A 115,343-nucleotide genomic window follows, 5' to 3' on the forward strand; every position below is an offset into this window, starting at 1 on the left:
GTTATAATTTAGGGGTAATTTTAATGAAAAGGGCGTTTCTTACAGTTATCACGGTTAGCCTAATCTTATCTAGCAACTATACGATTGCGAAGACTCTCAAAAGTACAGAGTATGAATTTATTGGACACTGGATTTTCAGTAAGGCAGAAACAATTGAAAGCTTTGAAAATTCAGAAATGAATGAAGAAGAAGTTCATAAATTCTCAAAGATATTAAAAAGTCAGGAAATAGTAATATCTGACGGCCTATATTCTGTTTATCCAAGTAGAGGAAACCCCATAAGAACTCATTTCTCGCTAATAACTCCACCGGATGATGAAGGCTGCTTTGTCCTTCAATTTGAAGACACAAGAATACCACTGGATATACAACAAAATACATTCTGTATCAGAGAGGGGAAACTTCTATTGCCCGCTCCAAAGGGCGCAGAGGAAGTCTATAATAGAAAATTATAACAAACACATTAAGTCGCTTCGCTGGGACAGTAACACGTGGGCTCTGTCGCTTCGCTCGGATTTTAGCCCACGCGTTACTGCCCCTTATGTGGGTGTTATGTTTCAAGTGGATGTCAGATGAAATTTCTCTTTATTCTTGTTCTTTTAGGGTGTGTAGCCTGCACGTCGTTGGGCGCTAAAAAAAATGATGTAGAAAGCAATTTCTTTGTAGGCATCCAAAATGACGTTTTAGTATACGAAGGGTCGATAACTAAGTTTTCGAACCTAACGATTTTTCAAGCATTTGAAAAGTCGAAGGAAAAGCCAAAAAAACTTATTATTTCAAGTTCAGGTGGAGAAATTGGTGCAGGGATGGATCTCGGTGAGTGGATACACAGCAATAAACTAAATATCGAAATAAAAAATCTCTGTTTATCCTCGTGTGCAAACTATGTTTTACCCGCTGGTAATATTAAATACTTGCATAAAGACACAATTTTAATGTGGCACGGAAGTGCTTGGCAGAAACAGTGGGATACCACAGATTCTGACGAATCATTTTATTCTAGCTATTTACCCAAAATGAGAAAAAGAGAAGCTGCTTTTTATCATAGAATAGGAGTAGACAATCTTATTACTGTGTACGGACATAATGAAATGACCATGTGGGATAAATTAAAATCTTTTTTTGGCAAAGATTTAATAGGATGGGATTACAGCTTAGATGATTTAGAGCGATTTGGCATATCGAAAATTATTCTCATAGACAATCATTGGGACTGGCGCGAATATCAGCCTAAAGCTCGCAACGCGATAAAACGGATTACATTAAAAAAGAACTATTCATTTATGCTTCATAGGTTTGAAACAAACTAAACAAGACAGGCATATTTCTTTTCTAGACAGGCATGTTTCTGTATACCCACCTATCTGAGTTGTTATTGAAGGCTATATTCCAGTAATAGCAAAGTCTATTGCACCTATTAGCAATTCGCGGGATTGCGCTAAAGAACCGATGCAGTCTTTTAGCACATCTTCGGGTATGGAACTCAGTTGTTGAGCCAGGAATAGGTACGTCTCGCCTTCGAATTCTATCTCCGGTGTTAGGTTTTTCATATAAAGACTATTTCTAGTCTTATTCTTTATCAGAGGTACAACTAACCTTGTTGCTAACTGGTCAATTACAGAGTTCTGAACATCTACAAGAAAGGGGTAAGCTTTATTTGTTTTTGAGCTTGGGTTTCTGTAAACATCAAACTGTGCCATTAGAAGTTCCTGTACTCATCACCTATACAGCCGTTTTCAGCAATAAACTCGTTGTACGCAGCGATGGCAGCTTTGTTTTCTTTTTTCCATCTTTCTTCTTCAACGCTTTTTAACTTGTCTTTAAGTGCCTGTTCTAACGTTGCAGATAGGTTAACTTTTAAGTCACGAGCTTTTTGCAATAAGTCGCTATTTAAGCTTAAGTTAGTCGCTTTTTTTGGGGCATGGACGTCATATAAATCTTGCATGTTATCACTCCAAATAGTCTTATATATTTAGTATACGCATGCGGATGCGCATTGTAAAAATGCCTTCTACTTAACGAGGCAGAAATCTTTGTGCAGAAATATACATTTTGTGTCCGTCTTGCTATCTACTAACCGGTAGAGCTAACCAAGTAAGCGCATTGCACTTTGTCGACCTTGCACACGTTGCTGATGTTGATTCTGCGCGTATTGCTCTAAATGAGTCACCTTGCCGGCGGCGTGCTTAAAGCAGGTTTCAAACTGCGTGGTTAAAGTTATCCAATGTTCGTGTTCAATATTGAGACGCTCTAGAATAGGGGGGAGGTTATTCTGAACCTTGCCGCGTTTATTTGGATGAATATATCGGCTGGTTATATCTACAAGCTGTAAGTAGTCTGGAAGAGTAAAAGGTAAACCGTGTGGCATCTCTTGCCTTGGATTGCCTGCAAAAGGCATAAGTCTTTTCGGTGTTTTGCCTACCTTGGCTGCGTTAATACGGTATTGAATGCTGGTATGGTCCGATATTTCAGGCGTTTTGGCCATCTTTGCTCGTACTGGGTTTAAATCAACATAAGCCATACAGGCGGCAAGGGCTGACTCATCCAGTAGCGCTTGCGATTTAAACCGTCCTTCCCAAAAATGCCCTGTGCAGTTGTCTTCTTTATTTGCGGCCCTAGCAATATATTCATTCAGTGCACGCATAAACCAGCTGATATCAAATAGCCTTTTACGCCATACTTCAGCCGTTATCTCCACCGTCTTAATTTGGGTTTCATGTAATTCTTTACGTGAATCTGCTGACATGTAGCGCTTCGAGAGTAATGTGCCCTTGTACAGTTTGTGCCAACGTTGAATCACGTCCTCTGTACTTAGTGCGTCTGCTTTCTCTTTGTTTACGTGTAATACCAAGTGCGTATGGTTACTCATTACTGCATAAGCACATACATCAATGGCGAACACCTCACTTAGAACATGAATACGGTCTTCTACCCATTGGCGACGATGTTCAAAACTTCTATCGTTTTCCTCGCCACATAAAAAGGCACGACGTACACAGCGGGAAATACAGTGATAATAGGGCGTATCCGATAAACTAATTTGCGACTTTCGGGCTTTAGGTATTGCAACTGTCTTACTCTGATTAACTCGTTTAGCAGTTTGAATGGGGAGTTAGATTTAAAAAAGTGTACGAGGGGACAGTTTTGATTTTTCTAGTTATGCCTGTCATGTTAAGTTTTCTAGATAGCAACTCAGATGATTTTTCTAGTTATGCCTAGCCCCAAACAAGACAGTCATGTCTGCATTTTATGTCTGCATTTTCACCTCGCGGTTACCATACAGCCATGGAAATAATATTTGGCAATATTTATCACCGCTAAGAGCATGTCTTTTCAAAGCTGGTTTTTCGTTGTTTAACGGCTTTCAATAGTTTAAGGTAATTACGAGATTAAGGAACAAGTCCCCAGTATTACTAAAAAAATTATTATCTGGGTGACCTATAAACTAACAGTTTTACAAGGAAAAGTTATGCGAAACAAAATATTTGGTGCTATAGGCGCGTTATGGGGTGGTGCTGTTTTTTTTAATGGAATTTTAAGTCAACCACAGCAAGGGGCCTCGGCGTACCAGGCTGGCCAAACCGGTGCATTGATATTTGGTGGACTAATGCTTGTTGTAGGGCTCTACTACTTTTTTAAAAAACCAAAACAAAAAGCGCTAGATGCAGAAACGGAATAAAATTCAAACATTTCGTTAGACCCCTCCCAGAAAAGTTGAGTTAATGATGGGAGGGGCATCCTCATCACCTCAGCAATGCTTGACAAAAGAATGCTTTCACGCCAATTGGTTTTAATCTTTAAATAGCTAAAGGTACCTCTTTCTCCGGTTATCATCTCAGACTATTTTCAATCTTTTAAGTTGTACGAAGCTTAGATGATATGAGGGAATTGAAACAATTAATATGAAATACGTTGTTATTACTGCACTCTTTCTTTTTTCTACCCCTGTGTTTTCTCAAGTTTACAAATGTAAATCACAGAGTGGCGCTCTCAGCTTTTCTGACAAACCTTGTCAGAATGGGGAGGTTCAAAGAAAGTTGTACGAAAAAATAAAAAACACAAACTGGATAGAGAATGTTAAGGCACAAAAAGCATCTACAATTTCTATAACAGAAGTGGCCGAAATCGAAGGGGAAACCATTATCAAATATGCCTTCGAATCGCAGAGAGATAGTAACGATTTCGTTAGGCTTGTTAGTACATTAAGTAAAATGAATGTAGAGCTTTTTAAATTCGGCCAACTAAAAAATAGTGAAGCTGGCAATGCGGAAGTTAGAGTAACAAACAAGCCAAATAAACTATTCGACAACCTTTAACCCTACTTGTGCTCAAAGACGCTTATTTTAAATTAAAGCAACAATATCGATTAAACAAACGATTAAACAAGACAGGCATCTTAGTGATGCATCGTTTATTTTAGTCTCGCTAGGTATGATGTACTTTTTGGAAACCTTGTATGCTTAACATCATACAACTAATCAGACATGGAAAGTGATATGTGGTTTAAAGACGTAGAATTAGAATCTGAAAATATAACGCTTACTCCCTTAACAATGGCACATGCTGACGCTTTAGTGAATGCAGCGATGGACGGTGAATTGTGGAAGCTATGGTTCACATCAGTACCTAACGCTGAAACTATTAGTGATTATATTGCGACAGCACTAGAGCAGAAAAGCAAAGGGCTATCGTTACCCTTTGTCGTGATACAAAAAGCGAGTGGGAAGGTTATTGGCTCAACGCGCTTTTGTAATGCTGACCTTATTAATCAGTAAGCAAAAATAGACAGGCATGTTTGCGAGGGAACGTACGGGCGGGTTAGTTTGCCCTTTAGAGCATTAATTAATGCATCGCTTGTTATTGTCTCGCTAGGTGTAACGTACTTCCTGGAATCATTGTATGCTTAGCAACATACAGTCAGAAATACATGGAAAGTGAAATGTGGTTTGAAGATATTGAGTTAGAGTCTGAGAATATAAAGCTCACTCCGTTAACGATGGAACATGCAGACGCTTTAGTGAACGCAGCAAGCGACGGTGAATTGTGGAAACTATGGTTCACCTCTGTACCAAACGCTGAAATCATAGATGACTATATTACGACAGCATTAGAGCAGAAAGCTAAAGGGCTATCGTTACCGTTCGTGGTTATAGACAAAGCGAGTGAAGAGGTTATCGGCTCAACACGCTTTTGTAATGCTGACCTTTTAAATCAAAGGGTGGAAATTGGTTACACCTGGTACAGCAAAAGCTATCAGAAAACATCATGCAATACCGAATGTAAGCTACTTCTTCTTACCCACGCTTTTGAAAGTCTCGGAGCAATCGCTGTAGAGTTCAGAACAAGCTGGCATAACCAAGTTTCACGTAATGCTATTGCGCGTTTAGGTGCTAAACAGGATGGTGTGCTAAGGAATCATCAAAAAATGCCAAATGGTGGTTATAGAGATACGGTTGTGTTTTCAATTATTAATACAGAGTGGCTAGCTGTTAAAGAGAACTTAACTTTTAAGCTCTCAATGCGTTGCTAGCACAACATGCAATATTAAATAGGCAATTAGGGTTACATTTTTATAAAGTAAGCAATCACGCCTCTAATGTTAAAACGTTAAATAACAATAAAAAGCAGGAGAGAACATGCACCCAAATAGACATGCTATAGCTTTCGGAAGTCTAGTATTTTTGGTGGTATCAGTTGTATTAATTATTGCTGCATTATTTTGGGGTTGGCCAAAATACAAAGTATATAAAAAAGAGATGGACGGTATTGCCGCACTAAAAGAAGCAGAGTGGAGCAAACAAATACTGATTGAAGAAGCCAAAGCTAGAGAGCAAGCAGCCCTGATGCAGGCGAAAGCGAGAGTAACATTGGCTCAAGCAGAGGGTGAAGCGAAAATTGTACAGGCTAAAGCTGAGGGACAAGCGGATATCGAGCGTGCAAAAGCTGCTGCTGAGGCTAATAGAATCATCGGTGAATCTCTTAAGGGAAATGAAGAATACCTTCGTTACGTATGGATTAAGGGGCTTCAAGATGGAAAGGGTGAACGCATCTATATTCCAACCGAAGCTGGCCTTCCAATACTTGAAGCGGGTAAAGCAGGGAATTAATCGTTGGCAGTAGCTAAAAAATGTAATTCTGCCGTTTGAAATTGGTGTGGGGCCGCTAGAGCTCTTGGCTGTTCGCAGTTGGCTTATAAATTATAGAACAAACAGCAAGGATGAAGTCATGAGCAGACACAATTTTTCAAGTTATACCATTGAAGAATTATTAGACTGTAAGCAAAATATTGATGACTAAATAAGACAGTCACTTTTATGTGTTTTTGTATTTTTAGTGGTGTTCATGTCCGTTAGCGATAATGCCTGGGTAATTATTTGGATAGTTCCGATTCAGCTTTATTTTGACTATCATTATGCTGCCTTGAAATCCTTGGGCGATACGAGTACTTTGGATGAACGGTAAGAATGCCTGTACTGCTATAGCTATTTGTTTAAACCTACACTTACGGTACTTCTGACAGGTATACTTTAAGCGTTCTAAGTAATACATTTAATTTGTAAATTGAATGAGAAAAAAGGAATGTACATGCCAATTAAGAAATGGATTTTTCAGTACAGTATTGCTTTTCCCATATTGTCTGCTTTGTTTTCTAGCGTTCAATATATTAAAGGTCAAACAGTTTCTTACTCTGTAACATTTGGACTAACCTGGGCCGTTATTTCCATAGCCATATTTGCCACTCGTCGTGCATACAATTTTAAAAAGAACATCGACTGCCAGTTGTGTAACGACTTAAACGGAAAAGACGCGCAGCGAAAAAAGAGCTTCTTGTTGTGAAAGGGTGATTCACGATATAAGCGTTAAAAAAGCGCATGCTTTTCGTCGAATTTTTACTCTGCAAGATTAAAAGGATTTAGGTTTATATATGAACAGTAGAATCGCTTTGTTAGCGTTTAACACTCTAGGTGGTGCCATACTTTCATTAACTGCTTTCATAGCCGGTGGCGGGGCCACGTCATCTCTTAATTTATTATATTGGGGCATATTGCCCGGTTTGCCTTTTATAGTACTTGCTGTTTTAGGGGCCTTTAACAATAAACTGAGCCAGCGAAGCCTTCTCTTTATGACTTTAGCTGCATTGTTAGTGACATCTGCTAGTTACGGGCAGGTTTTTGTGTTTGTTGGTGGTGGCGCGAATATTGGTGCTGGCCTTATGATTTTATACAGCCCAATTGCTTATATAGCCGCTATATCAATTGGATGGGCAATCGGCGAACTTTTTCATTTTAATCATGGTAAGTAGTGAATCTTGCGATCGTTCATTTGGAATTTGAAAGCAATGTGGTAAGTACCTTTTAAGGAAAAGCAATGGAGCCCATTAACAAGTTCTGCCCTCGATCTGGCAAACCAGTAAAACCTGATTCGCTAACCGAATATCGTGGCTATACGGTAGGCTTTTGTAATCCTGGGTGTAGCAGCGATTTTGCTAAAAACTTCCAAGCAAGCCCGAACGATACTCAGTATTTTGATGTGCTAATAAAAGAAAAGTTTGGGAAATAAACACTTGCTAACTTACTTCTAACAAGTGCTAAAGGGCTTTAAGAAGGGACAAAGATTTGACTAAAATTTTAATATTTGGAAATTCCGGTTCTGGCAAATCTACGCTAGCGCGCCGTTTGTGTGAAACTCAAGGTTTAGCGCATTTAGATCTCGATACCCTTGCATGGAAACCCACTAGCCCGCCAGAAAGAAAACCGGTTAAAGAGTCGGATCAAGAGATACAGGCTTTTACCGCTTCTAATGAGACTTGGGTAATTGAAGGGTGTTACACAGACCTGCTTAAGCTTGTAGAGGGGCAGTCTTCAGAAATTATATTTATGAACTTACCCATTGAGTTGTGTATTGCTAACGCGAAAGCACGACCTTGGGAGCCCCATAAATACGATACCAAACAAGCGCAAGATAATAATTTACCTATGCTGATAGACTGGATTGCCCAATATACAAAAAGAGACGATACGTTTTCTTATACTGCACACCAGCAGTTTTATGAAAACTATAGTGGTCATAAAAAAATGGTTACTAAAAATGAAAAAAGCTGGTATTTCGGTTTAGCTAGCATTTAAGAACAAGTACAGCTTTTGCTTAAATTTCTTTATTAATAATATCCACAATTCTTCGCACAAAAAACATTGCCAAAGGAAGGCCAGCATGAAAACTATTTTGTTCGTTTTATTTTTATTACCTTCTTCTTTTTGCTTTTCTGATGAGTTACCCAGTGAATTTAAAAATGATTTGATCTACCTAACACCAAAGCTTACTGATGGTACAACTATTACTTTTTTTACGGATACAGGTGGCGGGTGGAATGCGATTTCTAAAGAACTGAGTGATAAATACCATTGGCATACACAGACAAAAGAAGCCGAAGATGGGCCTATCGAGGTTACTTCTATGCCTCAGTTTGATAAATCTGTTTCTATACCAGGTGCAGGTCTTAATAATTGGTGGAAAGGCAAGTTACAAGTTGTGCCAAAAGGGGATATTAGCCGGAATGGAATGAGCGACGGGACCTTAGGTGGGCGCTGGCATGCTGAAAAGATTATTGAATTCGATTACCCCAATAAGAGCATATCTGTTTTAAATGAAGCACCTCTATCAGACACATTAATAACCGTACCATTAGGGTTTCAGAAAAATGAAGAAGGGCAATACACGTTAGCATTCGCTAGTATTGATATTTCAGTGGATGGAAAATTAATTCCCATGCTTCTAGATACAGGTGCGTCAGCATGGCCTTCAAGTGAAGCAGCAACTGTCGCAGGTTTACCAGAAGTACAAAGTGGAACGTCCTTTATAGCTGCTTCTATATTTGATGAATGGACGAAAGCTCACTCCGATTGGTTAGTGATTGAAAACGGATGCCGAGTTTCAAACCAAGATATGATTCGCGTTCCGGCTATAACCGTTGGTAAATCGACGATAGGGCCTGTATGGTTCACGCGCAGACCCGACCCTAATTTTCATCAATTTATGTCTTCTATGATGGACAGGCGAATTGATGGGGCACTAGGTGGGTCTGCACTGAAGTATTTGCGCATTGTTGTCGACTATCCTAACGAGCAAGCATATATTCATAGTGCCATTTGAAAGCAAATTTAGCTTTGCCATCTCAAGACGGCTGTAAATAGGCTCCAAAAAAGCACAGACGACGAAAGTTTTCGTTTAAGACGAAACGTGGTACTTTCAAACAAAAAGCGATACACAAATTAAAAGGATATCTATGAAAAGTTGGACTTCTCTTCTCTTAATTGGCGTTCTAGTTGCTGGTTGTGCTTCTACAAGTAAGAAATCAGCGGATCTTGGTAAAGGCTTATTGATTATGTCTACGGATACCAGCTATATCGTTGCTGGTACACAGATTGACAAAGACAACGGCGCGGCATTGATGTCCGCCCTTGATAATACCGGGCATAAAAAGCTAATAGTGATTGAAAAAGATATAGAGCATCTTTTAACGCTGCGAGAACAGTTCAAAACAAAGGGGTATTCACTTTTCTACATAGACAGCGAACGCCGAGTTAAAGCCGTTTCTTTATAGGCGAAGTTTATAATACCTATATCACGTAGCAGTTATGAGCACACTTCTCACTCCCTTTTCACACTATTCAGCCTAAAATCAGCGCAAACCTAAGCAATCAATTCGAGTGGCCAATATTTTTTTACATTGCCAGTGTATTGCTTATCGCAATGGATGAGCCAATAGACAGTGTGCAAATCTACTTGGCTTGGGTATTTGTAATTGGCAGAGTGTTGCACAGCATTGTTCAAATATTTACCGACAATATTAGATTGCGTGGTATGGTGTTTATCATCAATTTTGTCGCTGTGTTGGCTATGTGGGCCTTGATTTTTATTGGTGAAATTGGCATGTAGTCTCGCCGTTAGACGAACCAGAATACCAAGTAAAGGGCGTCGTTAGCGACAAAATTAAAAGACAGCGACTGTTTAATAAAAGCACCGTTTAGTAAAAGCACTATTTAGTAAAACCAACAAAGAGCATTAATGTTATGGAAGACGTTTTAGAACCGCTGGGCCGCTTTGTACTTCGAATACTCAAGTGGATAGTCGTAGACGCTATCATTAACTTCGTGATAACTGGTACAGGCCATGTGGTGCTTAAGCTTCTAACCTTTGGCAAATATCCGCGAGCGGGTAGAGACGAAGGAAGAACTTTCGCTGTTGGTTTTGTTAGCTTAGCCGTTGGTTTGGTCTGCCTTGCGCTGATTGCTTAATTTTACAAAAGGGTATAACAATGAACATGGAAAAGTGGGCAAAAACGCGAGAGAAAGGCAAACAGCGCTTTGTTTTAGTAAACGGTGTTTTAGGGTGGGGCGTACCTACTGCCATCCTCTGGGCCTTACTAATGGAATTTCTTGACCCATTAGAAAATGTTTGGGTGCGCCCAATCATCGCTTTGATCATTTTTCCCATTGCAGGTATCGCTTTTGGCCACTTAACGTGGAACAAGTCTGAGAAAACTTACGAAAAACACGCAACTAATACTCTGTAATTTCTCCAGGCTGGTTTTTTACCTGTAACCCAGTAAAGTAAAAGTTCTAATTTCTACAAGCTAAATCAGAGAAGTACATGGAAGTATCGAAAGCAAGTATTCAAAAAGCAGTAGCGAAAAATATTATCTCTGAACAGCAGGGCGTTGACCTCTACAGCTTCTTTCAGGCAGAAAGCCAGCATACTCCCGCTTTCACCTTTACCCACATTCTCTATTACTTGGGCGGCCTTATCGCTATTGGCGCCATGACTTTGTTTATGAATTTGGGGTGGGAACAGTTTGGCGGGCTAGGGATAATCTTCATATCATTGCTCTACGCTGGTGTAGGCTTAAAGCTAACGAACTCTTTAGCAAATAAAAATCTTATTATTCCTGCAGGTATTTGCGCAACCTTTGTAGTGTGTTTAACACCGCTTGCTATCTACGGTTTTCAACAGTGGCTTGGCCTTTGGCCCGAGAACGATGCAGTCTACCGTCAGTTTCATACACGCGTTAAATGGCTGTGGTTATACATGGAACTAGGCACTTTAGTGACTGGCTTAATCATAGCTTGGCGGTACAAGTATCCGTTTTTGATAATGCCTATTGCAGTAACACTGTGGTACATCAGTATGGATGCTGTCATGCTTTTCATCGACCAAGACGATATATGGAACTCTCATACGTGGGAATTTCGCGCACAAGTATCTATGTACTTCGGCATACTCATGACCCTATTGGCTTTTTGGGTTGACTTACGGTCAAGGCACTCTGCCGACTACGCATTTTGGTTATATTTATTCGGTATTATTGCGTTTTGGGGCGGGCTTACTAGCCAAAACTCAGACAGCGAACTTTCAAAGTTTTTCTATTTTTGTATAAACCTAGTCATGGTTGGGCTAGGCGCATTATTGGTTCGAAAAGTATTTGTGATATTTGGTGCGTTAGGTAGCTGTTTCTATTTAGGGCACTTGGCCTCGAATGTGTTTAGAGACAGTTGGCTTTTTCCTGTTGCGTTAACGGCTATTGGTTTAGGTGTGGTGTATGTAGGAATATTGTGGCAAAAACATGAAGTTAAGATTACGCGCAAAGCCCGTAATGCTTTGCCAAAGCCGCTTCAGGCACTTTTAGATAGTAAGCTTTAAATAAAGACTGCCTGATGATTAAGCTCCATATGGTTTCAAAAAGTACAAATTTAAGATGTGCGTATTAAAATTTATCGTACAAAATCTGTGATCTATTTAATCAGATTTCACAAATAAATGTTAAAATTAGCCAACAAAATAACGATTAGGGAATGACATGGACTTTCTTTTTAATGTACTGATTTGGGTCGGCGTGGTTATTTTCGCCATTTTTATTATCGGCTTTATGGCAGCAGCTAAGTTAAACAAAAGCCAAGATGGTAATAAGAAGTAGACTACCACAAAGTTGCTTTTTATGAAGGCAGGCTAAGTCATCAAAAAACTACACTTCTTGTAAACTATTTAGGTTTCCTTGCCTCATTCGTGCTGCTGATTACTTCTAAAACTCTACATTTGTTATCTATGATGCGTCATGCAGAGAAGCTTTACATGTAACGATAGCTCAATTACATACGCTAACCATGTTTTTTGTGCACCCACCCATAGAGGGGATATTAATGCTCAGAAACTTCGTTAAAAAATCAACGATACGTCGCTAAATTTGTTAATATGTCAAAAAAATGATGGCTATTGTCATCACATCATTGCATCACTCGTTTGTTTCTGGCTAACTATCGCCATTTTTATCTACGGTATTAATTATGTTATTCAAAAAGAAAGCGGTCAGCGCTTTATGTTCTTTAATTATCAGTTTTACAAGCTTTCAAACTTTCGCAAACGCGCCATATGAGTTAATGGGAGTGACTACTGAAACTGGAGAAAAGCAGTCTTATGTAGCAGTGAAAAACGATGTTACCTTGCCTGTAACCGTTATTAACGGAACGAAAGAGGGGCCCGTTTTATTACTTACCGCTGGAGTTCACGGCGACGAGTATCCGTCAATGTTCGCTTTGCAGCAACTGAAGAAATTGATAAAACCGAATGAGCTAAGCGGTGTGTTGGTACTAGTACACTTGGCGAACGTAGAAGGATTTCATGCTCGTCTCATCGCACTAAATCCTAAGGATTATAAAAACCTTAATCGTGTGTTCCCTGGAAGCGAAAACGGTACGCACACTGAACAAATAGCAAACATTCTTACAAATGAATTCATAGGTAAAGCCGACTACCTGATTGATATGCACTCGGGTAGTAATAACGAAACTCTTCTTAATCATGTGTATGCCCCATTCGTCGGCGACGAAGAACTTGATTCACGCACTTTAGCGCTCGCCAAAGCAACAGGCATGCGCCATGTTGTTCTCTATGGAGATCGTCCGCGCGATCCAGAAAATGCTATTTCTTATCCTAATGCAGCAATGACGCGAGGTAAGCCTGGCTTAACCACTGAAATTGGTCATCGAGGTTTATCAAACGAAGAGTTTGTTTTAGAGGCAATCGACGTTGCTAAGAATTCTATGCGATTTTTAGAAATGCTGCGTGGAACGCCAAAAGAAAATAAAAAGCCAAGTGTTTATGAATCAGTAACACCAACTCCTGTGACTAAGGACGGTTTCTTTATTGCAAGCGTAAAGGTGGGTAATTTTATTGCTGAAGGTCAAAAGGTAGGTACTGTTACCGATTATTTCGGCAATGTAATCGAAGAAGTATTCGCAGCGGTATCTGGGCGCATAATGATAGTAAATAAAACGCCACCGGTGAGAGCAGGAGAGTCAGTGGTAAGTATTGGGGTTATTGCGAAAAAAGATAAGCGAAAAAAAAGATAAAAGTTTAGCTTTCCACGTATTAGGGTGAATAAAAACGTTTAATATTTTCACCCTTTTTCTTAAGTTCCCCCGTTTAGTGATAAAAGGGGGAACATTATGCAAACAACAATTCTACCAAACGCTAAATCTCAGCGTTTAGTACAAAAGACAATATTTCCATTCGCTAAAGCGCCTTTCCACAAACGCGCAACTAACGTAGCCACTATTACTCTTGCTGGTGGAGTAGTAACGGCTGGGCTTTTCGTCTTAATGGCAGAGCTTATTAAGCAAGATAAGGTAAACATAAGCGAGACACCGACTGTGTTTTTTGAACCTATCATCTACCAGCCTGAAGATGAACGGACTATTACTAAAAAGCCTATTGCGCCAATTGAGCAGGTAATTAAAACGCCGCCGCAAAAAGTCGTCGAGATTGACCCCGAGCCAAATGACGGCCCGGGTAATTTCGAAATAAACACTCAGGTTCCTAATACTGCATTGAATTTATCGATAAATTTAAATAGTGCTCAAGGTGATATGCAGGCTACGCCTCAATTTAGGGTCGATCCTACTTATCCGCCACAAGCGAGTCGTGACGGTATTGAAGGTTGGGTAAAGCTCGGGTTTACGGTAAGTGCTAGCGGCGCTGTATCTGATATAAAAATATTAGATTCTGAGCCCAAGCGTGTGTTTGATAGAGCAGCACGCCGCGCGCTTAAAAAATGGAAGTACAAACCAAAGCTGGACGGCGGTAAACCTGTTAGTCAACCAGGTATGGTTGTAGTATTAGATTTCAAACTAGAACAATAAGGACAGCCTATGAGTATAGGCGCAAGCTTGCAAAGCCTGTTTCAAGGTAAGCGCGAAAAATCGCTGGGAATGAGTGAAAGGCTAATGCTGCAATACAGCGCAAAAGGTGATGAAGCATCGTTAGCTGCACTTTTTGATTTACACAGCACTAAGCTATTTTATTTCCTTAAGGTATTAAGCGATAGCACCATAGCTGAAGATATAAGCCAGCGTACATGGATTAAAGTTATTGAGCACCGCCATTTATTTAAAAGTGGCGACAATTTCCAAGCTTGGCTGTTTACCATTGGCAGGCGAGCACTTATTGATGAGTTTCGTAAAAACGCCAAGCTTGAATATAGTAACGAAGCTGTAGAGGAATTTACTGTTTCTGAGCTAGTTAAGCACGCGCACTCTTCGGTAGAAGAAGATGTGGCTAAAGGGTTAGAAAAAGACGTGTTTAAAGCTTGTTTAGCGCAACTGCCTTACAAACAGAAAGAGGCGCTCTCACTGCAGTTAGAGGGTTTCAGTTTATCGCAAATAGCTGATATGTGCGGCGCTGAAAAAGAAACGGTGAAAACACGAATTCGATATGCAAAAGACAGTCTTAAAATTATGCTGGAGAAATTGTAATCATGTCTATCTCAGATAAAGAGCTACAAGAAGCCTTCAGACGCAGCCAGCTGGTCCAAAAGCAAAATGATTCAACAACTCAGAAAGCAAACGCCCGGGTACGCGCCAACGTGCTTGCGCACAACAAGGCTAAAGCAAACGGCAGTGAAACAGGGCGTAATCTCGCTGCGGTGGCTTCGCACTTTCGTGCCTATTTTGCGTCATCAACCCTTCGATTTACCGCTGTGGCATTTGCTATTCTTGCCATGCTCGGGGTATACAACATCGGAACATTCCAAATCCGACACTCGTCAGGTATGCAAACTGCTGCACACAGTGTAGATATTGTTCACTACCACGGTTTTGAGGGTGAAGATAAATTGCTGGTTAATAGCAGTAATGAAAACTATCAAGCGCGTTTCAATGCTTATACTCAGCAATATGTTGAGCGTAGTTTAGTAGCAAAAGCAGTAACCCAGCAGCCTGCCACCTTGAAATCACAAAATGGGTATTGGCTATTAGTAAATTGTGAGAATCAGCGAGTTGTTGTTTCTGAGAGCCTTATTGCATCGTTAGATATTAATGGCCGTATAGAAGGGGATATTAACGTGGGTACCCAAGTTGCGCTAGCATTCGATAGTCAAGGAAGGATACTGTCTATCAAACAGCCTACTAAGCCGTTGATGTGCTGATATATAAATCGTGCTATTGGATAATAGAAACGCAAAAACGAGGCTGGTAGATGTGAAAATTGCCTAAGCCTCGTTTGTTACAAAGTATGGTTGTTAAACTTACTTGTCTAAATCGTGCGCTCTAAAGGCATTGGGGAGTAACTCACCAATAGTAGTCTCGAATGTCTCGCCACTTTGACTTATCATAGTGACAGGGGTTTCATCTGGTGCAAACTCAGCAATTTTTTGTCTGCAACCGCCACACGGAAAACAAAATTCATCGTTCGGGCTGGCAATAACAATGTGTGAAATGCGTTTTTCACCTTGTGTAACCATATTGCCGATGGCCGTGGCCTCAGCACATTGGCCTAAAGGGAAGGCCGCGCTTTCTACGTTACACCCAGCAAAAGTTTCACCACTGGGAGTAAGCACAGCCGCACCAACTTTAAAATTTGAATAGGGTGAATGAGAGTTTTTCTGTGCGTTAAAAGCAAGTTGTGATAGTTGTTCTAAATTATTTTTCTTCATAGCTACCTGTGTTAACCACCCAATACGCTTTACTTTTATCACCAAATGCGAGAAGGTTGGCGGCATTAGCGCCGCGGACAAGCGTATATTAAATACTCAGGCGGTTTTTTCTTTTTATATAGAATGCTTTTTTACCATGTGCAGAAACGTTAGTCTCATCTTTTTTTCTCTATTCGCTGCTATTTTAACCGGTTGTGCCCAAACACCGTCTGTTTCGGAAAGACCACAGATGGGGAATCTACTTTTAGCTGAGCCTGCTCCTGTCAATCCTCGGTCTGAGATGGCAATTGCACGCTATAATCAGGTACTAACTAGCCCGGCGCTTTCAGATGAAGACAAAGCCGAACTGCATTTTCAACGAGGCATGCTTTACGACAGTGTAGGTCTTGCAGGCCTAGCTCAATTTGATTACACACAAGCTATTAACTTAAAGCCAGATCTGGCAGAGGCCTATAACTCTATGGGCATTCACTATATCCAGCAGAGTGACTTTATTCAGGCTTACGACGCCTTTGACTCTACATTGGAAATTAATCCGGAGTATGATTTCGCGTTCTTAAACCGCGGTATTGCACTTTATTATGGCGGCAGAGCAGAGCTTGCCACTGATGATTTAAATCGCTTTTTTAAGAAAGACGACAGCGATCCGTTTCGCGCGCTGTGGGCTTACTTTGCGCATCACGATGTATCAGAACTTGAAGGGCAAACTTACTTAGCGTCTATCCGACCTACGCTCGACAATGACCATTGGGCAACTACGCTGGTGGATTTATTCCTAGGTACTGTCGGCGAAAACGATGTGCTTAACTCATTGCTAGATGGTGTTAAAAGCCAAAAAGCGTTAACCGACCGACTATGTGAAGCGTATTTTTACTTAGGTAAGTTTCATTCTCTACAGGGAAATAGCGGCATTGCATCGAATTACTTCAAGCTTGCACTTAGCACAAACGTGTTCGATTACGTAGAACATCGTTACGCGAGAATGGAACTTAATCGTTTGCGTGATAAAGCTAGCAACGTTGTAGCTAGCGAAGAGTAAGCGCAAACCATTATGCGAGGCTTATTTTTAGCAGTCTTCGCACTGCTTATCGTTGCGGGCGATAGCGGGCGCTATACCCCTCAACTTATATGTAACGCAATTAGCGTGTTATTACCATCACATCACAATAAAGATGTTGTCTTATTGGAAGTTGAGGAAACACGTACGTCTGATAGTGAACAGTCTGATACTATCGCTTCAAATAACACTGATACTACCCTTGAAAATAATACACAAAATAACGCGCTAGCGCTGCTTTGGCTCGCTGCAAAGCAAGGTAGTGACACTGCCCAAGCCTATATGCTTGAGATATTTGAAAGCGCATATAACAACGGCTTTACCTCTGCTGCTATTACTGATGAAGATACGGCGACCTATTTTCTGGAGAAGCTAGTTAATCTAGAAAATGCCGACGCTGCGTGGCTGTTGTACCAAATTTTAGGTGAAGAAGGTGCATCAGAGCGTTTTATGCGTTTAGCGGCACTGGGCGATGTAGCTGAAGCGCAGTTAGCCTTCGCGATGTCTACCGATTCGCCAGAAAAGCGGGAAAAGTGGCTGGTACGCGCAGCCTCGCAGGAATATTTGCCTGCACAGGCCGCATTGGCCGATTGGTACTTACTTCAGGGACAACAGCAGTTAGCTAAGCCTCTGCTGGCAGCAACAGCAACACTTGATATGCAAAGTGCTTTTAAGTACGCAATGCTTTTGTGGGGCGAGGGCAAGTTTTCGCAAGCTAAGCCGCACTTTAAATTCGCGGCGCAAAAAGGGCATCAACAAGCGGAAAAAGCCCTAAATGTAATTAAGCTTTATTCTCCGCACTCAGTGGCGCAAGCAATAAAGCAATCTGGCACTTTCAGTTGGGGTGATAAAGCAAATTGCCTGCAGCGTGTTCAACCTTTCGCAACAAGCTTGGCGACCATCATACGAGCGCACGAACTTTATCAGTCATTTAACGATGATGCGCGCCTTGAAGACCTTTCTATCTGTTTAGCTCCACCTATTTGGCTTAAATCTGATGTGTTGGAGTGCGATGCCAACTATAGAAGGGCTGGCATCTTGGGGTGTAATATTTCCCCATTAGCGAATGTCGCCAAAAAACGTAAGTTTAGTCATGCAGTTGTGGTGGCCGAGCAGGGTAAAGCGAATGTTCAAAATGGTGTAATGTATCTAGATATCAGCGATGCTTATTCAGTATTCGTGCACGAACTTGCGCATTTTGCTGGCTTTGCTGACGAATATCCTATTGGCAAGGGTATGGCAAACAAGCTGTGCGATGAAGATGGCATCGAAGATTTCCTTCCGCCTAACGTCATTGTAGATACTGATCACTGGTATGCACCGCATAAAACGGTAGAAAATTGGCTGGCGATAGACCCTGCAACTATTATTGCTCGTGCGAAAACCTGTTCAGTGTTGGGGCTCAATAGCTACAAACCTAGCCGACGAATTACCTTTATGGAGCACCACGATAGCGGCGTGATCCCGCCCTTATATCTAGTCCTTTGGCAGCAACAGCTTGAAAAGCAAAATGCGCAGCGTCCCATCTCAATGAATTTCTTCCAGGCTTTTCACAATAGCGGTAATCAAAAAGAGGCGGCCCACTGGCTAGCTGAGTACGAAGCATTTACCGGCAACTAAAACCGCAGACTCGCTGGTACTAGCGTCTTAGTTTCTTTCTCCACCGTAAGAAATGAAAAAGGTGACTATAAAAAGAGGCCGCAATCTTACCTTTGAAAAACGGCCTCAATCAATTTAACCCATATAGACCATATAACCCCGTTGCTGCTTAGCAAAAGCGGGTTATTTCTCGCTACCCACGAAGCGTAGGCTTCAGCTCTCTTACCCACATAGATGTGGCACCACAAATTGCTACCGGCATAACAATGAAGTTCACCACTGGAATGAGCGAGAACAGGTTTACCATCATGCCAAAGGTCATTGCTTTTCCTTTGTGTTCGCCCAGGTGCAAGCGCATCCTTGTGAAATCCACCTTGTGGTTATCATAGGGATAATCACAATACTGTATCGCCATCATCCAGGCGTTAAATAAGAACCAAAGCACTTGCCCGATAATGGGTAAGAAAAAGAACAGTAATAAAAAACCGATGGCACGAGGAAAATACCAAATGAGCTTAGTCAGTTCGCGACCTACAGTTCTAGGAATGTCTTTTACCAACGACATAACGCCTTCATCACCAAGGTCTTGGCCTGTTAAATGACGCTCAACCTTTTCTGATAACACGCCGTTGAAAGGCGCGGCAATCCAGTTGGCTAGGGTGCCAAAAATAAGTGCGAAAATAAGCAATACGCTTATAACTGCTAAAGGCCATAAGAAGAAACTGATAGCCGTTTTTATCCAGCCTAACCATTCTGGTACAAGGTCAATAACATAGGCTATGCCCATTTCTATTTGACCGAACAAGAAATAAAAAGCAACGGAAAACAGAACAAGGTTTATAGTCAGGGGCACAAACACGAAACGCTTTAGCCCTTTCGTTTTGATAAGCGAAAAGCCTTCAAAGAAATAATGCACACCACCTGAACTCATTCGTACTCCTTCGCGTTATTTTAAACACTTTGTTTATTAACTATTTTCTCTATCATACGCCCTTGGCGCATTCTGTGCCCAACTCACTGAAATGGTAATTGTTACAAGCTGTTAGTTTTGGTAGAGTCGAAATATAATAACAAAAGAACCTTCTGTGTGATTACATCATTTCCATATCATCTGCTAATTCAGCATCCCACCAAGGGGTATTGGGCTGAAGCTATGACGATTTCGTCCGGCAACTCTGTATATCAGAGGGATGATGCGTGAGGCTTAAGAAGATAAAGCTTGCGGGCTTCAAGTCCTTTGTTGAGCCTACTACTATACCGTTTCCTGGGGAAATGACTGCCATTGTTGGCCCGAACGGCTGTGGTAAATCCAATGTTATTGATGCTGTTCGCTGGGTATTAGGTGAAAGCTCAGCGAAGAACTTACGCGGCGATGCGATGACAGACGTGATCTTCAACGGTTCATCTTCACGAAAACCTGTTGGGCAGTGTAGCGTTGAACTTGTTTTCGATAATAGTGCAGGGCGGATCGCGGGCGAATTTGCAAACTACAACGAGCTGTCTGTTAAACGATTAGTTACCCGAGATGCTACATCGACTTATTTTCTCAACGGTACCAAATGTCGCAGGCGAGACGTTACCGATCTATTTTTGGGAACGGGGTTAGGCCCACGTTCTTACGCCATTATCGAGCAAGGTATGATCTCACGGCTTATCGAATCTAAGCCACAAGAACTGCGTGTGTTTATTGAAGAAGCTGCGGGTATATCAAAGTACAAAGAGCGTCGCAGAGAAACAGAAAATCGCATAAGACACACGCAGGACAACCTTGAACGCTTAAACGATGTGCGCGATGAACTTGGCAAGCAGTTAGAAAAATTACAGCGACAAGCTGCCGCAGCAACCCGCTATAAAACGTTGCGCGCACAGGCTCGAGAGTTAAAAGGCCAGCTTGCGGCAATTAGATTTCTTAAAAATAGCGAACATATTGAAGCGTTACAAAAACAGCAGCAAACACTGCAAATAGAAGTCGACGATTTGACTGCCAGGTTACAAGGTGATGAAGCCGGGCTTGAGTCGTATAAAACTAAGCAGGTTGAAACCAAGCAAGTCATCGATGATCTGCAGCAGCAGTTATTCACCACAAGCAATGCAATTACGCGATTAGAGCAAAACGCTCTGCATGCGAAACAGCGAAAAGGGCAAATAGAGCAAGAGTTAGCGCGAATCAACGAACAGCATGAGTTGCTAAACCACTCTATTGATGAGGCACAGGAAGCACTTGCCGTATCAAACGAGGCGCTTGAAAACATTGAACCAGAGCTTGTACTGAAAGAAGCCGAGTTGGAACACGCAAAAGCGCGTTTTGAAGACGTTGAGCAGGCGCTAAGAGAATTTAACGCAAAAGCACGTGAGCAAGAGCAAACGTACAACCAGCTTCGACAAGACGTGCAACAGTGTCATAGCCAAATTCAGTCCACAATGAGTATGCAGCTTCGTACATCTCAGCGTATTAGCGAACTGCAAGACGAGCTAAAACAACTCGATGACGAAGATTACTCAGAGCAAATTGCATTGCTAGATGAGCAAGCAAACGAGCTAGATTTTGATATTGATGAAGGTAAACAGGCGGTTCAAGCAGCTAGCGAGAATGCGCAAAAACAACATGCTGAAGTGCAAACCATTGAAGCAAAACGACGGGATGCGCTGGGTCAGCTGCAAACCGCCCAGTCAACCAAATCTGCATTAGAAGCACTTCAGCAAGACGCCTCTAGCTTCGAAGATACGCTATTAGAGGGAATTGAAAAGCTTTGGCAACAATTTAGCTCAAGTCAAAAGCTTGCACCCTGTATAGAGGCTATATTACAGCACGCAAAAGATCCTGTTGTCGCAAAAAGCTACCCCTTAAAAGAGCTTCTTAAAAACAAAGAGCATCTGCCCACCGGCATAAAGGTGTACACCGAAAGCGTGTTTGTAACTTCGGCAAAATCTGAATCTTTAGCTCATGCTTTATTAACTGAGCTTAGCGGTAGTCACACTCCACCGGCACGGGTGCCCGCATTTTTTGATGATATCTACCTGTGTGAAGACGATAAAGACCTGACAAGAAAGGTGGAACACTTATCTGATGACGAGATGAAAAGCGATGGTAATGGCTTTTCTAGCGCAATTTCACCTACAGGTTTATGGGCAAGCTCTCATTGGGTTGTTAAACCAGGTGAGGTGAATGACGGTGCTTTGCAGCGTGCTAACAAGATTAAAGCACTTACAGATGAAATTGAGGCCGCTGAAAGTCTCATTGAAGAAATTGAGCATTCCATTGAGGAAGCGAAGCAGGCTCTTAAAACAAGCGAAGCTCAAAAGCATACGGCTCAAAACGCCTTAGCTGAAAAAGAAAACCAACGAGCTCAAATCAAAAACAAGCTTTCTTTTCTTGAAATGCAGCAAGAGCAGCAGTCTAGTCGCAGTGCCAAACTTAGTGATGAATTATCAAAACAAGAGTTAATGCTTGTTAAAGAAGAAGAGCAGTTAGCGCAACTTTCTGAAAAACTAGAACTTCAAGAAGCGCAGATTCTTGAATATGAAGTGCACATTGATGAAGTTAACACCAAGCGTGAAGAAAATGAGCGAACTACGTCAGAATTGCGGGCCTCAGTCGATTCATTAACGTCGCAAAATCATGAGCTTGCGTTAAAAAAGCAGCAGCTTGAAAATCATCAAAACTTATACAGTGAACAGGTTACACGTAACCTCAAGCAGCGTGAAGAATACATAAAAAACAAAGAAAGGTTGCAAAAAGAACTAGCGCACCTGACGTCTCCTGAAGAAATTCAGGAAGCAGAACTTCAGTCGCTGTTAGAAAACAAAGCGGAATTAGAACAGCTGAAAAGCGCTAAGCAGCGCAGCCTTGAAGATATTGAGCAATGGTTGCGAGAAGCTGAAAAAGGGCATCAGGCTCTAGGTAAAGACATTCAAACCCGACAGACAAACATTGATAAACTAAACATTGATATTGAAGGGTATCGTGTACGCGCAAACACGATCCTAGAGCAGCTTGACGAAACACAGCAGTCACTGAAAAACATTCTAGAAACCTTACCCGAAGACGCCGAAGAGAAACGCTGGCAAGATGACCTTGAAAAAACGCAGGCTAATTTGCAGCGTTTAGGGGCAGTGAACTTAGCTGCGGTTGAAGAATTTGAAGCCCAGTCAGAAAGAAAATCTCATTTAGATACACAGCACAACGACCTTACTGAAGCCTTGGAAACGCTACAATCAGCCATTCGGAAAATTGATAAAGAAACCCGCACGCGTTTTTCAAATACTTTTGAGCAGGTTAACGAAGACCTTAAAATGCTATTTCCTAAGGTCTTCGGCGGTGGATCAGCATACCTTGCACTTACCGATGATGACTTATTGGAGACCGGGGTGACGATAATGGCTCGCCCTCCGGGTAAGAAAAATAGTACGATTCACCTCTTAAGCGGTGGAGAAAAAGCATTAACCGCTTTATCATTGGTGTTTGCTATTTTCAGATTAAATCCAGCACCATTTTGTTTGCTGGATGAAGTAGATGCACCATTGGATGATGCAAATGTAGGGCGCTTTTGTAACTTAGTGTCAGAAATGTCACAAACAGTGCAGTTTATTTATATCACCCACAATAAAATAGCGATGGAAATGGCTAGTCACTTAACTGGTGTTACTATGGCGGAACCTGGAGTTTCACGTATGGTAGCTGTTGATGTTGATGAAGCCGTAGCCTTCGCAGAAGCATAACAAAGGGCGAAAGAAATTAAATGGAAGATCAATTACGTCTATTTTTACTCCTTGGAGGCACGGTTTTTATTCTTGCAGTGCTTGCCCACGGTATTTGGAAAATTCGTAAAAACGGAAAGCCTTCGGAAAAAGAGCGCTTAGAGCCCCGACAGTGGCAAGACGACGATAGCGAAATAGAAGCTGGAGCACAGGAAAGCTTTGATGAACTCGGCATTGGTGCGGTTCGAGTGGTTAGCAATTCGCAAAGCTCGCATAATAGAGCAGATGAGAACAGTGCATCTTCGAGCCCATCGTTTGATGACACCTTGAATAACCCAGGTGACGACAGCGAGCCTCCAAAGTTTGGTGATGATGAAAGCAATCGCTCTTTTCAATCTACTCCATCCAGTGATGTTCATAGCAACAAGGATGCCGCTGGCGAAGAGCGCAATGACGCCAGCAGTAAAGATAATTCGTCGATGTCGCCAGCCCTAAAAGAAAGTGAAAAAGAGAGCGATAAAGAAGACGCTCAAGAAGCGCCCAAGCTGTATGGTTCAGTGGTAACAAATCCCAAGCCTCACATGAAAGGGCAGGCTCGCTCGATTGATACTGCAACAAATAAAAGCGATGACAAGGTTGCAGCTTTCCCTGAGCCTCCAGGTTTCTTGCTTCGAGAGGGTGACGATGAAGCTCACTCAGAGTCACAAGCTCAACGAGAAGACAGTGCGCAAAACGCGTCTTATACAGCGTCATCAAACGCAAATAACGCGAATAGCGCAAATAACGGGTACTCTGACAATCAAACTAAGGCACAACCTGAACAGGCTCCTGCAGCACCCATTCGTCCTGCGCAAAAGTTTTATGTGGACCCTACGCTTGAAGAAGAACCAGCAACAGTTCAAGCGCCAACTAAAAACGAGCGAGAAGTGGCTGACTTTAGTTTAGACGCGCAAGGGGAGGTATCTTCTTCACGGGGTACCCAGGAAGAAAATGAACAGCCGCGACGTTTTGCACGTAGTAAGCGAAACAAAGCACCGGTTAAAAAGCGTGAAGAGCCTAATTTTGGTGATGACCAAATGCGTATAGACTTCGACACCAGTGAGCAAGGTAACACTGATTTTGGTGAAGAGAGCTTCAGCGCTAATGACACACACAGTGACGGTGCGACCAGCTCATCTGAGGCTGCGAAACCGTCAAGTGTTGAACCTGAAGTATTGGTGTTGAACGTAAGAACGCCAGAAGGTGAGCCGATTTCTGGTGCTGCGCTTTTACCTATGCTGCTTACACTAGGGTTTAAGTTTGGCGACCAAGATATCTTCCACCGTCATGTAAACTCCAACGGCAAGGGGCCAGTATTATTTAGCCTTGCTAATATGTTTAAGCCTGGTGTTTTTGATATTGATAACCTGGAAAATTTTGAGACCCAAGGTGTATCTTTGTTTATGATATTGCCCATTGAAGGCGACCCTCATCAAGTATTCAATATGATGCACAACGCGGCTCGTAAGTTGGCAGACGAGTTTGGTGCTCAGGTACTAGACGGGCGTCGAAGCGTGTTAACTAAACAAGGCCTACAGCAATACGTTGAAAAAATTCGTGAATTTGAACGCAAGCGTATGATTGCTCGCGGCTAACGTAAGCTATTCAACTGTCTATATCGCACGCTTTGTACGTGCTTGCGTGTTAGCGTAATAAAAAGGACTTGGCTCATACCCAGGTCCTTTTCTATTAAATAGCGCTACAGCGAGGATACAAATTATACTAGCCGACTAAAAAGACGGCGGTTCAATGCCTCATTTGAAGCAAAAGGTCGTTTAGGTTAAGTCACCTAAGCTACAAATTGTAAAACTTTTAATTATTTATACGGCGTGAAAACATCTCCATGTCAGACTCTTTAGAACAAGCAAAGCAACAAGTTGCTCAACTTCGCAACACGTTAAATGAATACAATTACCAGTACTATGTACTAGACGATCCTTCGGTTCCCGATGCGGTTTATGATAGAGATATGCAGGCGCTAATAGCGCTTGAAAAACAATTTCCTGAGTTGCATAGCCCAAATTCTCCAAGCCAAAAGGTGGGAGGCGCTGCGCTGTCTGCATTTGAGCAAGTGACACACGATGTGCCTATGCTGTCGCTAGATAACGCCTTTGATGAAGAGTCTCTATTGGCATTTGAGAAGCGCTTAAAAGACAGGCTTAAAGATACTGCTACTTTGGATTTTAGCTGTGAGCCTAAGTTAGATGGCTTAGCCGTGAGTATTTTGTACGAAAACGGTGAATTAGTTCGCGCTGCAACGCGGGGCGATGGACAGGTAGGCGAAAACATTACTGCTAACGTGCGTACTATTTCAAATGTACCTTTAACCCTTCGTGGCGACCACTATCCAGATCGCGTCGAGGTGCGTGGTGAAGTGTTTATGCCGCGAGATGGCTTTGCAAAATTAAACGAACATCAAAAAGAAACGGGCGGTAAGGTCTTTGCCAATCCGCGCAATGCCGCAGCCGGAAGTTTGCGTCAGTTAGACTCGAAAATCACCGCTAAACGCCCGCTGATGTTTTATGCGTACTCACTAGGCGTAGTACAACCAGAAAGCTTTGAACTACCTACAACCCACAGCGCGCGCCTTGCACAATTAGGTAAATGGGGGCTGCCATTGTGCCCAGACATTGACACTGCTGAAGGCGGTAAGGGCTGTTTAAATTATTACAACCATATTCTGGAAAAGCGCGATAACTTGCCTTATGACATTGATGGTGTCGTGTTTAAGGTAGACAGTATTGAATTGCAAAATACCCTTGGTTTTGTAGCCCGCGCACCGCGTTGGGCGATTGCGCAGAAATTTCCCGCGCAAGAGGAAGTAACCAAACTGGTAGACGTTGAGTTTCAGGTGGGCAGAACCGGGGCAATCACACCCGTAGCGCGTTTAGAGCCTGTTTTTGTAGGTGGCGTTACCGTGTCTAATGCCACACTACATAATCAGGATGAAATTTCTAGATTGGGCGTTAAAGTTGGCGACACTGTTGTTATTCGTCGTGCCGGTGATGTTATTCCTCAGGTAGTTTCTGTGGTTGAAGCAAATCGCACGGGTAGTGAAACTGACATTAGTTTCCCAAGTCAGTGCCCAGTGTGTGACTCACAAGTTGAAAAGCTTGAAGATGAAGCAGTCGCTCGCTGTACCGGAGGGTTAATTTGTGCAGCGCAACGTAAACAGGCGCTTAAACACTTCGCCTCGCGTAAAGCGTTTGATATAGATGGACTGGGCGATAAACTCGTTGACCAACTAGTAGATGCCGATCTCGTGCACAGCCCCGCAGATTTCTTTACCCTGTCATTGGGTGATGTTGTTGGCTTAGAGCGTATGGCTGAAAAGTCGGCAAGCAAGCTTTTGGCATCCCTTGAAGCATCAAAGCAAACTACCTTAGCCAAATTCCTATACGCATTGGGGATCCGTGAAGTAGGTGAAGCGACAGCGGCAAACTTAGCTGCGCATTTTGAAACCTTGGAAGCGATTCGTGAAGCTTCATTAGAAGCGTTAGTAGAAGTGCAGGATGTGGGCGAGGTGGTAGCTACTCATATATTCAACTTCTTTAACGAGTCGCATAATACCGATGTGATTGACGCACTTCTAAATGAAGGAATCAATTGGCCCGACATTGAAAAGCCTGATTCAGACAACTTGCCACTTGAAGGCAAAACCTGTGTTATTACCGGTACGCTAAGTGAAATGGGGCGCTCTGATGCCAAATCGCGGCTACAGTTACTTGGTGCTAAGGTGGCGGGATCTGTGAGTAAGAACACTGACTTCCTTGTTGCAGGTGAGAAGGCAGGTTCTAAGTTAACCAAGGCACAAGAGCTTGATGTAGACGTGTGGGATGAAGCTGCACTGGTTGCCTTTCTTGCCGAGCATGAAAAATAGACCTGTGAAATAAACGCTAGGAATGCTTTCAGACCGAAGTCTCTTCGATAGTGCTTTTCGTCAGAATTCTTCGGCCTAACGCAGTTCAGTTGCAAAACGCAGGTATTCTCAAGTCTCACTTCCGATAAGAACAAAAAAAAACGCCACATTGAAATGTGGCGTTTTTTTAATGCTTATCGAAAGCAAATGCTGCTATTTTCTCTTGCTGCTTTTTGGTCTACGGGGCTTTGTTATTGAGCCGTCTGATTACGCATTTGTCTGCGTCTTTCCCACGCTTTTTTCACTTGAAAGCGCCATACCCAGTTTAAGGAAAAGTAACCTGCCAATCCGAAAACCACAGAGCAAATACCACAACCAACCAAAAAGGCGGGCCCAATGGTGTTAATGCTTTCTACCACCCACTGCCAGCTAAACTGGAATTCAAAATGTTCAGGTTTGGTCCCAAGTACAGTAGTACCCACTTTGTAAGCCCCATAAAATATGGGGGGAATGGTAAATGGATTTGTTACCCAGACTGTTGCGACAGACAAGGGTAGGTTTGCTCGAAAAGGGATAGCTAAACCTGCAGAAAGCCACATTTGAAACGGCACAGGCCAAAACGCAAAGAACAAACCTATGCCAAACGCGCCAGATGCAGAGCGACGGTTCAGGTGCCATAAATTAGGTTCGTGCAATACGCTACCAAATATTTTTAACGCTTTGTTTTGCTTAATGCTTTGGTGATCTGGCAAAAAACGTCGAATAAATTTCTTAGGCATAAATATCAATGCATCTCGAAAATAAAATCAAAAAAGACAGAAAAAATAACAGCAAACGGGATTGCGTAGCACGGTTTTGCACTAGCAACGTTCACTTACTGTCAATTGCTACGTGAAAACATGGTCAATCGTATCACAATTTGCCTAAGCTGTTTTTGCGTTGGCGCAATAAGTGCGGTTTTATGGCAAAAACTTCCAAGTACCCACACCATGGCGTTGATGATTGCCATATTAGTGATAGCTATTGTTGTCACCTTACTGTTTTCTTTAGAAAAACCTAGGGCCAATAAGATCATTTTTGATTTACAGCTATGTTGTGCAGTGAGCGGCTTAATACTCGGCGTACTGTGGGTGGCGAGTGTAGGGCATTTTTACTACGCTTGGCAACTGCCCAAGGGTAAAATTCAACAAGATGTCACAATATCGGGGCGAGTTTTATCGCAAGGGTGTGTTTCTAATAAAAGTAACAACCCAGACTCCGCTTTTCATTATGTGGTAAGCATCGCTTCTGTGAATGGTGAGAGGATCGCGACATTTTTAGATGATGGCGTAGTACCAACACCCTTTAAAGAAGTTTTTTCTAATGCTTTCAACTTTAAAGCTCGACTTGCTCACAAGCAATACAAGTATTTAAGTGACAATGTTGAGATAGGGCATCGTTCACAGCGTGATTTAGATGATGTAAAGCAGCACGTGAGACCGCAAGCGTCAGAAAAGTCTGCTGGACTTAAGTGTTTGCACAACGGCGACATGTTTACAGCGGTTGTTAAACTTAAACCTGCATACGGCACGGCCAATCCCGTTGGCGCAAGCCGCCAGCAGCAGCTGGTGAGTCAGTTTATTCATCTCACTGGATATATTAAATCTATAGAGGACGATAAAACCGCGCATGAGCATTCATTGCGCTATGACCTTGCGACAACGCTAGAAGCGCAGAATCTCAATAACCTTAATTGGTGGCGGGCGCTACTGCTTGGGGATAAGGCCGGGCTTACAAAAGACAACTGGACGCTGTTACAACGCACAGGTACCGGGCACATATTTAGTATATCCGGTATGCATTTATCGCTTATTGCAGGGGTGTGTTTACTAGCCTTTAACCCGATAATTTTTATACTCAAACACGTATTCGATATATTCAGCAGTGTGCAGTACTTCTTAGCCAGCGCAACAGGCCTAAAATTAAAAACAGTTGTCGGAGAGAACAATACCAATCGACGTTCAAGGTTATTAACGACTAAAGCGCCGATTAGAACCATAGTGCTTTGCCTTCTTGTGGTTATTTGTTTTTACTACGCGTTGTTAAGCGGAAGTGCATTGCCCGTTGTGCGAGCGTGGGTTCTGATAGCTATTGGCTGCGTGTTGTCGCTTAAACGAAATGCATGGCGGCCAATAAATATTGCGCTAGTTATGCTGGCGTTAAGTTTACTGCTTTTTCCGCTTTCAATGTTAAGTGCGAGCTTCTATTTAAGCGTAGGTGCGGTGGTGTGTATTTGGTTTTTAGTGACCACCTGGAGGCTACAACGAGCACCTTGGTATGTGTCACTAATAAAGTTGCAAATAGCGCTAACGCTAATAATGATGCCGCTAACCCTCATATGGTTTAATAGTGCGAGCATTATTGCGCTGATAGCAAATCTGATTGCCTTACCCGTTATAACTTTGCTGCTGCCTGTATGTTTACTCTCTCTATTACTGCTTCACTATATTCATATCGGGCCAGTCCAAGGAATTGCAAGCACACTAATGCAAACAAGTGATGCATGGTTAGAGTATTTATTGTCACTGTTAAACCTGCTTAGTGGCTTTTCATTAAGTGCAGTTGATGTTCACCAAGGTAATAGCGCTACGCTCTGTTTGCTTGCTACTTTTGTTATTTTTCTGTTGCCTGCATGGCGCTACAAAAAAGTATGTATCCTAATTTTGTCCATACCTTTTTTTAGCTTCATTCAAAAATGGTCACCCATTAATGACGAGCCTTGGACGCTTCACGTTTTTGATGCAGGCCAAGCTAGCGCGATCGCTATTACGAGAGGGAGTAGAGCAATCATTATTGATTCCGGTGCTCAGTTTAACGGTATTGCTCACACAGCGACCGCACACCTACTGCCTTTTCTGGAAAGTACACATGTTTCAAGCATCGATGTTGTTATTCATACACATAGTGATAACGATCACGCGGGGGGCTTATCTGCGGTTAAGCTTCATAGTTTAGCAGCACACGCCAGCTTTTATTCGCCTACCGGGGGATGCGAACGGGGCAAACGTATCCAATGGCAGAGTTTGACCATTGAATTTTTTTGGCCACCAAAGGGTAATAAGCAAGACAATAACGCCATGTCTTGCGTGGTAAAAATATCTAGTCAGTCTGGCAGCGTTTTGATACCCGGTGATATTGAAAAGGCGAGTGAGTACGCTTTAATAACAAGTGAAATAAAGAGCACACAAGAAATAATCGGTACAAGTGAAATAAAGAGCACACAAGAAATAAACGGTACACGTGAAATAAAGGGCACAGAAGAAATAAACAATACACCTGAAATAGAAGAGGGGGCGGCAACAAAAAGTGCGTTCATACCAAGATTTTCAAATTTGAGTGCAGATATTCTTATTGCGCCTCATCATGGCAGTAAGACCTCATCTACTGATATTTTCATAGAGCATGTTGCACCAGAGGCTGTGATCTTTACCCAAGGTTTCGAGAATCGCTGGCAGTTTCCGGCAAGTGAAGTGGCTAGACGATACAAGCATCATGGAGTTAAGCATTATTTAACCAGTTATCACGGCTATGTAAGGGCAACGTTTACTCAGGACAGCTATCGTATAGATACCCAGCGAGATACCTTGCACAAACGTTGGTATTTGCGAGGCATCAGTCCGCGTCATCTTGAAGCACAACCCTAGCGCTTCGACATGCAACACCTCAACAGCCGGCTCCTCAAAAACTGGCAAGTCAACATCCAGTATATAGTAAAAAGCCATTCCTGCATTCCCACGCTTTGCTAGAAACCTTGCCAGCGCCTTCTGAGTGGGCAATTACCTATGAGGGTTGGTATTATAGTGAAGTGACCACACATTGTTCAGTTAGTTGGCAGACTAACCAATTTTGCCTCTATATTAGTGAATTAGAGTGAGAACGAGTACAATACTCTTAACGCGTTTTCGTTAACGTTTTAAACAGGTTAAAAAAACTACATGCAACAAGCCGACAACTCGGATTATCAGATTAAGCGCTTTTTACAGTATCTGAAAGCGTATAAAGTGCCTTTTGTGTTTGCCATTATCGGTATGATTGGTTATTCCGCGGTAGATACTTTTGTATTTTCACAGCTACAGCCAATGATTGATGAATCGCTAGGTAATAACGATAAAGATTATCTTCGGATGGCTGCGTACGCCATCGTTCCTTTGTTTCTATTGCGCGGCGTGTTTAATTTCTTAGGCAGCTATACATTAAACTGGATTGGTGCCCAAGTTGTTATGCGCATGCGCCAACAGCTGTTCGATAAATACATCCATTTACCCGTGTCATTTCACGATAATCATGCAGTTGGCGGGCTTATAAGTAAGGTCACTTACGACACCGAACAAGTGGCTAACGCCTCTGGTAAGGCGCTGCTTACATTGGTGAGAGAAGGCGCGCTGGTTATTGGTTTGCTATGTGTCATGTTCTATTACTCATGGCAGCTTTCACTTATTTTTCTTTTGATTGGCCCTATCGTGGCGGTGATTGTATCTATTGTCAGTAAACGTTTTCGGCTCGTTAGCAAAAGCATCCAAAAATCAATGGGTAACCTTACGTCGTCAGTAGAGCAGGCGGTAAAAGGTCACAAAGTTGTGATCATGTTTGGCGGCCAAGAAATAGAACAAAAACGCTTTAAACAGAAAAATAATCACAATCGCCAGCAGTCAATGAAGCTTCATGTGACCTCTATATTAAGCGTATCTTCAATTCAGGTTATTGCATCAATAGCGCTTGCTGTTGTTCTGTTTATAGCCAGTACGCCGGGCATGCTAGAAAAGCTAACGGCTGGTGTATTTATCAACGTCGTATTTTGCATGGTAATGCTGCTGAAGCCTCTAAAACAACTCACTACCATTAACAACCAATTCCAAAAAGGCATGGCAGCGTGTGCCAGTATCTTTGAGATCCTTGATGAAGCTGACGAAGAAGACAAAGGTAAAACAAAGGTTGAACGCGCCACAGGAAAAATTGAATTTGCCGACGTTACGTTCTCTTATCCGGGTAAACAAACGCCCGCGTTATCTAATGTGAGCTTTATTGCTAACCCCGGCCAATCGATAGCGTTAGTAGGGCGCTCTGGAAGTGGTAAATCGACAATCTCATCGTTACTTACGCGTTTTTACGTACCGCAAGAAGGTGAAATACGCCTAGACGACAAGCCGCTTAACGACATTGACCTAAAAAATCTGCGAGCGCAGTTTGCCGTCGTGTCACAAAATGTGACGCTATTTAACGATTCTATTGCGAACAACATTGCTTATGGTGCGCGAGAGAATGTATCTCGAAAAGACATTGAGAGTGCAGCTAAGATGGCGCATGTTGAAGAGTTCTTATCGAACCTACCTGATGGTTTAGATACGGTTATTGGTGAAAATGGACTAATGCTTTCGGGTGGTCAGCGACAGCGTATTGCTATTGCTCGGGCAATCCTTGCCGAAGCGCCCATTCTGATTTTGGACGAAGCGACTTCTGCCCTAGATACCGAGTCTGAACGCTTAATTCAAGATGCGCTGGAAACGCTGCAAAAACGTTGTACCAGTATTGTAGTGGCGCACCGTTTGTCTACCATTGAAAATGCAGACTGCATTATGGTGGTTGAGCAAGGCCGCATTCTCGAGAAAGGCAAACACAATGAGTTGCTTGAAAAAGGCGGTCATTACGCACAGCTGCACGCATTGCAATTTGGTGAGGCTAAGTGAGTCAATTGCAAAGTAAAACCAAGCACGATAAGTGGTATTTTGGCCATCCTTTGGTGTGGCTTCTCTCACCGCTTGCGCTGTTGTTTTACTTTGTTTCAGCAATTCGACGTTTATTATTTAAAGTAGGCCTTAAAAAAACTTACAAAGCGAGTGCGCCTGTCATTGTAGTTGGCAATATTTCGGTAGGTGGAAACGGTAAAACTCCGGTTGTATTGGCGTTAGCCGATTACTATAAGAAGCAAGGTGTAAAAGTTGGTATTTTGAGTCGCGGGTATGGCGCTAAGTCGCCGTTTTATCCACGATTAGTTAACGGCGAAGACGATGCTTCTAAAGTAGGCGACGAGCCCCGCTTATTAGCTATAAGAAGCCAGTGTCATGTAGTTATTGACCCAGTACGCGCGCGCGGAGCCGCTTACTTAAGTGACGAGCTGCAGTGTGATTTAATTATCTGTGATGACGGCCTTCAGCATTACGCGCTTCATCGAGATGTTGAAGTTGTGGTAATGGATGACAGAAAAGTAGGCAGCGGTTTTTTGTTACCAATGGGGCCACTACGTGAAGGACAATGGCGTTTAAATACTGTTGATGCGTTAATTCATAACAGTCGTTCAATGCCAACATTCAATAATGCCGTAGCGCCTCAATATTTGATGACGTTAGTCGCAGGGGATTTTACCTGTGTGGCTAACAGAGTGAAAACCACAACGCTTGAAGAGATTAAAAAAGTGCCGTGCAGCGCAATTGCTGGGATCGGTTCTCCACAACGTTTTTTCTCTCAGCTTAGAGAAATGGGTATTCAACTTTCTTCTGCCACTCCTTTGGCTGATCATCATGCTATAACGCTTTCAGATATACCTAATGGCAGAGTGTTAATGACGGAAAAAGATGCGGTAAAAGCGGCACCTTTCGCTCACGACGATTGCTGGTTTTTACCCGTTACCGCTCATTTGGCGCCAGATTTTTTTAATTTAGTAGACGTTAAACTTGCCAAAGCAGGTTTAAAGATTCACCAAAACGGACAGGAATAATAACAATGGCCTTTGATAAGAAGCTTTTAGAAGTTTTGGCTTGCCCAGTGTGTAAGGGAAAATTAGTACTTAGTGAAGACAACACCCAGTTAATTTGCCGATTCGACAGGTTGGCTTTTGATATTAAAGATGGCATCCCTGTACTTATTGAAAGTAAAGCAACTGCAATGTCGTTAGACGAAGTAGACGCAACACGCTAACAAAACGTTTAATTAAGTGGTAAGTAGGGGGGCAAATAAAAGTTATGTCATTTACAGTTGTGATACCCGCTCGGTATGGCTCAAGCCGGTTTCCAGGCAAACCTCTGGCACTAATTGGCGGAAAGCCAATGATTCAACATGTAGTAGAGCGTGCTAAGGAAGCTGGCGCCGATACCATCATAGTGGCAACCGACGATGAACGTATTCAAAACGTAGTGGCCGGTTTTGCCAAGGTCTGTATGACGTCTGTTAATCATCATTCAGGAACTGAGCGTATTGCCGAGGTAGTGGAAAAAGAAGGCATTGACAGCGCTACTATTGTGGTTAATGTTCAAGGCGATGAACCCTTTATACCTGCAGAAAATATCAGGCAGGTTGCCGACAACCTTGCTAATGCGCCTCAGTGTCAAATGGCTACACTGTCTACGCCAATCGAAAGTGCTGAAGACGTATTTAATCCAAATATCGTAAAGGTATTGGTGAATGAAAAGGGTGAGTCAATTTACTTCTCTCGTTCTCCCATTCCCTTTGAGCGGGATCACATGATGGCAAACCCACAATCTGCAAACACGTCGCTTTATAAACGTCACATAGGTATTTATGCCTACCGCGCTCAATACATTAAGCAATATGTGGCTTATGCACCTAGTTCACTGGAACAAATTGAGTCATTAGAGCAGCTACGTGCTATATGGTATGGCGATAAAATTCACTGTGAAGTTGCGATAGCGCCGCCTCCCGTTGGAATTGATACTCCAGAAGATCTAGAACGCCTTTTGAAGACTATAAAATAATAAGAAATGAGTGCTGAAATAGGGCTTGGTGCTTATCTTTACTAAGCGATAGGTCCTAATGAATCAGCCACTTCTTGTAAAAGGTTAGTGAAACCTTTTTAGAGCATACACATTGTAACAAGGGAACCGTTATGAACGTAGTTATTACCGGTGGCAACAGAGGCATAGGCCTTGCGCTCACCAAGCAATATAAAGCACGTGGTGCGAAAGTTTATGCTACCTGTCGAAACAGTTGCGACGAGCTAAACAGTGCAGGTGTGACAATCATCAAAGGTGTAGATGTATCTCAACCTGAGACGCTGGCTGAAAAACTAGCTCCTTTAATGGATATCAACATTGATTTGCTCATTAATAATGCCGGAGTGCTCGGACGCGAGAGTATTGACGATTGGGATCCAAATACCATTGATTATCAATTTAGAGTTAATGCATTAGGTCCATTGTTAGTTACTCAAACACTGTTACCCGCAATGGCAAAAGACGGTAAGATTGCCATGATTACCAGCCGTATGGGATCAATGGCAGACAATGGTTCAGGCGGCTATTATGGCTATCGAATGTCCAAAGCCGCACTAAACGCGGCGGGAGTTTCCATGGCGAATGATCTGAAACCCAAGGGGATTGCAGTAGGTATTTTCCATCCTGGATTCGTTCAAACAGAAATGGTCAATGGAGCGGGAGATATTGATGCTGATACCTGTGCTGAACGCTTGTCACAACGCATAGATGAGTTAAATGTATCTAACGCAGGTCGCTTCATCCATTCAAATGGTGATGAGTTGCCTTGGTAGGTTTAATGTTGGCTTGCCACAAATTCCGTTAATAATGCATCACACTAACAGAGCGCTTACAACAAAGCGCTCTTTTACTTTTAAACTACACCTGTTCTTAACTACATGATTCCAATGCGCCCTAGCTTTAGCGCGTTAAATCATACGTATCAATTATTTGCTTAACAGACCCGTCATTTAAACGAGCACTAAGAGCTTGGTTAAACTCTGGAAATAGTGATGCGCACTTTGATTTGGCGGAGATAGCAAAATGTACATTGTTTGATGATATAGGTGACTGGCTTATTTGCATGCCGTCATTTTCTGAGGCGTTCAAGTGGCTTAGTGCAGCGCTTTGTGGGGAAACTGCGTAGTCAGCGCGATGTCGACGCATCATTTCATACATTTTGTCGTGGTCTTTAACTTCGATGATATTCAAGTTTGACTTAATGCTATCGAATTTTTCACCTAAGCTTATTCCTCGAGGCATCACACCTATATATTGCGCGAGTGCGTTAAGCGAAAGATCGGTACCTCGCGTTTGAGAAAGTGTAGGGGAAAGCACAACATAAACCTCTTCTGCCGCAAACGGTGCAGTGATAAGCCATTTTCGACTACGAGCTTCGTTCCAATAGTTTCCCGCCAAAATATCAAGCTCGCCCGCGTCGAGTTTGGATTCTATTCGTTTCCAAGGTAGCCCGGTTTCTACCTTTAGTGTGACACCTAAATCCCGTGCTAGCAGGGTTAGAACGTCAAATGCTATCCCCGTAGCTTTCAACCTTCCTTCAAACTCGTTAAATGCGTAGGGAAACCACTGTTGTGCTCCCGCGGTGTGTAAAGTCTTACACTCTGTGGTGGCTAGTGCACGCGGGCTAAACAACAAAGTCAAAATGAGTAATATGCCAAACGATAAGATGTTGAGGGAAGAATGTTTCGGATTGGAGTAGGGTAACATTGCCATATTTTATTCACGCACCACAGAAGGTGGCGTTGATAGTATTAGTTGTTTAATTGTGCATAGAGTCCGTTATACATAAAACCCTATCGACTGGCAATTAGCCGATAGGATTACAAAAATAACGAATAGATGAGTTGCGAGTTTAGAACGCTTTTTAATCGCAAGTTACAGCGCGGTATCAGCGCCTTCGTCTTCTTCGTCTTGGTCTTGGTCTTCAGACAGTACGGCCCATACGTCGTGTTCATTAGCATGAATAACTTCAGCCCATACACGATCGCCAGGTTTTACGTCATAAACGCCGTTTAAATGAACCAGACCATCAACTTCCGGTGCGTCTGCATAAGTACGGCCTACTGCACCTTCCGCATCAACGCTGTCTATAACAACTTGATATTCGTTACCGATCCTAGCTTGAAGTCGAGCTGCGCTGATTTCGCCCTGTACTTCCATGAAGCGTGCAAGGCGAGCTTGTTTTACTTCTTCCGGTACTGGGTCGGGTAGGTCGTTTGCTCTTGCACCTTCAACAGGTGAATAAGCGAATGCACCAACGCGATCAAGCTGGGCTTCGCGAAGAAAGTCCAATAACTCTTCAAACTCTTCTTCCGTTTCGCCCGGAAAGCCGACGATGAATGTCGAACGAATGATTAATGATGGGCACTGTTCGCGCCACTTTTTAACGCGCTCTAGTACTCGTTCAGCGCTACCTGGGCGTTTCATTAACTTGAGAATACGCTTGTTGGCGTGTTGAAACGGAATATCCAAGTAAGGAAGGAGCTTACCTTCGTTCATCAGTGGAATTAGATCGTCAACATGCGGGTAAGGGTACACGTAATGTAATCGGACCCAAATGCCCATTTCGCCCAGCTTTTCACACAACTGTTGCATGTGTGCTTTAACCGGCATGCCGTTCCAAAAGCCTGTTCTGTGCTTAACATCAACACCATAGGCGCTAGTGTCTTGTGAAATAACCAATAGCTCTTTAACACCAGCGTCTTTCAAACGCTTAGCTTCATCGAGTACGTTACCCACTGGGCGGCTGACAAGGTCGCCACGCATAGAAGGAATGATACAGAACGTGCAACGGTGGTTGCAGCCTTCTGAAATCTTTAAATAAGCATAATGACGAGGCGTTAATTTAACGCCATGGTCAGGGATCAGATCTTCAAACGGATTGTGCTGGGGTTTTGGAAGATGATCGTGTACTTGCTCAACTACCGTTTCGTAGGCGTGAGGCCCGGTGATAGCCAGTACATTTGGATGAAGCTCTCTAATTTCGTCTTCTTTAACACCTAAACACCCGGTAACGATAACTTTACCGTTTTCTTTCAGTGCTTCGCCTATGGTGTCTAATGACTCTTCTACTGCCGCGTCAATGAACCCACAGGTGTTAACGATAACCAAGTCGGCATCGTTATAGGTAGGGACCACGTCATAACCCTCGGTGCGAAGTTGAGTAAGAATACGCTCAGAATCAACTAAGTTCTTAGGGCAACCTAAGCTAACAAAACCAATTCTGCTGCCATTGCTTTGTTGCGAAGGTTTGTTGTCACTTAATACCTTCACTGGCGTTTCTAGCGTGGTGGTTTTATTTACTACTTTGTTTGGATTAAACGTTTCTACTGTCATCTAAAATATCACCTGGAAAATGACTGAGCTTAAAATGGCCGCGGATTATACAGGAAAACACGCTTATACGCAGTATATATGTTTAGCGTTGGCGATATAAGTTGTTTGCGCATACATAAAATAGCGCGTAGAAAAGCCTCCTAAAAGAGAAAGAAATGCAAAAGCGATAGTTAAAAGCGTTAAAGCAACAAGAAGAAGGTTTAAAAAAGCGTTGTCTACCCCCACTTTAGTCACTTCTTGGAGATAAATATCATTAGAACTTATGTTGTTCTGAAGATTCAAAGTTGAAAACATAGAAGTGAAAACATGCTCAAATTACCGCTAGCTTTTTATGATGAGTCAGGAAGAATTCTGCCGCCCCGTTGGCTTTATAGCGTGCTTATTCTTCTTTGCATCGATTGGTTAGCCTTTATATTTTCGCTAGCTTCTCGTACTCAAACCAGTGAACTACTTGCATTTTTCTACCCGCAGAAAGAAAGCTTGGGTTTAGGGCTAGCAGCAAGTTTTCCCGTGTTAATTGCTTTGATTTTAGTTAGTCAGCGTGAACGTTTGTGGAAAAAAGAGTATTTAGCTTGGCGAAAATGGTTTATACCGCTGGCTCAGTTGGGTGTACTGGCACTCTTAAGCGTTCAGCTATATTACACGATGCACCATCACTGGGGGTTTGAATACATTACGGGCGTGAAAATCGTTTTTTACAGCATAGCCTTGTACGCAATTTCAAAAAGTCGTCATTTAAAGTGGATGGTAGAGGATTGGGAAACACCTAATCCCTAAACCTCACTCTTCAAAATCATTTTTATTGGAAATGTGTTTAATGCACTCAACTGAACATACGTTAAATTGAGTGCAAAAACTGTGAGAACGTTAGTGGCTGCCTAAGTGGTTGCCCAGCGCTTGTTCATAATAGGCTTTTACGCTTATCTGGCTATCGTTGACTAGGCGCTCATAGCAGATACCTGCCAAGGCATAGGTATTTTCACCAACCTGAAGAAAAACAGCAGGTGCTTTGGGATTTGACTGATCGTAAATCCATTCGCCATCTAGCTGCGCTTTTAAAATTTCTCCAACGTAAGCGCCAAAGATATTACAAATGGTGAACACTGCCTCATCTTCTAACGCTAAATCGTGATATTTATCTACAAAACTAAGTAGAATGTCGTCCACCAGTGCTACGCTAGCAGGTGAGTAGTCGAGTACAATTTCGAACTCATCAGCTGCTGTTGCCACAGCGTCATTCGCACAATCTGCCATTAATTTTTTGAGTTCATCAGGTGACATACTGTTCTCCTTCTCACCGATACCTTTGATATAACAATTTAACGCTTAAAAAGTCGTTAAGACAAGGTGTTATAAGTTTTTGACTATTGTGCGCAAGTTATCGGCCAAAGTCTATTTTTGTCCAGTTAATCTATTTATTACACTTGCAGCGGCAAACATACCAAAGGTAGCGGTTACCGTGACCACAGCACCAAAGCCGCCTGCACAGTCTAGTCTAGTACCACCTTCCATTGCAGATTTGTTGTAACAAACCGAGCCGTCTGGTTGTGGGTAGCGCAATTGCTCTGTTGAATAGATACACTCAACGCCAAAGCGACGTTTTGGGTTTTTACTGAAATTATAGTTACGTCTAAGCTCACTGCGTAGCTTAGCTGCTAGGGGGTCTTGTGTTGTTTTAGCTAAATCGCCTTTAGTGACTTGAGTTGGGTCTATTTGACCGCCCGCACCGCCAACCGTAACAATGGGAATTTTGTTGCGTTTACAGTGAGCTATCATCGCCGCTTTAGCGCGAATACTGTCAGTGGCATCGACCACAGCGTGCATTTCTTTGGTTAAAAGTGTGGCCGTATTGTCTGGGGTGACAAAATCCTCAACACAGTTCACTTTGCAAGCAGGATTTATCAAGTGAATTCTCGATGCAATGGCGTCGACCTTTGCTTCTCCTACGGTATTGGAAAGGGCGTGAATTTGGCGATTTGTATTCGTTACGCAAACATCGTCTAAATCAATAAGGGTTATAGTACCAATGCCCGAACGAGCTAGTGCTTCTGCAGTCCAACTTCCCACACCGCCAATGCCGACTACAGCCACATGACTGTTGGCTAAATTATTAGTTTGCTGTGCGCCATATAAACGCACAATACCGCCTAAACGTGGATCATCAGACATGTTTCACTTCACTTAAAAATAAACTAACTCAAGGGCGTGTGTTTACACAAAAATGTGCAAACACGCTAGCAGGGCGCGCATCATCTCAAAAGTGAACACTAAAGATCAATACACTCCAGTTTTTTCGAATAATAAATCCGATTTTAAGCGACATACGTTCTACCCAATACATGTTTAAATGAATTCATTGTTTAGTGAAGTAATAAAAAGGGGCAGGCATATGGGCTTACTCGTTGATGGAAAATGGCATGACAAGTGGTACGACACCAGCAAAAATGGTGGGAAATTTGAGCGACAAGCATCTAAATTTCGTGACAAAGTCAGTAACGAAGATAATTCCACGTTTCCCGCTGAATCTGATCGCTATCATCTTTATGTCTCGTTAGCTTGCCCTTGGGCCCACAGAGCGCTTATATTTAGAAAGTTAAAGGGATTGGAGGCGCACATTGATGTTTCGGTGGTACACCCTGAGATGCTTGATCAAGGCTGGGAGTTTAAAGATTACCCAGGATCAACGGGGGATAAGCTTTACAGCTTTGACTATGCGCATCAAATTTATACTAAGGCAGAACCTGAGATAACCACCCGTGTCACTGTTCCAATCCTTTGGGATAAACGAACAGAAACTATCGTTAATAATGAATCAGCTGAAATTATTCGTATTTTTAACAGTGGGTTTAATTCACTGACTAATAATGAAGACGATTATTATCCTAACGCCCAACGTGAAAAAATTGATGCCATCAACAATATGGTGTATCACGACATAAATAATGGCGTGTATAAAGCTGGATTTGCTACAACGCAAGAGGCCTACGAAGAGGCAGTAACTGCATTGTTTGATTCGCTGGATAGAGTTGAGGAAAGGTTAAGTAAACAACGTTATCTTGTAGGAAGTAAGATAACAGAGGCTGACTGGCGCTTATTTACCACGCTGATACGCTTCGACGCTGTATATCACGGGCATTTTAAATGCAATAAAAAGCAAATCGCAGACTATCCAAATATTTACGGCTATATGAAAGAACTTTATCAAGTTCCGGGCGTTGCTGAAACGGTAAACTTCGACCATATCAAAAGGCACTATTACTACAGCCACACTATGATAAATCCAACGCAGGTAATCCCCGTCGGGCCAGAGCAAGATCTTATGTCACCTCACGGTCGCGATAAAATGTGACATTGAAGCACCCAAAAGGTCAGTAATACAAAAAGCTAAACGTGAAGCTCGTAAAAGATAGTGAAGGCTAAGATTTAAGGTAGATACACATTATGTCAATGGAAGTGAGTGAACAAAAATCGATAGAGAAAGTGGTCACAGGTATGCCAACAAGTGATGGCGCGGGCGTGTCGCTTACTCGTATTATCGGACAGCCTGATCTACCTCGCCTCGATCCCTTTTTAATGTTGGATTTTTTTGGTTCAGATAGCCCAGGTGAATACATCGCTGGTTTTCCACCACATCCTCACCGTGGTTTTCAGACAGTTACTTATATGCTTGCAGGAAAAATGCGCCATAAAGACTCTGTAGGCAATGAGGGGGTTATTGATGCTGGTGGCATTCAATGGATGAATGCGGGCCGAGGCATAATACATGAAGAAATGCCGGAGCAGGAGGAGGGCTTGTTACAAGGCTTTCAGCTGTGGGTGAATCTTCCGGCCGTAGAGAAAATGTCAGCGCCGAATTATCAAGACATACAGCCAGATAGTGTGCCTACAGTACACATTCAAGATGCAGTGCTCAAAGTGTTAGCCGGTGAAATTGACAGTGTGAAAGGGCCTGTGAAGACAACGGCGGTTGCCCCTACTTTTTTAGACGTTGCACTACGAAGCGGGAGTTCGGAAATTGCACTGAGTGCGGATGAAGCTGCCTTTATTTATGTGTACGAGGGAAGCGTGGTCATTAATAGCGGCGAACTTAGCAAAAAAACAATTGTGTCGCAGGGAGAGCTGGGTGTTTTGTCACAAAGTGGCAAGCAGCTATCTGTATCCGCTGATAAAGGTTGTAAGTTTATAGTTGTCTCAGGTAAACCTATTGAAGAGCCTGTGGTCCAATATGGGCCTTTTGTAATGAACACTCAACAGGAAATTGTTCAGGCATTTAACGATTACCAAACCGGTTCATTAGCGAAGTAGATACAAGGTTTGTCTGTTTTGATTCGACTATCGATAATAATTTATGCGGACTGGTATTAGACTGGGCTTTTAATCAATACCTCTTCATTAGGTTCAGCAAGGAGTAGCATTGCCAATGTATTTTGAAAGCGTCGCCGAAAAACACCTGCTATCACTTTTAGAATTTGAGCGTAGTAACAAAGCCTATTTTGAATTGTCTATAGCACCAAGAGAGGCAGCGTTTTATTCATTGGATGGCGTTGGCTACCACATTAGCGAATTGCTTTACTTACAACAGCAGAAAAGAGCTTGGGGTTATGTGCTTGTTGATGAGCAACGAAATAACCAGATTGTAGCGCGTGCTAACATCAAAAATAGAGCAGGCGACAAGGCGGAAATCGGCTATCGAGTTGCAGAGAAGGATTGTGGAAAACGCATTGCTTCTCGCTGCGTCTCATTTTTAATTGAGGAGGCCGAAAGCATGGACATAAAATTGCTCACTGCTGAAATCATGGACGATAACGCCGCTTCTGAAAAAGTTCTTATCAAGAATGGTTTTAGTCCTACGCTGTGCTTTCGCCGAAAGTATCGTCATCAAGGCGCTTTCCATAACAGTATCTACTTCGAATTCGCGCTTTAAACTCATCGATTGAAAACAGCGTTAGCAAAACGTTGCGCTGTTCAAATTGAATTAGTAATTCACTCCCTCTAATGATTTAATATCGGTATGTCTAATCTCTTTTACGACAATAACAATGGGGCGTATGCTCTTTTTTGTTGTAAAAGGCGATAATGTAATCATAAATAGTTAAAACACAGGGAATTTCGATCCAAATGGCAACCCCAATTACCTGCTTTAAAGCGTACGATATTCGTGGCGAATTGAACTCACAACTGACTGAAGATGTAGCGTATCGAATTGGCTATGCTTTTGCGCAAGAATTAAATGCGAAAACTGTTGTTGTTGGTAGTGATGTGCGTCTTACGTCAACACCATTAAAATTAGCGTTAAGCGCGGGTCTTATCGATGCTGGTGCAACAGTGACCGATATTGGCATGGCAGGAACAGAAGAAATTTACTTCGCTACCAAACACCTAGGCGTTGATGGTGGTATTGAAGTAACGGCAAGTCATAACCCCATTAATTATAACGGTATGAAACTGGTGAAGTCAGGCTCTGTTCCAATTAGTGGCGACACAGGCCTAAACGCGATAAAAGAGAAAGCGGAAGCACTAGAAGATAGCTTCGTGTCAGAGCGATTAGCACACTTCACTGAGGGTGCGTTGATTGATGCTGATGCGTTTTTTAACGGAACGGCCCATGTAAAAGAAAACAAGCTTTCTGAAACCGATAAATATGCAATGAAATCGTGTATGTCTGACTATGTTTCTCACATGCTTTCTTACGTTAATTTGAGCAATTTTACGCCGTTAAAAGTGGTGGTTAATGCAGGTAATGGTGCCGCAGGCCCCGCGCTTGACGCAATTGAAAAAGAAATGAAAGTGCAGGGTGTACCGATTGAATTCATTAAAGTACATCACAATGCAGATGGAACTTTTCCAAATGGTATACCTAACCCTCTTTTACCTGAAAATCGCGCAGACACAGCTGATGCAGTCAAATCATCAGGTGCTGACTTTGGTATTGCATGGGATGGTGATTTCGACCGTTGCTTCTTGTTTGACGCTGATGGTGAATTTATTGAAGGATATTATATCGTTGGCTTGCTTGCTGAAGCCTTTATCGAGAAAAACACCGACAGTAAAATTATTTATGACCCTCGCGTATACTGGAATACTGAAGATATTGTAGCGAATGCAGGTGGTACGCCTATCAAGTCGAAAACCGGCCATGCATTTATTAAAGAACGCATGCGCAAAGAAGATGCTGTCTATGGCGGTGAAATGAGTGCGCACCATTACTTTAGAGATTTTGCTTACTGTGATTCAGGCATGATCCCTTGGTTGCTAATTGCCGAGTTGGTGTGCGTGAAAAAGCAAACGCTAGCAAGTATGGTAAAAGCCCGAATTGAAGCGTTTCCATCTTCCGGTGAAATTAACAGTAAACTAAAAGATGCTGACGCAGCGCTGGAACGCGTTACAAATAAATATCAGCCACTAGCTAGCGCAATCGATACTACCGATGGTTTGGGTCTGGAGTTTGGTACATGGCGCTTTAATTTACGTAAATCGAATACTGAGCCGGTTATTCGTTTAAACGTCGAAAGTAAAAGCGACATTTCGTTGATGGAACAAAAAACCGAAGAGCTACTTTCGCTTATTCGCGCTGAATAACCACGGTACTTTTCGTTAATTCCGCTAGATAAGTAAGAAACGTAGGCGATAATATAGCGATATTATCGCCTTTTTTGTTTTCGAGATTTATGCCTGTTAAATCTTTGTTTATCAATTACTTATAAAGGTTATGCGTAACTGGTTTGATTGAGTTAGACACTCGCTTAAGCACCGCAGGCTTTTGCCTCTATTACTTTTCTTGCAATTAACTAATGTCATGCCTTTAACGCTAAGCTGTTAGTAGTAACGCTAGACAAGCAAGTAAATCATCCAAGCGTGACAGATAACGACAACACTTGTGAGTCCCATTCGCAGGCTTATGTAACTTACAATCTGCTCTTTAGGAAGGCTAAGGATAAACTTGTCGTAAATAAGTACGGCGACGTAGCTAAGTGACAATACGCCAAAAGCTTTTACATCATGCGAGAATACTAAACACAGCCATCCTACGATGGTTGGCAGCATTGCGATAAGCATTTGCTTATCATATCGCTGGTTACTTACAGAGTCCCACCAATGAATACCGCCAAAGAAAGATAACAGCACAGCAGAGTATTGGACAAAGTAAACGGCGCTTTGTGTTAGTGATAATAGGTTAAGCTGATAAGCCAGTGGCATTGCCACAAAAGGAATAAGACCGGCAATACCTAGAAAAACTGCTGAATAGGGCATTGTTGTTCCTTGAAGTAAACTTGTATAAACAAAAATAGCGCCATGAAGGCGCTATTTTTACTATTAAGCGTAATACTTAGTTCAGTAAAACCTAAATTTTTACTTAATTGGCGTGTATTTACGCTGGTTGTGACCAGTGTAAAGCTGACGAGGACGACCAATCTTTTGTTTAGGGTCGCTCATCATTTCATGCCAGTGTGAAATCCAGCCTACTGTGCGAGACAGAGCGAAGATACACGTAAACATGTTGGTAGGAATACCAATAGCCTTAAGAACGATACCTGAGTAGAAATCTACGTTAGGGAACAATTTCTTCTCTGCGAAGTACGGGTCGCTCAACGCAATTTTTTCAAGTTCCATTGCTACTTCTAGTAGTGGATCTTTTACGTTAAGTTCGCTTAGTACTTCGTGACAGCTTTCACGCATTACTGTTGCACGAGGGTCGTGATTCTTATAAACGCGGTGACCAAAGCCCATTAGACGGAACGGATCGTTCTTGTCTTTGGCACGTGCAATAAACTCAGGAATGCGATCTACAGTACCGATTTCTTCTAGCATGTTTAGACATGCTTCGTTTGCACCACCGTGAGCAGGGCCCCAAAGTGAAGCAACACCAGCAGAGATACAAGCATACGGGTTCGCACCAGAAGAACCAGCAAGGCGAACGGTAGACGTTGACGCATTCTGTTCATGGTCTGCGTGTAGCGTAAAGATACGGTCCATCGCGCGCTCAACAGCTGGGCTGATTTGATATTCTTCTGCAGGAACAGAGAACATCATGTTCAGGAAGTTTGCTGCGTAGCTTAAGTCGTTACGTGGGTAAACGAATGGCTGGCCAATATTGTACTTGTAACACATAGCGACAAGCGTTGGCATCTTTGCAATTAGACGATGCGCGCTGCGAATGCGCTGTTCTTCATTAGAAACGTCTAAATCGCTATGGTAGAACGAAGACATCGCGCCAACGGTACCACATAGCATTGCCATAGGGTGGGCGTCGTTGCGGAAACCGTGGAAGAACATGTTGATTTGTTCATGTACCATGGTGTGACGAGTAATCGTCTCTTTAAACTCTTCGTATTGTTCTTTTGTTGGTGCATCACCGTGAAGAAGCATGTGACATACTTCTAAGTAGTCTGCGTCACGCGCTAGTTCTTCAATAGGGAAACCGCGGTGTAATAACACACCTTGAGCGCCGTCAATGTAAGTAATTGAAGACTCGCAAGATCCTGTCGCCATAAAACCTGGGTCGTACGTGAAATAACCGTGTTGGCCTAACGTACGGACATCGATTACATCTTGTCCTTCGGTGCCAGACAAGATAGGAAGCTCGATTTCCTTACCGCCGGCTTTAAGAATGGCTTTCTGATCTGCCATAAAATGCTCTCCTCAGAATGGTTCTGTTTGCAGCGAAAACGGACGAAAATGTCCGCTTCGTTGGGAAAAGTGGGCGTATTTGTACTTTATTATGCACCAACAAGTCAATTTAATTGCATATTTGAACAATAAATATTCTGAATTGCGTAAAAAAATACTAGCAATACAGTAACGTTCAATTAACTCGTTGGGAAATCACTTTGCCCGATACAGCGCAATTATCAATGGCTTTTCAAAAAAGGTAAACCACCGATTAATAAATATATTAACAGGTCAGGTTAAAAAGTAACCTTTTCATGGGGAATAATTACGCATACAGATTAAAAGTGCTTAATTTCTTATTGATATGCATAGTTATTCCATTTCGCTGCTGATAAAATCGAAACACTGTTATTGCGCTTGTTATAACGTGTTGTAGACAATTTTGATCTCTTTTTGAGCAAAATAATTATCACTAAAGTGTATATAGCGACTAAAGTCTTACTACGGCACAAAAAATTGTAATTATATACTACGCTGGATATACTCAGCGGTGCTTGGAAAACGGAATAATTATTCTGTTACAAGCATCAAAGAATAATTCACAAATTGTTAACAACTCATTGGACGAGGCAATTAACAGGTTAAAAATCGAATTCTCTTACCCAGGACATAATAAAGGTAAGAAATTCATTATCCCCTACGGATTAAACAGGCATACATTGTGAAAAAGCAAAGACCAGTAAATTTAGAACTCAATACTATTAAATTTCCGCCCTCTGCTATTTCGTCAATTCTCCACCGCGTAACCGGTGTTGCAATGTTCTTCGCGCTACTTTTTGTTATTTGGGCATGGGCAGTTTCTGTTCACTCGCCGGAAGGTTTCGCGGACGTTCAAGCAATCATGGACGGTTTCCTTGGAAAATTTGTCGCAATTGGCACAGCTTCAGCGCTGACGTATCACATTCTAGGCGGCCTAAGACACGTTGTTATGGATTTAGGTCACTGGGAAGAATTAGAGTCGGGTAACACAAGTGCAAAAGCAGTAATCGCACTTTGGGTTGTACTGACCGTAGTATTGGGAGTTGCATTATGGTAACCAACCAAGCAAGCATTAAGCGTGACGGCGTACAAGATTACGTATCACTTCGCGCTACAGCAGCAATTATTTTCGCGTACTCGGTTTTCATGGCGTGGTTTTTTATTACCACAGATAACCTAACGTTTATCGAATGGCGAGGGTTGTTCTCTGGCCTAGCTATGAAAGTTTTCACATTGGCAGCACTAGTAGCAGTGATGATCCACGTGCGCATCGGCCTATGGCAGGTGCTAACAGACTATGTTAAAGCAACAGGTCTGCGCGCAGGACTACAATATATTCTAAATATCATCGCGTTCGGCTATGTAGCTGTTGGCCTATTCGTATTGTGGGGAGTGTAAAATGAGTTTACCCGTTCACGAGTTTGATGCAGTTGTAATTGGTGCAGGCGGTGCAGGTATGCGCGCAGCACTTCAGATTTCAGAATCTGGTAAATCATGCGCACTGTTGTCTAAAGTATTTCCAACCCGTTCTCATACTGTGTCTGCACAGGGTGGTATTACCGTAGCACTAGGTAATTCACACGAAGACAACTGGGAATGGCACATGTATGACACTGTTAAGGGATCTGATTACATCGGTGACCAAGACGCCATCGAGTACATGTGTAAAACTGGTCCAGAAGCTATTATCGAAATGGAGAACATGGGCCTACCTTTTTCTCGCTTCGAGAATGGTAAGATTTACCAGCGTCCTTTCGGCGGTCAGTCGAGAAATTTTGGTGGCGAGCAGGGTGCTCGTACGGCAGCTGCAGCGGACCGTACTGGTCACGCGCTTCTACACCTTCTTTACCAGCAAAACGTAAAGAACAAAACCAAAGTATTTTCTGAGTGGTATGCACTTGACCTGGTTAAGAACCAAGACGGCGACGTTGTAGGTTGTACAGCAATCGACATCGAAACTGGCGAAGTAGTTTACTTTAAATCGCGCGCAGTTGTTCTTGCAACTGGTGGTGCGGGTCGTATCTACGCATCAACAACTAACGCGCACATCAATACCGGTGACGGTGTTGGTATGGCACTACGTGCTGGTGTTGCGGTTCAGGATATGGAAATGTGGCAGTTCCACCCAACGGGTATAGCTGGCGCGGGTACATTGGTTACTGAAGGCTGTCGTGGTGAAGGTGGTTACCTTCTCAATAAAGACGGCGAACGCTTCATGGAACGTTATGCACCTAACGCGAAAGACCTAGCGGGTCGTGACGTTGTTGCACGTTCAATGATGACTGAAATTCGCGAAGGTCGTGGTTGTGAAGGCCCGTGGGGTACTCACATTAAGCTTAAGCTTGATCACCTTGGTAAAGATGTACTTGAGTCACGTCTACCTGGTATTCTTGAACTATCGCGTACATTCGCACACGTTGACCCTGTAAAAGAGCCGATTCCAGTAATTCCTACTTGTCACTATATGATGGGTGGTATTCCAACAAACGTTGATGGCCAATGTCTAACGGTTGATGAAAACGGTAATGATAAGGTAGTTAACGGTCTATTTGCATGTGGTGAGATTGCTTGTGTATCTGTACACGGTGCAAACCGTCTTGGCGGTAACTCACTACTTGACCTTGTTGTATTCGGTCGTGCGACTGGTTTACACCTTGGTAAGACATTATCTGAAATGGCACCAACACGCGACGCGTCTGAGTCTGATCTTGAAGCTTCTATGACACGTTTCAACCGTTGGGAAAATTCAGAGAAAGGAAAGGGCGAAGACCCTGTTCAAATTAAGAAAGACTTGCAAGAATGCATGCAGCTTAACTTCTCAGTATTCCGTGAAGGTGAAGCCATGGCGGAAGGTCTTAAGGAACTTAGCGAAATTCGCGAGCGCCTTAAGCATGCACGCCTTGACGATAAGAGTTCAGACTTCAACACTCAACGTATTGAATGTTTAGAGCTTGATAACCTAATGGAAACTGCGTACAGCACAGCAGTAGCAGCGAACTTCAGAACGGAAAGCCGTGGTGCTCACAGCCGCTTCGACTTCCCGGAACGTGATGATGACAACTGGTTATGCCATAGCATCTACGATCCGAACACTGATAAAATGCTTAAACGTGAAGTGAATATGGCGCCTAAGCTTAGGGAAGCATTCCCGCCTAAAGTGCGTTCATATTAAGAGAGGCAACGATCATGCAATTAACTTTTTCGATTTATCGTTATAACCCTGAAGTAGATGCGAAGCCTCGCATGCAAGACTACACTCTAGAAGTAGAGGAAGGTCAAGACATGATGGTGCTAGACGCGCTACTTGCACTAAAAGAGCAGGATCCGACGCTTTCTTTCCGTCGCTCTTGCCGTGAAGGTGTATGTGGTTCAGACGGTGTAAACATGAACGGCAAAAATGGCCTAGCATGTATTACTCCTCTATCTGCACTGGGCAAAGGGAAAATAGTAGTTCGTCCACTTCCTGGTCTACCGGTAGTACGTGACCTAGTTGTTGATATGACACAGTTCTATACACAGTACGAAAAGATTAAGCCGTTCTTAATCAACGACAGCAAGCAGCCGCCTGCGCGCGAGCATCTACAGTCGCCTGAAGAACGTGCGAAACTTGATGGGCTATACGAGTGTATTCTTTGTGCATGTTGTTCAACGTCATGTCCATCGTTTTGGTGGAATCCAGACAAGTTCATTGGTCCTGCGGGTCTACTTCACGCATATCGCTTCCTTATTGATAGTCGCGATACTGCAACTGAAGAACGTCTTAACGACCTTGATGATGCATTCAGCGTATTCCGCTGTCACGGTATCATGAACTGTGTGAGTGTATGCCCTAAAGGCTTGAACCCAACAAAAGCAATAGGCCAAATTAAGTCTATGCTTTTACAACGGGCTGTTTAGTACTATATTCTGATAACTTCTTTTAGTTACAGAAAGTGATGCTCTAAATAGCCATCCCAAAAGGATGGCTATTTTTTTATATATTCGCTGTTATAACACTTGGTTATGCTGAGAATAACCTTATAATACATATTGATTGTTAACTAGATTTTATAAAACGTAGCAAGGCAAATTAAATGCAAGAAAGCGTGATGAAAGCGTGGTGGGATTCCTCGCACATGGCAGGTGCCAACGCTGCCTATGTTGAAGAGTTGTATGAAACCTATTTGGAAGACCCTCAAAGCGTCTCTGAAAATTGGCGACAAATCTTCGATAACCTCCCCAAAGTCGATGGCGTAGAGTTAGAAACAAATCATACAACTATCAAAAATCAATTTAGGCAACTTGCTGCGTTAGGGCCTACAGCCCGCATGTCTAGCCCGTCTGTGCCTTCGGCAAATGTTTCAGACGATAGGCAAGTTAAAGTTCTTCAGTTAATTAACGCATTCCGCTTCCGCGGTCATCAGCACGCTAATCTAGACCCACTTGGTCTTTGGCAGCAAGAGCGCGTTCGCGATTTAGAACTTTCTCACCACAGTCTTTCCGAAAAAGATTTCGACTCAGTATTTAACGTTGGCTCTTACGCTATTGGTAAGGAGTCTATGCCGCTAGGTGAGCTGTTTAAATCACTTAATCGCACATACTGTGGTTCTATCGGTGCGGAATATATGCACATCACCGATACAGAACAGAAGCGTTGGTTACAGCAAAAGATTGAATCAGTTCAAGCCAAACCAGAAATCTCTCGCGATGAAAAATTAGGCATTCTTAAAGGTCTAACCGCAGCAGATGGCATGGAAAAATACCTGGGCTCTAAATTTCCAGGTGCGAAGCGTTTCTCACTAGAAGGTGGTGACGCGCTAATTCCTATGCTGAAAGGTCTTATCACTAAAGCCGGTACAGCAGGTACTAAAGAAGTGGTTATCGGTATGGCCCACCGCGGTCGCTTGAACGTGTTGGTTAACGTTCTTGGTAAAAACCCTTCTGTTTTGTTTGATGAATTCTCTGGCAAGCACGATGACTCGCTAGGTGCGGGTGATGTCAAATATCACGCAGGTTTCTCTTCAGACTTCGCGACTCCAGGCGGCAATGTTCACTTAGCATTAGCGTTTAACCCGTCTCACCTTGAGATTGTAAACCCTGTAGTAATGGGTTCTGTACGTGCACGTCTTGCGCGCCGCAATGATGACACGAATACAGTACTGCCTATCACTATTCACGGTGACTCAGCAATTGCCGGTCAGGGTGTGGTACAAGAAACCTTCAACATGTCGCAAACGCGCGGCTTTGCAGTAGGTGGTACCGTTCGTATAGTGGTGAACAACCAAGTTGGTTTCACTACGTCAAAAACGGAAGATACACGCTCTACTCAGTATTGTACTGATATCGCTAAAATGGTTCAGGCGCCAATTTTCCACGTGAACTCTGATGACCCAGAAGCGGTTGCCTTTGTGACACAACTAGCGCTTGAATATCGCAATAAGTTTAAGAAAGACGTAGTAATTGACCTAGTCTGTTACCGTCGTCATGGTCACAACGAAGCGGATGAGCCAAACGCCACGCAGCCGTTGATGTACCAAAAAATTAAAAAGCACCCAGTTCCACGTGCGCTTTATGCTGACCAGTTAATTGCTGAAGGCGTCATTGAGCAACGTGATGCTGATCGCTATCTTGAAGAATACCGCGAAGCATTAGATCACGGTGCATGCGTTGTTGAAGAATGGCGTCCAATGACTGAGCATAGTGTAGACTGGTCTCCATATCTAGGCCACGACTGGGATACGCCATACGACGGTGCGCTTTCAGTTGAAAAGCTTAAAGAGTTAGGTGAATCAATTACCACTATCCCTGAAGATCACAAGCTTCAGTCTCGTGTTAACAAGCTTTATCAAGATCGTAAAGCTATGGTAGCTGGAGAGAAAAAGCTTGATTGGGGCATGGCAGAAAACTTAGCTTATGCCACAATTGTAGACGCAGGCGAAGACATTCGCATTACTGGTCAGGACTCAGGTCGTGGTACTTTCTTCCACCGCCACGCGGTACTGCATAATCAAAAAGATGCGTCGACATATATGCCTTTACAGCATATTCGCGAGGGGCAGGGTGAAATTGAAATCTACGACTCTGTACTTTCAGAAGAAGCCGTAATGGCCTTCGAATATGGTTACGCAACGGCTGAGCCTACGTGTTTGACCATTTGGGAAGCGCAGTTCGGTGACTTTGCTAACGGTGCGCAGGTAGTATTCGACCAATTCTTAAGTTCAGGTGAAGCTAAGTGGGGCCGCCTATGTGGCTTAACTGTATTGCTTCCACATGGATATGAGGGCCAAGGCCCAGAGCATAGTTCTGCACGGTTAGAGCGTTTCTTACAAATGTGTGCAGATCACAATTGGCAGGTGTGTGTACCTTCAACGCCTGCACAAGTGTACAACATGCTTCGTCGTCAAGTTGTTCGCCCAATGCGTAAGCCGCTTATCGTGATGTCACCTAAGTCACTATTACGTCATCCAATGGCAGTATCTTCGTTAGAGGAACTTGCGGAAGGTAAATTCCATAACGTCATTGGTGAAATTGACGATATCGATCCGAAGAACGTTAAGCGTGTTGTTATGTGTTCAGGTAAGGTTTACTACGATTTGTTAGACCAGCGCCGTAAAAATGAGCAAACAGACGTTGCAATCATTCGTTTAGAGCAACTTTACCCATTCCCACAAGAAGAATGCGCTAAAGTTGTGGCACAATACAGCCATGTAAAAGATTGGGTTTGGTGTCAAGAAGAGCCTCAAAACCAAGGCGCTTGGTACTGTAGCCAACACCATTTCTGGCAAGCAATTCCAGATGGTGCAAAATTAACATATGCAGGTCGTGATGCATCCTCGTCACCTGCAGTAGGTTATGTATCCGTTCACAACCAGCAACAGAAAGCCCTGGTTGAAAACGCACTCACAATTAAATAAGGAACAGTAATGACAATTGAGATAAAAGTTCCGGTTCTACCTGAGTCAGTTGCCGATGCCACCATTGCAACCTGGCACGTAAAGGCCGGTGACGCAGTTAAACGAGACCAGAACCTGGTTGATATTGAAACTGATAAAGTGGTTTTAGAAGTTGTGGCGCCAGCGGACGGTACAATTGGTGAGATCCTAAACGAAGAGGGTGCAACTGTTTTAGGCGAGCAAGTTATTGCTAAACTAAAAAAGGGTGGTGCTGCTGCACCAGCTGAAGCTAAAACAGAAAGCAAAGCGAAAGGCGATTCTAAATCAGATGCGGCTCCAGCGGCTTCTGGAAAAACATCTGATGTTAAAGTACCAGTACTTCCAGAGTCTGTAGCTGACGCGACAATCGCAACGTGGCATGTGGCTGTGGGTGAAGCAGTTTCTCGAGACCAAAACTTGGTTGATATCGAAACTGACAAAGTAGTACTTGAAGTTGTAGCTCCTGCAGACGGTTCACTAGCTGAAATCATCGCAGAAGAAGGTGCGACTGTTACAGCTGAAGAAGTTATTGCGAAGTTTGTAGAAGGTGCGGCAAGCGGTGCTTCTGCTCCAGCAGCGTCTAGCGAAAACGATGACAGTGAAGACAGCAGCGATGCGCTTAGTCCGTCTGTACGTCGTCTGCTTGCTGAAAAAGGCGTAGACGCAGCTAAAGTTAAGGGTACGGGTAAAAATGGCCGTATCACTAAAGAAGACGTAGAAAAGTATCTTAAAGGCGGCGATAGCTCAGCTAAGGCAGCGCCTGCGGCAGCTGAAGCAACAGTGGCAGATTTACCAACTGGTAACCGTACTGAGAAGCGTGTTCCAATGACGCGTCTTCGTAAGACTATTGCGAATCGCCTACTTGAAGCGAAGAACTCAACAGCAATGCTAACTACGTTTAACGAAGTAAACATGAAGCCTATCATGGACCTTCGTAAACAGTATCAAGAGAGCTTCGAAAAACGTCACGGCATTCGTTTAGGCTTTATGTCGTTCTACGTTAAAGCGGTTACTGAAGCACTTAAGCGCTTCCCAGAAGTTAACGCGTCAATCGACGGTGATGACATTGTTTATCACAACTATTTCGATGTGTCGATTGCCGTATCTACACCTCGTGGCCTTGTGACACCAGTACTTAAAGATACTGACACACTAGGTATGGCTGGTGTTGAAAAAGGAATTAAAGAACTAGCACTTAAAGGTCGTGACGGTAAGCTGTCATTGGCTGAACTACAAGGTGGTAACTTCACAATCACCAACGGTGGTGTGTTTGGTTCACTAATGTCTACACCAATCATTAACCCGCCACAAAGCGCAATTCTTGGTATGCACAAAATCCAAGACCGCCCAATGGCAGTTAATGGTAAAGTAGAAATTCTACCAATGATGTACCTAGCGCTTTCTTATGACCACCGTATTATCGATGGTAAAGAATCAGTAGGGTTCTTGGTAACCGTTAAAGAGATGTTAGAAGATCCAACACGTCTACTACTAGACGTATAAGACTTTCGTCTCACGGAATTGTGGTTGGGCGCTTTGCTTGTGTTATCTTGTTTAGCGCCTAACGCAACGCTGATATTTACCCTATAATATCAGTCTAAATAATCAAGTCGCATTTGCGGCTTTTGTCTTACTAAAAATCGGATAGAAACACCATGAATTTGCATGAATACCAAGGTAAGCAGCTATTCAAAGAATACGGCTTGCCTGTTTCTGAAGGATACGCAGCAGACACTGCTCAAGGTGCTGTAGAAGCGGCTGACCGCATCGGCGGTGAAGAGTGGGTAGTTAAGTGTCAGGTACACGCGGGCGGTCGCGGTAAAGCTGGCGGTGTAAAGCTAGTTAAAAACAAAGACGACATTCGCGCTTTCGCTGAAAACTGGCTTGGCAAAAATTTGGTGACTTTCCAGACTGACGAAAACGGTCAGCCTGTGAGCAAAATCCTTGTAGAATCTTGCACAGATATCGCTAACGAGCTTTACCTTGGTGCAGTAGTTGACCGTACAACCCGTCGCGTTGTATTTATGGCATCTACTGAAGGTGGCGTTGAGATTGAAACTGTTGCAGAAGAAACACCAGAGAAAATCCTTAAAGCTGAAATCGACCCAATTGTTGGTCCTCAGCCTTATCAAGCGCGTGAAATGGCGTTCGCTCTAGGTCTTTCTGGCGTACAAATCAAGCAATTCACTCAAATCTTCCTTGGCCTAGCCAAGATGTTTGAAGAGCTTGACGTAGCGCTTATCGAAATCAACCCGCTAGTTATTAAAACTGACGGTAACCTACACTGCCTTGACGCAAAAGTAGGTATCGATGGTAACGCACTATATCGTCAGCCTAAGCTGAAAGATATGCAAGATCCTTCACAAGAAGACGCGCGTGAAGCTCACGCAGCTCAGTGGGAACTAAACTACGTAGCACTAGACGGTAACGTAGGTTGTATGGTTAATGGTGCTGGCCTTGCAATGGGTACTATGGACATCGTAAACCTACACGGTGGTAAGCCAGCTAACTTCCTAGACGTTGGTGGCGGCGCAACTAAAGAGCGTGTAGCTGAAGCATTCAAAATCATCCTTTCTGATGACAACGTTAAAGCAGTATTGGTTAACATCTTCGGTGGTATCGTTCGCTGTGACATGATTGCAGAAGGTATCATTGGTGCGGTTAAAGAAGTTGGCGTAGAAGTACCTGTAGTTGTACGCCTTGAAGGTACCAATGCAGAGCTTGGCCGTGAAGTTCTAGCGAACTCTGGTCTAGATATCATTGCTGCTGAATCGCTTACTGATGCAGCGCAGAAAGTTGTTGCTGCAGCGGAGGGCAAATAATGTCTGTATTAATTAATAAAGATACTAAAGTAATTTGTCAGGGTTTCACTGGCGGTCAGGGTACTTTCCACTCTGAGCAAGCTATTGCTTACGGTACGCAAATGGTTGGTGGTGTAACACCAGGTAAAGGCGGTACTGAGCACCTAGGTCTTCCAGTATTTAATACTGTACGTGAAGCGGTAGAAGCAACTGGCGCAACTGCGACAGTTATCTACGTACCAGCACCATTCTGTAAAGATTCAATTGTTGAAGCTGCAGATGCGGGTATCGAGCTAATCGTATGTATCACTGAAGGTATTCCAACGCTAGACATGCTTTACGTTAAAGAATACGTAGAAGCGAAAGGCGTTCGCATGATTGGTCCAAACTGCCCAGGTGTAATCACTCCTGGAGAGTGTAAAATTGGTATCATGCCTGGTCACATCCACAAGCCTGGTAAAGTTGGTATTGTTTCTCGCTCTGGTACGCTTACGTACGAAGCGGTTAAACAAACTACTGACGAAGGTTTCGGCCAGTCTACTTGTGTTGGTATCGGTGGTGACCCAATTCCTGGTTCAAACTTCATCGACATCCTTCAGATGTTCCAAGACGATCCACAAACTGAAGCTATCGTAATGATCGGTGAGATCGGTGGTACTGCAGAAGAAGAAGCGGCTGCGTTCATTAAAGAGAACGTAACTAAGCCAGTTGTTTCTTACATTGCTGGTGTTACTGCTCCTCCGGGCAAGCGTATGGGTCACGCTGGTGCAATCATCGCAGGCGGTAAAGGTACTGCTGACGAGAAATTCAAAGCACTAGAAGACGCAGGCGTTAAGACTGTACGTTCACTTGCTGAAATCGGCAAGGCGCTTCGCGAAACTACAGGTTGGTAAGCTAACGCTTATTAATATGCTTGAAAGCCCGCTTTAAGCGGGCTTTTTTATACCTGTATTAAAACGTGCGTTGCTTTGAAGTGCTTGCAAACGTATTCACCTTGTTAACGTTGCGTTTATAAGTACTCTATTTTTACCAACCGAATAACATAAAGATATTTTTTATGAAAAAAACTACTTTAGCTTGTTTCGCTTCCTTGTTGTCATGCTCAGCTATAGCTGATGAATACCTGACTTTTTTTATGGCAGGGCAATCCAATATGGACGGCTATGGATACGTTTCTGAACTGCCAAAAGATTTAGCAAAAGAACAAGACGTGATGATTTTTCATGGAAATGGTGTTTTTGATAATCAAGAAAACGGCGGTCTAGGGAAGTGGGAAAAACTTCAACCGGGCCACGGTACAGGTTTTAAATCGGATGGGAAAACCAATACGCTTTCAGAGCGATTCGGTGCAGAATTAACCTTTGCCAACACAATACAGCAGCAGTATCCAGGCAAAAAAATTGCCATTATAAAGTATGCGGTAGGGGGAACTGGCCTTGCGCTTAACACAGGTTACAGTAACTGGTACCCAAATTTTACCGAGGGTAAAGGCCTCAATCAGTATGATTTTGCACTAGAGACAATTAACAACGCGTATGCAGTCAACGATATCGATGGCGATGGCAAATCAGACTCGTTAAAACCTATGGGCATTATTTGGATGCAGGGTGAAGCCGATGCACATGCAAGTGAGACGTCAGCTAATGCCTATCTAGATAATTTAACTTCGTTAATGAACTTGTTCCGTGCTGCATTTAGGGTAGATGATTTACCTGTGGTTATAGGCAAAATCACCGATTCCGAAATGGGCGATGAAGATATTATGCCGTATATTGACCGAGTGCACCTTGCTCAGCAATTATTTGTTGCGTCAGACAACTGCGCCACCTATATGTCTAATTCTGATACCTACACCTATGGTGATGATCCATGGCATTACACGAGCGAAAGTTTCGTGAAGATGGGTAATGACTTTGCGCTATCATATAGCAAGAGCGTCAAAAGTTGTGGTTCGAAAAAGGATTAACAGAATGGGGCTGCGAAGATATGTATTAAAAGTACTATTTGCGTCTATTTTAAATTGTTCTGCATTTTCTCTACTCGCAGACGAGCCAGACATACCTTATCAGAACGAATGGTTAAAAGAGCATTATCAAAGCCGGATGTCTCTATTTAATAACCAGCCTATAAAAACCGGAGACATTGTTTTTATAGGTGACAGCCTTACAGAGCTCGGCGCTAACTGGTCGGTAAGGTTTAACAATCTGAAGGTACGTAATAGGGGAATAAGCGGTGATACTTCTTACGGTGTGTTGGCTCGTTTACAAGAAATTGAGGCCAATGCCCCTGCAGTGGTTGTCATTTTAATTGGTATTAACGATATCTTTAACCTTTACTATGAGCGACAGATTCAAAATTTGTCCGATACTGCGTTGAATATCGACAAGATTACCTCGAAGATTAGCGATTCTTTACCTAGTACAAAAATTGTTGTGTTGGGGTTACTTCCTGATCATCGGGACTACATTACTGTAATGGCAAAAGAGGTAAATAGACAAATTGCGCAACTTAACTCTGAGCGTTTTACCTTTTTAAACTTTCACGATTCATTTTCAATTGATGGAAGGATTAATCCCGAACTCACCACTGACGGTACGCATTTAAACGAAGCGGGTTATCAGGTTTTCAAAAAGCAATTGATGCCGTACTTTAAAAATTTATGATCACTTTCAAAGCTTACTTTCTCTATACGTGTTTACTATTTGTTACCTTCTCGTCTTACGCCGATCTTACCTATCCCGGTGGTACTAAAAAGGCGGTTGTTTTTAGTTTTGACGACGGAATGGTTCAAGATAAGCAACTAATCAGACTACTAGATAAGTACGAGATGAAAGGAACGTTTAACTTAAGTTCAGGGCTTTTTTCGCAACGGGCTTCTTGGCTAAAAGAGTACTTACCTATTATAGGTAAGTACGTGGATCATGACGAAGTGGCGACTCTGTACAAGGGACATGAAATTGCTGGACATAGTTTTTCTCACCCAGGGCTCCCAGGGTTGACTCGAAAAGAAATACAGCATCAAGTTGAGTTTGATAAAGAACGCTTAGGTCTATTGGCGGGCTATAATGTAACATCTTTTGCATATCCACTAGGACTATATAATGAAGAGGTTATTCAGGCGCTCAAATTAGCGGGTTTTACTAATGCTCGTACAGTAAATAGTACGGGTAAGTTTGATTTACCGGACAACTTGTTCGAATGGCACCCTAGTGCACATCACTCTGAGGCATATCCATTAGCTAGTAAATATGTGAATGAAGCGTCTGAATCATTGAGTGTCTTTGTCATTTGGGGTCATTCTTGGGAATTTGATCAAAATATTACATCTAATAATTGGGAATATTTCGAGTCAATCTTAAAAGTCTTATCTGATGCTAATGATATTTGGTTTACTACTGCCGGCGATTTCGCTGAGTTTTATTTTAAAAATTTAGAATAAACGCCTGAAAATTAACTTAATACTGAATAATTGACCCCTAATTTTTATTTTTTTGCATATATTCATTCCAAGCGTCTTATTAGTTCTTAATACAAGTCTTATTCTCTATGGAAGCAGCACTTAAAGTGAAGGTCACAAAATGTTGTAAAATTACATCACAATTGTGATGTGTATTGTTAATTTCATGTTGCATAAATTTTATTGAATACGTATGCAGGCAATTGTGCAAAACCTAGGGCATCTATAGCATTGTCCCCGTGAGATGTATTGTCATTTATTTGTCATAAGAACAACAAAAAGACAACAACTATAACTGTATGGGACACCCGTTTTATGAAACAATTTAAACCCAACTTAATAAAAGCTGCGCTTATCTCTGGTGGTATGGCGTTTGGTAGTGCTCCTGCACTAGCACAGGAAGCAAACACCGATGCTGTTGATGAAGCTGAACTTGAAGTCATTCAAGTAAGCGGTATTCGCGGCAGTCTGCAACGTGCACAAGCAATCAAAATGGATAACACGTCAATTGTTGAAGCGTTATCTGCTGAAGACATTGGTAAGCTACCTGATACAAGTATCGCAGAATCAATCGCTCGTCTCCCTGGTCTAGCTGGTGAGCGCCGTAATGGTCGTACTAGCGGTATCTCTGTTCGTGGTTTCAATGAAAACTATGTAGGTACTACACTGAACGGTCGAGAGCTATTAGGTATGGGCGATAACCGTGGTGTCGAGTTTGACCTTTACCCAACGGAAATTGTTTCAAATATCCTAGTATATAAAACACCTGAAGCAGGCCTGATGACTCAAGGCATTGGTGGTACTGTCGATATCCAAACTGTTAGCCCGCTAAGCGCGCAAAAAACAGTTACAATTAACGGTACGTATGAAGCAAACCAAGAAGAGGCGGGTAACCCTGATTTTGATAATGAAGGTCATCGTCTATCTTTTAACTACGTAGATCAATTCGCTGACGATAAGCTTGGTGTGGCGTTAGTTATTGCCGATATGGAATCACCTCGTCAAGAACAGTACTTCCGTGGTTGGGGTTATGCGACTGCAAACCCTGACAATGCCGCAGAAGGTGTTGAAGTACCTGAGGGAACAGTAATACTTGGTGGTCACGATTCCTTTACTCGTTCAGCAATGTTAGAGCGCACATCAGTTGCTGGGGTGATTGAATACGCACCCACTGACAATTTGAAAATTCAATTCGATGCGCTATACATTGATTTTGAAGAAAATGATGCACGCCGCGGTGTTGAAGAAGGTGGCGCTGAATGGGGCACAGGCGCTTACACAATCACTGGTGTTGAAGATGGTCTAGTAACCTCTGGTTACTATGATGGCTTCTTATCTGTAATTCGTAACGACTCTCGTCAACAAGAAGCTGAACTTACTACCTTTGGTCTAAACGTTGAATATACAATCAATGATAATTGGACAGCAACGTTAGACGTATCTATGGGTGAAGTGGACAAAACTATCACTGACATCGAAAGTTACTCAGGTGTAGGTCGTGCAGGTATCGATGGTCGTCCTCTTACTCCACGCGCATGGACAATGACATCTACTGGTGCGGTTTACAGCGACCATCCTACTTTAGACAGTGTCGATTTAGCAGACCTTAACTCAATCTACCTAGCTGGTCCGCAAGCCTGGGGTGGTTCACTAACTCCTGTAGAGCGCTTCCAGGGCGTAGAAGGTTTTGGACCTAATACAGCACAGGATGGTTTTGTTAACGAACCTATTTTTGAAGAGTCACTTGATGCTGTTCGTCTTGACCTTGAGGGTTTTGTTGAATGGGGTATCTTCACTAAGTTAACTGCCGGTGTTAACTATCAAGAGCGCGAAAAGTCTAAAGATAATAACGGTGCTTACCTAACGTCGCCACAATGGCCAAACCAAGAACTGGTTCCAAACCCTATTGGTACAGCGGATTTAAGCCACATTGGTATCGATGGCGTAATTGCATACGATGGTCTTGGTTTGTATAGAAGCGGTTATTATATAGAGACAGAAGCAGAACTATTTGAAAATGGTCGCTTTGGTGACTCTTACACCATCTCTGAAGATATTCTAACTGCATATGCAAAATTAGACATTGAAACTGAAATTGGTGATGTACTGGTATTTGGTAATCTTGGGCTACAGGTTGTTAATGTTGACCAAGCAGGTACTGGTTTTAACACCACTACTGGTCCAACAGGATTCACTGCGGTCACTCCAGTATCGGATGGCGACTCTTACACTGACGTCTTGCCAACATTGAACCTGAGCTTCGAAATTGCTGAGAACCAGTTTATTCGTACAGCTTTAGGCAAAGTGATTAGCCGTCCTCGTATGGATGATATGCGTCCGAACAACACAGTAAGCTTTACTTTTAACGACCAGCAAATCATTTCAACAAATGTTGCTAATGGCCCATGGTCTGCAAGCGCGGGTAATGCACGTCTTAGACCGCTTGAAGCAAACCAGTTTGATATTGCTTACGAAAATTACTTCGCGGACTCAGGTTACGTCGCCGCTAGCTTCTTCTATAAAGATCTGACTAACTGGCATGTAGCTGGACAAACTGTTGGCGATTTTAGTGAGTCTTACATTGAAGGTTTCCACGAGACGTCTGGTGAAACTGACATCAATGGTGATGAGGTACTTGATGAAAACGATATCGTACCACCAGGTACATTTAACGGAATTGTAAGCTTCCGTGAAGATGGACTAGAAGGTTTTGTTCGAGGCTGGGAACTGCAGGGTAGTCTACCGTTTGACATGATCCACGATTCACTTGAAGGTTTTGGTGTATTCGCTAGTGCGACCTTCCTTGACGGTGAATTAGAGAATGGTGAAGCGGTACCAGGTTTATCTGAAGAGACCTACTCACTAACCGCCTTCTATGAAAGCAATGGTTTTGAAATTCGTGTATCTGGAACTAAACGTGATGCGTTTGCTACTGAGACCCGTGCAATCAGCCTTTCTCTAGCACCTATTGAAGATAACGGTGTTAAGCAGATAGACGCACAGATTGGCTACGACTTCAGTGAGTCTGGCATTGAATATCTTGAAGGGCTTCGCGTTACGCTTCAAGGCCAGAACCTGACTGACGAGCCTACTGTTCGTGTTAACCCAGGTGACAGTCGTCAAATTACTGAGTACCAGAGCTACGGACGTAACTTCCTACTTGGTTTCAACTACACGTTCTAAGTGGTTGTTGAAACAGCGCTTGTTATATGCGAGCGCTTAAACGAGTAACATTAAACAAGCCCCAATTCACGTAATGTATTGGGGCTTTTTGTTGTATAGCACTAGATGTCATGATATTTAGAGATGATAGTAATGTGGGCACAAAAAAATGCTGACGGCAGAAATATGATGAACAAAGCGGTAAAAAATGTAGTTATTGTAGGTGGTGGCACGGCAGGTTGGATTTCAGCTGCTGTTATAAAGCGTCTTATCGGTGCGGGCGTAAACGTAACCTTAGTTGAGTCTGAAGAGATCGGTACCGTCGGTGTTGGCGAAGCAACTATTCCACCTATTATCACACTAAATAATGTTTTAGGAATAGATGAGAAAGAGTTCTTACGCGAAACAAACGCCACCATGAAGTTGGCGATTAAGTTTGAAAACTGGCGGGTAGAAGGGGAAAGCTATTTCCACACTTTTGGCGCCCCGGGTAAAAGCTACGCTTTTTGTCATTTTCATCATTATTTCAAACGCGCTCAAGAGTTAGGGTTATCTGACTCGATATGGGAATACGATCTAAACTACCTTGCCTGTAAAGCGGGTAAATTTGCCCATATCAAATCTCCCGACCCAATTATAGAAATGCCGTATGCCTATCATTTTGATGCGTCGCTGTATGCTCGATTCCTTCGTAAGAAATGTGAGGCGATGGGCGTTACTCGCAAAGAAGGCATTATTACTGATGTTAAACAGGATGCAGACAGCGGTTTTATTACCGGGGTGACGCTTAAAGACGGTGCTCATATCGAAGGCGACTTGTTTATTGACTGTTCAGGGTTTAAAGGGCTACTTACGCAGCAAACACTGAATACCGGCTACGAGGATTGGTCGCATTGGTTACCTTGCGACCGGGCAGTAGCTATGCCTTCAGAGCGCCACGAACATACCCGTCCTTATACTCGTTCGATTGCGCACTCTGCAGGTTGGCAATGGCGTATTCCGCTTCAGCACCGCAATGGTAATGGCTTAGTATACAGCAGTAATTATTTTTCTGACGAGCAAGCACTAGACATACTGTCAAGTAACCTAGATACCAAACCACTCGCCGATCCTAATTTTATCCGCTTTAAAACAGGGCGAAGACGCAAGCAGTGGAATAAGAATGTGGTGGCCGTTGGGCTTTCTAGCGGATTTTTAGAGCCCCTCGAGTCAACGAGTATTCATCTTATTCAGTCTGCAGTAGTTCGACTAATCCATTTATTCCCACACGAAGGGATTAAGAAATATCAGATAGATGAGTATAACAAGCAGTCTCAGCTTGAATACGAACAAATACGTGATTTCATTATTTTGCACTATCACGTTAATGAAAGAACTGACTCGCATTTTTGGAAAGACTTACGAGAAATGGATGTACCAGACAGTTTAACCCATAAAATAGAGCTATTTAGAGAGTCAGGAAATTTGTTCAGAGAGCAAAATGATTTATTCCTTGAAAGCTCATGGCTGCAAGTACTGATGGGACAAGGGGTGATGCAGAAAGACTACCATCCACTTGCCAATGCATTGTCTGAACAAAAGCTGCAAGAGTTGATGCAAAACATTAAACGTATTAAGAATGAACCTATCGGAAAAATTGCAACTCACGATGACTTCTTAAAGCAGTTCTGTGGTTAGAATCGAACTATGAATAAACCAACCCATATCGTTATAGCCGGGGGCGGCACCGCCGGCTGGATGGCAGCAAATTACTTTGCGCACAAATGGTCATCGGACAAGGTTAAGGTAACCCTTGTTGAGTCTCCTGAGATTGGCATCATAGGTGTGGGGGAGGGCTCTACACCCACACTTAAACGTTTCTTTGAGGAACTCAGTATAGCCGAAAGCGACTGGATGCCTAAGTGCAATGCAACGTATAAGACAAGTATTAAGTTTAATGATTGGAGTCCGGGGTCCGGTGTGAAACAATATCGCCACCCCTTTATCTCTCAAACAGACACCTTTACCCAGCGTGCTTTTGAAGTAAATTGCCGTACACGAAGGCTAGGTCTTGATAGTCATATCAACCCAGAAGATTTTTTGTTAAATGGTGTGTTGGCAAAACAAAATAAAGCGCCTCTAACGCCTGAGAATTTTCCATTTAGAATGGAATATGGCTACCATTTTGACAGCGCATTGCTGGGCAACTATTTGCGTGATGTTGCGGTTGAAAAAGGCGTTACTCACGTTAGTGGCATTATTAGTGATGTGGCGCTACATCCTAGTGGCGATATCAGCCATCTCGTAACGGATAAAGGCAGTATTGAAGGAGATTTTTTCGTTGATTGTACAGGCTTTTCTTCAACCTTATTGCAGCAGGCTTTAGGTGTAAAATTTAAGTCTTATTCTGAAAACTTATTCAACGATTCTGCAGTAGTTTTACCCACACATGCACAAGAGAATATTCAAGTAGAAACTCAGTCTACAGCATTTTCTAACGGTTGGTGTTGGACAATACCGTTACAAAGCCGCACAGGTAATGGCTACGTTTACAGTGCTGCTCATTTATCGAGGGATAAGGCCGAAGAAGAATTGCGACATCATTTAGGTCTTGAAAACAGCGATATTGAAGCCAGACACCTTAAAATGAAAGTAGGGCAAGTTGAGCAGCACTGGCAGAACAACTGTTTGGCATTAGGGCTATCTCAAGGGTTTATAGAGCCGCTTGAAGCAACGGCGCTTCACCTTGTACAGATTTGCATTGAGTACTTCACAGATATGTTTGAAAAGGGTGGTTTCTCTAACACCGAGAGAGCCGCTTATAATGCGTTTGCCAAAGCGCGTTTCGACAGAGTGAGAGACTACATTGTCGCGCACTATAAACTTAATACAAGAAACGATTCTGACTACTGGCGTGACAATAGAAACAATATGGTGTTGTCTGACTCCCTTCAATCGATCATTACCACTTGGTTTAATCGCGAAGATCTAGCGAATGAAATCAAGCGGCAGAATATAGGTATGCACTGGGACTCAGTATCATGGCATTGCTTATTTGCTGGTTATGGTGCATTTCCGGCACTTGCACAAAATCAGCCTGGTCGAGGGGATTTGTATAAAGAGCAAAATGTTGAGCGCTTTATTCAAGGCTGCGCGTTGAATTTCGAACATCATAATGTTGTACTTCGAACACAGCAACACGGTGAGTAAGAACCCCGAGAGCTAGGGATGGCTTTCAATAATGTTATAATTTCCCATAAGTAACTGGCCTAATCTGCTGATACCCCCTTCTAAAAATTATATAAAACAATCACTTCTGAACTTTGTTTCAATTATGTTTCATAAATGTAAATGAATACGTATGCATAGCGTTGCTCTCTTTTTATACAAACCAGTAGTATTTGGTGTTGAAGCATAAAACCAGTCCGCATAGATAATTACCCACTCGCCCTGCCAGAACCTTCTGAGTGAGCACTTATCTATGCGGATTGGTATAAAAGGCATTTTTGGGTGTGGTATTCCTAAAAATGTCGATAATAAACAAGGATGGGACACCAATGAAAACATTCAAACCCAGCACTATAATGGCGGCCTTGATCACTAGTGGGGTCGCGTTTAGTGCGCTGCCGCTCTATGCTCAAGAGTCACCAGACACACCCGTAGATGAAGTTGAACGACCGCAAGAAGATACCTTAGAGCGTATCGAAGTACGTGGTTTCAGTACCAGCTTAATTCAATCACTAAACCAAAAACGTTTCTCTGACACGGTTTCTGAGCAAATATCTGCAGATGACCTTGGCGGGCTTCCCGACGTATCTATGGCAGATGCTTTGACCCGCTTGCCAGGTATTTCCGCAGTGCGTACAGGCGGACAAGCAGCACAAATCAATATTCGCGGTTTATCAGGCGACTTTGTTTTTTCTACGTTAAACGGTAGGGAGCAGGTATCTACCAGCGGAAGTCGCGCTATTGAATTTGACCAATATCCGTCTGAGCTTATTAGCGAGGCAGCGGTTTATAAATCTCCCAAGGCGTCGCTTATTGAAGGCGGTATTGCGGGTACGGTAGAGCTAAAAACAGCATCACCACTTGCCATTGAAGAGCAGCATAAATTCAGCGCCAACATGCGTGGTATGTATAACGATAGAGCATCCGAAATAAGCGATGCCACTGAATACGGTCACAGGCTGAGCTTTTCCTATCAAGGTAAGTTTTTAGACGATACGTTAGGTGTATCTTTGGGGTATGCCCGTCTATTCCAACCCAGCGTTTCTACGCAATTTATTGGTTTGGCATATAACGGTCAGGTCGATGTAGATGGTTTAGAAGGAGATACCGATGGACCGGCAGATTGTCCAAACTGTGAGCTAATCTCAGAAGGTTTTGAGATGCAGCACAAGGGCGGTGAAGAAACGCGCGATGGTTACGTGGCAGCATTTGAATGGGCGCCTATCGATACGTTTACATTAAAAGCTGATGCCTTCATTTCAAAATTTGATTCTGAAGCATTTGCTCGGGGATTTCGCGTTAAGTTAGGCGGTATTAACGCAGGTATTACTAACCCGGTTGTAGTTAATAACAGCGTCGTTGGCGGTACTTTTTCTCGTACAGACAATAGCTTCACCCGGGTTGAACTGGTTAACGACGACAATCAAGATTTCGACAGTGTTACAAACTTAGGTGTTAATGCTAGCTGGGAGATATCTCCAGATTTATCGGTTCAGTTTGACGTATCTCGCTCAAGTGCTGAAAGTGACTTTAGAAACGGCTTGCTATGGTCGCTTGTAGGCGAAGATGCGACAGCTGCGAACCCAGTGTTTGATGAAAACGTTCAAATATCGTATTTGCTGAACGGGTTGAATCTGCCTGATATTGGCTTTAACCAAACTGATGCCTTTACCGATTTAGACCGGGTCATGGTGAGTAAGTACGGTATTTATCCGTTTGAAAATAAAGATGAGCTAGATGCATATCGTGTCGACTTCCAGTATTACGTAGACGTACCCATCATCTCTGGTTTTGAATTTGGCTATCGTTATTCAGACCGCGAGTACAACAACGATCGGTCTGTCTTTGAATACGGTAATGACAGTGCCTTTTCAGTTAGTGAACCACCGCTGAGGTTAACTTCAGACATGGTTGAACAAGTTGACTGGAGCGGTGACTTTGGATATTTCCCAAGCTATTTATCAGTCGATTTAAACAGCGCGCTCAATGCCTGGTTCCCAGAAGGTAGACCGCAGCCTGTTCAAACATGGGGGCCTGGAGCTGCGGGCGTTATTAATGGCCCAGGAACAGGCCCAGCGACAGCGTGGACACTACAGGAAAGTGGTGATGTATTTGAAACCGTAAACTCAGCTTACTTAATGGCAAACATCAATACCGAAATTGGCAGTATTCCTGTTACAGGTAATATTGGTGTTAGATACGTTAAAAGCAAACAAAGCTCAACTACACTGCAGCGTGCTACCCAGCTTATTCAAGACTTAGAAACGGGTACATCAGTTGAAGTAAGCGACCCAACCGCAGGCGCGCAAAATATTACAGATGACGTAGGGCTCATTAATAATTTTTACCGTCCAGCGTTAATCAGCCATGAGTATTCAGATGTGCTGCCCTCTATTAACCTGAACTTTAAACTTACTGATGATACTCAGCTTCGAGTAGCTGCAGCGAAAGTAATGGGGAGAGCGCCAATTAACCGTTTTGCGGCAAATGCGTCTACCACTATTGAAACAGTTACTGCGTTCCAAGACAGAGACTCAGGTGAAATCACGCTTTCAAACCCAACAGCGAGAGTCAGTGGTAATGCCCGTAATAGCCCTTACTTAGAGCCGTTTTACGCAACACAGTACGATGTGTCATGGGAATATTACTTCTCCGATACTGAGGGTGCTTTAGTTGTAGCGGGTTTCTACAAAGATATCGAGTCGTTTGTAGAAGACATTGAAATAGAGCCCTATGATTTTGAAGCAAACGGCATAGTCATTCCAGACAACGTAAGTGTTCCAGTCTACTTAACCCCAGAATTTACCGGGCAAGAAGCCGAACTAGCAAGGGATGAAAACGGCGAACCTATCTTTGTGACAGTGCCTACAGAAAATGGTAGCTATAGCACTGCGGTAAATAACGCAGAAGGTGGCTACATTAGAGGACTAGAAGTCGCCTACACGCAAATTTACAGCATGTTACCTGGGTTATGGTCAGGTTTAGGGGTTAGCGCAAGCTACTCTTATACGGAAAGTGAAATTCAGCGCACCCTCGGCGATGGCGTTTACGCCGCTAATTTACCAGGGCTTTCTGAAAATGTAGCAACATTAACCGTTTTCTGGGAATACGAAGGGTTTGAAACCCGCCTGTCTAGTCGCTATCGCGATGCCTTCGTATCTCAGCAAGTAGCGGTTAACGATCAGGTTGTTAACTTTGATGACGAACTGGTCATTGATTACCAAGCGTCTTATGAAATTAACGATAATTGGAGCGTTCTGTTCCAAGTAAACAATCTAACGGATGAGCCAACCAAAAGCTATTTCGCATCAGAAGAGCAAACCGGCACTATCCAGTACTTTGGCACCCAATATTACCTAGGGATGACATATCAACTATGAAAAACAACATCTTAGGTAATTTATTTGACGATGCACATAAACGTTCGGTTGCCAGAAATAGCAAATATATTCAGGAGAGTTTTATGTTTACTAAAAAGAAAGTAGTGCGCGCAGCGTTACTTTTAGTAGGCGCTTATACACTAACGGGTTGCGGCGGTTCTGGCGTAGAGTCAGGCACAAACGATTTGCTTACTTGTGAAGTGCCCAATGTACCTAATGCCGCAGGAACGGCCTGCGAGCCGCCGCCTCCTATTCAGTGTGACGCGCCGTTAGTCCCTAACGAAGCAAACGACGCGTGTGAAGCTGGGGCCGATCCGAGTCTACCTGCGCCTGTATTTACCCCGTCATCTAATCAAGCGGTACTATATTACAATCGCGCTGCGGTAGACGCGGATAATTCTAGTAACGACGCTGCTTATGAAGGATGGCGACTACATACTTGGAACAATGACGAATGTGATGCCTATGCTGACGCAGACACGGATTGGGCGAACGGTCGTATTCATAGCGGCATCGATCCTAACTATGGTGCGTACTGGATCTTAGACCTTAAAGACGATTACGGCAGCTGTCATAACTTTATCATACACAAAGGCACCGATGATGCTGGAAAAGAATTAGGGGGCGGTGACTTCCAAGGTTCATTAATACAAGACGACGAAACCTTTGTGCGTATGAACTTTACGCTTTCTGGTGAACCAACGATCTTTGAATTCCCGATCATGTCGCTTGGGCCACAGCCGGTTGATATAGAAGGCTTTGGTGCCCATTGGTTAGATGCAAACACCATTTTATGGGATGTTCCCGAAACTGTATCAGAAGTGAAACTTCACTATTCAGCTCAGGCTGATTTACAGAGCACCCTAGAAGAGGGTATTAATGGTACTGAAGTAGCGCTAATGACTACAACACTTACCGAAGAGCAGTCTGCTCGCGCACCGCATTTATCTTCGATGCAGGCGTGGGAAGGAGACTGGTCGGTTGAAGATGCGAAAACTGTACTGACGACACAAGCGGTCGTTGGAGGATATGATGCAGACGGTGCACTTGTAGCAGCAACCGGTATTCAATTGGCAAACGCAATTGATGCACTTTACACCATGGGTGAAGATGATGCCGACGAGGCACAACTTGGCGGGGTTTATACAGACCAAGGTATTACCGCTGCGCTGTGGGCGCCTACCGCTTCGAATGTCGACCTTTTGCTTTATAACGATGATAAAACGTTAAGTCAGCGTATAGATATGGTACGTGATGACGTGTCAGGCGTATGGCGCTATGAAAGCGATATGTCGCTAGACCGTCAGCTTTATCGCTATGAAGTTACGGTATATCACCCTATTACAGGTAACGTAGAAACGCTGCTTGTAACAGACCCATATTCTGTGTCGCTTAGCACAAACGGTCGTTTCTCACGCTTTGTAAATCTTGCCGATGAAGATTTAAAACCTGAGGGGTGGGATACTCACACCATTCCTACGGTTGAAAATTATGAAGATGCGGTTATTTACGAAGGTCACATACGTGATTTCAGCGTACGCGATATGTCTACTTCCGAAGAAAATCGTGGCAAATACCTTGCCTTTACTGAAGAGGGAACGGCACCGGTTGAGCATCTGAAAAAGTTAGTACAAGCAGGGCTAACCTATTTCCATATCCTTCCGACGAATGACATCGCAACTATTGATGAAGACCCAACTAACACTGTTGATTTGTACGATACCGTAGGAAAACTTTGTCGCTTAAATAGCAGTGCTGCGGTATGTGAAGAAGAAAGCTCGGACGCATTGTTGATTGACGTTTACAACGCTTACGACCCGTTATCACAAGCGGGTAAAGCTCAGCAGTTGACTAATGACTTACGCAATTTAGATACTTTCAACTGGGGGTACGACCCTCATCACTTTAATGCGCCTGAAGGTAGTTATGCATCAAGTGCTGAAGGTGTTGAACGTATTGTAGAAATGCGCGCCATGATCCAAGCGCTTCATGAAATGGGGCTTCGTGTTGCACTCGATGTGGTTTATAACCATACCAATGCATCTGGTGTTTTCAGTAAATCTGTTCTTGATAAAGCTGTACCAGGGTATTACCACCGTTATGAAGTGGACACTGGGGCGATTGTGCGCGAAACCTGCTGCGATGACACAGAGCCACGTAACGTCATGATGGAAAAATTCATGGAAGACTCATTACTTATGTGGGCTGAACACTATAAGTATGACTCGTTCCGTTTTGACATCATGAGCCAGGCAACCAAGGATACCATGGTACGCCTTCGTGATGCTGTTCAAGCTATTGATGAAGACAACTACTTCTATGGCGAGGGTTGGACCAAAATAGACCGCGGTTACGAGCAAGCCAGCCAGCTAAATATGGCCGGTACTGAGATTGGAACCTACAACGACCGAATTCGTGAAGCCATTCGTCAGGGCGCTATATTCAGACCCGAAGATGATGGGCTGTTAAGTGCGCAAGACCGTGTAAAAATGGGCATGATTGGTACGCTTAAAGACTATGTATTGGAAACTTCTTCGGGCAGTGCCGGTGCAACGAGTAACTTGGGCGGCTATGCAGAAGACCCGGCAGACATCATTAATTATGTGTCTAAACACGATAATGAAACCTTGTGGGACCAATTAAATTACACGCTTCCACAGGACATCACGCTAGAGCAGCGAGTTCGCGCACAAAACGTGGCAATGGGTATAAACCTAGTGTCTCAGGGTATTCCATTTCTACAGATGGGCGGCGATATGCTTCGCTCTAAATCAATGGACCGAAATACCTATGACTCGGGAGACTGGTTTAACTATGTAGACTTCACCTATGAGACTAACAACTGGAATGTAGGTTTACCGTTAGCACAAGATAATGAAGCCCGTTGGGAAGTAATGGGGGAGTTCATCTATAACCCGAATCGTGCAGCGTCTATGGAAGATATTATGTTTGCATCAGACGTATTCGCGGAGCTGCTAAACATTAGAATGACCAGTCCTTTATTTAGATTAACCTCGGCAGAAGAGATTATCGACCGTATTGGGTTTCACAATATCGGCGCACGCCAACAGCGTGGTCTTATCGCTATGAGTATCGACGATGGTGTATCAGCTAACAGCGAAGTACCTCGTCAAGACTTAGATATGATGAACGATGCGGTGATGGTACTCGTTAACACGGGTTACGAAGAGAAATCTATCACTGTAAATACAGCAACCGGCTTTTTACTTCACGCTACACAAATGAATTCGGTTGATGCCGCGGTACGTGGTGCTACTTTTGTTGAGGGTGAAGACGGTAACGGTACCTTTACTGTACCTGCACTTACTATTGCCGTGTTCGTTAAGCCACAGTCTGGTGCACAAGGCTACGGTCTATCAGCGTATGCAACATCTGGCGCACCTGACGTTGTGCCTTACGGAGACACTGTCGCTTACCTTCGTGGAGACATGAACGGTTGGTCGACGGATGACGCGTTTAATTATCAAGGTGATGGTATATATACAGTTACCGCTTCACTTGAAGGAGGTGTAACTTATGGGTTTAAGTTTGCCTCTGAAGATTGGAGTACCGTGAATTTTGGTGCTGCAGATGGTGAAGATGGATTAGTGATAGCAGGTGAAGAAAAAGTACTTACTCGGACTAATACTAACCTGTCGTTTACACCTGATATCAGTGCAACATACCTGTTTACCATCGATGCATCAGACAGTGAAGCGCCTATATTAATGGTTGAAAACGAAGAACCCTACGTTGGAACCCCTGTGTACCTTCGTGGTGCAATGAACGGGTGGGGTACAGACAATGAGTTCTCTTACCAAGGTGGTCGTATCTATACTTTTGCTCGAGATATTGAGCCTGGCACTTACGAGTTTAAAGTTGCGTCTGAAGACTGGAGCACAGTGAACTTTGGGGCTTTGTCTACCGACGATGCCGACCGTAACTTAGCGCCAGGTCAAACCCTTGGGTTGGCTGCGACTAACGATAACCTTGTTCTAAACATTGAAACTGCTGATCGCTATGTGTTTGTGTTCAACGTGACTGACTTAGATGCCCCTACCATTGGTGTATTTAAACAAGCGTTTTGGGGAGACACCCAAGTTTATATCCGCGGTGGTATGAACGGTTGGGGCGCAGTAGATATGTTTGAATATCAAGGAGAGGGTGTCTACGCCGCCGACATCGAGTTAAGTGCAGGTAGCATCGAATTTAAAGTTGCCTCTGAAGATTGGTCGACGGTGAACCTTGGTAATCCTAATGATGCAGCGAGTAATATCGTCATGCCAGGTGAGCCTAAAGCTTTAGGCGAAAGCAATAACAATTTGATGATTGAAATCGCTGAATCTGGTCTGTATGAGTTTAAGGTAGCCGGGCCCGATGGTAATGCACCCGTGTTGACTGTAACGATGAAATAAATTCTCATCAACGAGCCCGATTAACGTTTAGACGTTAATATTTAAAAAAACCGTGACTTTGTTCGCGGTTTTTTCTTCTTGGCATATCTCTTGATTCTCTTGTAGGATAGTTGTTACCGACAGTGGTCGTACCAGAAGGTTGTGAATGTATCTACAGGGAGAGAACAGATGAAAAGTGCATTAGTTGTTGAAGGCGGCGCTATGCGCGGAATATTTGCGGCTGGCGTACTAGATAAATTCATGGAGCAAGACTACTACCCCTTTGATTTTGCGCTAGGGGTGTCCGCTGGGGCGACAAATTTGTCGACTTACGTCTCTAAAATGCATGGTTTGAGCAAAACTATTATCACCGAATATGCAACGAAGCGAGAGTTCTTCAGTCCGCTTCGTTTCATAAAAGGGGGGCATATGACGGATGTCCATTGGTTATGGCATCATTCAAAACAATCAATGAATATTCCCGCTCCTGGCGAAAAGAGCAATATGCCTTTGTTCGTCGGGATTACGAATGCTGAATCAGGCGAGTGTGAATATGTACAAGCCAAGGAAGACAATGTAGATGAGCTGATGGTAGCATCTTGTGCGTTACCCACTGCATATCGAGATGAAATAACCATTAACGGCACGCGTTATTTAGATGGCGGAGTTGCAGATGCAATACCTGCAATTAGAGCTTATAACATGGGCGCAAGGGATATTACCGTAATACTTTCACAACCTCTTGGATTTACCAAACCTGAAGTAAAATCAACCTGGTTAATGCAGAAGATGTATGGAGACCAGCCCGCCATTCTAGAAAAGATGCTTCAGCGTGCAGCAATTTATAATGAAACCCTCGATTTTCTTAAGAACCCACCGAGCGACTGCACCATTAGGGTAATAGCGCCAGACGAAGCTTTCTGCGTTAAACGACTAACTATGGACAAGAAAAAGTTATTGAGAGGTTATGGACAGGGTAGGCGTATGGCCAGACGCCATCTTAAAAATCTTAACTCTAATGTTGATGGTTTAAGTTACCAGATAGCGTAATGAATCCGCAATAATTATACAGAAGTTCTGTATGATTTTAGCAACAGTTGTCGCTAAGAGCTTGGATATCATCCAAGCTTTTTTTTGTTTGTAAAGAAAGTCAATATTTACATAGGGTTATCGTGTTTCAAAATGGCAACACACCATCGGGCCTTTCGTTTGTACTTTATTTATTACCTCTACTGCTTATCAGTTTTTGGCCCCAATTAGACAATTGATCTGGCAATCTAGCTACTATCTCCCACAACAAAGTAAACGCGCCTAACCCCTAAACCTAATCATAAGTAACTGACTAAAAGCGTATTTACACTCTCTTTTTTGTTAAAAATGTAAACTCTGCACCGAACTTGCAAAATTTTCACACTATTGGTCTGCAATTTGCTGTAACCTGATCAAGATTAGTTATTTTCTTTAATACGTTAATTACAGACACGTGAAACGCTTGGGATAAAATAAAAAAGCGTGAAGTTGTGAAAGAAAAAAATAGCATTTAGAGCATTCAAATAGTGTGACGTATAGGATTTGGCAGAAGTATTAACGGACAACTGAGCACCTGTAACATCGCATCAGTCTCGATGAAGGTTCTGTAGGTTTGTGAATTTTTTCTAATACTTATGTCTAACTTTTATGGTTACGCGTAGCAGCTTCCTAAAAGTCGTGGCAGTATCAAACTGGAATAATAAGAAGCTAGTAAAACGTGCAAATAGTAAATCAAAAAATTTCCATCGGGCTAGTTAACCCAAAAAATCCTGTTAACGTCGCGTCTATTTTACGTGCTGCGGGGTGCTACGGTGTAGCAAGTGTATTTTATACGGGGCAGCGCTATCGATTTGCAAAAGACTTTAACGCAGATACAAAAGCGTTTCATAAGGTTATCCCGACAGTTGGCGTTGACAATTTACGGGATGTTGCTCCAAAAGGGGCGTCCATAGTTGCGGTTGAACTTGTTGAAGGTGCTGAGCCTTTACCAAGGTTCGAACATCCTGAAAATGCTTTTTATATTTTAGGGCCGGAAGATGGAAGCGTAGGCGAAGATGTTTTGGCATGGTGCGATCACGTCGTCTATGTACCTACTTATTCGTGTATGAATTTGGCGGCCACGGCCAATGTTTTACTGTATGACCGTTTATCAAAGTCTGAGTACGTAAGTGGCGATGCACTTATCAGACGGAGCCGAGATACGAATAATAAGACAAAAATAAGATAGCGATTTAATTATTAACTCAGAAAAATAAACCAAAGGCTACTGTTGCTAACAGGAAGTTACCCATAAGCCAAACAATAAACTAAAATTAGGGGACTTTTGCGTTGAAGACAACAACAATGAGCGCTGCTCGTGCGCTAAATAGTGCTGTAACGAACAAGTTAAATAAGTTACCTCGACAACTGCTTAAAGTATTTCCACGTCGCTCGTCACTTGAAGAGAGTATATCCAGCTTTTTCTTCAGTCGTTATGAACTTGTTATAGCTAACGAAGAAACTGAGAAACAAGTAAGCTATAAAACGCGTCACAAAGTGTATTGCGAGGAGATGGAGTTCGAGCAAAAAAACGCTGCTGCTATTGAAAAAGATAAGTACGATGATCGCGCAATCAATTGTTATATCAAACACCGCCCGACAGGTGAATGCGCGGGTACAATTCGATTGGTGTTGCCAACAGAAGCTGGATTATCGTTACCTTTAGAGGAAAAATGCGCTGAAGCGTTTGAAGATTGCGCTCTGCTACCCTCTAATTGCGACCCATTAAGCGTGTGTGAGATATCAAGATTGGCAATCCCAAGAGAGTTCAGAGTTCGCCAAATGCGTTCTAAAATTTTGCCATTGGAAAAGCTTGAAAAAATAAAGCAAAAGAAAAGTACGCCATTTAACGTTGAGCACTTTCCTTACCTGTCTATTGCGCTGTATTTAATGGCAACCAGCATTTGCCAACATCTAAATGTTAAGCACGCATACGTTTTGATGGAGCCAAAGTTAGCACGAAGAATGAAAGCATTTGGCATTAATTTTAATTCGGTAGGCGACGCAGTAGAGTTTAACGGTAAGCGTGTGCCTTACAGGCTATCGCCACAAGTATTATTAGAGGACTTAGCCAAGCCTCTTAAAAGTTTTCACAGAAAGATTCATAATGAGCTTGATAGTGCGTTAAATGCTATTGAAACTCTTCCAGCACACACTGCTCGTCCGACGCAGAAACCTTTGCGAGTGGCGCAAGCTGCTTAAATTTTAATATCGCGATATTTATTAGCCGTCCTCTTGGATGGCTTTTTCATTTCTGAATACGTATGCATGTTTTTTAACATACATTTAACGCGTATCCTGTTGGCATCACTTACATTTTTATCACGAATACTATGCTTAATCACAAGTCGACTTTTTCTCTTAAGCCTTTATCTGTTGCTATGCTTTCATTGGGTTTAATGGCGTGTACTGGTCCATCTCCCTCAGCAAGTAATCAAACACCTGAAGGTGAAGGAAGTAGGCCTTCAGCATCAAATCAACAAGGTGATATGTCAACGCATTCTGAAAACAGTGAAAGGCAAGGGAAACCTGTGGTCTACCAAGTGTTTACTCGACTATTTGGAAACACTAATTCTAGCAACCAGCCTTGGGGTACGGTTGAGCAAAATGGCGTAGGCAAATTCAGCGACTTTACCCCTAAAGCCCTTGAAGCCATTAAAGCTTTAGGCACCAGTCACATTTGGTATACCGGTGTGCCACATCATGCGGTAATCAATGACTATACTGACTTCGGTATATCAAATGACGATCCAGATGTGGTGAAAGGCCGCGCTGGTTCACCATACGCCGTTAAAGATTACTATAATGTTAACCCCGACCTAGCTGACAATCCACAAAAGCGCTTGGAAGAATTCGAAGCCCTAATTGAAAGAACTCATGCTGAGGGTATGAAAGTTATCATCGACATTGTTCCCAATCACGTAGCCCGTGATTATCATTCGCTTTCTGCGCCAGAAGGTACAGCCGATTTTGGCGCAAACGATGATACGTCTGTAGAGTATGCTCGCGATAACAACTTTTATTATGTTGTGAATGAAGCATTTCAAGTGCCCTCTGCTGACAACTACCAGCCGCTAGGCGGCGAACCCCATCCATTGTCAGACGGTAAGTTTAATGAGTTTCCTGCAAAGTGGACAGGTAATGGCGCTAGAGCAGCGCAGCCAGATATTAACGACTGGTATGAAACGGTAAAGGTGAACTATGGCGTGAAGCCAGACGGCACTTATGATTTTCCCTTGCTACCTGACGAGTACAGTCAAAAATCTATCGAAGAACACGCCGCGTTTTGGCAAGGAAAAGCTCTTCCTGACTCGTGGTACAAATTCAGAGACATTGCTCACTATTGGATTGATAAAGGTGTTGATGGATTTCGTTTTGACATGGCTGAAATGGTGCCAGTAGAGTTTTGGTCTTTTCTTAACAGCAGCATAAAGCAAAAAGCACCTGATGCATTCTTGCTGGCAGAGGTATACCAGCCAGACAAATATCGCGATTACCTGCATAAAGGCAAGATGGACTATCTATACGACAAGGTAGGGTTTTACGATACGTTAAAAGCAATTATGCAAGGAAAGGGAAAAGTTACTGATCTAGTCGCTGTCCATAAAGAAGTTAGCGATATCGCACCGCATATGCTGCACTTTTTAGAGAACCATGACGAGCAGCGTATCGCTAGCCCCGACTTTGCTGGTAGCGCTGAAAAAGGCAAGCCAGCGCTTGCGGTAAGTGCGCTTATAAGCAGTTCTCCAACGCTGCTTTATTTTGGCCAAGATGTGGGCGAAGACGGTAGCGAAGAGACAGGTTTTGGCGACCCAACGCGCACGTCTATTTTCGATTACGTTGGCGTTCCTGCTCATCAGCGGTTTATGAATGATGGAAAATTTGATGGTGGTCAATCCACAAGGGAAGAAAAAAAACTGCATAAGTTTTACGAACGCGTGATGTCTATCGCCGCTACTAATCCGGCCAGTATTGGTAATTACCAAAGTCTCCATTCGCTCAATCTTGGCGTCGAAAATTCAGCGTATTCAGAGCAGCAATTTACATTTGCTCGCGTACAAGACGAGCATGGTTTTGTCGTTATCGCAAACTTTAGTGATGCACCAGTAGGGGAAATAGAATTTACAGTACCTGCGAGTGTATTAGGTGCAAATAACAAAACGATTAGCCTTGAGCCACTTCTTTCTCATGGCGGCATTAGCTTAGAAAAAGATGATGTGAACTACAGAGCCTCGTTATCACTTGATGGGCTAGAGACGAAGGTATTTGCGTTCTAGTTGGAGTGTAAAGCTATCAACGAAATCGAATACTAGAGATTTTATTTAAACGAGAGACCATGTGTATTGGCATGGTATCTCGTGAATACGTATGCAGAGCATTGGTCAGTCAGGCTATGCAATGTAGTATCTCGGTAATATTTTGCACTTAACGTATTTTTAACATCGGTGTCTATATGTTTAATCGCAACCGCGTAACTAATGCTATTTTCCCATTACGCAGTGTCTCGCTCTCACTCGTTGTGAGCCTTGCTACTTTATTTCCTGCATTTTCTGCTTTTTCTTCACAAGAAAATAACCTAGACGTTTACCCGCCCAACTGGTGGGCAGGTATGCAACATGATGAAGTAGAACTGATGATTTCTGGCAAAGACGTGGCCGATGACAAGGTTTCCGTTTCAAAAGGCAGTGTCCAAATAAAGCAAAGCAGGGCACTTGATAGTGAAAACTATCTTTTTGTAACGTTAGATCTTGCTGAAGCGAACCCGCAAGAATTGGTACTGACGTTAAAAGACGACGACGGTAGTTCACGGGACATTCACTATTCATTGAAAAAACGAGCTAAAGATTCGTCGTCGAGGGAAGGCTTTGGACCTGAAGATGCCATTTACCTAATTGCCCCTGACCGATTCGCTAATGGCAGCGTGGAAAATGACAACATTGATGGGTATCAAGATAAAGTAGATAGGGCCTTTAAAGGCGGACGTCATGGCGGGGATATTCAGGGCATTGTTAACAACATCGACTATATAAAAGAGATGGGGTTCACCCAAATATGGAGCATGCCGATGCTTGAAAATGCAATGGATAAGTACAGTTACCATGGCTATTCAACCACCGACTATTACACTATAGACCCGCGCTTTGGTTCTAACGACGCTTTTATAGAACTAAGTAAAAAAGCCAACGAAAACGGCATTGGCGTTATTATGGATATGGTGCTTAATCATATCGGTAGCGAGCATGTATGGATGAAGGATACACCGTCTTCTGATTGGATAAACAATAATGGACAGTTTGTCGGTACTACCCATAAGCGTGAATCGCTTCACGACCCTCACGCCATAGCGAGCGATATCAAAGGGTTTAGCGACGGTTGGTTTGTACGAACCATGCCAGACCTGAACCAGCGCAACCCACATTTGGCAAATTATTTGATTCAAAATGCTATTTGGTGGGTGGAAACAGCAAATTTAAGCGGCATTCGAGTAGATACCTATTCGTACCCTGACAAAGGTTTTTTAAGTCAGTGGACCAACCGTATCATGAAGGAATATCCTAACTTTAATATTGTTGGGGAAGAGTGGTCGGTAAACCCTGCGATTACGGCTTATTGGCAAGCAGGTAGCAAACGCCACGACGATTACGACAGTGCTTTGCCATCTGTAATGGACTTTCCTCTTCAGGCTGCCGTTGTTAAAGCGCTTAATAGCGATGAAAGCTGGAATTCTGGTTTTATTTCAGTTTATGAGACATTAGCTACCGATTTCTTGTATGGTGATCCAAATAATCTGGTTATCTTTCCGGATAATCACGACATGAGCAGAATTTTCACCCAATTAAATAAAGACAAGGCCAAGTGGAATATGGCAATGACGTTGTTTTTAACAACGCGCGGTATACCTCAAGTATTCTATGGAACTGAGATTTTGATGGGTAATGAAGGGACAGAAGATCACGGTATTATCCGGTCTGATTTTCCTGGCGGTTGGCCATCAGATAGCGAAAAAAATGCGTTTAGCGGCAAAGGCCTTTCTGGTGACGAACTGTGGGCGCAAGAGCGTATAAAAACCTTATTAGCGCTGCGTCAAACTCATCCTCATCTATTCAAAGGTGAGCTTAAACATTATGCGCCTGTAGACGGGGTTTACACATATTTTCGAGTAGCCGAGGATACAGCACAGAAGCTTATGGTTATCCTTAATAAAAAACCGGTAGATTTGCCTTTAGCAAAGTACGCAGAAGTATTGGGTACAGATGTAGCAATAACGCGCGTGAGCGACGGCCAAACATTTAACGCCTCTGAAGCCATAAGCCTTCCTGCGATGTCGGCCAACGTGTTCATTGTGCAATAACCGTATCAATTAAAGTAAAACAATAAATAGAGCAAAATATGCAAGCAACTCAACCACGCCTTTCTTTTTGGCAAATATGGAATGTCAGCTTTGGCTTTCTGGGTGTTCAATTTGGTTTTGCACTGCAAAACGCGAACGTTAGTCGAATACTATCGGACCTAGGTGCAGATCTTCATTCACTATCACTATTTTGGCTTGTAGCGCCCATTATGGGCTTGATAGTGCAGCCCATTGTTGGCTCGGTATCAGATAGAACGTGGAATCGATTGGGTCGCCGCCGGCCGTTTATACTTGCTGGGGCGATAGCCGCGGTGGTAGGTATGATCTTATTACCCAATGCGCCGATCTTCGTTGCCTTCTTAGCGCCTATGCTTATGGGCGCTTTAATGGTTGCACTGATGGATGCATCGTTTAATGTGTGTTTCCAACCGTTCCGCTCTTTGGTATCTGATATGGTACCAGCGTCACAGCGCAACGTAGGTTATTCAATACAGTCGCTTCTTATCAACATCGGCGCGGTAATTGGCTCTATACTGCCATTCATTCTAACTAATGTGGTAGGCCTAGAAAATACCGCTCAAATGGGGGAGGTTGCGCCTTCTGTAATCTGGGCATTCTACATAGGTGCGACTGTACTACTAGGTACGGTTATTTGGACCGTTATACGCACGAAAGAGTATGCGCCAGACGAATACAATCGCTACAAGGGCCTTACCGAAGAAGCCCCTGCAAGTGAAAGTAAGGCTAAAGCACCGCTTGGCCAGCGCTTAGGTGAGTTTTTCGTTTTAGTAAAAGACATGCCAACCACCATGAAACAACTGGCTGTTGTTCAGTTTTTCTCCTGGTTTGCGCTTTTTATTATGTGGGTTTACACCACACCGGCGATTACTCAACATATTTGGAACGTAGATAAGCAATGGTTTGATCCCGCTTATATCGCCGCTGCGCCTATGGTGCCTGAAACTATTGTTATGGCAAAGGGTGCTGCTGGTGACTGGGTAGGTATACTTTTCGCGGCATATTCTGTGTTCGCTGCTATTTTTTCCATTTTCTTAGCAAAGCTGGCAGATAAATTCGGTCGCAAGACTGTATACGCTTCGTCTTTAGCGCTAGGTGGCCTTAGCTATGTAAGTTTCCTACTATTCCAAGACCTTACTATGGTGAACGTTAACCTGCTTATTACTGAAGTAACTGTGCCGTTAGGCGCAGTGAAACTACTTATCCCAATGATAGGGGTAGGTATTGCGTGGGCGGCAATTCTTGCTATGCCTTACGCCATGTTAGCCGGCGCACTACCCGCGAACAAGACGGGTGTTTACATGGGGATATTCAACTTCACCGTGGCTGCACCGCAAATTGTTTCAGGTTTAACTGCCGGTTGGATCTTAAGCAGTGTATTTAACAACGATGCCAAGTACATAATTGTCGTGGCCGGTGTTTCTATGCTGATTGGTGCCGTGTCTGTCTTTTTCGTTAAAGAGACGGATAAACAAGAACTTGAAGCGGACCAGGGAGCTTAATATGTTATTCAAACGTTCAGCAATTGCATTAACGTTAGCCGGTTTATTTTGCTCTGCTTGCACTAGCACGGCTACATCGTCCTTAGACAATAGTGAAAAGCATACCGCTCAGGCTATTGTAGGTACCAGTACGCCATTTGCTAGCGAGGCAGTTTACTTTGTGGTAACTGATCGCTTTGTCGACGGCGACCCTTCGAATAACCACGAAGACCAAGGCGGAAAACATCCCACTTGGCAACTACCGCTTGAAGGTCCCGATGGTGAAAAAGCCTATGTTGGTTACATGGGCGGTGATTTACAAGGTATCTTAAATAACGCTGATTACATCAAAGATATGGGCTTCACTGCCGTATGGATGACGCCTGTTCACGATAACCCTGACTATGCGTTTAACGGCGACGAGCCTATTACATATGGTGGTGCATTCAAAGATGGCGGAAAAACTGGCTATCACGGTTATTGGGCGACAAACTTTTATAAAGCTGATGAGCATCTCGTTAGTGACGATTTGAGCGTAAGTGACTATACCGCGAAGATGCGTCAGCACGGCCTTAAGTCAGTGTTTGATATCGTTGCCAATCACGGCACACCAAGCTTCACGATGAAAGAAGACTTGCCAGGTTATGGTGAGCTTTACGATAAAGATGGAAACTTAGTTGCTGACCATCAAAACCTATCGCCTGAAGAGTTAGATCCTAAAAACAACCCGCTGCATAGCTTTTTTCACAACTATCCAGATTTAGTCAAGCTTTCAAATCTGGATGACGAGAACCCAGCAGTTCGGGATTATTTAATTAACAGTTATCTTTATTGGATATCGCAAGGCGCTGATGCATTTAGAATAGATACCATAAGGCACGTACCGCATTCATTTTGGCGCGAAGCGTCTGACCGTATTCGCAAACAAAACCCAGACTTTTTTATGTTTGGCGAAGCGTTCGATTACGAAGCTAACAATATTGCGCAGCATACGTTACCAAAAAATGGTGGTGTAAGCGTTCTAGACTTTCCTATGCAAAAAGCCATGGTAAGCGTGTTTGAAAAGCCACTAGAAAGTGATTTTGCAGACTTAGAAAAGGTACTTCATCTTACTCACGGCCCTTATAATAACCCCTATGAACTAACCACGTTTTATGACAACCATGATATGGCGCGCATTAACGCAACAGATAAAGGCTTCATTAATGCGCACAACTGGCTGTTTACTGTTCGTGGTATACCGGTTGTTTACATGGGCTCTGAGATAGGTTTCATGCGCGGTACGGCCGAGCATGCCGGTAATCGTAATTACCTTGGTCAGAAACGCATTAATCAGGCTAAGAGTCATCCTATACAACAAGCGCTAACAAAAATCGCCAACGTACGTAAAAATACTGTCGCCTTGCAGCGCGGTGTGCAGGTTAATCTAGAGCTTAGCGGTCATCGTGCCGCATTCTATCGCGTTGTCGACACTAAAGATGCGCAGCAAACAGCGCTTGTGTTACTAAACAAGGGTGATGAACCCCAGTCGTTTGAGGTAAGTAACTTCATGCAGTCAGGCAATTGGATAGAACAATTGTCTGGGCAAACCCAAAATGTCGTGAACGGCACTGCGTTAACCGCTACGGTTAAGGCTAATGGCGTTCAAGTTTGGGTTCTCGAGGGCAAACCTACCAACCCAGTGTTGCTTTCTCAAATAAAACATCAGCTGGCCCGTCAATAAAGCACTCAAAGCACAATTAATAGAGAGTCAAAAAAAGCCCCGAGCGTTAAACGTTCGGGGCTTTTTATTTGATTAGTAGCTATTCAGATAGAGTACAAGCTTAAGCCGTTTATTCGCTACCACAAGATTGACGCACAATAATGTCGGCTGGCATTAAGTAATCCTCTACCTCTTCATTGTTTATCGCTTTCAATAGGGTATTTACCAATAGCTCACCGGCAAGCTTCGTGTTTTGCTGTACTGTGGTAAGCGAAGGTGTCGTGTAAGCAGACACCGCAATATTGTCATAACCCACCACAGCAACATCGTCCGGAACATTCACTTTCGCTTGGCGCAGCGCACGTAAAACACCCATAGCAATAAGGTCTGATGCACAGACAATAGCTTCAGGTAGTTCGCCTGCTTCCAGCAATGATCTAACTGCTTCTGAGCCAGCATCTTCTGTAGAAATGGCGTTACGCTGAACACTTGATTGCGCTAAGCCATGAGATTGTAATGTTTTAAAATACCCGTCAAAGCGTGCTTTAAATTCCGGTGCGTGCTCGCCATTATCGCCAATAAAGGCAAACGATGTTTTACCCAGTTCGATGAGGTGTGAGGTAATGCTTTGACCACCTTGGTAGTTATCACACCCGATACTTACACCCGGGTGCGCTTCATCAGGTGCACCCCAGCGAACAAAATGCGTACCTTGCGATTCAAGCTGAGCGACTTTGTTTTGATAGTCAGTGTAGTCACCATAGCCCAACAAAATAATTCCGTCGGCCTTGTTTGAGTCTTCGTATTCCGCGTGCCAGTCGTCTTCTAAGTTCTGAAACGATACAAGAAGATCGTAGTTTGCTTGCGCACAAGCGCGAGTAATACTACCGAGCATTGCTAAAAAGAAAGGGTTGATCATTGAGTCGTCAGACGTTGGGTCTTCAAACAAGAGTAGGGCAATTGTGCTGCTCTTTTGTTTTCTTAAATTACTGGCGTTCTTATCTACCTTGTAATTAAGTTCCCGGGCAATACGCTGAACGCGGTCGCGAGTTTCTTGGTTAACCAGCGGGCTGTTATTTAGCGCTCGCGAAACGGTTGATTGCGAAACCCCTGCCAAGTGGGCAATATCAAAAGAGGTTGCTTTTTCTTTCATAAACACCATGTTTTGCTGCTACGACAATGTTGTCGCCAAATTAGATTACCATATTTTTAGAATAGCGCGTGCTTTTTGCTATATATACGCCTAAATGCTAATCAAAATTAATGAAGCCCTGCTCATCAAGTACATTCCAGAGGGTTTTGTTGTAGTTTTTATAGTGCACTCTTTGTGTGGATCGCTCTTAAATCAATCACTTGTTAGGCTTCTTTGAATAAAACATGGTTGAAGTAATTGCGAGAGTGTTATACTCAGCGAGATTTTGAAATATTACGTGCATAAGGGGAACAAGCGAATGGCCGAGACTGAACACCGTCCGACCAATTTTATCCGTCAGATTATTGATAAAGACCTGGCTAGTGGTCTACACGACGCTATTAAAACTCGGTTTCCACCAGAGCCGAATGGCTTCTTACATATTGGTCATGCCAAGTCTATTTGCTTGAATTTTGGTATTGCACAAGATTACACAGGTTCGTGCAATTTGCGTTTTGACGACACTAACCCTGCAAAAGAAGACATTACGTTCGTTAATTCTATAAAAGAAGACGTTCAGTGGCTTGGGTTTACGTGGGATGGCGAAGCGCGTTATTCATCGAATTATTTTGACCAACTTCATGCATATGCCGTTGAGCTTATTGAAAAAGGTTTAGCTTACGTCGATTTTTCAGCACAAGAAGTGATGCGCGAGATGCGTGGTACGCTGAAAGAGCCTGGTCAAAATAGCCCTTATCGCGACACAGACGTTGAAACTAACCTTCGCGAGTTTGCTAAGATGACGGCAGGCGACTACAAGGAAGGCGAGTGTAGTTTGCGCGCTAAAATCGACATGGCGTCGCCATTCATGTGTATGCGCGATCCGGTAATTTACCGAGTCAAACATGCACATCATCATCAAACCGGTGATAAATGGTGTGTGTATCCAATGTACGATTTTACTCACTGCATTTCGGATGCTATCGAGGGGATCACGCATTCATTATGTACCTTAGAATTCCAAGACAATCGTCGTCTTTATGATTGGGTTATCGAAAACATCTCAATTGACTGCACGCCACGTCAGTACGAGTTCTCTCGCCTTAATCTAGAATATACGGTATTAAGTAAACGTCGCCTTATTCAACTGGTTGAAGAGAACCACGTGAGTGGTTGGGATGACCCACGCATGCCTACGATTGCCGGTTTACGCCGCCGCGGTTATACACCTGGCTCTATCGTCGAGTTTTGTAAACGTATTGGTGTGACCAAGATGGACAACATGGTTGAAATGTCTATGTTGGAAGCTTGTATTCGCGATGACTTAAATGCTAATGCACCGCGTGCGATGGCGGTATTAGACCCAATTAAGCTTGTTATTGAAAATTACGATGAAGGGCAGACAGAAACGCTGACTGCACCGAATCATCCTAACGATGAATCTATGGGTACGCGTAACATCGGCTTTAGCCGCGAAGTGTATATTGAAGCAGAAGACTTCCGTGAATCGGCAAACAAAAAGTTTAAACGCTTAGTACTAGATAAAGAAGTACGTCTACGTAACGCCTATGTGGTTAAAGCTAATCGCGTTGAAAAAGATGAAGACGGCAATGTAACTACTGTTTACTGTACTTATGACCCAGAAACATTGGGTAAAGATCCTGCCGATGGGCGTAAAGTGAAAGGCGTTATTCACTGGGTGGACGCAGCAACGGCACAGGCAGCAGAATTTAGGCTATATGATCGATTATTTAACGTACCTAATCCGGCCGCTGAAGAAGACTTCACTAATGCAATAAACCCTGGTTCGCTTGAAATTAAACAAGGCTGGGTAGAAGCAGGGCTCGCTAGCAATGTTCCTGAAGTTGGCGCTTGGCAGTTTGAACGTACTGGTTACTTCTGTGTAGATAAAGATAGCACAGACGATAAGCCCGTCTTCAACCGCACGGTAGGGCTAAGAGACACATGGGCGAAAATAGGCGAGTAATATAATTATTGATTGCGCGCTATATGCTTAAATGAAAAAACCGCTTAAGTTCAAACTTAAGCGGTTTTTGTTTATAAAAGTATAAGGTTTAATTAATTACTTCGGCTGGCAATCAAGAGACTGACCGTTTACTTCCTTACTTTCATCACCCATTAGGTAAAGATACATAGGCATAATGTCTTCTGGTGTTTTAAGTGTATCCGGTTTTTCTGCAGGAAAAGCTTGTGCACGCATATGTGTGCGGGTGCCGCCTGGATTAATACAGTTGAAACGCAGCGTCTTATTCTGATATTCATCTGCCAGAGTTTGCATTACGCCTTCTGTAGCGAACTTCGATACAGCATAAGTCCCCCAAAACGCACGACCTTTTCTTCCTACACTCGATGTAGTGAAAATAACTGATGCATTTTCCGCTTTTTCTAATGCCGGGATAAGGGCCTGCGTCATATAGACCATGCCGTTAAGATTTATCTGCATTACGTCTTGCCACTCTTGCGAATCAATATCTTTAAACGCACTAAGGTGGCCTAAAATGCTAGCGTTATGAAGAACACCGTCTAATCGACCAAACTGGTCAATAATGGTCTGTGTCATTTGTTGATAATGAGAGGGCGTTGCACCTTTTATATCTAAAGGAACAATTGCGGGTTCCTGACCGCCTGCGGCGATAATATCGTCATAAACGGCTTCAAGTTTCGACACGGTGCGCCCTAATAGAATACAAATAGCGCCGTGTGCAGCATACGTCTTTGCAGCTTGAGCACCAATTCCATCGCCAGCCCCGGTGATAAGAATAACTTTATCGCGTAGTAAATCCGCTGGTGCGTTGTAATCGTTCATCATTTTCCTTCAAAAGGTTAATTTTTTCGCATTGTATGGGGCTTGTAGACCCCGCTAAGAATCATATGTCAGATCATACTCAGCCTGACTCACAAGTAAAACAATGAATGAAAAATTCTTCAAACGTAAAAAAAGTTAACAAAAGTAGTTAACAAAACTTTGCAAAGTTGCAACAAAGTCAATAAGATTGAGGAAGATACAACTGGTCTAACATGTTTAAAACTATCATCTACGCCTGTAAAGACAGGGTAGACCAAGCTACTTTTAATAGAGTTCAGTTTTAGACACAGAATAACAACAATGCTTGTAGGGAGTAGAGATGAGAAAACTCGTATTAAGTTCCAGTGTGGCCCTTGCGCTGGGTCTAGCAGGCTGTGGTGGCTCCGATGAAACCCTTTCCGACATTCAGGCCGAAACAGAAGTCCAAACACCATTTTCACGGATCCTTTTTGACCCTGCCAATGGTAACCTAAATATTCCTAACGACCTTCTAATGCTTCCTGGCGATGACGGTTTCTTTGATTATACACTCAACATTCCAGTGGCTGACCCCACAGATTTTGCTGACCCGCAAAATGCACTTAATGTGCTAGACGGCTGGTCTACGCAGCATCCTTTTGTTATCAACGTTGAAACACCAGCGGGCGCTTCGCTGGACGAAAGCACGCTAGCTTCTGGTGTATTGCTATATGAAGCCACACTAGGCCTTGACCAAAGTGATCCAGACTGTGCGCAGGTAGCAACACCTTCTGCAGGCTGTAAGCTTGGCGATCAACTTACCTTTGGCGTAGATTACGTACTTAGCCTCGCTGATAGCAATACCATTACATTTGTCCCGTTAAAGCCTCTTAAGCCTGCTCAAGGCTATATGCTGGTTATGACTACAGACTTAAAAGATTCTTCAGGTAAGTCTGTGCAGGGTTCAACAACTTGGGATTTGGTAAGACAGGATATAAACACCGATCCACTATCAAGCGCTTCTCAGTTAGACCTACAGGCTTTGGTTAATTCTTATGTTAACCCGCTTCTGGGAGCCGGCTTTGCCCGCGAAGATATAACTTATGTGTCTGCTTTCACTACGCAATCGGTAGCCAATTCACTTGATACCATTAAAAAGGTAATGATTGGTACTTTCGCACAGCTAGCTGCTGGCGGCGACCCGTCTGCTGCAGCTGCACTACCAGCTATTACTGTTAGCGATGTGTCTGCAGCGCCAAATGCCATGGAAGCGCTAGGACTAGTTAACGAAGCTGTTGTAGCGGGCGCGGTTGAACTTGGAAAACAAGGTTTGCCGGATAATATACAAGCAGCCATTGATGCAACCGACTTTAGTCTACTAGAAACCTGTGCGGGTCTTGCCGGCACTGCGTCGGGTCAACTAGAAGCTCAGTGGGGCGCGTTGAACGAATTTGCTGTTGGCGTATCGACAGGCATTCTTGCGCAGGCAGGTCCGTTCTGTGCGGCCCAACGCTATGAAGGTAATATCGCATTGCCTTATTTCTTGGGTGTACCAAGTGCTGAAAACCCATTGGCGCCAGTAAATGATTTTTGGAAAGCGGCGTGTGACAGCGGCATCGTACTTGCTGGCGCACCTCAAGAGCTACTTGCGAGTGCTGAGCCAGGTCCAAATGCAGCAATGTGCTCTTCCCTCGGTCTTGCCGATGTTCGCATTAATGGCGAAATGCTTGATAGTGCGAGAAATATTACTAAATTTAACCCATATCCTCAGCCAACGGGCGGAAATATGGGTACGGAAACGTTAGACGTGCAGGTAACTATCCCAGACCCTGCAATTGCGGGCGCTCTAGGCTTCCCAATTAGCATGCCTGAAGCTGGCTGGCCAGTGGTGATTTTGGCCCATGGTATTACCAGTCAAAAAGAAGACATGCTTGCGATTACCGGAACTTTATCCCTAGCAGGTATTGCGTCAGTCGCTATCGACCAACCTTTACACGGGAGTCGAGGTTTCGACCTTGATGGTGACGGTACAGATGACCTAAACGCTACAAGCGTAAGTGCAACGCATTACATGAACCTTGCTAGCTTACCAACTGCCCGCGATAACTTACGTCAAAGTGTATCTGATTTACTAGGGCTGCGCTTAGGACTTAATGCAGTAATAGATACGACCGCAGCACAAAATGTTAAGTTTGATATGTCACGTGTGTCTGTTATGGGTGTGTCGCTAGGCGCAATGACCGGTGGTAACTTTGCTGCAGTGGCAAACACATCAATGGGCGGCGATTTAGCAGCACTTGATGGTATGTTTGCTGTTAGACAAGCCTCCCTTGAATCGCCAGGAGGCGGTGTAGCGCAATTCTTATTAGAGTCGCCTTCATTCGGACCTCTAATTAAAGGCCTATTGCTATCACAAGCGTCTGAAGACTTTGTTGCATTGCTTAATCAGCTTTATGAGACAACAGATGTAAGTGAAGAGCAGCTTAGTGCGGCGGTTACTATTTTTGAAGATAACCTAACTGCAGAGCAAGCAGCTGAAGTAAATGCAGTATTTGCGGAATTCGCATTCGCTGCGCAAACAGTAATGGATGCTGGTGACCCAACTAACTATGCACAAACGCTAGGAAGTAATACACCGGTTCACATGATGACAGTAGTGGGCGACGGAAGTGAAGAAAACTTACCTGATCAGGTAATTCCTGTTTCCACAGCGTTACCGCTTTCTGGTCAGCTTCCGTTAGCAGCGACGATTGGTCTAGAGCAAGTCACTACTACCCAAGGGCCTGGTACAGACCCAATTAGCGGTATTGTGCAGTTCAATAGCGGCGCACATGCTTCTAGCTTAAGTCCAGCATCAAGTGCAGCGGTAACTACAGAAATGCAAAAAGAAGTGGCAGGTTATATTGCGTCTGATGCGCTAGCACTTCCAATTTCTGATGAGAGTGTTGTAGCAAACTAGTCACCTCTAATGCGGTCGACAAAGCAGAGTTACACCTGCTTACATTTTATCGAGTTAAAGCCGGCGTAGTAGCCGGCTTTTTTGTCTTTAAAAGCGGAATGTTATTTGAATGTTTTGGGATGTTAATGTAGTGTAAATGATGGTCCGATGAGTATTCTAAAGACAATAATTAACTCCGCTAATGGAAAAGAGAAATAGAAGCCATTGACCATATTCATTCATCATTAGGGAACATTTGCGATGATCAACCAACAGTCATTCTCTGCTAAGCGTACGCTAATTGCACTTTCAATTGCCGGTCTATTAACTGCATGTGGCGATAACGACAACGATTTTTCAAATATAGAGCAACCAGCGCCACCCACCTCCCCAAACCCAGAACCTTCGCCTACACCTATTCCTGCTTTTTCACCGGATGGTACTTTGTCTGCTGACGTAACATGGACAACCTACGGTGTTCCGCATGTAAAAGCTGATAACCTCGAAAGTATGGCATATGGGGTAGGTTATGCCTTTGCGAGAGATAACCTTTGCGTACTGGCTGATCAAATTGTTAAGTACAACTCTGAACGTGCAAAGTTTTTTGGCCCAGACCAGGTGCCTGGTAGCGGCGACTCTGAACACCTCATCAACGACTTTGGCTTTTTAACATTGGGTATCAGAGAACTTGCAGAAGAGAATTTGCCCCGCTTGTCTGCAAATTCTCGCGCAATGTTTCAGGGGTATACGGCAGGGTATAACAGATACTTAAATGAAACGCCTGTAGAAGAGCAAGATCAAAGCTGTGCAGGACAACCTTGGGTAACAGAAATTGATAGCGTTGATCTTCTAACATACTCCTTGGGCGTAGCGCTTTTACCGGGCGCTGCAAACTTTTTAGGCCCAATGTTTATTGCTGCACCACAAGGTGAGAGCTATTTACCAACACCTGCCGAGTCATCAAGTGAAGTTGCCTCTACATTTACGATTTCGCCAACAGTGGGGCTGCCTGACAGAAATCCTCAAGAAATGGGGTCTAATGGATGGGGGTTAGGCAGCGATAAAACCACTAATGGGAAGGGAATGGTATTAGGTAACCCTCATTTTCCTCACACTGGAAACTTACGTTTTTGGAACTTTCACGCACAAGTACCTGGTCATTTGAATGTTACAGGTGGCTCTCTCACAGGTTTACCCGGCGCGGTAAACATCGGCTTTAATGAAAACGTAGCCTGGACTCACACATTCTCAACTGCTGAACACTTCGTGGTTTATCAGCTAACCCTTGATGAGAACGATGAGTCAGGGCTTACTCATATAGTTGATGGCAATAAGCGCACTATTTACGAGAAGCCGCTTCAAATTGACGTTGCTGTAGGTGGCGGGCAAACCATCAAACTTAATAAAACCGCATACTACACGAACTACGGCCCAATGATTGAAGTACCTGGTAACTTCGATTGGAACTCAAACAATGCGTTTGCCATTAAAGACGCCAATCTGCCCAACTTTGATATTGTTGATCATTGGCTTGCCATGAATATGGCTACGTCAATGGACGAATTTAAGCAGGCGTTTAAAGACTATGATGGGGTTATTTTCAATAACACAATGGCGGCCTCAGCCGATGGCCAGGTATTCTATATTGACGATTCAACCGTACCGAACTTAACTGAAACTGCAATTGAACAACTAACAACGAACCCCTTGCTTATTCAAACTAAAGCGGCAGCCGGTTTTACCGTATTGCCGGGTAATATTTCTCAATTCGATTTTGATGGGCCGGTTCCTTATGAAGAGGCGCCGAAATACGAGGGAACAGACTCAGTTCAAAATTCAAACGACAGCTACTGGTTAACCAATTTAAATTCACCGATTGTTGTGAGCAACCCGTTGTTTGGTAGCGTGGAATATCAGCAAACACTGCGTTCACGTTTAGGGCAGCAGTTTATTGAAAATGAAGCGGGGAGTGATGGTACTTTCACACCTGAGGAAGTTGAAGGGCTATTATTAAATAACCGAAGCTACTTGGCAGAGAACATATTGCCATCTCTCCTTGAACTATGCGCAGATCAAGGTGAAACACCAGTAGATGTTGATGGTGCAAGCGTCGATGTATCGCAAGCCTGTGCAGCCTTAGAGGACTGGGACGGTACAATGAACCTTACGAGTACTGGCGCGCACGTTTTCAGAGAATTCGCTTTTCAGTTTAACCAAGCGCCTCAATGGGAAGTACCGTTCTCTCTTGATGCACCTGTGACTACGCCATCAGGTTTAGTAAAAAACGATACTACCCTTGAGCAATTGGCACGCGCTACACAGGTTATTGAACAAGCCGGGGTAGCATTTGATGCGCCGCTAGGTGAAGTGCAATTTGTTGAACGTAGCTTACCTGATGGCTCTGCCTCAGGTGTTAAGCTACCATGGGCTGGTGCACATAACATTGAAGGTGGCTTTAACGTATTTGATGTTAGTAGCAGTAGAAATGGAACCCAGTTGCCTAGACATAGCTACGAAACAATTAGCAGTAACACGGCAATGAGTGCTGAAGCTGAGGGCTACCACATTAATTATGGCACAAGCTGGGCAATGGTTATCAACTTCACTGATGAAGGGCCAAAAGGCCGAGGTATATTGACTTACTCACAGTCTCGTAAGTTCGGCAGTGAGCATTTCTTAGACCAAACACAACTTTATTCTACACAACCTACACTGCGGGATATCTATTTCACCGATGAAGAGATTGAAGCAAACAAGATAGAGCAGGTTAACCTATCGTCAGACTAAGTTGAGACTGGTATTATAACGTGATTACATCAGCGGCTTTGCCTTATATTAGGTAAGGCCGCTCTTTACGTTGTGGGTAAACAACCTTGCTTACCCGTTTATTTTACTAGGAGTAAAGTTTGGAGTTTTTGTACGAATACGGTTTGTTTGTTGCCAAAGCAGTAACGTTAGTTGTCGCCTTCGTTGTCGTTGTATCAACGATTGTTGGTGTAGCGAGTAAGCAGAAACAGGGGAAAGGACAACTTGAAATCGTTTCTATATCTGAGCAGTTAAAGGACATTACTAATTACGCGAAAGAAGTCCTTTTAGATAAAAACGCATTAAAAAAGTTAGCTAAAGAACAGAAAAAAGAGGCCAAAGCTAAGAGCAAGGCTAAGAACAAGACAAAAGATCAGGGGGAAGAGTCTGAAAAGTCTCGGTTATATGTTATCGACTTTAAAGGGTCTATGGATGCCAATGAGGTCGAACACCTGCGTGAAGAGATCACTGCGATTTTATGCGTAGCAAATAAAGAAGACGAAGTTTTAGTACGCCTTGAAAGTGGCGGTGGCGTAGTCCATGGTTATGGACTTGCTGCGTCGCAGCTACAGCGTATCAAAGAAAAGGGTCTTAAATTGACCATTGCTGTAGATAAAGTTGCGGCAAGCGGTGGCTATATGATGGCGTGTGTTGCCGATAAGTTGTTGGCGTCACAGTTTGCGTATATCGGCAGTATTGGTGTTTTAGCTCAGCTACCTAACTTTAATAAGTTGCTGAAGAAAAACGATATAGAATTTGAGCAACATACCGCCGGAGAGTTTAAGCGCACGCTGACGGTTTTTGGCGAAAATAACGATGAAGGTCGCGCTAAGTTTAGAGAGGAAATTGAAGAGATTCATGTACTCTTTAAAGACTTCGTGCAAAGTCAGCGCCCTGAAATGGATATAGATAAAGTAGCTACTGGTGAATACTGGCCAGGGATCAAGGCAAAAACACTTGGCTTGGTTGACGATATAACAACGTCCGATGACTACATTCTTTCGAATTACCCTGCACGCGAAATTTTCAGCGTTAAGTATGCTGTGAAGAAAAACGTTGCGGAAAAGCTAGGTATGTCTGCAGCCAATGTTGTTGAGCGTGTGTTTATGAAAAGCATGAACAAAGCGCGCCATTGGTTTTAATAGCTATAAACCATCTGTGTTTATTACGGCATGACGTATAGCACCCACCGTCAATAAGCACAGATGGATGTTAAATTTTTAACCGACAAAAGATAATAAAAAGAATATGGCACGGCATACTAAAAACGATATATTAGATGCGGCAGAATACTTGTTTTCTCAAAGTGGGTTTACCCAAACCTCGATGCGGGAAATCACTGCCAGAGCAGAAGTAAATCTGGCGTCGGTGAATTACCATTTTGGTAGCAAGAAAAACTTAATACAAGCGGTGTTTAAGCGATACTTTGATGAGCTTATGCCACAGGTAAAGGTTTGCTTAGACGGTTTACCGCCTATTGAAGGCGCCAAAGGCGTTGAGCAGCTCTTATATTCGCTTATCCCTCCCATGTTAAATCTTAATGCTATCTCCGAGCAGGGCACTGCCACTTTTGTTAAGCTGCTCGGCCGAGGATATAACGAAACACAAGGGCACTTGCGTAAGTTTTTGATGCATGATTACGGTGACTGTATACGCGCTCTAGTAGACGCTATCAGACGCTGTTTACCTGAACTTCCTGAGGAAGAATTGTTCTGGCGACTGCATTTTGCGATGGGAAGTTTTGTCTTTTCGATGGCATCGAGTCAGGCATTAACTGAAATCGCTGAGTCCGATTTTCATAAACACGTAGATATAAAAGAAGTCATCCAGCATCTTGTTCCATTTGTCGCACAGGGACTTGCCGGCAAATAAACCATTTTTATAGCTTACGTATGAAAAAGCGCTAGCCTCCAAAATGAAGGCTAGGCATAGTGTGGAATAGGCGTTATGAGAAATGCTTGTTGAAGCTAGCGGGGAAGAGTCGCGCCAGGTGCTTCAGCGTTTAGCTTTTCAGCCCAAAAATCCTTAACTGAGAAACCTGATTTTTTAGAAGCTGATGCTTTTTTCGTAGCAGGTTTGGCCTTTGCTTTGGTCTCGCTTTTCTCTTTCTTCGTTTCTGTTTTTTCAGACGAATTCGATGCTAGCGATTCTGCCATTTCCTGAAGCTGTGCTAAGCGCATATTTTTGCCGCCATCTACGCTGTACCAACCGCTCTTACTTTCAATAGTCGGCGCTTTGCCATTAGCTTTTTTATAGGCTTCAGTGAAAGCCGCGATAACTGCATCTTTGTCTAAGTTTGCCATGCTTTTTTGCTCTTTATTTTGTTAAGATGACGAACGTTTTTGACTTGTATCACCAATAAGTAACGGCAGATTGGTTAGAGCACATTTGGCTCCCCATAAAGTGAATAAAAAGTAGGTAATGCGTTAAGCAATCCACTTTTTTTCGTTTTCCCGCAATAAACGCCAGTCGACTTATAGGTGTTATACGAAACGTTCGCGTATTTTATAGCGTTTTTTTAACAATTTGTCTAACTTTCAACCGGAGGACTTGTGTCTATTACCCGCCTAGAACTACAAAATTATCTTGATGGAATGTTAAGAGTTAGCGAAATCAGTGATTATTGCCCCAATGGTTTGCAGGTAGAGGGCACAAGCAAAATAGAAAAAATTGTTACAGGGGTTACAGCATCTCAGGCTTTAGTGGACGCTGCGATAGAAGCTAACGCCGATGCGCTTATTGTACATCATGGGTATTTTTGGAAAGGGGAGTCGCAGGCTGTAACCGGCATGAAAAAGCGCCGTCTTTCTGCTTTACTCGCCAATGATTTAAATTTGTTTGCTTACCATCTTCCTTTAGATGTTCACCCAGAATTTGGTAACAATCGCCAGCTTGGATCTCTTCTCGATGTTCAAAATGTAAGTGCAGTCAGCGGCGTAAAACCTGTGGGTGTTGTTATGCAGGGGAATTTTGAGGAAGCAATTGAAGGCGTGGCTTTACAAGATAAGCTGCAGCAGCTGTTAGGACGAGATGTGCTAATAGAAGGGCCTGTGTCAAAACCAATTACGACACTTGCTTGGTGCACTGGCGGAGGTCAAGGATTCATAGAGCAAGCGGTTGAGTTAGGTGTAGATGCATTTATTACCGGTGAAGTCTCTGAGCAAACCGTGCATACAGCAAGAGAAATGGGTATTACCTTTTTTGCGGCTGGCCATCATGCTACCGAACGCTACGGTGTGAAGTCTTTAGGCGAACACATTGAGCAGCAATTCGACGTGCCTGTTGAGTTTATTGATATCGATAACCCTGCATAGCGAAGTATGTAGTATATGAATAACGATCGTATCTTCGACGGTATTGCTGAGAAGTTCTCAAACAATATTTACGGGACAACCAAGGGCAAATTGCGCCACACATTATTATGTGATGTACTTGAACCTTATTTAAAAGCGCCGCTTCGAGCCATCGAAATAGGTGGGGGCACAGGGGTAATGACGGCTCATATAGCTGCGAAAGGACACTCTGTTGTGCTCACCGATGCGTCAAAGGATGTGCTTGATCAAGCGGAATCTTTCCTTTCTGATGCGCCGAATATAAAAATTCGGCATCAGTATTTACAACAATTAGAAGACCTTAGTGATTTCGACTTTGTAGTTTGTCATGCGGTTCTAGAATGGCTAGATGCGCCCTTTGACGCCATAGATTTTATATATAGCAATATGAAACCCGGAGCGCGCTTAAGCTTAAGTTTCTTTAATCAAGATGCGAATTTATTTGCTAATGCCATTTACGGTAATTTTGATTATATCGCCAAAGGAATGAAGGCGAAAAAGCAGGTGAGGCTAAATCCCAATCAGCCGCTTAGCGCAATGCGAGTGGTTGAGTATTGTGCGTCGTTGGGCTTCAACATACTGGAAAAAGCTGGCATTCGCTGTTTTCACGATTATATGCGGGATATTACTCACCAGAGCAGCAAATTTGATGACCTGCTTGCTCTTGAAAGAAAGTATCACAAGCAGGAGCCCTATTTGTGGTTAGGTAAATACTTCCAACTCATTCTGGAAAAGCCGCAAGTCGGTTGAGTTTACAGGCAGCTTTGACGTATCGGGTTTATTCTAAAAGCTGCTTAGAGCGTGTTGTCACCGGTAAGGATGTTGTTAAGCGTCGTTACCGCAATTTCATTTAATGCCTCATAAGTGAAAAAGCCCTGATGCCCCGTTATCAATACATTTGGAAAGGTTGTTAAACGCTGAAAAGTGTCGTCTTGTATGATTTCCTGTGAATGGTCACTGAAAAAGAGTTCAGACTCTCTTTCGTAAACATCTAACCCCAAATAGCCTATCTGTTTAGATTTAAGCCCTTTTATAATGGCGGTATCATCAACTAATCCGCCCCGAGAGGTATTGATGAGCATCACGCCCTTAGGCATTTTATTTATGCTGTCAGCATTGATAATATGATAACTCTTGTCGTTGAGCGGGCAGTGCAACGTCACAATGACGCTTTGTTCTAACAGTTCGTTTAGCGGAACGTATTGGGCTCCCATAGCGAGCACATCATCATCCTGATTTGGGTCAAAACAAAGAACTTTGCACCCAAACCCCAGAAGTATGCGAATAACGGCTTTACCAATCTTCCCTGTACCTATAACGCCTACCGTTTTTCCGTGAAGAGTGAACCCCATCAATCCGTCTAGGCTAAAGTTACCTTCTCTAACCCGATTATAGGCTTTATGGGTTTTTCGGTTTAAGGTAAGAATAAGCGCGAGTGTGTGTTCAGCTACCGTTTCAGGGCTATATGCGGGTACACGACTTACAGTTATGCCAGCTTCTGCTGCAGCGCCAACATCTACATTATTGTAACCTGCACAGCGAAGCGCGATGTGTCTAACACCACATTCTTTCAGCACCTTGATGGTCGCCGCATTTACTTCATCGTTCACAAAGACAACCACATCGCTATATCCCTTACAGCTTATAGCAGTTGATGGGTTAAGTGGGTGTTCGAAAAAAGTGCTTTTAATGCTTTGGCTATTGGCGCTATTGTGTTTTTCTAATAGCTGTGAAAATACCACTTGCTCATAGGGACGAGTACTAAAAAAGGCAATGTGGTTATTTTGCATAGTATTTCCATACGTGTACGTATTTTCATTAGGCGTAGTTATCACTTAACTACTCAACTGCTAATGCACTATATAGTGCGCAACAATGCGCAATAAATTAGCACGCTACTATTTGCACTGTGTAGACACAGATCAATAAAATAATAGTAGCGTTAGTCGACCCAATGCACTCTGCTTTAAATATCTGAGGCGTATAGCTTACGCCCCTAAAAGTTTACCAATTTCTTTTTCAATCGCTTCTGGCTTTACGGTAGGCGCGTAGCGTTTTAGTACTTTACCTTCAGCATTGACCAAGAACTTAGTGAAATTCCATTTAATACGTTTGGTTCCCAGTAGCCCGGGTGCATCTTGTTTTAAAGCCTCAAAAAGCGGGTTTGCATCGGGCCCATTAACATTTGTCTTTTTAAAAAGCGGAAATGACACGCCAAAATTTAGGCTGCAAAATTGTGCTATATCGCTATCACTTCCGGGTTCTTGATGGCCAAATTGGTCGCATGGAAACCCTAGCACTTCAAACCCCCGGTCTTTATGTTTCTTATAAAGCGCTTCAAGCCCTTCATATTGAGGTGTAAAACCGCATTTACTGGCGGTATTAACAATAAGCAGTACTTTCCCTTTGTATTGCTCAAGTGTAGTTTGCTCGCCGTTATTCAGCGTAATAGGGTGAGTGTAAAGTTCCAAATTCGAATTCCTATGTTTTTGTTTTTGTTAAGTCTGTTACTCTTAGGTAATGCAAACCTATTTATTTGGTATCTAGAGTATATTCTGTATGAGTAATTTGAAAGTGAGTTTTTTGGGCTTAGGTGTAATGGGGTTTCCTATGGCAGGGCACCTTAGCAAAGCGGGTTATTCTGTTACTGTATATAACCGTACGGCGAAAAAGACACAAGATTGGCTAGCCACCTATGGCAACGTTGATGCTAGTGCGTGTAATTCGGTGGCCGAAGCCGTTAAAGGCGCAGATATCGTTTTTATGTGCGTAGGTAATGACAATGACGTAAGAGATGTTGGTACGCAAGCACTGGAAATAATGAAAGCAGGTAGCGTGCTGGTCGATCACACAACCGCATCAGCAGATGTGGCGAGAGAGCTTTACGCAAGCAGTAAAGATAAACAAATTGGATTTTTAGATGCGCCAGTTTCTGGAGGGCAGGCTGGGGCTGAAAACGGTCAACTGACTATCATGGTTGGCGGTGATGAAGCGGTTTTCGCTCAAATAGAGCCAGTAATGGCACATTATGCTCGCCATAGTCAGTTGCTGGGTAAAAGCGGCAGTGGTCAGCTAGCAAAAATGATGAATCAGATTTGTATTGCTGGCATTGTACAGGGCCTAGCCGAGGCGCTTCACTTCGGGCAGCGCGCTGGACTAGATTGTAACGCAGTCATTGATGTTATAAGCAAAGGCGCTGCACAGTCTTGGCAGATGGAAAACAGAGCCAGCACCATGTTAAACAACAGTTTTGATTTTGGATTCGCTGTAGATTGGATGCGTAAAGACCTAAACATAGCGCTTGATGAAGCGCGTAAAAACGGGTCTACCTTGGCGCTCACAGCGCTCGTGGACCAATACTATGCTGATGTACAGAAACTTGGTGGTGGTCGTTGGGATACGTCGAGTTTGCTTACTCGATTAAAGTAGTCTCGTTACGCAAAGCATTTATCGTAATAAAAAACGCTCCTGCTTTCGGGTAACTAAAGTGATTGCTCGTGGGCGGACAAGGTAAGCTGTTCTAAACGGCTTTTATTTGTCTCGCTCAAGGGTAATGAAGTGATTTTTTCAAGTAAGAAATTGATATTGAACTTACGGTAAACGCCTGTGTCTGCTTCAATCATGCATTGAAGCAGATTCAACCCAAAAGCTGCAGTATCTGGCGAAAGCTGAAATGCATCATAAAAATGCTTCATTGCTTTATCAAACATTCCTTCTATAAACAGTTGGGTGCCAGTTTCATTAATAGAAATAGCCTGCTCGTGATTAAGCCCCAATCGTTCACCACCAGTGAAAATTAACTCGTCGTTCATCACTTGTTCTGATATGGCTTGCAGTTCCGCATTTTTCTGCTTTGCCATTAACAATAACTCTCCCGCTTTGCGTTCATCGCCAAGCCCATGATGGACCTTTGCAGCAATCACTAATACAGATGGCTCGGTACGCAAGTAATTCTCGATGTGGTCACCTTCGAGTAAATGGGCGGCTTTTTCTAAATCGCCATCTAATACTGCTGAAAATGCCAACAGATAATCTCTTTTTTGTAATGTCTGTGAATCGCCTTGGCTTCTCCCCGCAATACCTACTAGTTTTCTAGCCTGAGATAAGCTCTCTTCTCTGTTGGTTTCAGGTGATTCTTCTGCCAAAAACAAATAAAACTCTGCCAATTCAAAGGTGAAATCGTTAAAGCTGTCTTTTGCACTACGGTGCATTGCACGCTTTTTTTGCAAAAGATCTATAGCTTCAACTACTTTGTCCTGTTTTTGATAAGCAAGAGTTTTAAGTTTGGCGGCGGGCAAACTCAATTCACTGAACTTTATTTCGTTAAGGTATTTTTCTACTTGTTCATAAGAGTTTTGCTCAAAGGAAATAGAGGCTAGCCATTCAAATGCCTTATCCCGTGCCAAGCTTGAATTTACCATTTGGCTTAGATGGCTTTTGCAGTTTGGCCATTGCCCAGACGCGTACTGGCATTTAACTTTGCCCCATTGCGCCCACAGCACTTTGTCGCTGCGGGTGAGCACATCATCATAAATACTCAATGCTCTTTGAATATCGCCATTTTCATAAAGCAGCCGTGCATATAGCTTACGTATATCTGCTACAAGACGAGGGGGAATGCCTTCTGAAATCTTGGCCCGTACAACAGAGATCGCTCTCTCTAATTGTTTATTGTCCAAGGAGTGTAAAACGTTTTTGATAAATTCACGGTACGTTAAATAGTGATTTATTTGCCGAGTTAATGAAGCGATAGTGTAGGGCTTGATGAGCAAAACATCCGGCTGCAGATCCATGATCCTGCCAATTATCTGTGGTGAGCGATCTGAAGTCAGGAAGATAACTCCTGTGCTCGGTCGAATGAATCCTGCTTCTCTTAAATTTTGTACCCATTCAACACCAGTTTTCCCATGGCCTAGGTGGTAGTCCATTAACAAAAGCTCGAAGTTTTGCTTTTTTAGTGCTGCTTTTAGCTCTACGCCTGATGCAAAGCTACTCACCGATAAGTTAGCAATAGACATGAGGTGACCTCGAAGCGCTGTTCGAGCGGTAGCATTGTCTTCTACTATGGCTATTCTAAATTCCACGGCGATCATTCGAATAATAACAACTTATTCTAGCTTATCAGCGGCTGCGAAAAAGTGCATTATTAAAAAGAATAAGTTTTGTTGATCGTGATTAGTTTCAAAATCAAAATGAGTTTCTCGTCACAAAATATTTACGTTGAATACTCATAACTTTAAATAAATTTTTACCTTTACGTTTACGTAAGGGGTAGGTATTGGTTATTGTGTTTAAAAAGCAACTCAGTTGAAGGTATGTCTAATGAACTTTGAATTAACCGATGACCAATTAGCCTTTGAAGAAACCGCCCGCCAATTTGCACAACAAGAATTGGCACCCAATGCTGCGATGTGGGATAGAGAGCACCATTTCCCCGTAGAGGCAATTAAGAAAGCCGGTGAGTTAGGATTTTGTGGCTTGTATGCCCCTGAAAGTGCAGGTGGTCTTGGGCTGTCAAGACTCGATTCTTCAATTATCTTCGAACAGCTTTCAATGGGGTGTACTACAACTACAGCCATGTTAACTATTCACAACATGGCCACGTGGATGATAGCGACATGGGGTACCAGTGAAGTTAAGGATATGTGGTGTGAACAATTAGTCACAGGTGACAAACTTGCCTCTTATTGCTTAACAGAGCCTGGCGCTGGATCTGATGCTGCTTCACTAAAGACTAGAGCAGCTAAAACTGACGATGGATATGTACTAAATGGCTCTAAAGTGTTCATCTCTGGAGCAGGAAGTACAGATGTTCTCGTAGTCATGGCTCGTACTGGCGAGGATGGCCCTAGAGGCGTATCTGCATTTGCAGTTCCAGCTAATGCAGATGGCATTGGATACGGAAAAGCAGAAGAGAAAATGGGGTGGAATGCCCAGCCCACTCGTATGATTACTTTTGATAATGTAAAGCTCGATAATAGCTGGATGCTAGGTGAAGAAGGCCAAGGCTTTAAAATGGCCATGCAAGGGCTTGATGGCGGCCGAATTAATATTGCTACCTGTTCAGTAGGCACAGCACAGCAAGCGCTAAACGTAGCCCGTGATTATATGAATGAGCGCGAGCAGTTTGGTAAACCTATTGCAGGCTTCCAAGCTCTACAATTTAAGTTAGCTGATATGGCAACTGAGTTAGTTGCGGCTAGACAGATGGTACGTATGGCAGCGTGCAAATTGGACAACAATGACGCTGATAAAACGACTTACTGCGCTATGGCTAAACGCTTTGCAACTGACGTAGGTTTTAATGTGTGTAACGATGCGCTCCAATTACACGGTGGTTACGGTTATATTAAGGAATACCCGCTAGAGCGTCATTTTAGAGATGTTCGTGTTCATCAAATACTTGAAGGCACCAACGAAATTATGCGCGTGATTATTGGGCGCCGCCTACTTTCGGACGAGCGAAGCGTTCTTTAACGTGCTTGTAATTAAGTTAGTAAAAAATGCGTTTCAAGGCACAAACAATGGAGAAAGTGAATATGACAGATGTGGAGTCAGTAGTTATTGTTGATGAGTTAAAAACATCGAACGGCGACTTTACAATAGGACGTTTAACGCTTAATAAGCCAAAAGCACTGAATGCACTGGATTTAGCGATGGCAGAAATCATGCTAAAGGCACTTCAACAGTGGCAGTCGCGTAGTGATGTTGTAGCTGTAGTCATTGATGCTGCTGGTGATAAAGCGTTTTGCGCTGGTGGCGACATCGTATCTATGTATAAGTCGATGGTGGAAGCGCAGGGGCAAATTCCATCGTTCTTAGAAACGTTTTTTGAAACCGAATATACCTTAGATTACACCATTCACAACTACAGCAAACCCATTGTAGTGTGGGGAAGCGGCATTGTGATGGGCGGCGGTATGGGGCTGCTATGTGGTGCTAGCCATCGCGTTGCAACTGAAACGTCGCGATTAGCTATGCCTGAAATTACTATCGGATTATACCCTGATGTAGGTGGGAGTTATTTCCTTCCCCGTCTACCGGGAAAATCAGGATTGTTCTTAGGCTTAACAGGCGGGCAGATGAATGCTTCCGACGCCCGTTTTGTGGGTCTAGCGGATGCGTTAGTAGCAAGCTCAGAAAAAGAGGCTTTGATACAAAAGCTTTCGAACTATTCTTGGGATGAAATAGAAAGTAAACGTCTAAATGAGTCTGTAACCTCTATCCTTGAATCTTTAAAGGCTCCGGATTCTGTGCCTAGCAGCAATGTAGAGCCTAACATGGCACTTATTGATGACTTGTGTGCAGCTGACAATGTCACTGACGTAGTTAATGCAATTCTTAGCGCCGATGTGAGCCAAGATAAATGGTTGTCTCGAGCACAGAGCACATTGGCGAAAGGCTCTCCGATAACTATGCATTTAGTTTATGAACAGTGTAAAAGAGGGGCAGCTATGACTCTCGCTGATTGCTTTAGAATGGAAGCTAATATGTCATGTCGCTGCGGTGAAAGTGGTGAGTTTCAGGAGGGCGTTAGAGCTCTGTTGATTGACAAAGATATGTCGCCCAAATGGAAATTTGAGAGCGTAGAAGATGTTCCTCACGATGTGGTAGAGCATTTCTTTACCTCTCCATGGCCCGAAGATAAGCACCCCTTATCAGGGTTATAAAATACTTTTTTAATTGAATGTAGCAAAGGTATTTGTAACAAATAGGCATAAATTTAGTCAGCGTGCCCAGCGTAATCATCCTTGATAACGTTGGGCTTAATTTCCTTTGTACCTTTCTACCTTTGCACCTTTCTACCTTTGTACCTTTACTACCGTTATTTTGCGCTGTTATTGCCGTAAAGGTGTCGGTTTTGATATCCTTTACTGCAAATCCACAATAATAAAGATCCTGTCATGTGGCACTGCCCACTTTGTAAGTCACCTATTTTATTAAATTCAACGCCAATCCGCTGTGAAAATAATCATAGCTTCGATAAAGCAAAATCTGGCTATGTTAACTTATTACCGGTTCAGTTTAAGAAGTCGAAACTTCCGGGTGACGATAAGGACATGGTGAAAGCCCGAAGAGAGTTTCATCAATTAAACACCTACCAACCGCTGAAAGACAGGTTAATCGAGCTGGTAGGGGGCTTAATTGCTGAGTCGTGCAAAGAAAAAGGATTGGCAGAGTACGCATCTAAACAAAGTATCTCTATTTACGACGCTGGTTGCGGCGAAGGAAGTTATTTAGATGCAATGGTTCAGGGTCTTTCGCTTAAAGATTTCTCTATTGAGGCTGCGGGCAGTGATATATCTAAAATAGCCGTTGAGTTAGCCGCTAAGGCTTATAAACATGCTCAGTTTGTTGTAGCAAGCAGCTTTGAACTACCCCTTGAAAAGTCTACTCAAAATTTAGTGATACAGGTCTTTGCGCCTGGAAGCAACGACGAGTATGAAAGGGTATTGAAAAGTGAAGGGCTACTTTTAACTGTAGACCCTGCGCCTAACCATCTGTTTGAGCTTAAACAGCAAGTCTACGATACACCTAGAAAACATCAAATTGATAATGGGCCTAGAAGCGGATTCACTCGCATCCATGACGAGTGTTTTTCATTTCCCATCAATTTTGAAAGTGAAGATCACAAGATAGCGCTTATAAAGATGACGCCTTTTTATTGGAAGTTACCACACGGTAAAATTGAGTCTATTGTAGCGTCGTTAGAAAAAGTAACCGCAGACTTTCATATCCAAATTTGGAAAAAAGGCGCGGCTGTTAGTGATGAGAAAGTAGATGTCCAGTCATAAACAAAAAGCGCTGTTTTTAGACCGAGACGGTGTTATTAACGTTGACCACGGTTACGTAGGTAAATATGAAAATTTTGAATTTGTAAAAGGTATCTTCGACGTTGTGCGCAAGTTTCAAAATGAGGGTTACCTACCTGTAATTGTCACAAATCAAAGTGGAATAGCGCGAGGCTATTACACTGAAAAAGATTTTCATAGGTTAATGGAGCGGGTACAAAAAGATTTCGCTTCTCACGATGTAAAACATATCCCTGTTTATTATTGCCCTCACCACACCCAAGGTAGCGTAAAAAAGTTTGCTATCGAGTGCCAGTGCAGAAAACCATTGCCAGGCATGCTGCTCCAAGCTGCTAAAGAACTTGATGTCGACTTAGTGAACAGCATACTCATTGGCGATAGCTGGCGAGATATAGAGGCTGCTAATGCTGCGGGTCTAACGGAAAGCTTCTATTTGTCACATAAACTTATAACTGATGAGCAGTTGAGTAAGCTTTGTTCTTCTCACCGTGTATCTCGCGTTGCTAGCTTGTCTGAAATAACAAAGTAGTTATGCGTAACCCCTTAAGTCTTTATTACTAATAGAAAAAAGTAAAATGGGTTGCAGCGACAGATTGGCCTATCGCTGCGACAAAGAAGCGCTAGTTTTGACTAGTTTTGTGTAGAAAAGCGGGATAAATGCTTTATAGCCTGACTGAGTAAATCGATATTTAAGGCATCTTTACTGCGTTTGCCGGAAGATAAATCACTGATTTCATAGCTACCGTTACTTAGAACGTCTGTCCGTTTATTTCCATGAAATACTACGATTCGCTCGCCTGATGTACTTACTAACCAAGGGCGCGATGGTGCCAATAAGTTTTGCCCAGTTGAATAGAAAGTTGACGGTGCGTTACAACCCAAGGCATTTAATATAGTTGGAGCCAAATCTTCAGTGCTCGCTAATTTACCTTTGATATCTAGCGTGCTGTAAAGCGTAGCCTTACCGTTTTCGCTGCCAAAGCCTGTCGCTATTAGTACGTCATGTTTTCTATCAATCGTATTTTCAACGTAGCCTTTGATATCCGAACCTTTCATAAACGTAATGTGCAGCCCTTCGTGATTATTGCTTAAAGGCTGTACGTAGCCAGACAATTGAGGAAGGGGGAGTGCGACATCGCTATGTATCGATACCGGCATACCCGAACCTAGAGGCAAGGCCAATAGTACAGGCCGCTTTTGAGACAAGGCATCCTGATAAATTTCCGGTACACCAAATAAGGTTGCCGTCATAAGACCTTCAACACTGCTGGCCGTTGAATAATAATTGGCAACGGTATTTAACGACACACCTTCAATACCATTTAAGTCAACAGCGTTATCATTATCTACTTGAACGACTACGGTAAGATTTCTATTGGTTTCAATAGAACAATAAACTGGTTCAGCAGGATAAGTGATATTGTGAATGTCAGGGTTAAATTGCAGCCGCTTTCGCTCTTCATAGGCCGCTAAGTCAAGCAAACCGTAGCGCGACATGGTGGTTTTAGCTGTCGCAGGGTAGGAAAGCGGAAACATGTTGTCTTGGGCAATAATAGGTTGATAAAGCTTGGCATCAGCCCACACATGAATAGCGTGGCTGGTTACAAAACAGCTCACGAAAAATGTTGTAACAGGTATGCCCACTTTATAGCGCGTGAAGCGCTCAACACGCTTCCATATCGCATTAGCTAAAACTAGCTGAAAACCAAGCCAAACAATGAACAGAAGGAACAAAAAGGCCCACTGCTGCCAACTCTCTATAGCCATTGTAGATTGTGCTTCGCTGCGCAGTAAGTCTGCAGCATGAAAGCTAATATGAAACCCTGTGCGGTTGAACAATAAAGCATCAAACGCTAAAAGTGCTAAGCCCACCGCAGCAATAATGGATGCGCTAGCTTTTATCACTCTCGGGTTATTAACCAAATAACAAAGTGGGAGAACAAAAATGACAAAGCCAAAAAAGGTCATAAACCCAATATGGCCAAACCAATTGGCTAAAAGGTACACGGTGCCGACACCTGTGCCTGGCATAGGTGATGAGAAAACAAAAATCGAGGCAATAACAATGGCGATGATAATATTCGCCAGGGCAAACCAGTGCCCCCAATTTACCAGTTTAGTAACGCGCTGGCGACGAGGTGATTCGGCAAGTATCATGCAATCCCTTAGCTTTTTGTTACGCTTTTCTTAAGTACATCGGCAAACTGTGCTGCCATGGCTTCGCGATTTTCAGGAGCAACCTGAGTATTTAAAATATGTGTAATGACGTTGCCTAACACCATAAGTGAAAGATCGCGGTTTGCACCGCCTTCTTCTAGGGTTAGAATAACGTTATTCATTAGCGTTTCGAATTCGTCGTTGCTATAGCGGCTCTGTTGGGGCATTGCTACGCCTCTTTTTTATGATTATCTTTGATAAAAAGAATGGTTTTAAACGTAAAATGATTATAATCGTTGTTTGAGTGAGTACAATCATTCATTCTAAAATCCCGCAATTCTTTGAATATTTCTGACACTTTTTAAGCAACAGGACACCAGATACTCTATGAGTGCACTGATTCATCACTTTGTTGTACATCGCTTGATTGTAAACAAAGAAGAGAAAATTGAAGCAATTCCCCGTGATAACTGCTTGGCAGTAACGCCGGAAATTGAGCTTTTAGCCCATCAAATAAACCATAGCTTCAATGCTAAACCCGGAAAAGGCGTGGGGCATTTTGTCACTGAGGTTACCCGCGAAGCAAAAGTGGAAAACGAAGAAGGCGAAGCAACCACACAAAAAAGCACCGAGAATGTGGCTGAGTTCGCTGAAGGTCTTAGACAGTACATGGATATTCAAAAAGCAGCGGGCGACAACGTAGAAGACGCGTTTCACGGGTTTTCTGTATCGGCGACAAACCGCTTAGTACGTACTTTAGCTGATACAGGTACGGTAGAAACTGGCTTTCTTATATTCTGCCAGTATGAATACCTAGCCACACAGTATTTAATGATAGCGCTACTGAATACTCGTTCACATGTTGAGGTGACTAATTCATTAGACCTGTCTGCCCGTGAACATTTAGATTTAGCTAAAATGCAGCTGGCCGTGCGTTTTGATTTAACACAGTGGGATATTCAGCCAGAGCAGCAGCGTTACGTTAGCTTCATAAAAGGTAGAATGGGTCGCAAGGTATCCGATTTCTTCATGCAGTTTGTGGGCTGTGAAGAGTTAGTTGATGTTAAGCAACAGAATAAGCAGTTAATTTCTACGGTGGATGCGTACCTAGCTAGTGAGTCTTTAGATCCGCAAGAGCAGCATCAACACAGAGAAGAAGTTAAGTCGTACTTCAAAGAAAAGATTGATGCCGGTGAAAGTCTGTCGGTGGATGAACTGGCAAATCGACTTCCTCAAAACGAAGAGACTAGCAGTAACTTTTCTGCCTTTACTCAGTCTATGGAAGCTCCGCTTGAAAAAGAGATTCAGCCCGACCCAGCAGCGTTGAAACAGCTTGCGAAGTTTACCGGGCAGGGTGGCGGCATATCGCTAAGTTTTGAACGTAAGCTAATGGGCGACAGGGTGTTTTACGACCCGGCTACGGACACACTAACTATTCGTGGAATTCCACCAAATTTAAAAGATCAGCTTAATCGCCAATCTTCAATGGACTAGTCGCTGCGAAGCGAAGCTAAAAAACGTATACTAGTTAACAGAATATCAACTCGATTCAAGGGTGTTATGCAATTATTTGTAAATGATTTGACAGTGATGGACTTCTCTTACCTTTGCCCGAAGCGCGGCATGGTGGGTGAAAGCTGGATTGTCGATGTGATTTTGGACGGTGAGCTTAATGAAGAGAGCATGGTCCAAGACTTCGGTCACGTGAAAAAAAACCTAAAGCGTCTTATTGACGAATATGTCGATCATAAGCTTTTAGTACCCGCGGAATATAGCGGTTCAGAAGTTATTCACGATGACGTTACTGAACAGGTAGAGACCCGTTTTACCTGCACTGATGGGCGTAGCATCATGCTACATTGCCCGGCTGAAGCGTATGCGTTTGTTTATTCAGATGAAATAAACATGGAGTCTGTTGGGGTTTACCTAAAGGAAGTGTTGGCAACACACCTACCTGAAAACGTTGAAAACATAACGCTGCATCTACGTGAAGAAATTATCAACTCACCGTTCTATCACTACACTCATGGACTTAAGAAGCACGATGGTAACTGTCAGCGCATAGCTCACGGGCACCGTTCTCGCATTGATATTATACTTGACGGTAAAGTGAGCACGGAAAGTCAGCAATATTGGGCAGACCGTTGGGCGGACATTTATATTGCAACCCGTGAAGATGAAATAGCCTATAGCGACAGAAAGCTTAAAGGTGAAGTATCAAATGCTGAAGACTACTACTGTTTTGCTTATGAATCATCACAGGGCTATTTTGAACTACTTATTCCTAAATCAGACTGTGAAGTCATCGAGACCGATTCGACGGTTGAGTGTTTAGCGCAGTACCTTCTTGATGAACAAAAGAAGCGCACACCTGACGGCGTTTGCCAAGTAATTGCCTATGAGGGCGTGGGTAAAGGCGCTACGGTTAAAGGTTAGCGTTAGCATAAAGCAGCAAAGGATAGGGCATAATATGGCTTCCACACATACTAAAGACGCGTTAACTAACCCCATAATCAGCGTGATAAAAAAAGCGTTGGGTAATAGGGTACCAAGTGCATTAACGTGTATTTTTGCAATGGGTGTAATTATCTCAAGCCCTATCACAAGCCCTGTTGCGACTGCGGCAACTGCAACGAATGAAGGCATTGAAATATCGTCTGACTCAGTCGAAGGGCAAGACCAGATTGAGGTTTCGCTAAATGGAAAATTTACCCAAGGTGCCTTGTTACGTGGTCAGGCACCACTAGGGGCCACGGTCACGCTTAATAGCGAGCCTGTTCAGACAAACAAGGACGGTAAGTTTGTAGTGGGCTTTGAAAGAGAGGCCCCCCTTCACCAACGTTTAGTGGTAACGCTAGAAAATGGTAAAACGTGGAAGCGCGACATTACCCTTGAAAAGCGCGAATACAATATTCAGCGCATTGATGGTTTAGAGCAGAAAATGGTTACGCCGCCTGCTGAGGTAACTGCACGGATAAAACGAGATAACGTCAACGTTGCCAATGCGCGCAGCGGAAATAGCGATTTAGACGCTTTGTTCACCCGTTTTGAGTGGCCAGCTAAAGGTAGAATATCGGGCGTATACGGCAGCCAACGCATATTAAATGGTGTGCCAAAATGGCCCCATTACGGCGTTGATATCGCTAACAAAACAGGCACTCCTGTATATGCGCCCGTAGACGGTGTGGTTACCATGGCAGATGATCTCTATTATTCAGGTAACACATTGATCCTAGACCACGGTATGCGTGTTTTTTCAACGTTTTTACATATGGATAGTTTTACAGTTGAGGTGGGTGATACCGTTAAGCAAGGTGAACAAATCGGTACGATTGGCTCAACTGGGCGCTCCACCGGCCCGCACTTGGACTGGCGTATTAACTTAGGGAAAACTCGACTAGATCCGCAGACAATAATCTCTGGTTCTCCCGAACAATAAAAGCAAATAAATTTTAGTGGTTAAAGCAACATAGGAAAGGCGCTTTCAAGTAGAACCCGAAGGCGCCTTTCTAGTATTTTTTTAGTGATCTTTTAAGTAATTATGCGTTGCCTTATTTACCTAATCACTTATTGGATTTACCTAACCACTGATTAAGTTTCTCTTCATCGGTAATTTCAAAGTACGCCATTTCCTGTCTAGCCCGAGTGACTTCAAGAGGCAGGGTTAAAAGTCGCCCATCACGGATAAGCGTTATGTCTACCGTCGATGTCTGCGCGTTATCCAATAAGCGTTGTAGCTTTTGAGCATTAACAATATGGCCGTCTAGAGCAATTATCACATCGTTAAGAAGAATACCTGCCTTCATCGCGGCAAGACCTTCAAATGCCTGAACTACCGAAAGTCCAAACGTTGCGGCTTTTAACGTGGCGCCAAGCTGGTTTTTGATTGAAGGCTGCTGCGAAGAACCGCCTTTATCTTCGGCTGACACACGTGTACGTGTTTTGAAACTAACGCCCATACCAGAAACCAGTGACGCCAATTCTACATCGTCTGTGCTATAAACAACTCGGTCTAAATAGTCTGAAACATCAATGCCAAAATGGGTATCGCACAGCGACTGGATCACGTTATCGGGTGTGCCACACTCGTCAATACCATAGTGCTTCCACAGCAGTTGCATTACGTTGTCTAAGGTTACTTGGTTGTTTGATCTTTCGCGAAGCAGCAAATCTAGACCAAGGGCAATAATGCCGCCCTTAGTGTAATAACTGACGATGTTGTTGGTAGCGCTCGCATCCTGCTTGTAAAACTTTGTCCAAGCGTCAAAGCTACTTTCAGCTGCACTTTGTTTAAAACGCCCAGCGTTTTGTAACAGTCGACTGATATTTTGAGCCACAATATCTAGGTATTTTTCAGGCTCAATAACACCAGCTCTTGCTAGGGTTACGTCATCGTAAAAGCTTGTAAAGCCTTCATAAATCCAAAGCTGATTGGTGTAGGTTTCCTGAGATAAATCAGGTTTAACCATCACCTCGGGTTTTATGCGCTTCACATGCCATGTATGAAAGAATTCATGACTACACAAGCTTAAGAAGGTTATATAGCTGTCGGTTTTGTTTTCACCTTCACCTATCTGTGGCAAATCAAAACGCGGATAAAGAAGGGCGGTTGAGTGCTTATGCTCTAAACCACCAAAGCCGTTATCGGCAAGCAAAGTCATAAACAGATAATTATTTATGGGTTGTGGAGCACCAAACAAATCCAAGTGATGCTTGCAAATAGGTGTGAGGTCTCTAGCTATGCGCGGGTAATCGATATTGTTGTTTCCAGAGAAAAGCAACGTAAAAGTAATACCGTCTACGTCGAAGCTGTGGGTGTCTGCAATACCAACGTAAATAGGGTGATCGATGAGTTCATCGTAATTCTTTTCGGCATAATGCCAGCGCTTCGAACTCGCACTTTCGCTGCGAATTGGCATAGAGGTGTAAGCCTTCCAATTTGCGGTAGATGGGTCACTATCATCGAGTTCAATGTCTAGTTCGCAGGCTAATTGCTCAAAACCGGAAACGCGTAAAAACGCACTCGTACCATTTATAAATGCGTACTGATCGTTCATGAAGGCAGAGCGAATTGACAAGTCATTGGCATATACAATGTAGTTTACTGTGCATGGCTTCCCATCAGTTTCAACACGCCACGATTGTTTATCGAGCTTAGTTACGGGAATACGATTGGTCATTTCGCCGCTAGCATTCTCTATGTGGCTGGCACTTGACGTAGCACTTAACCTAACTATGCTTTTCGCAAAGTCGCGAACCATGTAGCTTCCTGGGATCCAGCTTGGAAGAGTAAGTGTTAGCGATGAATCGTTATGTTCAGGAATGTGTAGCGCAACAGTAAATTGGTGTGCACGCCAATTTGAAATAGTTAACGTATAGTGAAGAGCAGAAGGCATAGACGTCCAATAGGGTAAAAAAACGATACCTTAACTATATCAACCTATTAGGTTAATCCCAATAGATTGGAAACCACCCTATAGATTTTTACGTTTATAGAAATCGGTTTTCCATCATAGTGTTGATAAGTTTTGAATTGATGCGTAAATTGGACGAACTTACATTAACTCCAGCAATAACAAATACAAATGGCTGACAAAATACAAAGCGACTTACTGAGCGAAGATAATTTGGAATCGTTGCGAACGCTAGTACCTGGCGATATCGTCGACTTACAAATTGCGATGCCTGCTGCCCCTAAGCGTGTAAGAACGGACTATATTGGCATGCTTACAGATGAGTGCTTGCTTTTTCATATCCCCACCTCGGCAAAGTGGATAACCGTTCGCGATGCACTCACTGTAGGTAACGAGGTTGTCGTTCGTTCAGTACTCGAAGGCGATACTGGCCAAGTTATTGCCTTTAAAGTAAAAGTGTTAAAGTTGCTCGCTAAGCCTTCAGGTTTACTTATAACAACATTTCCTAAACGCATCGAAAGTATAGGGCTTCGCGCCGTAAAGCGCGCGCAATTGGGTGTATCTGTAACATTGGAGTCTGAAGTGTATCCAGACGATGAAAATGTGACAGGTATAATCATTGATTTAAGTGAGAAAGGATGCAAAGTTGCACTTCAGGTTAAGCCAAATTGGCCTGTAATGCTTGATGAAGCCGAAGTTCGGCTAAACTATTCGTTAGACGGTAAAGAAGTAGCTCTTACAGCAAGGGTTAAAAACCATAAGCATGAAAGCGATATGGTTTATTATGGGCTCGCCTTTACCTGTGATGAAAAACTGATAAAAACGCTGTTGTCCCGACATACATTGTTAACCTAATTGTTTGTTAAAGATGTTTTTGGGGCGGTTTAGATAATTATTTAAAACAGGCAAAGGGGCAGGTATGAGAAGCATTGAGCGGCTTTTAATGCAGTATGGCGAAAGTCATCAAAACAAAACGAACGTTATCATTCACGCTATCGCCGTACCAAGTATTTACTTCGTTTCTATTGGCTTGCTGTGGAGCTTGCCGGTAC

The 115,343-nt window shown here is 43.3% G+C and carries 98 protein-coding genes (1 of these 98 running past the window's edge); 77 read left to right on the plus strand and 21 right to left on the minus strand.

What is annotated here, in order from left to right; all coding sequences use genetic code 11:
• Both ACXAER_RS00005 and ACXAER_RS00010 read left to right on the plus strand, forming a co-directional pair.
• Positions 1 to 455 (plus strand): hypothetical protein (locus ACXAER_RS00005; RefSeq protein ID WP_474825403.1); only part of this gene is annotated, 455 nt, incomplete at its 5' end.
• A 117-nt stretch (positions 456 to 572) separates the two neighbouring features.
• Positions 573 to 1,310 carry a hypothetical protein gene (locus ACXAER_RS00010; RefSeq protein WP_474825405.1) on the plus strand — a complete coding sequence of 246 codons (738 nt, stop codon included), beginning with the start codon at positions 573 to 575 and terminating at the stop codon, positions 1,308 to 1,310.
• A 72-nt stretch (positions 1,311 to 1,382) separates the two neighbouring features.
• On the opposite strand, the gene ACXAER_RS00015 is transcribed toward ACXAER_RS00010, so the two are convergent.
• From ACXAER_RS00015 to ACXAER_RS00025, 3 genes are all read right to left on the minus strand, one after another.
• Positions 1,383 to 1,700 carry a CcdB family protein gene (locus ACXAER_RS00015; protein ID WP_474825407.1) on the minus strand — a complete coding sequence of 106 codons (318 nt, stop codon included), beginning with the start codon at positions 1,698 to 1,700 and terminating at the stop codon, positions 1,383 to 1,385.
• Positions 1,700 to 1,945 carry a type II toxin-antitoxin system CcdA family antitoxin gene (locus ACXAER_RS00020; RefSeq protein WP_474825409.1) on the minus strand — a complete coding sequence of 82 codons (246 nt, stop codon included), beginning with the start codon at positions 1,943 to 1,945 and terminating at the stop codon, positions 1,700 to 1,702. The genes ACXAER_RS00015 and ACXAER_RS00020 overlap by 1 nt, the downstream gene beginning before the upstream one ends.
• Positions 1,946 to 2,086: 141 nt before the next feature.
• Positions 2,087 to 3,064 (minus strand): transposase, encoded by a 978-nt coding sequence (locus ACXAER_RS00025; protein WP_474830461.1) that lies wholly within the window; start codon positions 3,062 to 3,064, stop codon positions 2,087 to 2,089.
• Positions 3,065 to 3,469: 405 nt separating this feature from the next.
• On the opposite strand from ACXAER_RS00025, the gene ACXAER_RS00030 reads away from it, so the two are divergent.
• From ACXAER_RS00030 to ACXAER_RS00120, 19 genes are all read left to right on the plus strand, one after another.
• A complete protein-coding gene (locus tag ACXAER_RS00030; protein ID WP_474825411.1) occupies positions 3,470 to 3,679 on the plus strand; it encodes a hypothetical protein in 210 nt (69 codons plus the stop codon).
• Positions 3,680 to 3,902: 223 nt separating this feature from the next.
• Complete coding sequence (locus ACXAER_RS00035) at positions 3,903 to 4,316, plus strand: DUF4124 domain-containing protein (RefSeq protein ID WP_474825412.1); 414 nt, start codon at positions 3,903 to 3,905, stop codon at positions 4,314 to 4,316.
• Positions 4,317 to 4,496: 180 nt separating this feature from the next.
• Complete coding sequence (locus tag ACXAER_RS00040; protein ID WP_474825413.1) at positions 4,497 to 4,775, plus strand: GNAT family N-acetyltransferase; 279 nt, start codon at positions 4,497 to 4,499, stop codon at positions 4,773 to 4,775.
• A 164-nt stretch (positions 4,776 to 4,939) separates the two neighbouring features.
• Positions 4,940 to 5,530, plus strand: a complete 591-nt coding sequence (locus tag ACXAER_RS00045; RefSeq protein ID WP_474825416.1) for a GNAT family N-acetyltransferase — start codon at positions 4,940 to 4,942, stop codon at positions 5,528 to 5,530.
• A gap of 106 nt (positions 5,531 to 5,636) precedes the next feature.
• A complete protein-coding gene (locus ACXAER_RS00050) occupies positions 5,637 to 6,107 on the plus strand; it encodes an SPFH domain-containing protein (RefSeq protein ID WP_015067176.1) in 471 nt (156 codons plus the stop codon).
• 478 nt (positions 6,108 to 6,585) lie between these two features.
• Complete coding sequence (locus ACXAER_RS00055; protein ID WP_474825418.1) at positions 6,586 to 6,837, plus strand: hypothetical protein; 252 nt, start codon at positions 6,586 to 6,588, stop codon at positions 6,835 to 6,837.
• An 88-nt stretch (positions 6,838 to 6,925) separates the two neighbouring features.
• On the plus strand, positions 6,926 to 7,303 hold the full coding sequence (locus ACXAER_RS00060) for a hypothetical protein (protein WP_474825421.1): 378 nt from the start codon (positions 6,926 to 6,928) through the stop codon (positions 7,301 to 7,303).
• Between the two features lie 65 nt (positions 7,304 to 7,368).
• Positions 7,369 to 7,560: a YHS domain-containing protein gene (locus tag ACXAER_RS00065; RefSeq protein WP_458731851.1), complete on the plus strand. Its 192-nt coding sequence runs from the start codon at positions 7,369 to 7,371 to the stop codon at positions 7,558 to 7,560.
• A 56-nt stretch (positions 7,561 to 7,616) separates the two neighbouring features.
• Positions 7,617 to 8,126 (plus strand): AAA family ATPase, encoded by a 510-nt coding sequence (locus ACXAER_RS00070; RefSeq protein ID WP_474825423.1) that lies wholly within the window; start codon positions 7,617 to 7,619, stop codon positions 8,124 to 8,126.
• Between the two features lie 85 nt (positions 8,127 to 8,211).
• Positions 8,212 to 9,150: a hypothetical protein gene (locus ACXAER_RS00075; RefSeq protein ID WP_474825425.1), complete on the plus strand. Its 939-nt coding sequence runs from the start codon at positions 8,212 to 8,214 to the stop codon at positions 9,148 to 9,150.
• Between the two features lie 133 nt (positions 9,151 to 9,283).
• Positions 9,284 to 9,601 carry a hypothetical protein gene (locus ACXAER_RS00080; RefSeq protein ID WP_474825427.1) on the plus strand — a complete coding sequence of 106 codons (318 nt, stop codon included), beginning with the start codon at positions 9,284 to 9,286 and terminating at the stop codon, positions 9,599 to 9,601.
• A 77-nt stretch (positions 9,602 to 9,678) separates the two neighbouring features.
• Entirely contained in the window at positions 9,679 to 9,936 is a 258-nt protein-coding gene (locus ACXAER_RS00085; protein WP_474830463.1) for an MAPEG family protein, read from the plus strand.
• A 134-nt stretch (positions 9,937 to 10,070) separates the two neighbouring features.
• Complete coding sequence (locus tag ACXAER_RS00090; protein WP_474825429.1) at positions 10,071 to 10,295, plus strand: hypothetical protein; 225 nt, start codon at positions 10,071 to 10,073, stop codon at positions 10,293 to 10,295.
• 20 nt (positions 10,296 to 10,315) lie between these two features.
• Positions 10,316 to 10,573: a type III secretion system chaperone family protein gene (locus ACXAER_RS00095; protein ID WP_474825431.1), complete on the plus strand. Its 258-nt coding sequence runs from the start codon at positions 10,316 to 10,318 to the stop codon at positions 10,571 to 10,573.
• 77 nt (positions 10,574 to 10,650) lie between these two features.
• Positions 10,651 to 11,697, plus strand: a complete 1,047-nt coding sequence (locus ACXAER_RS00100) for a DUF2157 domain-containing protein (RefSeq protein WP_474825433.1) — start codon at positions 10,651 to 10,653, stop codon at positions 11,695 to 11,697.
• Between the two features lie 734 nt (positions 11,698 to 12,431).
• Positions 12,432 to 13,403, plus strand: a complete 972-nt coding sequence (locus ACXAER_RS00105; RefSeq protein WP_474830465.1) for a succinylglutamate desuccinylase/aspartoacylase family protein — start codon at positions 12,432 to 12,434, stop codon at positions 13,401 to 13,403.
• Between the two features lie 96 nt (positions 13,404 to 13,499).
• Positions 13,500 to 14,192, plus strand: a complete 693-nt coding sequence (locus ACXAER_RS00110; protein WP_474825435.1) for a TonB family protein — start codon at positions 13,500 to 13,502, stop codon at positions 14,190 to 14,192.
• Between the two features lie 9 nt (positions 14,193 to 14,201).
• Positions 14,202 to 14,804, plus strand: coding sequence for an RNA polymerase sigma factor (locus ACXAER_RS00115; RefSeq protein ID WP_474825437.1), 603 nt, complete (start codon positions 14,202 to 14,204; stop codon positions 14,802 to 14,804).
• 2 nt (positions 14,805 to 14,806) lie between these two features.
• Positions 14,807 to 15,475 (plus strand): hypothetical protein, encoded by a 669-nt coding sequence (locus ACXAER_RS00120; protein ID WP_474825439.1) that lies wholly within the window; start codon positions 14,807 to 14,809, stop codon positions 15,473 to 15,475.
• 99 nt (positions 15,476 to 15,574) lie between these two features.
• Here ACXAER_RS00120 and cdd read toward each other — a convergent pair whose 3' ends face one another.
• Positions 15,575 to 15,982: a cytidine deaminase gene (cdd, locus tag ACXAER_RS00125; RefSeq protein WP_474825441.1), complete on the minus strand. Its 408-nt coding sequence runs from the start codon at positions 15,980 to 15,982 to the stop codon at positions 15,575 to 15,577.
• A 136-nt stretch (positions 15,983 to 16,118) separates the two neighbouring features.
• On the opposite strand from cdd, the gene nlpI reads away from it, so the two are divergent.
• Both nlpI and ACXAER_RS00135 read left to right on the plus strand, forming a co-directional pair.
• Positions 16,119 to 17,021 carry a lipoprotein NlpI gene (gene nlpI / locus ACXAER_RS00130; RefSeq protein WP_474825443.1) on the plus strand — a complete coding sequence of 301 codons (903 nt, stop codon included), beginning with the start codon at positions 16,119 to 16,121 and terminating at the stop codon, positions 17,019 to 17,021.
• Positions 17,022 to 17,033: 12 nt separating this feature from the next.
• Complete coding sequence (locus tag ACXAER_RS00135; protein ID WP_474825445.1) at positions 17,034 to 18,659, plus strand: SEL1-like repeat protein; 1,626 nt, start codon at positions 17,034 to 17,036, stop codon at positions 18,657 to 18,659.
• A 172-nt stretch (positions 18,660 to 18,831) separates the two neighbouring features.
• Here ACXAER_RS00135 and cysZ read toward each other — a convergent pair whose 3' ends face one another.
• A complete protein-coding gene (gene cysZ, locus ACXAER_RS00140; RefSeq protein ID WP_474825446.1) occupies positions 18,832 to 19,569 on the minus strand; it encodes a sulfate transporter CysZ in 738 nt (245 codons plus the stop codon).
• A 266-nt stretch (positions 19,570 to 19,835) separates the two neighbouring features.
• On the opposite strand from cysZ, the gene smc reads away from it, so the two are divergent.
• The 3 genes from smc to ligA all read left to right on the plus strand — a co-directional run bounded on the left by smc (position 19,836) and on the right by ligA (position 27,255).
• Positions 19,836 to 23,357 carry a chromosome segregation protein SMC gene (smc, locus tag ACXAER_RS00145; RefSeq protein WP_474825448.1) on the plus strand — a complete coding sequence of 1,174 codons (3,522 nt, stop codon included), beginning with the start codon at positions 19,836 to 19,838 and terminating at the stop codon, positions 23,355 to 23,357.
• Positions 23,358 to 23,377: 20 nt separating this feature from the next.
• Positions 23,378 to 24,970 carry a cell division protein ZipA gene (zipA, locus tag ACXAER_RS00150; protein WP_474825450.1) on the plus strand — a complete coding sequence of 531 codons (1,593 nt, stop codon included), beginning with the start codon at positions 23,378 to 23,380 and terminating at the stop codon, positions 24,968 to 24,970.
• 248 nt (positions 24,971 to 25,218) lie between these two features.
• A complete protein-coding gene (gene ligA / locus ACXAER_RS00155) occupies positions 25,219 to 27,255 on the plus strand; it encodes an NAD-dependent DNA ligase LigA (protein WP_474825452.1) in 2,037 nt (678 codons plus the stop codon).
• 230 nt (positions 27,256 to 27,485) lie between these two features.
• Here the strand turns inward: ligA and ACXAER_RS00160 are convergent, their stop codons facing one another.
• Complete coding sequence (locus ACXAER_RS00160; protein ID WP_179983377.1) at positions 27,486 to 28,013, minus strand: DUF2062 domain-containing protein; 528 nt, start codon at positions 28,011 to 28,013, stop codon at positions 27,486 to 27,488.
• A 120-nt stretch (positions 28,014 to 28,133) separates the two neighbouring features.
• Between ACXAER_RS00160 and ACXAER_RS00165 the strand changes: the two genes are divergently transcribed.
• The 6 genes from ACXAER_RS00165 (at position 28,134) to ACXAER_RS00190 (ending at position 35,770) form a co-directional block, all read left to right on the plus strand.
• Complete coding sequence (locus ACXAER_RS00165; RefSeq protein ID WP_474825454.1) at positions 28,134 to 30,917, plus strand: DNA internalization-related competence protein ComEC/Rec2; 2,784 nt, start codon at positions 28,134 to 28,136, stop codon at positions 30,915 to 30,917.
• 291 nt (positions 30,918 to 31,208) lie between these two features.
• Positions 31,209 to 32,957 carry a lipid A export permease/ATP-binding protein MsbA gene (gene msbA, locus ACXAER_RS00170; protein ID WP_474825456.1) on the plus strand — a complete coding sequence of 583 codons (1,749 nt, stop codon included), beginning with the start codon at positions 31,209 to 31,211 and terminating at the stop codon, positions 32,955 to 32,957.
• Positions 32,954 to 33,985, plus strand: coding sequence for a tetraacyldisaccharide 4'-kinase (gene lpxK, locus ACXAER_RS00175; protein ID WP_474825458.1), 1,032 nt, complete (start codon positions 32,954 to 32,956; stop codon positions 33,983 to 33,985). The genes msbA and lpxK overlap by 4 nt, the downstream gene beginning before the upstream one ends.
• 5 nt (positions 33,986 to 33,990) lie before the next feature.
• Complete coding sequence (locus tag ACXAER_RS00180; RefSeq protein ID WP_334060521.1) at positions 33,991 to 34,185, plus strand: Trm112 family protein; 195 nt, start codon at positions 33,991 to 33,993, stop codon at positions 34,183 to 34,185.
• Positions 34,186 to 34,229: 44 nt separating this feature from the next.
• The gene (kdsB, locus tag ACXAER_RS00185; protein ID WP_474825460.1) at positions 34,230 to 34,979 is read left to right on the plus strand and encodes a 3-deoxy-manno-octulosonate cytidylyltransferase; all 750 of its coding nucleotides are present in this window, start codon (positions 34,230 to 34,232) and stop codon (positions 34,977 to 34,979) included.
• A 131-nt stretch (positions 34,980 to 35,110) separates the two neighbouring features.
• The gene (locus tag ACXAER_RS00190; protein WP_474825463.1) at positions 35,111 to 35,770 is read left to right on the plus strand and encodes an SDR family oxidoreductase; all 660 of its coding nucleotides are present in this window, start codon (positions 35,111 to 35,113) and stop codon (positions 35,768 to 35,770) included.
• A 127-nt stretch (positions 35,771 to 35,897) separates the two neighbouring features.
• On the opposite strand, the gene ACXAER_RS00195 is transcribed toward ACXAER_RS00190, so the two are convergent.
• Both ACXAER_RS00195 and rimO read right to left on the minus strand, forming a co-directional pair.
• On the minus strand, positions 35,898 to 36,710 hold the full coding sequence (locus ACXAER_RS00195) for a substrate-binding periplasmic protein (protein WP_474825465.1): 813 nt from the start codon (positions 36,708 to 36,710) through the stop codon (positions 35,898 to 35,900).
• A gap of 162 nt (positions 36,711 to 36,872) precedes the next feature.
• The gene (rimO, locus tag ACXAER_RS00200) at positions 36,873 to 38,333 is read right to left on the minus strand and encodes a 30S ribosomal protein S12 methylthiotransferase RimO (protein ID WP_474825467.1); all 1,461 of its coding nucleotides are present in this window, start codon (positions 38,331 to 38,333) and stop codon (positions 36,873 to 36,875) included.
• 306 nt (positions 38,334 to 38,639) lie between these two features.
• On the opposite strand from rimO, the gene ACXAER_RS00205 reads away from it, so the two are divergent.
• Positions 38,640 to 39,110, plus strand: a complete 471-nt coding sequence (locus ACXAER_RS00205; RefSeq protein WP_474825469.1) for a DUF2919 family protein — start codon at positions 38,640 to 38,642, stop codon at positions 39,108 to 39,110.
• Positions 39,111 to 39,200: 90 nt separating this feature from the next.
• Here ACXAER_RS00205 and ACXAER_RS00210 read toward each other — a convergent pair whose 3' ends face one another.
• Both ACXAER_RS00210 and tcdA read right to left on the minus strand, forming a co-directional pair.
• Complete coding sequence (locus ACXAER_RS00210; protein WP_474825471.1) at positions 39,201 to 39,614, minus strand: hypothetical protein; 414 nt, start codon at positions 39,612 to 39,614, stop codon at positions 39,201 to 39,203.
• 111 nt (positions 39,615 to 39,725) lie between these two features.
• Complete coding sequence (gene tcdA / locus ACXAER_RS00215) at positions 39,726 to 40,502, minus strand: tRNA cyclic N6-threonylcarbamoyladenosine(37) synthase TcdA (protein WP_474825473.1); 777 nt, start codon at positions 40,500 to 40,502, stop codon at positions 39,726 to 39,728.
• Between the two features lie 220 nt (positions 40,503 to 40,722).
• On the opposite strand from tcdA, the gene ACXAER_RS00220 reads away from it, so the two are divergent.
• The 4 genes from ACXAER_RS00220 to ACXAER_RS00235 all read left to right on the plus strand — a co-directional run bounded on the left by ACXAER_RS00220 (position 40,723) and on the right by ACXAER_RS00235 (position 44,912).
• Positions 40,723 to 41,682 (plus strand): glutathione S-transferase family protein, encoded by a 960-nt coding sequence (locus ACXAER_RS00220; RefSeq protein ID WP_474825475.1) that lies wholly within the window; start codon positions 40,723 to 40,725, stop codon positions 41,680 to 41,682.
• 92 nt (positions 41,683 to 41,774) lie between these two features.
• The gene (locus ACXAER_RS00225) at positions 41,775 to 42,638 is read left to right on the plus strand and encodes a pirin family protein (protein ID WP_474825477.1); all 864 of its coding nucleotides are present in this window, start codon (positions 41,775 to 41,777) and stop codon (positions 42,636 to 42,638) included.
• A 115-nt stretch (positions 42,639 to 42,753) separates the two neighbouring features.
• Positions 42,754 to 43,257 carry a GNAT family N-acetyltransferase gene (locus ACXAER_RS00230; protein ID WP_474825479.1) on the plus strand — a complete coding sequence of 168 codons (504 nt, stop codon included), beginning with the start codon at positions 42,754 to 42,756 and terminating at the stop codon, positions 43,255 to 43,257.
• A 194-nt stretch (positions 43,258 to 43,451) separates the two neighbouring features.
• Positions 43,452 to 44,912 carry a phosphohexomutase domain-containing protein gene (locus ACXAER_RS00235; RefSeq protein ID WP_474825480.1) on the plus strand — a complete coding sequence of 487 codons (1,461 nt, stop codon included), beginning with the start codon at positions 43,452 to 43,454 and terminating at the stop codon, positions 44,910 to 44,912.
• Between the two features lie 249 nt (positions 44,913 to 45,161).
• Here ACXAER_RS00235 and ACXAER_RS00240 read toward each other — a convergent pair whose 3' ends face one another.
• On the minus strand, positions 45,162 to 45,584 hold the full coding sequence (locus ACXAER_RS00240) for a DUF3429 domain-containing protein (protein WP_474825482.1): 423 nt from the start codon (positions 45,582 to 45,584) through the stop codon (positions 45,162 to 45,164).
• A gap of 99 nt (positions 45,585 to 45,683) precedes the next feature.
• Positions 45,684 to 46,961: a citrate synthase gene (locus tag ACXAER_RS00245; protein WP_474825484.1), complete on the minus strand. Its 1,278-nt coding sequence runs from the start codon at positions 46,959 to 46,961 to the stop codon at positions 45,684 to 45,686.
• Positions 46,962 to 47,664: 703 nt separating this feature from the next.
• Here ACXAER_RS00245 and sdhC point away from each other — a divergent pair.
• The 23 genes from sdhC (at position 47,665) to ACXAER_RS00360 (ending at position 84,936) form a co-directional block, all read left to right on the plus strand.
• Positions 47,665 to 48,039 (plus strand): succinate dehydrogenase, cytochrome b556 subunit, encoded by a 375-nt coding sequence (sdhC, locus tag ACXAER_RS00250; protein ID WP_014998321.1) that lies wholly within the window; start codon positions 47,665 to 47,667, stop codon positions 48,037 to 48,039.
• Positions 48,033 to 48,380, plus strand: a complete 348-nt coding sequence (gene sdhD / locus ACXAER_RS00255; protein ID WP_159579156.1) for a succinate dehydrogenase, hydrophobic membrane anchor protein — start codon at positions 48,033 to 48,035, stop codon at positions 48,378 to 48,380. The genes sdhC and sdhD overlap by 7 nt, the downstream gene beginning before the upstream one ends.
• Position 48,381: 1 nt before the next feature.
• A complete protein-coding gene (sdhA, locus tag ACXAER_RS00260) occupies positions 48,382 to 50,154 on the plus strand; it encodes a succinate dehydrogenase flavoprotein subunit (protein ID WP_118494940.1) in 1,773 nt (590 codons plus the stop codon).
• A gap of 14 nt (positions 50,155 to 50,168) precedes the next feature.
• A complete protein-coding gene (locus ACXAER_RS00265) occupies positions 50,169 to 50,879 on the plus strand; it encodes a succinate dehydrogenase iron-sulfur subunit (protein ID WP_012518362.1) in 711 nt (236 codons plus the stop codon).
• Between the two features lie 176 nt (positions 50,880 to 51,055).
• Positions 51,056 to 53,875 carry a 2-oxoglutarate dehydrogenase E1 component gene (locus ACXAER_RS00270; RefSeq protein ID WP_474825488.1) on the plus strand — a complete coding sequence of 940 codons (2,820 nt, stop codon included), beginning with the start codon at positions 51,056 to 51,058 and terminating at the stop codon, positions 53,873 to 53,875.
• 9 nt (positions 53,876 to 53,884) lie between these two features.
• Complete coding sequence (gene odhB / locus ACXAER_RS00275) at positions 53,885 to 55,396, plus strand: 2-oxoglutarate dehydrogenase complex dihydrolipoyllysine-residue succinyltransferase (protein WP_474825490.1); 1,512 nt, start codon at positions 53,885 to 53,887, stop codon at positions 55,394 to 55,396.
• A 152-nt stretch (positions 55,397 to 55,548) separates the two neighbouring features.
• Complete coding sequence (gene sucC / locus ACXAER_RS00280; RefSeq protein ID WP_012518365.1) at positions 55,549 to 56,715, plus strand: ADP-forming succinate--CoA ligase subunit beta; 1,167 nt, start codon at positions 55,549 to 55,551, stop codon at positions 56,713 to 56,715.
• Entirely contained in the window at positions 56,715 to 57,587 is an 873-nt protein-coding gene (gene sucD, locus ACXAER_RS00285) for a succinate--CoA ligase subunit alpha (protein ID WP_025255209.1), read from the plus strand. The genes sucC and sucD overlap by 1 nt, the downstream gene beginning before the upstream one ends.
• Positions 57,588 to 57,751: 164 nt before the next feature.
• Positions 57,752 to 58,660, plus strand: a complete 909-nt coding sequence (locus ACXAER_RS00290; RefSeq protein ID WP_474825492.1) for a sialate O-acetylesterase — start codon at positions 57,752 to 57,754, stop codon at positions 58,658 to 58,660.
• Positions 58,661 to 58,664: 4 nt separating this feature from the next.
• Entirely contained in the window at positions 58,665 to 59,357 is a 693-nt protein-coding gene (locus ACXAER_RS00295) for a GDSL-type esterase/lipase family protein (protein WP_474825493.1), read from the plus strand.
• Positions 59,354 to 60,133, plus strand: coding sequence for a polysaccharide deacetylase family protein (locus ACXAER_RS00300; protein ID WP_474825495.1), 780 nt, complete (start codon positions 59,354 to 59,356; stop codon positions 60,131 to 60,133). Before ACXAER_RS00295 ends, ACXAER_RS00300 begins: the two co-directional genes overlap by 4 nt.
• Before the next feature lie 333 nt (positions 60,134 to 60,466).
• Positions 60,467 to 63,334, plus strand: a complete 2,868-nt coding sequence (locus tag ACXAER_RS00305) for a TonB-dependent receptor (protein WP_474825497.1) — start codon at positions 60,467 to 60,469, stop codon at positions 63,332 to 63,334.
• A gap of 168 nt (positions 63,335 to 63,502) precedes the next feature.
• Positions 63,503 to 64,990 carry a tryptophan halogenase family protein gene (locus ACXAER_RS00310; protein ID WP_474830467.1) on the plus strand — a complete coding sequence of 496 codons (1,488 nt, stop codon included), beginning with the start codon at positions 63,503 to 63,505 and terminating at the stop codon, positions 64,988 to 64,990.
• Between the two features lie 9 nt (positions 64,991 to 64,999).
• Positions 65,000 to 66,502, plus strand: a complete 1,503-nt coding sequence (locus tag ACXAER_RS00315; protein ID WP_474825499.1) for a tryptophan halogenase family protein — start codon at positions 65,000 to 65,002, stop codon at positions 66,500 to 66,502.
• A 347-nt stretch (positions 66,503 to 66,849) separates the two neighbouring features.
• A complete protein-coding gene (locus tag ACXAER_RS00320) occupies positions 66,850 to 69,900 on the plus strand; it encodes a TonB-dependent receptor (protein WP_474825501.1) in 3,051 nt (1,016 codons plus the stop codon).
• 83 nt (positions 69,901 to 69,983) lie between these two features.
• Entirely contained in the window at positions 69,984 to 74,315 is a 4,332-nt protein-coding gene (locus ACXAER_RS00325; RefSeq protein ID WP_474830469.1) for an alpha-1,6-glucosidase domain-containing protein, read from the plus strand.
• A gap of 168 nt (positions 74,316 to 74,483) precedes the next feature.
• Positions 74,484 to 75,344 (plus strand): patatin-like phospholipase family protein, encoded by an 861-nt coding sequence (locus ACXAER_RS00330; protein ID WP_474825503.1) that lies wholly within the window; start codon positions 74,484 to 74,486, stop codon positions 75,342 to 75,344.
• A gap of 697 nt (positions 75,345 to 76,041) precedes the next feature.
• On the plus strand, positions 76,042 to 76,551 hold the full coding sequence (locus ACXAER_RS00335) for an RNA methyltransferase (RefSeq protein WP_474825505.1): 510 nt from the start codon (positions 76,042 to 76,044) through the stop codon (positions 76,549 to 76,551).
• 116 nt (positions 76,552 to 76,667) lie between these two features.
• The gene (locus ACXAER_RS00340) at positions 76,668 to 77,564 is read left to right on the plus strand and encodes a PEP-CTERM/exosortase system-associated acyltransferase (protein ID WP_474825507.1); all 897 of its coding nucleotides are present in this window, start codon (positions 76,668 to 76,670) and stop codon (positions 77,562 to 77,564) included.
• A gap of 131 nt (positions 77,565 to 77,695) precedes the next feature.
• Positions 77,696 to 79,639: an alpha-amylase family protein gene (locus ACXAER_RS00345; protein WP_474825509.1), complete on the plus strand. Its 1,944-nt coding sequence runs from the start codon at positions 77,696 to 77,698 to the stop codon at positions 79,637 to 79,639.
• 176 nt (positions 79,640 to 79,815) lie between these two features.
• Positions 79,816 to 81,714 (plus strand): glycoside hydrolase family 13 protein, encoded by a 1,899-nt coding sequence (locus tag ACXAER_RS00350; protein ID WP_474825511.1) that lies wholly within the window; start codon positions 79,816 to 79,818, stop codon positions 81,712 to 81,714.
• A 38-nt stretch (positions 81,715 to 81,752) separates the two neighbouring features.
• Positions 81,753 to 83,234: an MFS transporter gene (locus tag ACXAER_RS00355; protein WP_474825513.1), complete on the plus strand. Its 1,482-nt coding sequence runs from the start codon at positions 81,753 to 81,755 to the stop codon at positions 83,232 to 83,234.
• A gap of 1 nt (position 83,235) precedes the next feature.
• Positions 83,236 to 84,936, plus strand: coding sequence for an alpha-amylase family glycosyl hydrolase (locus ACXAER_RS00360; RefSeq protein WP_474825515.1), 1,701 nt, complete (start codon positions 83,236 to 83,238; stop codon positions 84,934 to 84,936).
• 109 nt (positions 84,937 to 85,045) lie between these two features.
• Here the strand turns inward: ACXAER_RS00360 and ACXAER_RS00365 are convergent, their stop codons facing one another.
• Positions 85,046 to 86,068, minus strand: a complete 1,023-nt coding sequence (locus tag ACXAER_RS00365; protein ID WP_474825517.1) for a LacI family DNA-binding transcriptional regulator — start codon at positions 86,066 to 86,068, stop codon at positions 85,046 to 85,048.
• A gap of 298 nt (positions 86,069 to 86,366) precedes the next feature.
• Here ACXAER_RS00365 and glnS point away from each other — a divergent pair, with 298 nt between their 5' ends.
• Positions 86,367 to 88,034 carry a glutamine--tRNA ligase gene (gene glnS / locus ACXAER_RS00370; RefSeq protein WP_474825519.1) on the plus strand — a complete coding sequence of 556 codons (1,668 nt, stop codon included), beginning with the start codon at positions 86,367 to 86,369 and terminating at the stop codon, positions 88,032 to 88,034.
• Between the two features lie 96 nt (positions 88,035 to 88,130).
• Here the strand turns inward: glnS and ACXAER_RS00375 are convergent, their stop codons facing one another.
• Positions 88,131 to 88,874, minus strand: a complete 744-nt coding sequence (locus tag ACXAER_RS00375) for a YciK family oxidoreductase (RefSeq protein ID WP_474825521.1) — start codon at positions 88,872 to 88,874, stop codon at positions 88,131 to 88,133.
• A gap of 319 nt (positions 88,875 to 89,193) precedes the next feature.
• Between ACXAER_RS00375 and ACXAER_RS00380 the strand changes: the two genes are divergently transcribed.
• From ACXAER_RS00380 to ACXAER_RS00395, 4 genes are all read left to right on the plus strand, one after another.
• Positions 89,194 to 91,791, plus strand: a complete 2,598-nt coding sequence (locus ACXAER_RS00380) for a VolA/Pla-1 family phospholipase (RefSeq protein WP_474825523.1) — start codon at positions 89,194 to 89,196, stop codon at positions 91,789 to 91,791.
• Positions 91,792 to 92,031: 240 nt separating this feature from the next.
• A complete protein-coding gene (locus ACXAER_RS00385; protein WP_474825525.1) occupies positions 92,032 to 94,557 on the plus strand; it encodes an acylase in 2,526 nt (841 codons plus the stop codon).
• 119 nt (positions 94,558 to 94,676) lie between these two features.
• Positions 94,677 to 95,717 carry a protease SohB gene (sohB, locus tag ACXAER_RS00390; protein WP_474825527.1) on the plus strand — a complete coding sequence of 347 codons (1,041 nt, stop codon included), beginning with the start codon at positions 94,677 to 94,679 and terminating at the stop codon, positions 95,715 to 95,717.
• Between the two features lie 106 nt (positions 95,718 to 95,823).
• Positions 95,824 to 96,447, plus strand: coding sequence for a TetR/AcrR family transcriptional regulator (locus ACXAER_RS00395; protein WP_474806821.1), 624 nt, complete (start codon positions 95,824 to 95,826; stop codon positions 96,445 to 96,447).
• 95 nt (positions 96,448 to 96,542) lie between these two features.
• Here the strand turns inward: ACXAER_RS00395 and ACXAER_RS00400 are convergent, their stop codons facing one another.
• Complete coding sequence (locus ACXAER_RS00400; RefSeq protein WP_474825530.1) at positions 96,543 to 96,878, minus strand: hypothetical protein; 336 nt, start codon at positions 96,876 to 96,878, stop codon at positions 96,543 to 96,545.
• A gap of 249 nt (positions 96,879 to 97,127) precedes the next feature.
• Between ACXAER_RS00400 and ACXAER_RS00405 the strand changes: the two genes are divergently transcribed.
• Positions 97,128 to 97,889, plus strand: coding sequence for a Nif3-like dinuclear metal center hexameric protein (locus tag ACXAER_RS00405; RefSeq protein WP_474825532.1), 762 nt, complete (start codon positions 97,128 to 97,130; stop codon positions 97,887 to 97,889).
• A 15-nt stretch (positions 97,890 to 97,904) separates the two neighbouring features.
• Positions 97,905 to 98,657 carry a methyltransferase domain-containing protein gene (locus tag ACXAER_RS00410; protein WP_474825534.1) on the plus strand — a complete coding sequence of 251 codons (753 nt, stop codon included), beginning with the start codon at positions 97,905 to 97,907 and terminating at the stop codon, positions 98,655 to 98,657.
• A 44-nt stretch (positions 98,658 to 98,701) separates the two neighbouring features.
• On the opposite strand, the gene ACXAER_RS00415 is transcribed toward ACXAER_RS00410, so the two are convergent.
• Together ACXAER_RS00415 and ACXAER_RS00420 are read right to left on the minus strand one after the other, a co-directional pair.
• Positions 98,702 to 99,697 (minus strand): 2-hydroxyacid dehydrogenase, encoded by a 996-nt coding sequence (locus ACXAER_RS00415; protein WP_474825536.1) that lies wholly within the window; start codon positions 99,695 to 99,697, stop codon positions 98,702 to 98,704.
• A 198-nt stretch (positions 99,698 to 99,895) separates the two neighbouring features.
• A complete protein-coding gene (locus tag ACXAER_RS00420; RefSeq protein WP_474825538.1) occupies positions 99,896 to 100,378 on the minus strand; it encodes a glutathione peroxidase in 483 nt (160 codons plus the stop codon).
• Between the two features lie 88 nt (positions 100,379 to 100,466).
• On the opposite strand from ACXAER_RS00420, the gene ACXAER_RS00425 reads away from it, so the two are divergent.
• Positions 100,467 to 101,336: an NAD(P)-dependent oxidoreductase gene (locus ACXAER_RS00425; RefSeq protein ID WP_474825540.1), complete on the plus strand. Its 870-nt coding sequence runs from the start codon at positions 100,467 to 100,469 to the stop codon at positions 101,334 to 101,336.
• A 53-nt stretch (positions 101,337 to 101,389) separates the two neighbouring features.
• Here ACXAER_RS00425 and ACXAER_RS00430 read toward each other — a convergent pair whose 3' ends face one another.
• Positions 101,390 to 102,973, minus strand: a complete 1,584-nt coding sequence (locus tag ACXAER_RS00430) for a response regulator (protein ID WP_474830471.1) — start codon at positions 102,971 to 102,973, stop codon at positions 101,390 to 101,392.
• Positions 102,974 to 103,229: 256 nt separating this feature from the next.
• On the opposite strand from ACXAER_RS00430, the gene ACXAER_RS00435 reads away from it, so the two are divergent.
• The 4 genes from ACXAER_RS00435 to gmhB all read left to right on the plus strand — a co-directional run bounded on the left by ACXAER_RS00435 (position 103,230) and on the right by gmhB (position 107,249).
• A complete protein-coding gene (locus tag ACXAER_RS00435) occupies positions 103,230 to 104,384 on the plus strand; it encodes an acyl-CoA dehydrogenase family protein (RefSeq protein ID WP_474825542.1) in 1,155 nt (384 codons plus the stop codon).
• A 62-nt stretch (positions 104,385 to 104,446) separates the two neighbouring features.
• A complete protein-coding gene (locus ACXAER_RS00440) occupies positions 104,447 to 105,577 on the plus strand; it encodes an enoyl-CoA hydratase/isomerase family protein (RefSeq protein ID WP_474830473.1) in 1,131 nt (376 codons plus the stop codon).
• 234 nt (positions 105,578 to 105,811) lie between these two features.
• Entirely contained in the window at positions 105,812 to 106,702 is an 891-nt protein-coding gene (locus tag ACXAER_RS00445; protein WP_474825544.1) for a putative RNA methyltransferase, read from the plus strand.
• Entirely contained in the window at positions 106,689 to 107,249 is a 561-nt protein-coding gene (gmhB, locus tag ACXAER_RS00450; protein WP_474825546.1) for a D-glycero-beta-D-manno-heptose 1,7-bisphosphate 7-phosphatase, read from the plus strand. The genes ACXAER_RS00445 and gmhB overlap by 14 nt, the downstream gene beginning before the upstream one ends.
• 101 nt (positions 107,250 to 107,350) lie before the next feature.
• Here gmhB and ACXAER_RS00455 read toward each other — a convergent pair whose 3' ends face one another.
• Positions 107,351 to 108,877, minus strand: a complete 1,527-nt coding sequence (locus ACXAER_RS00455; RefSeq protein ID WP_474825548.1) for a DUF3413 domain-containing protein — start codon at positions 108,875 to 108,877, stop codon at positions 107,351 to 107,353.
• Between the two features lie 8 nt (positions 108,878 to 108,885).
• Positions 108,886 to 109,104, minus strand: a complete 219-nt coding sequence (locus tag ACXAER_RS00460) for a YejL family protein (RefSeq protein ID WP_179983423.1) — start codon at positions 109,102 to 109,104, stop codon at positions 108,886 to 108,888.
• A gap of 160 nt (positions 109,105 to 109,264) precedes the next feature.
• On the opposite strand from ACXAER_RS00460, the gene yejK reads away from it, so the two are divergent.
• The 3 genes from yejK to ACXAER_RS00475 all read left to right on the plus strand — a co-directional run bounded on the left by yejK (position 109,265) and on the right by ACXAER_RS00475 (position 112,316).
• Positions 109,265 to 110,371, plus strand: coding sequence for a nucleoid-associated protein YejK (yejK, locus tag ACXAER_RS00465; RefSeq protein WP_474825552.1), 1,107 nt, complete (start codon positions 109,265 to 109,267; stop codon positions 110,369 to 110,371).
• A gap of 66 nt (positions 110,372 to 110,437) precedes the next feature.
• Positions 110,438 to 111,313 carry a 6-carboxytetrahydropterin synthase gene (locus tag ACXAER_RS00470; RefSeq protein WP_474825555.1) on the plus strand — a complete coding sequence of 292 codons (876 nt, stop codon included), beginning with the start codon at positions 110,438 to 110,440 and terminating at the stop codon, positions 111,311 to 111,313.
• Between the two features lie 139 nt (positions 111,314 to 111,452).
• Positions 111,453 to 112,316: a M23 family metallopeptidase gene (locus ACXAER_RS00475; RefSeq protein ID WP_474830475.1), complete on the plus strand. Its 864-nt coding sequence runs from the start codon at positions 111,453 to 111,455 to the stop codon at positions 112,314 to 112,316.
• A gap of 124 nt (positions 112,317 to 112,440) precedes the next feature.
• On the opposite strand, the gene ACXAER_RS00480 is transcribed toward ACXAER_RS00475, so the two are convergent.
• Positions 112,441 to 114,273, minus strand: a complete 1,833-nt coding sequence (locus tag ACXAER_RS00480; RefSeq protein WP_474825559.1) for a M61 family metallopeptidase — start codon at positions 114,271 to 114,273, stop codon at positions 112,441 to 112,443.
• A gap of 189 nt (positions 114,274 to 114,462) precedes the next feature.
• On the opposite strand from ACXAER_RS00480, the gene ACXAER_RS00485 reads away from it, so the two are divergent.
• Together ACXAER_RS00485 and ACXAER_RS00490 are read left to right on the plus strand one after the other, a co-directional pair.
• Positions 114,463 to 115,146, plus strand: a complete 684-nt coding sequence (locus ACXAER_RS00485; protein ID WP_474825562.1) for a PilZ domain-containing protein — start codon at positions 114,463 to 114,465, stop codon at positions 115,144 to 115,146.
• 64 nt (positions 115,147 to 115,210) lie between these two features.
• Positions 115,211 to 115,343 carry the 5' end (the start) of an Mpo1 family 2-hydroxy fatty acid dioxygenase gene (locus ACXAER_RS00490; protein WP_474825565.1) on the plus strand. Its footprint extends 329 nt past the window's final position, so only the first 133 of its 462 coding nucleotides appear in the window; the start codon lies at positions 115,211 to 115,213; its stop codon lies off the right edge, out of view.

Source organism: Alteromonas sp. AWJ4_199 (assembly GCF_056159165.1).

Bases quoted from the DNA above. Each gene is read 5' to 3' on its own strand.
- ACXAER_RS00010 (WP_474825405.1), top strand. From the start codon at position 573: ATGAAATTTCTCTTTATTCTTGTTCTTTTAGGGTGTGTAGCCTGCACG.
- ACXAER_RS00015 (WP_474825407.1), bottom strand. From the start codon at position 1,700: ATGGCACAGTTTGATGTTTACAGAAACCCAAGCTCAAAAACAAATAAA.
- ACXAER_RS00020 (WP_474825409.1), bottom strand. From the start codon at position 1,945: ATGCAAGATTTATATGACGTCCATGCCCCAAAAAAAGCGACTAACTTA.
- ACXAER_RS00030 (WP_474825411.1), top strand. From the start codon at position 3,470: ATGCGAAACAAAATATTTGGTGCTATAGGCGCGTTATGGGGTGGTGCT.
- ACXAER_RS00035 (WP_474825412.1), top strand. From the start codon at position 3,903: ATGAAATACGTTGTTATTACTGCACTCTTTCTTTTTTCTACCCCTGTG.
- ACXAER_RS00040 (WP_474825413.1), top strand. From the start codon at position 4,497: ATGTGGTTTAAAGACGTAGAATTAGAATCTGAAAATATAACGCTTACT.
- ACXAER_RS00045 (WP_474825416.1), top strand. From the start codon at position 4,940: ATGTGGTTTGAAGATATTGAGTTAGAGTCTGAGAATATAAAGCTCACT.
- ACXAER_RS00050 (WP_015067176.1), top strand. From the start codon at position 5,637: ATGCACCCAAATAGACATGCTATAGCTTTCGGAAGTCTAGTATTTTTG.
- ACXAER_RS00055 (WP_474825418.1), top strand. From the start codon at position 6,586: ATGCCAATTAAGAAATGGATTTTTCAGTACAGTATTGCTTTTCCCATA.
- ACXAER_RS00060 (WP_474825421.1), top strand. From the start codon at position 6,926: ATGAACAGTAGAATCGCTTTGTTAGCGTTTAACACTCTAGGTGGTGCC.
- ACXAER_RS00065 (WP_458731851.1), top strand. From the start codon at position 7,369: ATGGAGCCCATTAACAAGTTCTGCCCTCGATCTGGCAAACCAGTAAAA.
- ACXAER_RS00075 (WP_474825425.1), top strand. From the start codon at position 8,212: ATGAAAACTATTTTGTTCGTTTTATTTTTATTACCTTCTTCTTTTTGC.
- ACXAER_RS00080 (WP_474825427.1), top strand. From the start codon at position 9,284: ATGAAAAGTTGGACTTCTCTTCTCTTAATTGGCGTTCTAGTTGCTGGT.
- ACXAER_RS00090 (WP_474825429.1), top strand. From the start codon at position 10,071: ATGGAAGACGTTTTAGAACCGCTGGGCCGCTTTGTACTTCGAATACTC.
- ACXAER_RS00095 (WP_474825431.1), top strand. From the start codon at position 10,316: ATGAACATGGAAAAGTGGGCAAAAACGCGAGAGAAAGGCAAACAGCGC.
- ACXAER_RS00100 (WP_474825433.1), top strand. From the start codon at position 10,651: ATGGAAGTATCGAAAGCAAGTATTCAAAAAGCAGTAGCGAAAAATATT.
- ACXAER_RS00105 (WP_474830465.1), top strand. From the start codon at position 12,432: ATGGGAGTGACTACTGAAACTGGAGAAAAGCAGTCTTATGTAGCAGTG.
- ACXAER_RS00110 (WP_474825435.1), top strand. From the start codon at position 13,500: ATGCAAACAACAATTCTACCAAACGCTAAATCTCAGCGTTTAGTACAA.
- ACXAER_RS00115 (WP_474825437.1), top strand. From the start codon at position 14,202: ATGAGTATAGGCGCAAGCTTGCAAAGCCTGTTTCAAGGTAAGCGCGAA.
- ACXAER_RS00120 (WP_474825439.1), top strand. From the start codon at position 14,807: ATGTCTATCTCAGATAAAGAGCTACAAGAAGCCTTCAGACGCAGCCAG.
- cdd (WP_474825441.1), bottom strand. From the start codon at position 15,982: ATGAAGAAAAATAATTTAGAACAACTATCACAACTTGCTTTTAACGCA.
- nlpI (WP_474825443.1), top strand. From the start codon at position 16,119: ATGTGCAGAAACGTTAGTCTCATCTTTTTTTCTCTATTCGCTGCTATT.
- ACXAER_RS00135 (WP_474825445.1), top strand. From the start codon at position 17,034: ATGCGAGGCTTATTTTTAGCAGTCTTCGCACTGCTTATCGTTGCGGGC.
- cysZ (WP_474825446.1), bottom strand. From the start codon at position 19,569: ATGAGTTCAGGTGGTGTGCATTATTTCTTTGAAGGCTTTTCGCTTATC.
- zipA (WP_474825450.1), top strand. From the start codon at position 23,378: ATGGAAGATCAATTACGTCTATTTTTACTCCTTGGAGGCACGGTTTTT.
- ligA (WP_474825452.1), top strand. From the start codon at position 25,219: ATGTCAGACTCTTTAGAACAAGCAAAGCAACAAGTTGCTCAACTTCGC.
- ACXAER_RS00160 (WP_179983377.1), bottom strand. From the start codon at position 28,013: ATGCCTAAGAAATTTATTCGACGTTTTTTGCCAGATCACCAAAGCATT.
- ACXAER_RS00165 (WP_474825454.1), top strand. From the start codon at position 28,134: ATGGTCAATCGTATCACAATTTGCCTAAGCTGTTTTTGCGTTGGCGCA.
- msbA (WP_474825456.1), top strand. From the start codon at position 31,209: ATGCAACAAGCCGACAACTCGGATTATCAGATTAAGCGCTTTTTACAG.
- ACXAER_RS00180 (WP_334060521.1), top strand. From the start codon at position 33,991: ATGGCCTTTGATAAGAAGCTTTTAGAAGTTTTGGCTTGCCCAGTGTGT.
- kdsB (WP_474825460.1), top strand. From the start codon at position 34,230: ATGTCATTTACAGTTGTGATACCCGCTCGGTATGGCTCAAGCCGGTTT.
- ACXAER_RS00190 (WP_474825463.1), top strand. From the start codon at position 35,111: ATGAACGTAGTTATTACCGGTGGCAACAGAGGCATAGGCCTTGCGCTC.
- ACXAER_RS00195 (WP_474825465.1), bottom strand. From the start codon at position 36,710: ATGGCAATGTTACCCTACTCCAATCCGAAACATTCTTCCCTCAACATC.
- rimO (WP_474825467.1), bottom strand. From the start codon at position 38,333: ATGACAGTAGAAACGTTTAATCCAAACAAAGTAGTAAATAAAACCACC.
- ACXAER_RS00205 (WP_474825469.1), top strand. From the start codon at position 38,640: ATGCTCAAATTACCGCTAGCTTTTTATGATGAGTCAGGAAGAATTCTG.
- ACXAER_RS00210 (WP_474825471.1), bottom strand. From the start codon at position 39,614: ATGTCACCTGATGAACTCAAAAAATTAATGGCAGATTGTGCGAATGAC.
- tcdA (WP_474825473.1), bottom strand. From the start codon at position 40,502: ATGTCTGATGATCCACGTTTAGGCGGTATTGTGCGTTTATATGGCGCA.
- ACXAER_RS00220 (WP_474825475.1), top strand. From the start codon at position 40,723: ATGGGCTTACTCGTTGATGGAAAATGGCATGACAAGTGGTACGACACC.
- ACXAER_RS00225 (WP_474825477.1), top strand. From the start codon at position 41,775: ATGTCAATGGAAGTGAGTGAACAAAAATCGATAGAGAAAGTGGTCACA.
- ACXAER_RS00230 (WP_474825479.1), top strand. From the start codon at position 42,754: ATGTATTTTGAAAGCGTCGCCGAAAAACACCTGCTATCACTTTTAGAA.
- ACXAER_RS00235 (WP_474825480.1), top strand. From the start codon at position 43,452: ATGGCAACCCCAATTACCTGCTTTAAAGCGTACGATATTCGTGGCGAA.
- ACXAER_RS00240 (WP_474825482.1), bottom strand. From the start codon at position 45,584: ATGCCCTATTCAGCAGTTTTTCTAGGTATTGCCGGTCTTATTCCTTTT.
- ACXAER_RS00245 (WP_474825484.1), bottom strand. From the start codon at position 46,961: ATGGCAGATCAGAAAGCCATTCTTAAAGCCGGCGGTAAGGAAATCGAG.
- sdhD (WP_159579156.1), top strand. From the start codon at position 48,033: ATGGTAACCAACCAAGCAAGCATTAAGCGTGACGGCGTACAAGATTAC.
- sdhA (WP_118494940.1), top strand. From the start codon at position 48,382: ATGAGTTTACCCGTTCACGAGTTTGATGCAGTTGTAATTGGTGCAGGC.
- ACXAER_RS00265 (WP_012518362.1), top strand. From the start codon at position 50,169: ATGCAATTAACTTTTTCGATTTATCGTTATAACCCTGAAGTAGATGCG.
- ACXAER_RS00270 (WP_474825488.1), top strand. From the start codon at position 51,056: ATGCAAGAAAGCGTGATGAAAGCGTGGTGGGATTCCTCGCACATGGCA.
- odhB (WP_474825490.1), top strand. From the start codon at position 53,885: ATGACAATTGAGATAAAAGTTCCGGTTCTACCTGAGTCAGTTGCCGAT.
- sucC (WP_012518365.1), top strand. From the start codon at position 55,549: ATGAATTTGCATGAATACCAAGGTAAGCAGCTATTCAAAGAATACGGC.
- sucD (WP_025255209.1), top strand. From the start codon at position 56,715: ATGTCTGTATTAATTAATAAAGATACTAAAGTAATTTGTCAGGGTTTC.
- ACXAER_RS00290 (WP_474825492.1), top strand. From the start codon at position 57,752: ATGAAAAAAACTACTTTAGCTTGTTTCGCTTCCTTGTTGTCATGCTCA.
- ACXAER_RS00295 (WP_474825493.1), top strand. From the start codon at position 58,665: ATGGGGCTGCGAAGATATGTATTAAAAGTACTATTTGCGTCTATTTTA.
- ACXAER_RS00300 (WP_474825495.1), top strand. From the start codon at position 59,354: ATGATCACTTTCAAAGCTTACTTTCTCTATACGTGTTTACTATTTGTT.
- ACXAER_RS00305 (WP_474825497.1), top strand. From the start codon at position 60,467: ATGAAACAATTTAAACCCAACTTAATAAAAGCTGCGCTTATCTCTGGT.
- ACXAER_RS00310 (WP_474830467.1), top strand. From the start codon at position 63,503: ATGAACAAAGCGGTAAAAAATGTAGTTATTGTAGGTGGTGGCACGGCA.
- ACXAER_RS00315 (WP_474825499.1), top strand. From the start codon at position 65,000: ATGAATAAACCAACCCATATCGTTATAGCCGGGGGCGGCACCGCCGGC.
- ACXAER_RS00320 (WP_474825501.1), top strand. From the start codon at position 66,850: ATGAAAACATTCAAACCCAGCACTATAATGGCGGCCTTGATCACTAGT.
- ACXAER_RS00325 (WP_474830469.1), top strand. From the start codon at position 69,984: ATGTTTACTAAAAAGAAAGTAGTGCGCGCAGCGTTACTTTTAGTAGGC.
- ACXAER_RS00330 (WP_474825503.1), top strand. From the start codon at position 74,484: ATGAAAAGTGCATTAGTTGTTGAAGGCGGCGCTATGCGCGGAATATTT.
- ACXAER_RS00340 (WP_474825507.1), top strand. From the start codon at position 76,668: ATGAGCGCTGCTCGTGCGCTAAATAGTGCTGTAACGAACAAGTTAAAT.
- ACXAER_RS00345 (WP_474825509.1), top strand. From the start codon at position 77,696: ATGCTTAATCACAAGTCGACTTTTTCTCTTAAGCCTTTATCTGTTGCT.
- ACXAER_RS00350 (WP_474825511.1), top strand. From the start codon at position 79,816: ATGTTTAATCGCAACCGCGTAACTAATGCTATTTTCCCATTACGCAGT.
- ACXAER_RS00355 (WP_474825513.1), top strand. From the start codon at position 81,753: ATGCAAGCAACTCAACCACGCCTTTCTTTTTGGCAAATATGGAATGTC.
- ACXAER_RS00360 (WP_474825515.1), top strand. From the start codon at position 83,236: ATGTTATTCAAACGTTCAGCAATTGCATTAACGTTAGCCGGTTTATTT.
- ACXAER_RS00365 (WP_474825517.1), bottom strand. From the start codon at position 86,068: ATGAAAGAAAAAGCAACCTCTTTTGATATTGCCCACTTGGCAGGGGTT.
- glnS (WP_474825519.1), top strand. From the start codon at position 86,367: ATGGCCGAGACTGAACACCGTCCGACCAATTTTATCCGTCAGATTATT.
- ACXAER_RS00375 (WP_474825521.1), bottom strand. From the start codon at position 88,874: ATGAACGATTACAACGCACCAGCGGATTTACTACGCGATAAAGTTATT.
- ACXAER_RS00380 (WP_474825523.1), top strand. From the start codon at position 89,194: ATGAGAAAACTCGTATTAAGTTCCAGTGTGGCCCTTGCGCTGGGTCTA.
- ACXAER_RS00385 (WP_474825525.1), top strand. From the start codon at position 92,032: ATGATCAACCAACAGTCATTCTCTGCTAAGCGTACGCTAATTGCACTT.
- ACXAER_RS00395 (WP_474806821.1), top strand. From the start codon at position 95,824: ATGGCACGGCATACTAAAAACGATATATTAGATGCGGCAGAATACTTG.
- ACXAER_RS00400 (WP_474825530.1), bottom strand. From the start codon at position 96,878: ATGGCAAACTTAGACAAAGATGCAGTTATCGCGGCTTTCACTGAAGCC.
- ACXAER_RS00410 (WP_474825534.1), top strand. From the start codon at position 97,905: ATGAATAACGATCGTATCTTCGACGGTATTGCTGAGAAGTTCTCAAAC.
- ACXAER_RS00415 (WP_474825536.1), bottom strand. From the start codon at position 99,697: ATGCAAAATAACCACATTGCCTTTTTTAGTACTCGTCCCTATGAGCAA.
- ACXAER_RS00425 (WP_474825540.1), top strand. From the start codon at position 100,467: ATGAGTAATTTGAAAGTGAGTTTTTTGGGCTTAGGTGTAATGGGGTTT.
- ACXAER_RS00435 (WP_474825542.1), top strand. From the start codon at position 103,230: ATGAACTTTGAATTAACCGATGACCAATTAGCCTTTGAAGAAACCGCC.
- ACXAER_RS00440 (WP_474830473.1), top strand. From the start codon at position 104,447: ATGACAGATGTGGAGTCAGTAGTTATTGTTGATGAGTTAAAAACATCG.
- ACXAER_RS00445 (WP_474825544.1), top strand. From the start codon at position 105,812: ATGTGGCACTGCCCACTTTGTAAGTCACCTATTTTATTAAATTCAACG.
- gmhB (WP_474825546.1), top strand. From the start codon at position 106,689: ATGTCCAGTCATAAACAAAAAGCGCTGTTTTTAGACCGAGACGGTGTT.
- ACXAER_RS00455 (WP_474825548.1), bottom strand. From the start codon at position 108,877: ATGATACTTGCCGAATCACCTCGTCGCCAGCGCGTTACTAAACTGGTA.
- ACXAER_RS00460 (WP_179983423.1), bottom strand. From the start codon at position 109,104: ATGCCCCAACAGAGCCGCTATAGCAACGACGAATTCGAAACGCTAATG.
- yejK (WP_474825552.1), top strand. From the start codon at position 109,265: ATGAGTGCACTGATTCATCACTTTGTTGTACATCGCTTGATTGTAAAC.
- ACXAER_RS00470 (WP_474825555.1), top strand. From the start codon at position 110,438: ATGCAATTATTTGTAAATGATTTGACAGTGATGGACTTCTCTTACCTT.
- ACXAER_RS00475 (WP_474830475.1), top strand. From the start codon at position 111,453: ATGGGTGTAATTATCTCAAGCCCTATCACAAGCCCTGTTGCGACTGCG.
- ACXAER_RS00480 (WP_474825559.1), bottom strand. From the start codon at position 114,273: ATGCCTTCTGCTCTTCACTATACGTTAACTATTTCAAATTGGCGTGCA.
- ACXAER_RS00485 (WP_474825562.1), top strand. From the start codon at position 114,463: ATGGCTGACAAAATACAAAGCGACTTACTGAGCGAAGATAATTTGGAA.